Origin of the sequence: Paenarthrobacter nitroguajacolicus, from assembly GCF_031455195.1 — a bacterium.
Taxonomy (GTDB): domain Bacteria; phylum Actinomycetota; class Actinomycetes; order Actinomycetales; family Micrococcaceae; genus Arthrobacter; species Arthrobacter nitroguajacolicus_D.
This window is the reverse complement of sequence record NZ_JAVDSH010000012.1, coordinates 1-115,343: the sequence shown is the minus strand read 5'-3', so window position 1 is coordinate 115,343 and position 115,343 is coordinate 1. Positions and strand designations below refer to the sequence as shown.

Here is a 115,343-nt window from a genome sequence, read left to right as displayed (position 1 = left end):
CAGCGCATGGCTGATCTTGTCTTGGAAGCGGTATCCGCATGACCACCAGCATCGTCCCCCTTGAGTCCCTTGGCCGTGTCCACTTCATTGGCATAGGCGGGGTGGGAATGTCCGCCGTGGCCCGGATCATGGTGGCGCGGGGCGTGCCCGTCAGCGGTACGGATGCCAAGGACCTGCCAGTCATGCATGACCTTTCCGCGGCGGGTGCCCGGATTGCGGTGGGCTATGACGCCGGAAACCTGGGCGATGCCCAAACGATCGTGGCTGGCTCGGCGATCCGAGCGGACAACCCGGAACTGGCCGCCGCCCGCGCCGCGGGGCTGCCTGTGCTGCACCGGTCCGAGGCCTTGGCAGCCACCATGGCTGGACACCGGGTGGTCACGGTGGCGGGCACGCATGGGAAGTCCACTACCACCTCCATGGTCGCCGTCCTGCTGAAGGAAGCGGGGCTGGACCCCTCTTTCGCCATTGGAGCCAACGTCCCTGCGCTGGGCGTCAATGCCGCCCACGGGGCTTCGGACATCTTCGTGGCGGAGGCTGACGAGTCGGATGGTTCCTTCCTGAACTACCGCCCGCTGATTGCTGTTGTCACCAATGTGGAAGCCGACCACCTGGACCATTACGGCACGCCGGAGGCAGTGTTCGCTTCCTTCGACAACTTCGCCGCGCTCCTGCCGGCGGAAGGCGTGCTGCTGGCCTGCGCCGATGACGCCGGTGCTCGTGCCCTGGCCGAACGTACCGCTGGGAAGGGAACCACCCGCGTCCTGACCTACGGAACGGCCGAGGATGCGGACATCCGGCTTCACGACGACGGTCCGGCCGCCGTAGCTGTAGCCATCGGCGCCCAAACCCACGCACTGGCCCTCCAGGTACCTGGGCGGCACAACGCGCTGAATGCGGCAGCCGCGTTCGCGGTCGCCGTCGAGCTTGGCGTAGCCCCTGAAGCTGCGGCAGCAGCATTGGGCCACTTCACCGGAGCCTCACGCAGGTTCGAACTCAAGGGGCAGGGAAGGGGAGTGCGGGTCTATGACGATTACGCACACCACCCCACCGAAGTCAGGGCTGCCCTGTCGGCAGCGCGTTCAGTAGCCGGTGGCAGGAAGGTCCATGTCCTCTTCCAGCCGCACTTGTTTTCCCGGACCCGTGAGTTCGCTACTGAGTTCGCGGAGGCATTGGCCGCAGCTGACACCGCTCTTGTCCTGGATATCTATCCCGCCCGCGAAGATCCTGTCCCGGGTGTCACCAGCGCCTTGATCGCCGATCATTTGACCAATGGCCGCCTTGTTACGGCCAGCGAGGCCGTCGATTCCGTAGTAGCTGTGGCGGGTGAGGGCGACGTGGTCCTGACGGTAGGGGCGGGAGACGTCACGGCCTACGGGCCCGCGATTGTAGGAGCCCTGGGTGGCTAGCACCCGAAAGCCGACGTTCAAGCCCGGGACGGACTCGGCCATGGGCAAGGCCAGCGGGCCTCGAAGCGAGGGCCCGGGCGGGGTCATCAGTGCCCAGCGGTCCCTCGAGCCTGAACAGGAAACTTCGGACAACGTCATTGCTTTCCCGGAGCCGAAAGGGAAACGTAAGCGAAGGCTCGTGCTGTGGACGCTGTCCATTGTTGTCGCTTTCGTCGCCGTGCTCATGGCAGGGGCGGTGTATTCTCCGGTGCTGGCCGTTCGGACCGTCACCGTGGACGGCACCACGCTCCTAACGCCCGATGCCGTTCAAAAGGCGTTGTCAGGCCTGGACGGCAAACCACTTCCGCAGGTCAGCGAGCAGGAAGTCAACGAGCTCCTGAAGCCGTTGATCCAGGTCCGGTCGGCCACCATCGAGGCGCGACCGCCGTCGGAGTTGTTGGTCCATGTCAACGAACGGGTACCCGTGGCGTTGTTGAAGCAGGGCGACAGCTATGTGATGGTCGATGTCGATGGCGTGCAACTCGGTGCCACTAAGGACCTGGCCACTGTGGCCTTGCCGTTGATCGACGCCGGCGCCGGCGCGACCAACACGGAGTTGTTCAAGGCGATTGCCGCCGTTCTGGACACCTTGCCCGCAGACGTCCTGGCCAGGATGTCGACGGCATCAGCAGCCTCACCGGATGCGGTGGAACTGAAACTCGTGGACGGAAAGACGGTAGTGTGGGGCAATGCCGAGGACAGGGAACTGAAGGCGAAGGCACTTGAGGCGCTGTTGAAGATGCCTGCGGACCCCAAGGTACCCGTGCGCGTCTACGACGTCAGTGTCCCGCGGCATCCGTTCACCAAATAGAGCAGCACAGGGAAAGTAGACTCGCGACGGCGGCAGCCTTATTTCGCGGCAATCACACGACACGCGCAAGCGGTCATTGCATGTGGGAACCAGAGGAAATACCGTCGCAGTAGAGTTACTTGACATAACTATAACCTTCAACTAGAGGGTTAAGGTCCAAGTATTCAAGTTGGACTCGATCAGTTTCGCTATAGGACACAAGCAAGGGGCACGAAACGTGGCAGCACCGCAGAATTACTTGGCCGTCATCAAGGTCGTCGGCATCGGCGGCGGTGGCGTGAACGCAGTCAACCGCATGATCGAGGTGGGCCTTCGGGGCGTCGAGTTCATCGCGATCAACACCGACGCGCAGGCGCTGCTCATGAGCGACGCCGACGTCAAACTTGACGTCGGACGCGAACTCACCCGTGGCCTCGGCGCGGGAGCAAACCCCGAGGTCGGCAAGCAGGCCGCAGAAGACCACGCCGACGAGATCGAAGAAGTTCTCCGGGGTGCCGACATGGTCTTCGTCACCGCAGGCGAAGGCGGCGGTACCGGAACCGGTGGCGCCCCTGTGGTCGCTCGCATCGCCCGCTCCCTGGGTGCGTTGACCATCGGCGTCGTGACCCGTCCGTTCACGTTCGAAGGCCGTCGCCGTGCGGGCTCCGCCGAGGCCGGCATCGACGCGCTCCGTGACGAAGTCGACACCCTCATCGTGATCCCCAACGATCGCCTCCTGTCCATCAGTGATCGCAACGTCTCCGTCCTGGACGCTTTCCGTTCCGCGGACCAGGTGCTGCTGTCCGGTGTCCAGGGCATCACTGACCTCATTACCACCCCTGGCCTGATCAACCTTGACTTCGCCGACGTCAAGTCGGTCATGCAGGGAGCCGGTTCGGCCCTCATGGGTATCGGCTCCGCCCGTGGCGAGGACCGCGCCGTCAAGGCAGCGGAACTGGCCATTGCTTCCCCGCTTCTGGAGGCTTCCATTGACGGCGCCCACGGGGTCCTGCTCTCCATCCAGGGCGGCTCCGACCTCGGCCTGTTCGAAATCAACGAGGCCGCCCGCCTGGTTCAGGAAGTGGCCCACCCCGAGGCCAACATCATCTTCGGTGCCGTCATTGACGACGCCCTGGGTGACGAAGCGCGCGTCACGGTCATTGCTGCAGGCTTCGACGACGTCAAGGCCACCTCGCCGTCCATGGACCAGTCGCGTCCGGCCCAGAACCCCGTCCCCGCAGAGCGTCCCGCTGCTCCGAACAGCGCTCCGTCCAGCGCCGCGGCGCCGCAGCACGCAACAGCCGGCATCGGTGCCGCAGGACTGAGCAACTGGGGCCAGCAGCGTCCCGCCGCCCTGCCCGCAGACTCAGGGTTCGACGTCGACCTTCCCGCCGTCGTGGAACCGGACCTCTCCGGCAACCGCTCGGATGATCTCGATGTTCCCGACTTCCTGAAGTAAAGCCGCGTTCGGAGAGTCAGTACTTGGTGTTTTGGTGGCGTAATGAAGTCCTGCCCGGCGTCTCCGTAGCCTTTACGGACAGGGACGCCGGGAATCTGGCCCTCCACGTTGGAGACAACCCCGGAGAGGTCCTGGACCGCCGGATCCGGCTCGACCAGGCCGCAGGCCTGGGTGTCGGGCACTTCCAGTACATGGACCAGGTCCACGGAAACACTGTGGAGTTCATCGAGGTCCATGGGCAGGGACCCACCGCGGACGCCATGGTCTCCCGGGCCACTTCTGTCCACGCGGCACCGCAACCCCTGGCGGTCATGGTGGCAGACTGTGTGCCTGTGATCCTGGTGGGTGTCGACGACGGGAATCAGCCCATCATTGCCGCCGCCCATGCGGGGCGTCCAGGCGTCGCCTCCGGCGTTATCCCTGCAACGGTCGCGGAGATGCGCCGCCGGGGAGCGGCAGACATCAGGGCGTGGCTCGGTCCGTCCATCTGCGGTTCCTGCTACGAGGTGCCGGCCGAATTGAGGGCCTCCGTAGCGGCTGAGGTGCCAGCTGCCTGGGCGTCCACCTCGTGGGGAACGCCGGCTTTGGACCTTCCCGCCGGGGTGCGGTCCCAATTGGCTGCCGAGGACGTGGCAGTTGAGTATTCGGGAGAGTGCACCTTGGAAAACGACAGTCTTTTCTCATACCGGAGGGACAACCGTACCGGTCGATTCGCAGGTTTGGTGTGGACGCATGACTAGTTCCGGAAACGATCCACGTACCGCGGAACTGGCCGAACGGCTGGCCGCCGTGACCCTCAGGATCGAGGCAGCAACCGCGGCCGCCCAGCGGACCGACGCGCCCCGGCTCATCGTGGTCACCAAGTTCCATCCTGCCGCGGACGTCCGGCGCCTGGCGTCCTTGGGCGTTGTGGACGTCGGCGAAAACCGCGACCAGGAAGCCGCCGCCAAGTCCGGTGAACTGGCGGGCGTTGACGTTCGCTGGCACTTTATCGGGCAACTCCAAAGCAACAAGGCGAAGTCGGTGGTCAAGTACGCTTCGTCCGTCCAATCGATCGACCGCGTCCAACTCGTCGACGCGCTGGCCAAGGCCATGGCGCGGGAACAGGACGGCACGGGCCGGGCGGACCTCGACTGTTTCATCCAGGTCAGCCTGGAGGACGACGCCGGTGCGCACCGTGGCGGTGCCAGTCCGGCCGACGTCGAGGTTCTCGCGGAAAGGATCCAATCAGCGGGCGGCCTGCAGCTCTCCGGCCTGATGGCCGTGGCGCCGTTGGGCGCCGATCCGGAAGCGGCTTTCGAAAAGCTGGCAGGAATTTCTGCCAGTCTCCGTTCCGTTCATCCAGCGGCGACGGCAATTTCAGCGGGCATGAGCCAGGACCTGGAAGCTGCGATTAAGTTCGGGGCGACACACCTGAGAATTGGCTCCGATATTCTCGGTTCCCGTCCGGCCGTGGGGTAGCGTCAAAGTATTGGAATGACGGGCCGGGGTTCCGATGTGTCAAGTCATGGCGGCCCGCCTACTGCAGAAACGATAGGAGTGCACCATGGCTGGCGCTCTGCGCAAGACAATGATCTATCTTGGGCTCGCCGACGGCGATGAACACTACGAATCTGAGCAGGCAGTCGCCTCGCACCCCGACGAAGAACGCCCCCAGGCACAGGAACGGGAAGAGCGCCGCGCGCCTGCTCCCGTCCGGGAAGTTGTCCGTGAAATGCCCACCGTTGACGCCGAAGAGGAATACCGCGCACCTGTGACACCCATCAAGCGTGCGGCGTCCAGCCGCGAAGATGCCTCGGGCTTGAGGCAGATCACCACCGTCCATCCCCGCTCTTACAACGACGCCAAGGTCATCGGCGAGAGCTTCCGGGATGGCATCCCCGTCATCATGAACGTGACCGACATGGGCGAAGCGGACGCCAAGCGGCTTGTGGACTTCTCCGCAGGACTGGTCTTTGGCCTTCACGGCAGCATCGAACGGGTGACCAGCAAGGTCTTCCTGCTGTCGCCGTCGTATGTCGAAGTCATCGGAGATGACAAGAAGGCCAGCGAAACACAGGCCAGCTTCTTCAACCAAAGCTGACAAGAGTCTTTCAGGGATGCCAGGCGGGTCAACCTGCCTGGCATCTGTGTTGCAATAGTAGGGACCGATCGGCATTCCGGAACAAGTGGGAGATCTGAGCTAACTCGTGGGCATTGTTTTCGGCCTTATCTACATAGTGTTGTTGCTGTTCTTCATCGCCCTGATCATCAGACTCATCTTTGAGTGGGTGCAGATGTTCGCCCGGCAATGGCGGCCCCGTGGTGTGGCTTTGGTTACAGCCCATGTGGTGTACTCCGTGACCGATCCGCCACTGGGAAGGCTCCGCAAGCTGATCCCACCGCTGCAACTCGGCGGAATTTCGCTGGATTTGGGCTTTTTGATCCTGATCATTGCCGTGAGCATTGCAATGGCCGTAACCAGCAGCCTGGCCTAGCTGCACCGCGGAACCCCGGATCACCGATGGTCCACAGGCCGCAAATTCTCCAATTCAACACGATGGTGTTGAATTGGAGGAACCAGATGATATTTAGGTACCGTAGTTTTGAACGGCCGGAAGGCCTACTGACTAACTAGACCAACGAGGTGACCAGATGGCTTTGACGCCAGAAGACGTTGTCAACAAGCGCTTTCAGCCGACCAAGTTCCGCGAAGGCTACGACCAGGACGAGGTAGATGACTTCCTCGACGAGATCGTGGTTGAACTTCGCCGCTTGAACCAGGAAAATGACGAACTTCGCAAGAAGCTCGGCGAAGCCGGTTCGGCAGTGCCTGCTGCAGCTGCTGCGGCTCCGGTGGTTGAGAAGGTTCCGGCCCCCGTCAAGGTCGACAAGGAAGCCGAGGCCAAGGCAGAAGCTGAAGCCAAGGCCGCCGAAGCTGCCAAGAAGAAGGAAGCCGATCAGGCCGCAGCTGCTGCCGCCAAGGCGCCTGCTGCAAACAACAGCCTCACCCCCTCTGCCGAGTCGGCTGCAGGTCTGCTTGCCATGGCACAGCAGATGCACGACAAGCACGTTTCCGACGGTGCACAGCAGAAGGAAAAGATCATTGCCGAGGCGCAGATCGAGGCATCCAGCCTCGTCAACGACGCCCAGGAGAAGTCCCGCAAGATCCTTGGCGCCCTCGAGCAGCAGCGCTCCGTCCTGGAACGCAAGGTTGAGCAGCTCCGCGGTTTCGAGCGCGACTACCGCTCACGCCTGAAGGCCTACATCGAAGGCCAGCTGCGCGACCTCGATGCCCGTGGTTCCGTTGCCGCCCCTGAGGTCGGCGAAGCAACCGCAGACGTATAGCAAGTATTCTAAAAGCCGGTGGCTGAGGACTCCTCGGCCACCGGCTTTTGCTGTTAAACCGACGACAACAGGCCACCACGCTTAACGAATGAAAGCCATAATGACCGACGACTTCACCGATGACGCCTCACAGCCGGAGCCCGGCTCCCGCCGAAAGCGGCGTCCGGCCGTACTCTGGCTCTTTGCCGGCTTCGCCGTGTTCGCCTACGCCTTCGACCAACTCACCAAGCTCTGGGTAACCAGCACCATGACCGAGGGCGAGCGGATACCCGTCCTGCCTCCGTTGCTGCACTGGTATTACATCCGGAACTCCGGGGCGGCGTTCTCCATCGGTGAGAACGTGACGTGGATTTTCACTATCGTCATGGCGGCTGTTTCCATTGCGATCCTTTTCCAGCTGCGCCGCTTGGGCTCGGCCTGGTGGGCTTTGTCCCTCGGCCTCTTGCTGGGCGGAGCACTCGGGAACCTGACAGATCGCCTGTTCCGGGAGCCTTCCTTTGCCATGGGGCACGTCGTGGACTTCATTCAGTTGCCGAACTTTGCCATTTTCAACATCGCCGACTCGGCCGTGGTGTCCGGGGTGGCCATCATTTGCCTGCTGACACTCCGTGGAATCGGCATGGACGGGACGCGCCACGTCCCTGCACGGAAGCCGGCCGACGAGGCCAAGCCAGCCAGCGGTTCCACGGGGGATTCCACCAGTGAGTGACTCCGTGGTGGTACCCGAGGGCCTTGCCGGTGCACGCGCGGATGCAGGGCTGGCGAAATTGCTGGACATCTCCCGGTCTGCGGCGGCCCTGCTGATAGCCGAAGGCAACGTCACCGTCGGTGGCGTGCCCCTCGGTAAGTCGGCAAAGCTTGCAGCCGGCGCAGTTCTGGACGTCACCGTTCCAGAACGGCCGGACCCTTTGGAAGTCGTGGAGGAAGTTGTGGAAGGCCTGAAAATCCTGCTGGACGACGATGAATTCGTCGTCATCGACAAGCCGGTGGGTGTCGCCGCGCACCCGTCTCCCGGATGGGTGGGACCCACTGTGGTGGGTGGCCTCGCCGGGGCCGGATACAGGATCTCGACGTCCGGAGCGCCTGAGCGTGCAGGGATCGTGCACCGGCTCGACGTCGGCACATCGGGTGTCATGGTGGTGGCAAAAACAGAGCATGCCTACACCGTGTTGAAGCGGGCTTTCAAGGAACGCACCGTGGACAAGGTCTACCACGCAGTAGTCCAGGGCCTCCCCGATCCGCTCGAGGGAACCATTGATGCCCCCATCGGTCGTCACCCCGGACATGACTGGCGGTTCGCTGTCATTGAGGACGGTCGTCCATCAGTCACCCACTACGAGGTGCTCGAAGCGTTCGGCAAGGCAACCTTGGTGGAGGTGCACTTGGAAACGGGCCGTACCCACCAGATCCGCGTCCACTTCTCGGCTCTCCGCCACCCCTGTGCAGGTGATCTCACCTACGGTGCGGACCCCCGCCTGGCCGCCACCCTGGGACTGACCCGGCAATGGCTGCACGCCCGCCAACTTGGATTCAACCACCCGCGCACGGGGGAGTGGGTGGAAGTCAGCAGCGACTATCCCGCAGACCTCCAATACGCCTTGGACCTCCTGGCCAGCGGATCTGCCTAGTCGGCCCTTTCCGTCCCCGCGTCCGCATCCAGCCGGACCGGGGACGGTAGACTGTCGTGGTGACTTCCAGCAATGATTCGTTCGTCCACCTGCACACCCACACCGAATACTCCATGCTGGATGGAGCCGCCAGGCTGGGTGAGTTGTTTGACGAAACAGAACGGCTGGGCATGCCTGCCTTGGCCACCACGGACCACGGTTACCTGTTTGGTGCATTCGACTTCTGGCGTAAGGCCACGGACAAGGGCATCAAGCCCATTATTGGTGTTGAGGCGTACGTAACCCCGGGTACGGCCCGCGGCGACAAGGAGCGCGTCCGCTGGGGTGATGAAAGCCAACGCAAAGACGACGTCTCCGGTGGTGGCTCCTACACTCACATGACATTGCTGAGCTACAACAACGTGGGCATGCGGAACCTCTTCAGGGCTTCCTCCATTGCTTCCCTGGACTCTGTCTTCGGCAAATGGCCTCGGCTCGACCGCGAACTCCTCAACACCTACTCCGAAGGCCTGATTGCCACCACCGGCTGCCCTTCCGGGGAAGTCCAGACCAAGCTGCGGCTGGGGCTGTACCGGGAGGCCGTGGAGGCTGCCGCGGAGTTCCGCGACATCTTCGGCGCGGAGAACTACTTCTGCGAGCTGATGGACCACGGCCTGGACATCGAGCGACGCGTCACCGGTGACCTTCTGCGCCTGGCCAAGGAGCTGAACCTGCCGCTCGTTGCTACCAACGACCTCCACTACACGCACGAGCACGACGCCAAGGCGCACGAAGCCTTGCTGGCCATCCAATCCGGTTCCACCCTCCTGGAACCGACGTATGACAACGGCGGTTCGAGGTTCGCGTTCTCCGGTAGCGGGTACTACCTGAAGTCGCCGCAGGAAATGCGTGAACTGTTCCGCGACCATCCCGAGGCTTGCGACAACACCCTGCTCATCGCCGAGCGGTGCGAAGTGTCGTTCAACACCGGCGCCAACTACATGCCGCGGTTCCCCTGCCCACCCGGCGAAGACGAGACGTCCTGGCTGGTCAAGGAAGTCGATACCGGGCTCAAGTACCGGTACCCGCAAGGCATCCCGGACAAGGTGCGGGCACAGGCCGACTACGAGCTCGGTGTCATCACCTCCATGGGATTCCCCGGATACTTCCTGGTGGTGGCCGACTTCATCAACTGGGCCAAGAACAACGGCATCAGGGTGGGCCCGGGCCGTGGTTCCGGTGCAGGTTCCATGGTGGCTTACGCCATGCGCATCACGGATCTCGATCCGCTGCAGCATGGACTTATCTTCGAACGCTTCCTCAACCCGGACCGCGTTTCCATGCCCGACTTCGACGTCGACTTCGATGATCGCCGCCGCTCGGAAGTGATCGATTACGTCACCAAGAAGTACGGTGACGAACGCGTGGCCATGATCGTCACGTACGGAACCATCAAGACCAAGCAGGCGCTCAAGGACTCCTCCCGTGTGCTGGGCTACCCGTTCAGCATGGGCGAGCAGCTGACCAAGGCCTTGCCGCCGGCTGTCATGGCCAAGGACATCCCGCTGGCGGACATCCAAAACCCGGAGTCCAAGCGCTACAGCGAAGCAGGGGATTTCCGGCAACTCATCGCTACGGATCCCGAGGCCGCCAAGGTCTTCGAGACGGCGTTGGGCATTGAGGGGCTGAAGCGCCAGTGGGGTGTGCACGCGGCAGGCGTGATCATGTCCTCGGACCCCATCATTGACGTCATTCCGATCATGCGCCGCTTCCAGGACGGCCAGGTCATCACGCAGTTCGACTACCCGACGTCCGAAGGCCTCGGGCTGATCAAGATGGACTTCCTGGGCCTCCGAAACCTCACGATCATTTCGGATGCCCTGGAAAACATCAAGATGAACCGCGGCGTCGACCTGGACCTGGAAAACCTGGAACTCGACGACGCCGCCTCCTACGAGCTGCTGGCCCGCGGCGACACGCTGGGCGTGTTCCAGCTCGACGGCGGCCCCATGCGGTCGCTGCTCAAGCTGATGAAACCTGACAACTTCGAAGACATCTCGGCTGTGCTGGCCCTGTACCGTCCGGGACCCATGGGCGCCAACGCCCACACCGACTACGCACTGCGCAAGAACGGGATCCAGGAAGTCATTCCGATCCACCCTGAATTGGAGGAACCGCTCAGGGAAATCCTTGGCGGCACCTTCGGCCTGATCGTGTACCAGGAGCAGGTCATGGCCGTGGCGCAGAAGCTGGCCGGCTACTCACTCGGCCAAGCCGATATCCTCCGACGCGCCATGGGCAAGAAAAAGAAGTCCGAGCTGGACAAGCAGTTCGCAGGCTTCTCGCAGGGTATGCAGGACAACGGCTATTCGATGGCTGCCGTTAAAACACTCTGGGACATCCTGCTCCCGTTCTCCGACTATGCGTTCAACAAGGCCCACTCGGCAGCGTATGGCGTGATTTCCTACTGGACCGCGTACCTGAAGGCGCATTATGCGCCGGAGTACATGGCTGCGCTACTCACGTCGGTGGGCGATGATAAGGACAAGTCCGCCATCTACCTGAACGAGTGCCGCCGCATGGGCATCACGGTCCTCCCGCCGGACGTCAACGAATCTTCGTTGAACTTCACTCCTGTGGGAACGGACATCCGCTTCGGCATGGGTGCCATCCGCAACGTCGGCGTGAATGTGGTGGATGCCATGGTTGCGGCAAGGACATCCGAAGGCAAATACACCTCGTTCAAGGATTTCCTGCTCAAGGTTCCCGCCGTCGTGTGCAACAAGAGAACCATTGAATCCCTGATCAAGGCCGGCGCGTTCGACTCCCTGGGCCACCATCGACGCGCGCTGGCAATGATCCACGAAGAAGCCATCGACTCGGTCATCACCCTGAAGAGGAACGAAGCGATTGGCCAGTTTGACCTCTTTGCAGGCTTCGAGGACCAGGAACCTGAAGCATCGCTGACCACGGAAATCCCGGATCTTCCGGAGTGGGAGAAGAAGGACAAGCTGTCCTTCGAGCGTGACATGTTGGGCCTCTACGTCTCAGACCATCCGCTCCAGGGGCTGGAGGGCGTCCTCAGCCAGCACGCCGAACAGTCGATTACGTCGATCATCGCCGAGGACGGACCGCACGACGGCGCGATTGTCACCATTGCGGGGATGATCACCTCGTTGAGCCGTAGGATCGCGAAGGCCAGCGGCAACGCCTATGCCCGGGCGGAAATCGAGGACCTGGGCGCCTCGATGGAGGTCATGTTCTTCGGCCAGGTCTATGGCCCGATTGCCTCCGTGCTGGCGGAGGACCTGATTGTGGTGGTCAAAGGACGCTTGCAGCGCCGGGATGACGGAGCCGTGACGCTGAACTGCATGGAACTCTCCGTGCCGGACCTCAGCGAGAGCGTGAACGGGCCCGTCGTGATCACCATCCCCACGTTCAAAGCCACAGAAGCTGTGGTGACCGACCTCCGCGATGTGCTGCGGACCCACCGGGGAAACTCGGAAGTCCGGCTGAAGCTGATGGGCGACACCAAGGTGGAGGTCATGGGGCTGCCGGTCCACATGAGGGTGAACCCCAGCCCGTCACTGTTCGGAGACCTCAAGGTCCTGCTGGGCCCGGCCTGCCTGGATAACTAGCAGGCAGGGCCCGATCGGGCTCAGATCTCGTAGTCGAGCGGGGCGGGCTTGCTGTACGCGCCGCTGTGATACAGCAGGGGAGTGCCGTTGTCTCCTACCTGTCCGTCGACGACCTCGACCACCACCACGGCGTTGTTCTCGAACGACAAGCGCATTTGGATCTTTCCAACGAGCCAGCCGCTGACATCCTTGAGGATTGGCACGTCGTGTGGCCCTGGCTCCCAGTGGTCGCCTTCGAAGCGGTCGCGGGTCCGGGCGAAGCGATTGGCCAGGGCCTGGTTTTCAAGCCCTAGCATGTGCACTCCGATGAATTCCGCGTTGGCCACGGCCGGCCAGGAACTGGAACTCCGGGCCATGTTGAAAGTGAAGCGGGGCGGTTCGGCGGACAAGGACGCCACGGAAGTGGCGGTGAAACCGAACGGTTTGCCGTTGAGGTTGGCAGTAATGATGGCCACCCCTGCTGCATGCCGGCGGAACATCTCCCTGAAGGTCTGCTCGAAGCCGGGTTCTTCGCTTGCCACGTTGCTGTTCTCCTGGACTGGGGTTGCGGGTCTTACTCTCAGGGTATTCCCCGGGCGCTCCAGCCCGTTCTTTTGCGGGGCCAGCGTGAACCTTTGTTAATGTGGGTTGCATGACCGAGCCCAGTGTGAGCCTCCCTTCCGTTTCCGAACCGGCTCCGGCCCGTGGCCCACGGCAATTGCGGGACGCCTTTTGGCTGGCCCTTCCCGCGGCTTTGGGCGTTGTCCTGGGTGTGCTCTGGTGGCTCTTGGCTCCAGGCGGTCTCAACCTCCTCTCGGGCAACCCGGACCTGGCCAATCCCGCGGACCCGGAATCGTGGCTTCCCCGGGACTTGGTCCTTGCGGCCCTGATGCTCCTGGCAGGGTGTGCCACGGGACTTGCCTTGGACGGAAAGCTGCAGGGCACGGACGCGCCGCGCCGGTTGGCCTTTGCGCTGGTGGGCGGTGCGGCGGGCGCGGTCATGGCGTGGCTTGTCGGCCTGCTCGCCGGCCAGTTGTGGAGCCAGGTCCCGGATCCCGCACTCGGAGCAGGGTACGGGTTCACGCTCCGCTCGTATGCCGTGCTGGTTCTGTGGCCAGGAGCCCTGGCCTTCGTGACGTTTGTCCTGGCGCTGTTCGGGGTTCTTTCGAAGAAGCCCGTAAAATAGCCGGGTGACCACTTCCCCGGATACTTCCGTCCCAGCCGCTGCCCTCGATTTCCGCACTATCGATTTCCGGGGCCGCCATCTTTCGCTCGCTGAACTGCGTGCCGCCGTTCCCAGGGCCCGCCACCAGACGATGGCTGACGCCGAGCAAAAGGTCCAGGACATCATCTCTGCCGTACGCAGCCAGGGCTTCGCTGCCCTGGGTGAGCTGGCACGGAAGTTCGACGGAGTGGAACAGTCGCACCCCCGCGTCCCGGCCGAAGCACTGACGCAGGCGCTGGACGCGCTCGACCCCGAGGTCCGTGCTGCACTGGAGGAATCGATCAGGCGGGCACGCCAGTTTGCGGACCAGCAGCGGCCCGCCAACGTGGATGTCGCGTTGGGCGACGGCGCAGTAGTCAGCCAGAACTGGATTCCCGTGGGCCGCGTTGGGCTGTATGTCCCCGGCGGCCTCGCCCCCTTGGCATCATCCGTGATCATGAATGTGGTCCCTGCTGTGGCTGCCGGTGTCGGGTCCATTGCCCTGGCCTCGCCTCCGCAGAAGGACTTTGATGGTTTGCCGCACCCCACCATCCTCGCGGCCGCCAAACTCCTGGGTATCGACGAGGTGTACGCCATCGGTGGTGCGCAGGCGATTGTGTCCTTCGCCTATGGCATCCCGGGATCCGGTGATGAACTACCGATCGAACCCGTAGACGTTGTCACCGGACCCGGCAACATCTTCGTGGCCACCGCCAAGAGGTTGGTCAAGGGTGTGGTGGGCATCGACTCCGAAGCCGGGACCACTGAGATTGCGATTCTTGCGGATGCCACCGCGCAGGCACCCCTTGTAGCTGCCGACCTCATCAGCCAGGCCGAGCACGATCCCAAAGCTGCTTCTGTCCTGGTGACGGACTCCGCGGACCTGGCCGACGCCGTCGTGCTTGAACTTGCACGGCAGGCGGCTGCCACCAAGCACAGCGCCCGGGTTCTTGAGGCGTTGTCCGGGCCCCAGTCCGGTGTGGTGTTGGTCGACGACCTGGAGCAGGGGATCGCAGTGTGCAACGCCTACGCGGCCGAGCACCTGGAAATCATGACCGCGGACGCAGCTTCAGTCGCGTCCCGGATCCGCAACGCCGGAGCGATCTTTGTAGGGGAGTACAGCCCTGTCAGTCTGGGTGACTACTGCGCCGGTTCGAACCACGTCCTGCCAACCAGCGGCACCGCGGCTTTCTCGTCCGGATTGAATGTGACCACTTTCCTGCGCGCAGTGCAGGTCATCAACTATGACCGTGCCGCCTTGCAGGAGGTCAGCACCCACATCGTCAGCTTGTCGGGCGCGGAGGACCTGCCGGGTCATGGAGACGCCGTCAGGATCCGGTTCGCCTGACAGCCAACCACTACATATAAGGGTGCACACCACTACATGTAGTAGTTACACGCTTGTCATTAGGGTGTAGTGGAACGTAAACTGGTGCCGGAAGCTATCTTCCGGCACCTTTGCGTCTCCGGCGACCTGCCGGGTGAGTCCCGTGCCGGATCTGTCAGGGGAGGCCCAGCGTGTATTGTCCGTTCTGCCGGAATCCTGACTCTCGCGTCGTTGACAGCCGCATGGCGGACGACGGGTCTTCCATTCGCAGGCGCCGCCAGTGCCCCGAATGTGGTCGCCGTTTCACTACCGTGGAAACCACCAGCCTCTCCGTCATCAAGCGCTCTGGCGTAGGCGAGCCCTTCAGCCGTATCAAGGTCATCAGTGGCGTCCGCAAGGCGTGCCAAGGGCGTCCGGTCACCGAGGACGACCTCGCCATGCTGGCACAGGAAGTCGAAGAGAACATCCGTTCGTCGGGTGCAGCGGAGATCGATGCTCACGAGGTAGGCCTGGCCATTCTTGGTCCGCTCCGGAAGCTGGACGAGGTGGCGTATCTTCGCTTTGCCAGTGTGTACCAGGCCTTCGAGTCCCTGGAAGATTTCGAGTCCGCTATTTCCTTGCTCCGCCACGAGGCCGAAGCCCACGCCAAGGCGGGCACCAAGCAAGCCCAAGGTTCCGAGAAGAGCCAACTCTAGCTCCGGTGGCGGCAGCGGAGGGGAAGCCGCAGCCGCCACCGGCACCATGGCAGCTACCAGCACTGTGGCACGGGCCGGGCTATCGCCCGCCCGCCACTGGAAGCACAGCCCCCGTGATGTAGCCGGCCTCGCCGGACATCAGCCACATCACCGCGGCTGCGACTTCTTCCGGTTCAGCGCCACGACCCATGGGGATGGTTGGGTTCAGCTTTTCCACACGGTCCGGCATGCCTGCTGCCGCGTGAAGCCCCGTTTTGGTGCTGCCCGGTGCCACTGCGTTGACGCGGATTCCCTGCTTGGCCACCTCGGACGCCAAACCCACCGTCAGGACATCCACCGCGCCCTTCGTTGCGGCGTAGTGCACCCAGGTACCGGGTGAGCCGGCCTTGGTGGCGGTGGAGGAAATATTCACGATGTTTCCGCCATTGCCGCCATGATCCGTTGACAGCCTCCGCACAGCTTCCTGGCACATGAAAATCATGCCCGTGACGTTGACGTCGACAACCCGCTGCACTTTCTCGGCAGGCACCTCCACCAGGGTGCCGATCTGGTTGCCGGTGATGGCGGCGTTGTTAATTACCGCTGTCACCGTTCCCCAGTCTCCGGCTTCGTCAAACAAGCGAACGACGTCGGCAGGTTGGCTGACGTCCGCCTGTACAGCAAGTGCACGGCCGCCTTGGGCAACAACGCGGCGGACAACTGCGTGTGCGCCCTCGGCATCCGCTGAGTAATTAACGACGACGCCATACCCGGCGGCTGCCGCGGCGTGGGCTACGGCAGCGCCGATGCCACGGCTTGCACCGCTGACGATCGCGATCCGGTTTCCCGACTCGTCCTCCACCAGGCCCTACTTGGCGAGCTTGTGGTGCAATGCCACCTCAAGGGCAGCGCCAACAATGCCGGCGTCGTTTTTCAACTTGGCAGTCACGATCTTGGTGCGCAGCTTCAGGTGGGGGAAGTACTCGTCGGACCGCTTCGAGATCCCGCCGCCCACGATGAACAGCTCAGGGGAGAACAGGAACTCCACGTGCTGGAGGTAGCGGTTCAGCAGGACACCATACTCGTCCCAGCTCAGGCCATCGCGTTCGCGGGCAACAGCCGATGCCTTCGTCTCGGCGTCGAATCCGTCCACCTCAAGGTGACCCAGTTCAGCGTTGGGGACCAGCTGGCCGTTGAAGATGAAGGCAGATCCGATCCCGGTGCCCAGGGTGATCACCAGGACTGTTCCGTCCACGCCTTCGCCTGCGCCGTAGCGGGCCTCGGCAAGGCCGGCGGCGTCGGCATCATTAATGACCTCAACGGGGCGCCCCAGACGCTTGGTAAATGCCGCATCGATGTCGGTATTCAGCCAGGTTTTGTCCACGTTGGCCGCAGAGTGGACCACGCCGTGCTGGATGATGCCCGGGAATGTTACGCCCACCGGGGAGTCTGCTGCCGGCGCGTCGGGACGACTGGACAGTTCTTCGACGATCTGTGCAACTACTTCGGCGACAGCCTCCGGGGTTGCGGGCTGTGGAGTGGGCACCCGAAAACGGTCACCTATCAGCTTGCCCTTCTTCAGGTCGACGATGCCGCCCTTGATGCCGGTGCCGCCGATGTCGATTCCGATCAGCGGGGCGTTCTTGTGGGTCTTCTCATCCTTCTTGGACAATGCATTTCCGATCGTGGCAGGAGGGGATGGGCATGGCGCAGCCTCCGGGGCTGCTGGACCTTCCGGAGGGCTCAGGGAAGGGTCAGGATTTCCGCGCCGGTCTCTGTGACCAGCAGGGTGTGTTCGAATTGGGCCGTGCGCTTGTGGTCCTTGGTGACGACCGTCCAGTCATCGGCCCACATGTCCCATTCGATGGTTCCGAGGGTCAACATGGGTTCAATGGTGAAGACCATGCCTGCCTCGATCACGGTGTTGTACGCCGGGGCCGCATCGTAATGCGGAATGATGAGGCCCGTATGGAACGCCTCACCCACGCCGTGGCCAGTAAAGTCGCGAACCACGCCGTAGCCGAAGCGTTTTGCGTAGGACTGGATGGCCCGTCCGATGACGTTGATCTCGCGGCCGGGGGCCACGGCTTTGATGGCCCGGTTGAGCGACTCCTGCGTGCGCTCAACCAGCAGTCGGGATTCTTCGTCCACGTCGCCAACGAGGAAAGTGTAATTGGTGTCCCCATGGACTCCGCCGATGAAGGCGGTGATGTCGATGTTCAGGATGTCGCCGTCCTGGACCACCGTGGAATCCGGGATGCCGTGGCAGATGACCTCATTGAGGGAGGAGCACAGCGACTTGGGAAAACCCCTGTAGCCGAGCGTGGACGGGTAGGCATTGTGGTCCAGCAGGAACTCATGCCCCACCTTGTCCAACTGGTCCGTGGTGACCCCGGGTTGGATGTGCTTGCCGACCTCGACAATTGCCTGTGCCGCGATCTTGCTGGCAATCCGGATCTTCTCGATGGTCTCGGCTGACTTCACCTCGGAGCCGGTGAACTTGGCAGGTGCCTTCTTGCCTACATACTCGGGCCGGGGGATCGACGCCGGGACGGGGCGTTCAGGGCTGATGGTTCCCGGGGTGAGGGCGCCAATGGGTGCAGTCGAAGCTAGAGAAGGCATAGATTGATCATATAAGGCACGCAAGAGACGCAAGTAACAAAGTGTGGTTGGGTTCCTGTGACCCCGCCAACGTTACGCGTCCAATCGCCCGAGGATCGAGGAGGAGACGTGACGGAGTACTGGTACAACGTCAAGACGCACGAGATCGAAGAGGACGCCATGTCCGATTGGACCCAGCTGATTGGCCCCTATAAGACCAGGGAAGAAGCCGAGCACGCCCTGGAGAAGGTCAAAGCGCGCAACGACGCCTGGGACGCCCAGGACGACGACTAGAAGGAGTGCTCCGGTCCGGGGAACTGTCCGGACCGGACGTCGTCGCCGTACGCAGCCGCTGCATCGCTCAGTGTGGTGCGAAGGTCCGCGTACTGCTTGACGAACTTGGCCATCTTTCCGCCCCGCAATCCGGCCATGTCCTGCCAAACGAGGACCTGGCCTGTGGTGCTCTTGCCTGCCCCAATGCCTACGGTCGGAACCCGAAGTGCTGCGTCCACGGTGGCCGCGGTTTCTGCCGGGACCATCTCCATGAGGACGCTGAAGGCGCCGGCGTCCTGCAGGGCCACTGCGTCATCGACCAGGCGCTGGGCGTCATCCCCGCGGCCCTGTACCCGGTAACCACCCAGGGAGTGCTCGCTTTGGGGAGTGAACCCGATGTGGGCCATGACAGGGATGCCCGCCTGGACCATTGCTTTGACGGTGTCCGCGTAGTAGGCCGTGCCCTCGATCTTGACGGCGTGCGCCAGGCCTTCCTTGAGGAACCTGACACCTGTGGCGACGGCCTGCTCAGCGGAAACCTCGTAGCTGCCGAAGGGCAGGTCCGCGACGATCAAGGCACGCTTTGCCGACCGTGCAACGGCCCGGCACAACGGCAGGAGCTCATCGACGGTGACGGGAAGGCTGGTCTCGTTGCCGAAGACGTTATTGGACGCGGAATCGCCCACCAGGAGGACTTCGATTCCGGCTTGGTCGAAAATCTCCGCTGTGTACTGCTCATAGGCGGTCAGCATGGCGAAGTGCTCGCCGTTGTCCTTGGCTTGCTGGAGGTGGTGGATCCGAACCCTGGCCGTCGGCTTCCTGCCTGAAGCCGACGACGGTTGTGCCGCTGCCGTAGGGCCGCGGCCGTAGGGGGCGGGGACTTCGGCGGGCGTGGTGGACTCAGGTGTGTTGCTCGGGGCCATGGATAGAGCCTAAGCGGTGCCGACGACGCCTGCCACCACTGTGCCCGGCGTCACCTTGTGTAAACGCTGTGTTACGCGCGGCTACTGCTGCGGCATTAGCACGGAACTCTTAGTAGAGTGAAGGCTGAGCTGTCGTGGCTTCAGTCCAATGAAACCAGCGGCATGGACACCGAACCGGAAAAGAGGCCCTATGGACCGCCAGCAAGAGTTCGTTCTGCGGACAATCGAAGAGCGTGACGTGCGCTTCGTACGCTTGTGGTTCACCGACGTCGTGGGTTCGCTTAAATCCGTTGCGCTTGCGCCGGCCGAAGTCGAGGGTGCCTTCGAAGAGGGCCTTGGCTTTGATGGTTCAGCCATCGAGGGCCTGGCCCGCGTGTTCGAGTCCGACATGCTCGCCCAGCCCGACCCGTCCACCTTCCAGATCCTGCCGTGGCGTGGCGAGACCGAGCAGACCTCCAGGATGTTCTGCGACATCCTGACGCCCGACGGTGAGCCGTCCGCCGCCGACCCCCGCAATGTCCTCAAGAGGACCCTGGCCAAAGCCGCGGACATGGGTTTCACGTGCTACACCCACCCGGAGATTGAGTTCTACCTGCTGAAGTCCAAGGACCTCGGTCCTGACGGCTCGCCGGTCCCCGTGGATGAGGGCGGCTACTTCGACCACGTCCCAGGCGGCGTTGCGCAGGACTTCCGACGCACTGCGGTCACCATGCTCGAGTCTGTTGGCATCTCAGTGGAGTTCAGCCACCACGAAGGCGGACCGGGACAGAACGAAATCGACCTCCGCTATGCGGATGCGCTCCAGACCGCGGACAACATCATGACGTTCCGCACGGTGATCAAGGAAGTCGCCCTCCAGCAGGGGACCTACGCCACCTTCATGCCCAAGCCGTTCACCGACCACCCGGGTTCGGGCATGCACACGCACTTCTCCTTATTCGAGGGCGACACCAACGCTTTCTTCGAGGCCGGGGCGGAATTCCAGCTGTCCAAGACGGCGCGCCAGTTCATTGCCGGCATCCTCAAGCACGCACCCGAATTCACGGCCGTGACCAACCAGTTCGTGAACTCCTACAAGCGCCTCTGGGGCGGCGGCGAGGCACCGAGCTACCTGAGCTGGGGCCACAACAACCGTTCTGCACTGGTCCGCGTCCCGCTCTACAAGCCCGGCAAGGGCCAATCCGCACGTATTGAGTACCGCGGCATCGATTCAGCCACCAATCCGTACCTGGCCTACGCCGTGCTGTTGGGCGCCGGTTTGAAGGGCATCGAGGAAGGCTACGAGCTTCCCGCGGCAGCCGAGGATGACATTTGGTCGTTGACCACGGCGGAGCGCAAGGCCATGGGCCACGCGCCGTTGCCGGCCAGCCTCCACGATGCCATCCGCGCCATGGAAGAATCCGAGCTGGTGGCCGAGATCCTTGGCGAACAGGTCTTCGAGCACTTCCTGCGCAACAAGCGCGCAGAATGGCAGGACTACCGCCTTCAGGTCACTCCATACGAGTTGCAGCGCAACCTCGGCATTCTGTAGGCAGGGCCCATGAGCCTCGCACGTCGGCTCATCTCAGCCGGATTCAGTGATCTCGAAAAGGGCGAACGCTTCCTCGCTGCCCCTGAACTTGAGGGGATCGACGAGGACGCGCTTTTCGTCGGGCTCTCCATGGCGGCCAGCCCGGATACGGCACTCCAAACACTGGTCCGGCTTATCGAGAAGAATCCCGGACTGAAGAAGCTGGCTGCAGCAGACCCGGATGCCAGTGAGCCCATGTACCGGCTGCTGGGTGCCTCCGAAGCGCTGGGGGAGTTCCTCATCCGACGGCCGGAGCACCTGGACGTTTTTGATGTCCGCGTCAGTCCAGAGCCACTTCAGACATCCAGCGAAGATCTCCGGACGCTGCTTCTTCGCTCGGTGAAAGCCGAACCGGGCGCTCAGCGTCCGATTGCAGGAATCACCGGGATGCCGGCTTACGCCGCTTTGCGCACTGCCTACCGGCGCGGGCTGACGGAGCTTGCCATCAAGGACCTTTGCGCTGCCTCGCCACAGGACTTCATGCCCTCTGTCGGTGCCGAGCTGGCGGACCTTGCCGGTGCCGCGATCGAGGCGGCCCTGGCGGTGTCCCGTGCCGAAGCGGCAGGCCAGTATGCTCCCGCGGAGATTGCCGACGTCGGACTCGCGGTCATCGGTATGGGTAAATGCGGTGCGCGCGAGCTGAACTACATTTCCGACGTCGACGTCATTTACGTCGTCGAATCCGGGGAACTCGATGACGCGCGTGCCTCAACCATCGGTACGGCCCTGGCGTCAGGAATTTCCAGGGCCATCTGGTCGTCCGCTCCCGAGCCGGGGCTGTGGGAAGTCGATGCCAACCTGCGGCCGGAAGGCAAGTCAGGGCCGTTGGTCCGCACCCTGCCCTCGCACTTGAGCTACTACGCCCGTTGGGCCGAAAGCTGGGAGTTCCAAGCACTTCTGAAGGCCCGCACCATTGCCGGAGACCGGGAGCTTGGCCAGCGTTACGAGAAGGCAGTGGAGCCCCTGGTGTGGTCCTCTGCAGGCCGTGAGGGCTTTGTTGAATCCGTGCAGGCCATGCGCCGCCGGGTGACGGACTATATTCCAGCGGCCGAAGAACAGCGCCAGATCAAGCTGGGACGCGGCGGACTTCGGGACGTCGAATTCACCGTGCAGCTGTTGCAGCTGGTCCATGGCAAGTCCGATGAATCCCTGCGGTGCAGGGACACCACCTCCGCCATTGCAGCACTATCCGCCGGTGGATACATCGGCCGTGCAGACGCGGCAGCCTTCGACAACGCGTACCGGTACCTCCGCCTGCTCGAACACCGCATCCAATTGTTCCAGTTGCGCAGGACCCACCTGATGCCGGCCACTGAAGATGCCCAGCGCTTCCTTGCCAAGGCAGTCCTGGGTCCATTCGCGCTTGAGCGCCCGCATCCCGACCAGCTGATGGGGACGTGGCAGAAGACCAAGAAATCGGTCCGGGAGTTGCACGAGAGGATCTTCTACCGGCCACTGCTCAATACTGCGGCAAAGCTGAGTAGCGAAGACGCCAGGCTCAGCCCTGAAGCTGCGCAAGGCCGGCTCGCCGCACTCGGTTACCTGGACCCCCAAGGCGCCATGCGGCACATCGAGGCACTCACCGCAGGAGTCAGCCGGCGCGCGGCGCTGCAGCGCCAGCTGCTTCCCATCCTTCTCGGCTGGCTGGCGGAGGGTGTGGATCCCGACGCCGGTCTACTCGCCTTCCGCCGTGTCAGCGAGGCACTTGGAACCACGCATTGGTACTTGGGATTGCTCCGTGATTCCCAAGCAGCCGCCGAGCGGTTGTGCCAGGTCCTGGCCAACTCCCGGTTGATTTCGGACCTGCTGGAAGTGTCGCCGGAGTCCGTAGCGTGGCTTGGCAGCGACAAGGAACTGGCGCCGATCCGGTTTGAGGCGCAGTGGCAGGAAATCCAGTCCAAACTTTCCCGCCACCCGGACCCTGAAAGCGCCATGCGTCTCATCAGGCTGATCCGGCGCCGGGAAATCCTGCGGACCGCCATTGCGGACAGTGCCGGGTTGCTGAACCAGGACGCCGTTGGGCTCGCTCTGGCCGAGACAGACCGGGCAGCCGTCCTTGGTGCTTTGCATGTTGCCGAATCGGTGGTGGCTGCGGAGGGTCCGCTGAAGACTGATGTCCTGGTGGTCGCGATGGGCCGGCAAGGCGGACGCGAGATCGGTTACGGTTCAGACGCGGATGTCATTTATGTCCACCGCGCCCGCCCCGGTTTCAGTGATGCCGAGGCCCAGGAACAGGCGACGACGATTGTCGCCAAGATCTCCAGTTTCCTCACCCAGCCGCTCAAGCCGGCCATCATGGCAGAACGAGTACTGATGGTGGACGCCGACCTCCGGCCCGAAGGCAAGAACGGTGCCATGGTGCGTTCCCTGGACTCCTATGCGGAGTACTACCGCAGATGGTCGCTGATCTGGGAAGCCCAGGCGCTGTTGCGGGCCCGCCCCATGGCCGGCTCGGATGAGCTCGCCGCCGATTTCGTCAAGCTCATCGATCCCATCCGTTACCCCGAGGAACTCGCCGAGCAGGATGTTCGGGAGATTCGCCGTGTCAAGGCGCGTGTAGAGTCCGAACGGTTGCCTCGTGGCGCTGATCCGGCGCGGCATGTGAAGCTGGGCCGTGGCGGGTTGAGCGACGTCGAGTGGTTGGTCCAGTTGATTCAGCTTCAGCACGCCGGGAAGCACCCGGAACTGCGGACCAGTTCTACCCTCGAGGCTCTGGCCGCCGCCGAAAAACTGGACTTCATCGACGAAGACGACGCGGCGCTCCTGCGGGAGGCATGGCAGCTTGCCAGCCGCATCCGTTCCGCAAATGTCATCGTGACTGGCCGGGCTTCAGACCTCCTTCCGTCCTCGCGTAAGGATCTGGAGGCGGCAGCGCGCTGGTGTGGGTATGCTCCCGGGAACGCCGGTCAGTTCGAAGAGGACTACCTGCGGCTTAGTCGTCGTGCCAGGGGAGTGTTCGAGAGACGGTTCTACGGCAACTAGTCCTGCCGGGTGTGTGCGGTTCAGGTGGTTTGGGAAACCGCAGCGTCAATGGCCCAAGCGAGGTCGCGGGGACGGCTCCACATGGGCCAGTGACCCGTCGGGAGGTCGATGACGTCGAGGTGTTCGAGTTTCGCGACTTCGGCAAACATGGCATGGCCGGCCCGGGCCAGCTCAAGCACCTGCGCGCCCGGGATCGAACAGCACACCAGGGTGGTCCGGACGTTGCGGCGGGCCTTGTTAGTGAGTTCGACGGGCTGGCGAAGCACGGGGCCGGGCTCAGGGACGGCCCGTGCCCGGAAACGTTCGAGGACCTCTGCGTTCAGGCCTTCCAGGCTCGCGTGCTGTGCCAGGACGTCGAAGGACGGTAGCTGAAGCTCCACCAAACCGTCCGGGAGGTCCGGGGCGAAGACACTTCCCGGCGCAACCGGGCCCGAGTCAACCCACACCACCCGGTGGACAAGCCCCGGGTGTCGGTCAATGACGAGACTGACGGGCGCGTTAGCCCCACTGTGAGCGACCAGGATCACCGGCTGATCGTGGTGCGCAATGGCGCCCAGGATCGCGGTGGCCTGATCGTCGAGAGTCCTCGCCGTGCGCTCCGGGTCATCAGCGTCGAGGCCAGGCAGCGTCATCGCGATGGCGCTGGCATGTTCGGTTTTCAAGTGTTCAAGGACTTCATCCCACGCCCAGGCGCCCAGCCAGTGGCCGGCAATAAGGATGATCGGACGGCTCGTATCTGTTGACATGCAACAACTCTCGCAGGCCCTCCGGACAAGGGTATGTCACTATTTATGTCATGAATTCGATGAGGCCTGGACTGTGAAACGAGCCGAACGACTCCACGCCCTGTCGGAAATGCTGCGCCGCAGCGGCGCGAGGGGGATCTCCGCCGAACGGCTGGCAGGAGAGCTTGAGGTATCCGTTCGTACGGTCAAGAGAGATCTCGATGCGCTGGAGCACAGCGGCGCGCCTCTGTGGTCCCGCCCTGGTCCGGGAGGCGGCTACGGATTGGCAGCAGGTGCCACCCTGCCGCCTGTCAGTCTCTCCTCCGCACAGGCGGTGGCGCTGATGGCGGCTGTGTCCGCCGCATCGGATGCGCCCTACGCGGATCTGGCTGCAGCCGGCATCCGGAAAATCATGGACGTTCTCGATCCCAGGACCCGGGCAAGAGCCGACGAGCTGGCCCAGCGCATATGGGTGAAGACGCTACCCTCACCTTCGCGCGCAATCAGGTCGGCGCTGGAAGAGGCAATGGCTGAGCAACGGGTACTTCGGATTCGCTACACAGCGATGGACGGGACCACCACCACCCGCGATGTCGAACCCGTACTATTCGCCTGCACGAACGGCCAGTGGTACATGGTTGGATGGTGCCGGCTGCGCAACGCAATGCGATGGTTCACCGTCGCGCGCATCGAGCGGGCCAGTGTGACCAAATTGGCCTGCGACGGTCATACCGTCCAGGAGGTCGGGGAACCCCCGGCGAATGCCAGGCCGGTGCACGGTCGCAGTGAGTGAGCCGGAGGTAGTCTCTCTGGTCAGCTGGACGAGACCTGGGCCATGGCCGCCGCTGCCTTTTCCCTGGCATGCCGCAACATCGCCACTACGGGGGCTCCAGGCGTGAGCTCGCCGTCAACGACGTAGCCTTCTTCGCGGTCCCGCAGCGTTTCCACCATGCGTTCACGCCACAACTGCAGTTCGCCTTGACTGGCAGTGTCTTCGGCGAGGTTGGTGCGCTCCTGGGGATCGGCGTCGAGGTTGAACAGTTCTTCCGTTCCCCGACCGGAACCCCAAATGTATTTATGGTGCCCGTCCGTGAGCCAGTGCAGGTTCTGCCCCCAGTAGACGTGCTCGCCGTGCAGGATGTCCCGGACGGGCAGGGCGCTTTCACCTCGGACGATCGACGCCAGTGACTTGCCATCGACGGAGTCGGGGATCGGCAGTCCCGCAAGGTCCAGGAGTGTGGGCATGATGTCCCGGAGTTCCACCACATGCTCCACGACTGTTCCACGCGCTGCGGTTTGAACGGCAGGTGAGTCCGCGATAATGAACGGCACGCGGGCGGAGCCTTCGTACGGAACTGCCTTACGGAACATGTGGTGGTCGCCCATCATTTCGCCGTGGTCGCTGGTGAAGGCGACGACGGTGTCGTCCAGCAGTCCGAAGTCAGCCAGCGACTCTTTGATCCGATTGATTTGCAGGTCGATCTGGGCTATCAGCCCGTAATATCCTGCCCGCGCACGGTGCACGACGTGGTTCGGGACCTTGCCGTAGCTGGCCTGATAGTCGCCATCCTGGCGGTGCTCGTCCCAATGATGTTCCCAGTTGCCCTCGATCGCTTCATAGGCCGGAAGGTTGAGGTACTGCTCAAAAGCCCACGACGGCGGGTCGTACGGGGGATGCGGGCGGTGGAACGAAAGGTAGAGGAAAAAGGGCTTTACGGGGTCGCGCCGGTGCATCCATTCGATGGCCTGGGTGCCGATCCAGTGGGTGGGATGGAGATTCTCTGCCTTGTCCCAAGGCCGGGCCACGATCGAGTTGCAGTTGACGCCGTGATCGAAGTATTCGGCGTCCGGGCCCATGCCGGGTTGCCTCCGGAGCCACGGGACGTAATCGTCGAACAAGCCGAAGTGTTGTCGGTGCTCCCGGCGGGCATGGTGGAGGTATCCGTCGTGAAGGATGACGTCGTCGAAACCGAGCCGGGAACGTTCGGGCCATACGTGCATCTTCCCGATGGCCTGCGTGTGGTATCCACCTTTTCGGAACTCATCCTGTACCGTCACCGGGTGGACTGCATGGAAAGGGACGCCGTCGTTGTAGCCAACCCGGCCATGCCGTTCCTGTGACTGTCCGGTGAAGAGGGCTGCTCGCGCGGGAACACACGATGGGGTAGCAGAATAGCCTCTGGAGAAGCGGACGCCCTGCCTGGCCAACTCGTCCAGGTGGGGAGTTTCGACGAAGGGGTGCCCGTCCGAGGACAGGCAGTCGCCCCGCCACTCATCGACGCAGATCAGGATGACGTTGGGCTGGTTCACGAAGCGATGCCTCCGGCGTTGGACACTGTTGGGATAACCCTAAGGGAAGAAAGGGCCGAAATGCTCGAAGGTGACTCTGGGGATGCGCTTTCAATCGATAATGGTCATCAGTGGTTAGGTGACGTGTGGTTGATTCCCCTTAAGATGCTCGACGACGACTCCCGGGCCATACAGTTGGGCTCGGTGGCCGGGATGGCGGTTGATGACGACCAGCAAAGCTTCGTGGGCGACCCCCTCCGCATGGCGCTGATTGGCCTCGAAGAGGATTCGCGGTTTCCATACGTCATCGAATCCGGTGGAGAGGCAGTGGGAGTCCTGACCCTTCAAGCTGGGGCGGCGAGCCTCGCGGGCTGGGCAGACGATGAGTCGGCGTGGTTGCTGAGGGGGTTCCTCATCGACTCCCGGCGCCAGGGCCGCGGCCTCGGCTCAATGGCGGCGCGCGCTGCGGTGGATGAGGCCCGAAAGCTGACGGCGCGGCTGGGTGGCGGCCAGGTCGGCGTCGTACTTTCCGTCAATGAACGCAACCCTGCAGGGTTGGCCGCCTATGCCAAAGCAGGCTTCGTGGACACCGGGCGGTATCTGGGTGGAAGTGCCGGTCCGCAGCGGACCATGTACAGGGAACTGGGCGGACCAGGCCGTCAACGTTGGTTGACGGCGCCGCCAAACGTCAACTATGGTTGACGCCATGGAGGTGGACCGCATGAAAACGCTTGTGGGATCGATGGACGGAATGGGCCCCGCGGAGGCACTCTACGCCGTGGCGGAACTGCAGAAGGAAGTGGGCCGTACTGAGGCCTCGCTGGTCCGGTCGGCCCGGCAATCAGGGTTGTCGTGGGAAGCGATTGCCCTTTGCCTGGGCGTCAGCAAGCAGGCCGTACACAAGAAATACGGAAAGCAGTAGGAGGGCCTTTGTGGCCTGTTCCTGGACCGGCGGCGTCGCCTAGACTTCTCCCGTGACAGTGATGCTGGATCCTGAGGGGACTGCCTTCTCCAACGCGAGCTGTTTCCGCTGCAAGCAGGCGGGGCCGCACTGGTCATCGCGCCACGGCCGCGACGGAACCTTTGCCTGCCGACGGTGTTTCGCCACGTTCGCGGACGCCGAAGCAAACGAGGGGCCCCGCGTCGGCAATGCGGCGGGCGACGAGGGCGCCCGGTAGACCCAATCCAAGTAGTCGCGGCTGCCGGGTGACGAAAAACGAGTACACACTACTCGTGCCCCGGGTGGGCGTGGGCGGGCAGCATGGTCCCTATGACAGCCTATGTGATCGAATCAGCGGCCCTGCTCCATCGCTGCCAGTGCTGCGGTGAAGAAACAGACCGGGTGTTCTGCGCAGACTGCGCAGCCCCCGAGCAACCAGGGCAAGCCCCCACTACCAAACACTGAGCGCTGGGAAGTTTCCCTGGGTGAATCGCCGCCGGTGGCATGCCTGACGCTAAGTAACCTTATAGACTTCTTCTGTCACTGATCTCGATGCATAGGGGAAGTACATGGAATACAACGGAAGTCCGACCGAAAAGGCGATTACCGCCGGAGAGCTGGACCGGCGCCACGTCGGTCAGTCCGTGAGCTTTCAGCCCAACGACTTCACTGTTGTCTTCGGGACGATCGCAGGCATCGCACGGACCGAAGCACTGGTCTATCTGTCCCTCAACGGCGTTGGCGGCGGTACGCATCTGAAGGATGAGTACGACCTGCCCATCGACAAGCACGTCTACCTGCAGCTTGACCCGCTCGGCAGTGCGGAAAAGGGTTTGACGGACGCCGCCAGTTTCGTCAAGGACAAACTCGACGAAATCACCCGGAACATCCGCGAACGTGAGCACGAAAAGTCAGAGTAGCACTTGCATATACGGCGAAGGCCAGGGCCAGTCCCTTCAGACTGACCCTGGCCTTCCGTTGTGTTGGTGGCTAAGCCGAGTGGAGCTTAGACGCCGTAGTAGAGCTCGAACTCGTACGGGTTCGGGCGCAGCGACAGCGGGCGAATCTCATTCTCGTACTTGTAGTCGATCCACGTGTCGATGAGGTCCTGGGTGAAGACACCGCCGGCCTGCAGGAACTCGTTGTCCTCGCGAAGAGCTTCGAGAGCCTCTTCCAGGGAGCCCGGAGCCTTGGGGATGTCCTTGGCTTCCTCGGCAGGGAGCTCGTAGAGGTCCTTGTCGATGGGAGCCGGGGGTTCAATGCGGTTGCGGATGCCGTCGATGCCGGCCATCAGCTGGGCAGCGAATGCCAGGTACGGGTTGGAGGAGGGATCCGGAGCGCGGAATTCGATGCGCTTGGCCTTCGGGTTGGTGCCCGTGATCGGGATGCGGATACCGGCGGAGCGGTTGCCCTGCGAGTAAACCATGTTCACGGGAGCTTCGAAGCCCTTGACCAAGCGGCGGTAGGAGTTCACCGTCGGGTTGGTGAAAGCAAGGACAGCCGAGGAGTGCTTCAGCAGGCCGCCGATGTACCAACGCGCGGTGTCGGAGAGGCCTGCGTAGCCCTTCTCGTCGTAGAACAGCGGATCGCCGTTGCTCCACAGCGACTGGTGGCAGTGCATGCCCGAGCCGTTGTCACCGAAAACAGGCTTCGGCATGAACGTGACGGACTTGCCCCAAGCGTCAGCGGTGTTCTTGATGACGTACTTGAACTTCTGCAGGTCATCGGCAGCGGCGGTCAGCGTGGTGAACTTGTAGTTGATTTCAGCCTGGCCGGCAGAGCCGACTTCGTGGTGGGAGCGCTCCACCTCAAGGCCGGCCTTGTCCAGCTCAACGCACATGGCGTCGCGGAGGTCGGCCTGCTTGTCAGTGGGGGAAACGGGGAAGTAGCCGCCCTTGACGGGGGTCTTGTAGCCGAGGTTTCCGCCCTCTTCCTTACGGCCGGTGTTCCAGTGGGCTTCTTCGGAGTCGATCTTGTAGAAGCTGCCCTGCGGGGAGGACTCGTACTGGATGTTGTCGAAGACAAAGAATTCGGCTTCAGGAGCGAAGAATGCGGTATCGGCGATGCCGGTGGATGCCAAGTAAGCTTCAGCCTTCTCAGCAACGCCGCGAGGGTCGCGGTGGTACGGGTCTCCCGTGCGCGGGTTCACGATGGAGAAGTTCAAAGCGAGGGTCTTCTCAATACGGAAGGTGTCCACGAAAGCAGAAGTTACATCCGGGATGAGCTGCATGTCGGACTCAGCGATGCCCTGGAAGCCGCGGATGGACGATCCGTCGAAGAGCTGACCATTGACAAAGAAGTCGAGGTCAACGCTCTTGGCCGGCACATTGAAGTGCTGCTGGACACCAGGAAGGTCGGTGAAGCGGATATCGACGAACTTGACATCTTCTTCTTTGATGAACTTGAGGACTTCGTCCGCAGTCTTGAACATCTATGCTCCTTATGCATATCAAGTAACAGGCCCGGAAGGCCGCGTGGTGCAGCCCAAACCAAGGGCAGGAGGCACAAAAGATCCCCTTGCCATGGTGGCTGGCAACTCATACCACCTTAGGGAGATGGGATTTCCCGGGGGTGTCAGTATTGTTTCCGGCAGGTTACAGAATCGTCTGTTGTGTAAACGGTAGTCGGCTTTCCGGTGTTCGGTCCAAGCGGGTCCATTGGGCGAACATGTCAGGCGTTGCAGTCTTCAGGCAGCCTGGTCCCGGGTCGGGCGCAATGTACACCAGACGTTAGGCTTGGTGTGTGGTAGATCGAAAAGACATTGGTTCCTGGTTGAGTGGCCCGGACACATCCGGCATCTCCAAATATCCAGGCGAAAGGCTCGGGTTGCCCGAGTCCGGCCCTGGCTCCATCGCCCGCGCCGGGCGCCGCATCTTCGGCATCGTGATCGACTGGACCATAGCGTTGGTGATCAGCAATTTCGCTTTCGGCGGTAACCAGTGGGCTACGCTCGCCATCTTCGCCATCGAACAGATCCTCTTGATCGGCACCTTGGGCTACAGCATCGGTCACAGGATCATGGGCATTCACGTCGTGCGCTTGGGCGGTGGGCCGGCAGGTCCACTGGCCGCGGTGGTGCGTACCCTGCTGCTTTGCTTGGTGATCCCTGCAGTCGTCTTCGACCCGGACCAGCGGGGGCTACACGATAAGGCAATGAACACTATCCTCATCAGGAGATAGGCGGCCGGCCGTCGATCGTTTTTGAATACTTAAGGAAAAAGCGCACTTCCCGCCGTGGGGAAGTGCGCTTTTGCGTTCGGCTCAATCCTGCCGGATCAACGGCCGCGGGCGGCCTTGCGGTCCGGGCGGGCCTTGTAGGGGTCGATGCCCTTGGGGATCGGCAGGCGGTTTCCAAGGGAGTTGATGCGCTTACTGACTGCGTTGACCTCCACCTTGGTAAGTTCGTTCTTCATCTTTCCCATGGTTTTGGCCAGCTGGTTAAGCGGGACCTGGCCTTCACCGCGCCCCGACTCCAGGATATGGATGGTGACGTTGGGAAGAATGCGTGCAAGGCGCTTGCGTTCAGCGTCCACCAACGGCTTAACCCGGTGGGTTGGCCCTTCGCTGACCAAGACGATGCCAGGGCGGCCGATGGCCATGAAAACGGCGTCCTGGGTGCGCGGGTTGACTGCAACCGGCTGATCCTGTGTGACCCAGCCTCGCCGAAGCGTCCCCAAGGCAGCGCCGGAGGCACCGGGCTGGTTCTCAATCTGCGCAAACGCTGCCTTTTCGGCGCGGCGCGAAAGAATGAAGACGGCGGCAAGCAGGCCCAAGGGAATGCCGATGATCAGGCCGGTAACCCAGTTTTCCAGCAGGTAGCCGATGAGGAAGGCAACGGCGACGACGGCAAGGAACGCCAGCAGCATGATCCAAACGACCTGGGGATCATTCCGCCGGGTCATTTTGAAAACTTCAGCGATCTGCTTCAGCTGGCTCGGCTTCTTGGCCTTGGCTTCCTTGGGCTTGCGCTGGAACAGCCCACGCTTGGGTGCGTCGGCCGATGGGGTCGATTTGCTGGAATCAGGGGAGTTCGCCATAGTGCCTCAATTCTACGTGATATCCGCCCAAGCCCCGGACGTTACGTAGAAACTGCCGGGGCCCGGTCCGGGGATCGATCAACCCCGGGACCGTGGTGCGGCGCAGGGCACACGCTGATAAGGCACGACTGATTTTCGAATTCCACGTCATGATTCTTACGCCGGCCGCACTTGAACTTCGCGAGTCTTTGCCGCTGTAAGCACTCCTATAGGAATCAAATGCCCGAATCACCCCCGCTGCTCACTATCGTCCTGGAAGAGACAGGACTGCTCGACCGTGAATCCGCAATGTATCGACGCCTCATTGCTGCCCGTCTCCGGCTGGAGTCCCATTTCGCGGTCCGCCATATGGAAGAGCCCTTGACGACCGCCAGAATCGCCGGACTGTGCGCGGAGATACAAAGCAAGTACGTCATCTTCATGCGTACCTCACATCTGATCTCCGCCAATTACGTGGCCACCCTGTTCGAGTACCTCCGGACACGAACGGTGTATCTGGCGGAACCGGTGATGTACACCGGCGCCATCGCGAAGAACGTTGCCGGGACCAGGATCGACGACACATACCAGTACAGCCGCGACACCGACGTCTTCGGCATTGCGTTCAACACCAAGAGGCTTGGCGATGCCCTGGAAGCGCTCAAGGACGTGGATCGGTCAGCCATCTACATCAGCTACCGGCTATATTGGTCCATCGCCAAGGTCAGGCCGTTGACCACTGGCTTCTCGGTTGCCTCGGATACCAAGGTAGCCACGGGGCTGCAGATCCCAGGTGAGGCCCAGCGCCTGGTTCCGCTTATTCCGTTTCATTCCAAAGAAATCCGTTTGCAGCTTCTGCGCTACGTTGCTTTGTTCCTGAGGGGAATCCGCGGGCAAAAGGTAACTTCGATCAGTCTCAGCCATCTCCGGGACGTGATCCGCGATTTCCAGCTCATTGAGCTCGTCGGCATGGTGGAGCAGCTTCAACCGTTCGAGGCCGCATGGATTCGTTGGCTGGATGACTCCCTGGTAAGCCGACAGCTCTACAAGCAACTGAGCCACAAGGACGCCTACCTGGTTTTCAACGGTAAGCACGAGGAACGGACCGGGACCCCGCTCCGCCTCTACGAACTGTTGTTTCAGGACGACATCCTGACTATCGAGAAGCAATATCTGGAACGCAGGCTCCGTCCCGGAAATGCGAGGCCGGGAAGCTACAACTTCTACAACCGGCCGATCGGACCATCCTCAACCATCCTGTTCTTTGATCGGCCCCAACAAGCGGACGACAACGCCGAGCACCTGTACGAGTACTTCACACGAGAGCACCCGGAATTCGGCAACGTCTACTTCGCGATCAGTCCCAAGTCGCCCGATTGGCCACGGCTGGAAGCAAAGGGTTTCAAGCTCGTCCCGATCTTCACCAAGGAGTTTTACGAGATGTTCCTGGTGTCGGACCTGGTGGTTTCATCGCAGATCTACAGCATCAGGTATCGGGGAAAGTCATTTGCGAACTCACGTTTCGTATATCTTCAACACGGAATCCAACTCAATGACATGTCCGACTGGGTGCTTTCCAAATACTTCGACGTCTTCGTGGCTACGGGTCGCATGGAAGCGGACTACATGGGCAGGCTTGCCCCCGTGGAGACGCTGAATTCAGGCCTGCCACGCTATGAGTCCCTGACGCGGGCAAACGAAGGGCAGCGGCACCTTCTTTTCATGCCGACCTGGCGCTTCAACCTTCACCAGTCATCCACGGAGCTTTTTGCCCAATCGGGCTACTTTCGCGCCATCGACGCCTTTCTCTCTGACTCGGCACTGTTGTCCTTCCTGGCGGACACGGACCGGGTCCTGCACGTCAAACTGCATCCGAACGTGGAAAAGCGTGCCGGCCAGTTCAGGTTCTCCGAGCGCATTGTGCATTCCGGCCTGAGTTACAGGGAAGCAATCCGCTCTGCGGAATTGGTCATCACCGACTACAGCTCTGCCGCCCTGGATGCGGCCTTCATAGGAATCCCCATCGCCTACTACCACTGGGACGCAGTGGACTTCTTCCGCGACCAGCCCTATGAGAGCCGCCTTGATTACCTCGACGACGGCCTGGGACCCGTATTCAGTGACCAAGCCGGAATCGTGGACCACATCATCCATGAGCGCTTCGCAGCTGAGGACGTCACGTACACTCGGCGCCGCGAACGCTTCTTCGAAGGCGTGGAACCCCAACGCATTAACGAGAAAATTGTGGAGAGGATGCTTGGTCTCTGATGTCGAGGATTCATAGCTTCAAACGGAGCATCAGCATGGCCGGGAAAGCTGCGGCGTATTCGCCTGCTGGCTTGGAGTTTGCCAGAGCGCTCCTGGCGTCGAAGCCAGATTCGCCGGTTCGGCGAATGATCAAGGCAAAGGGCCTCGAAGGCCGGATCCGCAGGATCGCCTCAGAAAACCTTCCGCAAGGCATGTACTTTGCCAAACTGACCCTGGGGGACTGGAAAAGCTGGAATGGAAAGCCATTTCGGCTGTTCCAGGACGGTGCCCTGGTATACGGAAACATGATCGAGCCGCCGGCTCGCGGCTTTCCCCTCGAATACCGGAACATCATGGTGACCTCGAATGATGTATCGCATTTCACGTTGGACATCGACGTGCCTTTCGAACTGAAAATAGGGCGTGGGGCTTTCACGACACCTCAGCAACTGAGGTACGACGAGCAGTACGGCGTGGAACAGCATGGAGACGTTTTTTACTCCCTTCGGGGCAACTCCACCACCCCGACGAAGATGCTCATTACCTTCCCCGGATTCGGCCCTTCCACCACCCGTATCTCCTATGCAGTGAGTTACCTTAAGGACCTGAACGACGAGGATCTGAACGACACCCTGATGGTCTGTTTCCAGGACCGGTACTTGGCGGCAGGATCCTACATGATGGTCGACAACGCGGGCAGGGCGCTCTACGAACGCGTCCGGGACGCCATTGAAGGTTTGAGGAGTCGCTTCTCCATTGACCGGACCCAGATGCTGTTTTTCGGGGCTTCCAAGGGCGGCGCCATCGCCATACAGTACGCGAGGGAGTATCCGGAGGCAGCCTTACTCCTCGCAGTTCCGCAGATGAACCTGCCCTACTACTTCACCAAACCCGCCTTCAAGGACAACCTCTTCCGTCACAATGCGTTGCGCGAACTGGAACAGCCGGAAGTCCGGCTCCGTCAGTACTTCAACGAGGGGCGCAGGATCCATTACTTCTACACAAATTCGGACGAATCCAGCAACCATTCCCTGATCGAACTGGCGAGCGATATACCGCATCTGGTGAAGTACCGCATCGACGGGCACCATTCGGATGTGGCCCGGGCTGCATTGCCGGCAATGCTGGGGCTTATCCGACGATTCCTGCGTGGTGGGGCAGACGAGCAATTCACCTGCGAAGAGCTTCGGACCTTCCGCCACACAGGGAACGTTCAAGTGCAGGTCCGTGTGGATCCGGTGGCGTCCAAGGTTTCCGGAGCGAACTGGTTCATCCAAGGGCAGGCGGGGCGCACACGTTTCCTGCAGTTGATGACCGAGCATTCCTACGACTTCGTCAAGTACACGACAGCGGAGCAGAGCCTGTTCCCGGCATACGATCCCATCGTGGAACTGGAACATGTCCTTGCGATACAGCCCAACGGCACAATCTGGACCGGATCCTTGCCCTCCCGTGTCAACCCGGGGACCCGGGTACCCAAACAGCAACTCACCACCTGCGCGCTGTCCCTGGACGCCTCGACTGTCCAGGAATACGTGGTGCTGAACGGCGAATCCTTCGGCCGCTACAGATACCGGTGGCATCGACAGGTGGATGGTGCCGACACGCTGGAAATGCACTTCGTCCCTGAGCTCGGAAGCGGGAAATCCGGACCGTTAGGTGGCGACCAGCGCGAACAAGCAGCCTCCACGGTGGAGGTTCAACCTATTGATGGTTGCTCCCTGGCGGATCTGTTCGCCTTACGGGTCCTGATCGCCACTGGCATGAGGCGGCTGCGTGTCGTGATCCACGGAAAAACCCTCAAGGCGGACCTGGAGGCACTGGCCACGATGGACTGGGACGACATTACGGTTGACCTGCATGAATCCAAGGCGGTGCTGGCTGGTGCAGCCCAACAGTAAGCAGAATGGTGCGGGCCCGGCACCCAAGACACAGACTATCCGGGAGTACGGGGACGTCTCCGCGATCCGGAACAACGTGGTGCACCTCCAGGACACGCCTGGGTCGGAGTTCATCGGTTCAAGCATTGAATTCGCGGGTACGGGAAATGTCCTCTTCGTCGAGGACGGTTCACGGCTACGCAATTGCCGGCTGCGATTCATGGGCAATGATGCGGTCATCCACCTGCGAAAGTCCCATGGATTCCTCAGGCTGATTGCCACTGTCTTCGAAGAGTCTGTGTTCTACCTGGGCCCGGGTGCAACGTTCACCTCAGAAGCGCGCGTCCTACCCACCGAACGCAAACATGTGATTGTGGGCAGTGACGCAATGTTCTCCTCCCGGGTGGCCTTCCGGACGGCTGATCCCCACCTGATTTACTCAGTGCAGGACCGTCAACGCGTCAATCCCAGTCAATCCATTTGGGTCGGGGACCACGTGTGGTTGGGCGAAGACACCTTGTTGCTGAAAGGCTCGCGTGTCGGCTCGGGGAGTATCCTCGCCGCCCGGGCATTGATCACCAAGAACGTCCCCTCCAACTCAACCGCTGCCGGCGTCCCCGGGAGGATTGTCAGCCGTGGGATTTTCTCGACCCGACCGTCCGTTCACGGCTTCACCGAAGCCCGGACGGCGCAGAGCCTCGTCCACGACGGGGACGAGTTCATCTACTCAGCCGATGGGAATGTGACGGACATGAAGCTGCTGGAGGATGAACTGGGGGCAGCTACGTCCGGGATTGGGAGGGCCGCCTGGTGTTTCCAACTGGATCAGTTGGAAGGCAAGAACCGCTTCTATATCGTGTAGCCCGGTTGCTGCCGCACCGCACCATGCGGGCGGCGCGGCAGGGGGGTTAGCTGTGGGCTGCGAGGATGGTGGAGGCTTCCTGGCGGGTGGTGCCGGAGGACTCGATGTGGGCCAGTGCGGCCGGGATTTCCCAGCCCTTCTTCCGCATCGCGGTGGCCCAGAGACGCCCGGCCCGGTAGGACGAACGGACCAGCGGCCCGGACATGACGCCGAGGAAGCCGATCTCCTCGGCCTCGTGCTGGAGGTCCACGAACTCCTGCGGCTTGACCCACCGGTCCACCGGCAAGTGCCGTTCGGAGGGGCGCAGGTACTGGGTGATCGTGATCAGGTCACACCCGGCGGCGTGCAGGTCACGCAACGCCTCGGAGATCTCTTCACGGGTCTCGCCCATGCCCAGGATCAGGTTGGACTTGGTCACCATGCCCAAATCCCGGCCCTGGGTGATGACATCCAGGGACCGCTCGTACCGGAACGCCGGCCGGATCCGCTTGAAAATCCTCGGCACGGTCTCGACGTTATGCGCGAACACCTCGGGCTTGGAATCGCAGATCGCCGCGATGTGCTCGGGCTTGCCGGAGAAATCAGGGATCAGCAACTCCACCCCAGTGCCCGGGTTCAGTTCGTGGATCTTCCGCACCGTTTCGGCGTACAACCACACACCCTCATCGGCCAGGTCATCACGGGCCACACCGGTCACCGTGGCGTACCGCAGCTGCATCGCCTGCACCGAGCGGGCCACCTTGGTGGGTTCGAACATGTCCACCGGGGAGGGTTTGCCGGTATCGATCTGGCAGAAATCACAGCGCCGGGTGCACTCGGACCCGCCGATCAGGAACGTCGCTTCCTTGTCTTCCCAGCACTCGAAAATGTTCGGGCAGCCAGCCTCTTCACACACCGTGTGCAGGCCTTCCTTCTTCACCAGGTTCTTGAGCTGGACGAACTCAGGACCCATCTGGACCTTGGCCTTGATCCACTCAGGCTTACGTTCAACCGGTACCGCCGCGTTACGCTGCTCAACGCGCAGCAACTTACGGCCTTCAGGTGCCAAGGTCACTGGAGTGCTCCTTCGGGGGTGGAAACGAGTGCTTCTTCGTGCTTGCGGAATTCTTCCACGAAGCGGTCGACGATGTCGGCTGGATTGATGGTCTGGCCGGTCTCCAGCGACATGGTGGTGACGCTGGCGTCGGTGATGCCGCAGGCGATGATCTGCGCGTACGGTGCCAGGTCATTGCTGCAGTTGATGGCCACGCCGTGCATGGTGACGCCGTCGAGTACACGGATGCCGATGGCCGCAATCTTGCGGTCCGGACCCTTTTCGTCGGCAAGGATCCAGACGCCGGCCCGGCCCTTAACGGTGACGGCGTTGATGCCGTAGTCCTTCATCACAGCGATCATGGTGGCCTCAAGCCGCTCAACGTAGTCGCGGATTCCAGCCCGGTTCTTGAGCTTGAGGATGGGATAAGCGATCAACTGTCCGGGCCCGTGCCAGGTCAATTTGCCACCTCGGTCCACGGGAACGACGGGAGTGCCATCAAAGGGACGCTCGTGATCCTCCGTGAGCTTGCCTGCCGTGTAGACGGCGGCATGCTCCAGAAGCAGTACGGTGCTGTTCTGCTCGCCCGCAACAACTTTGTTGTGGATCTCGCGCTGCAGGTCCCAGCCCTGCATGTAGTCAACGAAATCAGGGGCAAGACCCAGTTGTGAAAACTCAAGAGTCATGCGTTCAAGCTTAGACCCCGCAGCAGACTGGCCATGGTTTTGTGGTGAACCTCTCAGTCGTATCACGGCTGCTTGACCACGACGGGGGACAGGCTGTGGATAACTTCTGCACCGATCCTCGCCGTCCGGTAGACCTTATCTATGGAAACTCTGGATTCTGCTGATACGCCTCCCCACCTGCCGGGGTATCGGGCAAGCCGTCAACTGGGCAAGGGCGCGAGCTCCACGGTATGGCTGGCGAGGAGGGACTCAGACGGGGAGCGGTTTGCGGTTAAATGCGTCAAGGCGGCGGCTCACGATCGTGGTCCCGGGGATCAACACGGTGACATTTCGCATGAGGCCGGCGCCTTGCTTGGGGTGAAGCACAAACACCTGGTTGGCATCCACGAGGTCCTCAAGCTCGACGCGGAAGTCCCGGGAGCCCTTGGCATTGTGATGGACTACGCCGCAGGGGGTTCGTTGGCGAACCTGGTATCCGGGCGCGGACGGCTCCGGGTGGGGGAGGCCATAACCATTCTGGGTCCCCTTGCCCAAGCCTTGGACTACCTCCATTCCCAGGGCGTGGTGCACGGGGACGTGTCGCCTGGGAACATCCTGTTCACGGCCGAAGGAATGCCCCTGCTGGCGGATTTCGGGATCGCTGCCAGGGTAGGCGACGCCAAGCATCACCTGGACGTGGGAACACCTGGGTTCACCGACCCTGTGGGCCTCGTTGCCGTGGGCCAGGAAGATGGGGCATTGCGGCCGGAACGCGACCTCTATTCCCTCGCGGCTGTCGGATGGTTCTGCCTGACGGGTTCGGTTCCCGAAACGGCAACGGACCGTCCGCCCTTGTCATTTGTCGCCAGTGAAGTACCCCGTTCCCTCGCTGGCGCGTTGGAGGCCGCTTTGGACCCGGACCCCCGGATGCGTCCATCAGCAAGGGAATTTTCGACCGCCGTTTTCCGCAGCGCGGCCCCGGAAGCAGTGGATCTTGTAGGGGCGGTGCACTCCTCGGTCATTCCCGACTTGCTGACGCGGCGTCAGTCACTGGACCGAACACCACGCCGAAGTGCCCGGTGGTTCGGGAATCGGCGCCCGGTCCTGACCCTGGGGAAGGCTGTGCTCCCCAAGGCCCCCCAGACGCTGGGAAGGCACAAGACACGCAAAGTGTCGGCGGGCATCAAGGGAGCGGTGGTGCTGGGCGCCGGAATGCTGGTAGCCACCACCGCGTGGGGCCTTTGGGGGCAGGGCCAACCATCGGTGCCGCTTTCCGGAGCGGTGAATGTGTCCGGTCCCGGCCTGCCTACGGACGGGCCCGAGTCCACTTTGCTCCCGGAGAGCCTTAATCGGGAGCTTCACTCCGATGACCTGGCCGTTGCCGTGCCGGCGTTGGCAGCTGTACGGGACTTGGCGTTGCGCCAAGGCCACGTTGAGCTATTGGCTGTGATCAACGCACCGGGTTCGCCTGCCGAAGCCGCTGACCGCCAAATGGGGGAGCACCTTCGAACCGCCGGCACGGTATTCGCCGGACTCGCGACAACCGTGACGGCCGTGACCATCCGGGAACCGCCACAGCCCGACCACGCGATGGTGGGAATCGTAGTCGCTACTTCCGCCTACGAGGAACGCCTGTCCTCAGGCTCGGTGGTCCGTTCGGAGGAGGCCGGGACGCCACAGGATCTCCGGCTGCACCTGGTGCGTCGGGACGGACGATGGCAGATCGTGGAGGTTCTGGCCGGCGCCACAGGCTAAGAGCCGAAGCGGCCACCGTGAAGCGCTAGCGGTCCTTTGGCGATGTCAGCCATTCCATCGCTTCAGCAAGTGAGGGGTGCTGCCAGTGGAAACCCGCGTTTGCCAGGCGGCTGGCGTCCATCTTTTGGTTTGCCAACACCAGTTCGTCTGCCAGCTTTCCCAGTACCAGCCGAAGTGCTGGCCGGGGTACCCGGCAGAAAGCCGGCCTGTGGAAGGCTTTCGCCAGGTGGGACACAATGGTGTTCACGTCAGCGCTTTCCGGAGCGCAGACATTCACCGGTCCGTCGATGTCGGCCGTCAGGAGGTACGCCAAGGCGGCAGCTTCATCGGCCAGCGTGATCCAGGGCCAATATTGCCGCCCATTCCCAAAAGGTCCTCCGAGCCCGAGCTTCAGGAGGGGGAGCAGCGGCCCGAGTGCGCCACCGGACGGGCTGAGAACGACGCCGGTCCTCGGAGTGACGACCCGCACGCCCGGGGGCGCGGTCCTGGCAGCCCGCTCCCACTCCACGCATAGGGGGCCTAGGACGCCGCCGCCGGGGCCCGAGTCCTCCCGGAGTGGGCCATCAGTCGTTGCGCCGTAGTAGCCGGACGCTGATTGGCTGATGAAAGTCGACGGCGGTTGGCTGAGTCGCCGCATCGCGTCAGTCAGGGTGCGGGTGGGTTGGAGCCGGGAATCCCGGAGCACTTCGATTCGCTGTTTCGTCCACGGACGGTCACCGATGCCTGCTCCCGAGAGGTTGACCACGGCGTCGACGCCCTCGAAGACCGCTTCGTCCAACTCTCCCGCGGCGGGGTCCCACGTCCACTCCGCTGCATTCCTGGCAGGTCGGCGGACCAGCCGGATAACGTTGTGGCCCTGGCTGGCCAGTTGTTCCGACAACGCCGTTCCGATCATTCCCGAGGCTCCGGACATCACGATTCGCATGACCCATCTCACCATGGGGAAGGCGTGCGGGGGAAACGCCTGTCGATGCCCGGGACGGCGGGTGCCTCTTGACTATGATCGAACAATGACCTCCTCCAGCTACCTCCGTTTCCCGCATGTGCACGGCGATCTGGTCACCTTCGTGGCCGAAGACGACATCTGGGTCGCGCCCCTTTCTGGCGGACGCGCCTGGCGGGTTTCCTCCCAACAGTTGCCTGCCCGGAACCCAAGGTTCACCCCCGACGGCCAACGGCTGGTGTGGACGGTCGTCGTCGGAACGTCACCGGAAGTGGTGACGGCGGAGGTCGACGGCGGCGGGTACAGGCAGCTCAGCTACTTCGGGCACAGCACTACTAAGGTCAAGGGCTTCACTCCCGCGGGGGACGTCATAGTCACAAGTGCGTTCCAGCAGTCCGAAAGCCGCCACACGTACGCCTACAGCCTCCCGCTGGACGGTGGCTCCGCCGTCGAACTTCCCTTCGGTCCGGTTGAAGGTGTCGCTTATGGGCCGGAGGTGGGCGACGAGAAGCCAGTGGTGCTCGCCAGCGTCCTTTCCCGCGAGCCGGCTTGGTGGAAGCGGTATCGCGGCGGTACGGCGGGCAAGCTGTGGATCGATGCCGACGGGATCGGAGAATTCGAAAGGCTTCTCCCGGAGATCGAAGGCAACCTGACCGACCCACTATGGCTCCAGGGGCGCATTGCCTTCCTCTCCGACCATGAGGGGCACGGAAACCTGTACTCCGTTTTGCCCGACGGTTCCGGACTGCGCCGCCATACCGATCACGAGGATTTTTACGTCCGCCATGCGAGCACCGATGGTCAGAGGGTCGTCTTTGAGTCCGCCGGCGAACTGTGGATTCTTCCTTCGCTCGAGGCCGATGTCGAGGCCACAAAGCTGGATATCACCTTGGGTTCGGCGTCCCCGGCACGCCGTGCGGCACCCCTGAAGGTATCCGCCCATCTTGGCGACGTCGTTCCGAACCTGACCGGGACTGCCAGCGCCGTTGAATCGCACGGCACCGTTCATTGGCTTCGGCACAAGGACGGTCCCTCACGCGTGGTGGAGGCTACTCCGGGCGTCCGTGCACGTTTGCCCCGCCCGCTGACAGACGGACGGATTGCCTACGTCGCGGACCATGGTGGAGTGGAGGCGCTGTACGTCAAGCGCATAGCCACACGCCTTTCGGCAGCAGCCGAGATGCCCAAGGCGGCCGTTGAGCCGGCAAAGCCCACAAACGACGCCGATCCGTTGCCGAAGCCGGTTTCCGCATCGAACGTCCTGGGGCAGGGCAAGGCTTCTGAGGCCGTCGAAACAGGCGCCGACGAAACGGCTAAGGCAGGGGCGACGACCACCGCCGGCGATGCCGCCAATGCGGGCCAGTCCGCTGACACGGTGGGCGGTACAGAGGCAGCGGCCGCCCCCGCTACCGAAGACACCGCCCTCCGGATCGAGTTCCCGGCGCTTACCCGGACAAGTGCGCTGGAGGCCAGTCCGGATGGTCGCTGGCTTGCGGTGGGCACTTCTTTTGGCGACGTCTTCGTTGCCGACACCTCCTCTGGGACCCTGACGCGACTCGTTAGCGTCGGAGAGGGGAGCATCGAGGAGTTGTCGTGGTCTGCCGATTCGCAGTGGCTTGCATGGTCCGAACCGGTGACTTCGTTCGGTTCGCGGAGCAAGCTCCGGATCACCCGCCCCGGCGGGGCGGAGTCCGGTATCGTGGACGTCACCGACGGCCGTTTCTGCGACACTTCGCCGCGGTTCACTCCTGACGGAAAGTTCCTCGCTTTCCTGTCCAACAGGAGCTTTGACCCCGTCTACGACGGCCACTCCTTCGATCTGTCTTTCCCCAGCCCCATCAAGCCGTATTTGGTAGCGCTGGCGGCGGACACGCCGTCGCCGTTCGGCCCCTCGATTGACACCCTTGAGGATGCGCCCAGCACCCAAGAGAAATCCGACGACGGCGATGTCGCCGCGGTTCGCGTCGACGCCGACGGGCTGGCGCACCGTGTTATCACCGTCCCGGTTCCCCAAGGCAACTATTCCGACCTTGCTGTCGGTGACGGGGCACTCCTGTGGCTGGACACGGAACTCACGGGTGTCACCGGTGAAGGCAAGGGAACACCGCAGGACAAGAAGTCGGCGCCGTCCTTGGTGCGTTACGACCTCGGCAAGCGCAAGCAGACCACTCTTGTCACAGCAGTGGACAGCTACCGCCTATCGGGCGACCTCAGCAGGATTGTCTATGTCCTGGACAAGCAGGTCACTTCCGTCCCGGCCGACAGCAAAGTGGATGACGACTCCGCCGATCTGGTGAAGGTGGAGCTCAACAGGATCCGAGTCATCCTTGACCCCGTCGCTGCGTGGGGGCAGGCATTCGACGAGGCTTGGCGATTGCAGCGCGACTTCTTCTGGACCGCGGACATGGCCGGGCAGGACTGGGACTCCGTGTACAAGCGCTATCGCCCGATCGTGAACCGGCTCGGTACCCACGATGACCTGGTTGACCTGTTGTGGGAGATCCATGGTGAGCTGGGCACGTCCCACGCCTATGTGAAGCCGGCAGCTGTCACGGAGGCCGGACGGAATGGGCAGGGCCGGCTGGGCGCCGAATTGCAGTTCGGCAAGAAGGGCTGGGAGATCACCAGGATCCTGGCAGGGGAGTCCTCGGACCCGCTGGCCACTTCGCCCTTGACGCGACCCGGTGCGGACGCGAAGGTGGGCGACGTGCTGTTGGCGATCGACGGCGTCGAACTTTCCCCTGCCCTGACACCTGCCATGCAGTTGGTGGGCGCCGCGGGCCGGACTGTGGAACTGACTCTTTTGAACGGTGACGGCCATGGCGAAGCCGCCGGACAGCAGCGTCGGGTGGCGGTGGTTCCAGTGCGCGACGAGGAAAGGCTGCGCTACCAGGATTGGGTCCGCGCCAACCGGCGGACCGTCCGGGAGGCGTCCGACGGTAAGTTCGGCTACCTTCACGTTCCGGACATGATGGCCAATGGTTGGGCGCAGCTCCACCGGGACCTTGATACCGAGACCGCGCTGGACGGCCTGATCGTGGACGTGAGGCGCAACCGTGGCGGCCACACCTCTCAGCTGGTGGCCGAACTCATTGGCCGCAAGGTGACGGGATGGAGCATGCCACGAGGTGAAAAGCCCCGGACCTACCCGGACCACGCCCCGCGGGGACCGGTCATCATCCTGGCAGACGAATTTGCCGGGTCCGATGGCGACATCATCACGCAGGTCTCGAAGCTGCGCGGCATTGGCCCAGTTATCGGCACCCGGACCTGGGGTGGCGTAGTGGGCATCGACAACCGGTTCGCACTGGCAGACGGAACAGGCGTCACTCAGCCGCGGTACGCCACGTGGTTCAACGGGGGAATCGGGTGGGACGTGGAGAACCGCGGCGTCGAGCCCGACATTGAGGTCCTCTTCCCGCCGCACGCCTACGCGGCCGGTACGGATCCGCAGCTGGAATACGGCATCGGGGCGCTCAAGGAAATGATTCAGGAATTGCCTACCGATCGGCCTCCGCGGCGTGAAGGCTACCGGAAGGTGCGGCCGGCACCCTTGCCGTCGCGTCCGCAAGCGGGCTAGGGAGCAAATCCGAGCACGGAAGAGCCCCGTCACTTCCCTCAGGGAAGCGACGGGGCTCTTCCGTTGTCTTGGTGTCTAGCGGAGCCTAGGCGGCGAGGGTGGCATCCAGGGTGATCTCGATGCTGGCCAGGGCGCCGGACACGGGGCAGCCGGTCTTCGCGTCTTCGGAGATACGGCGGAAGTCCTCCTCCGAGAGGCCGGGAACCTTTGCCGTCATGGTCAGGTGGCTACCGGTGATGCCGGTGCCGGGGACGAAGGTTACGTCCGCTTTGGTGTTGACCTCTTCCGCGGTGAACCCTTCTCCGGCCAAGGCGTGGCTGAACGCCATGGAGAAGCAAGCGGAGTGGGCTGCAGCGATCAGTTCCTCGGGGCTGGTCTTGCCGCCGGACTGCTCCGTACGTGCCTTCCACGTGACGTCGAAGGTGCCCAGGCCTGAGCTGTCCAGCGTGGTGTTGCCGGCGCCTTCGATGAGGTTGCCGTTCCAAACCGTGTGTGCGGTACGTGTTGCTGCCATGTCCACTCCTTGGGGTCGTTGTGAGTCGGCAACCAGCATTAGCCAGTTGCCACCGGGATCAATCCTAGGGATTTGGCGGCAGGACTGCACGGCCATTCTGCTGACAGTGGATTGTGACCCCTAAACTGGCAATATGGAGACTCAGGAACACGCATCCGGCGGCCAACGCCGCACCCCGAGAATTGCTTCGATCATGGTCAACGCGGTCGATGCTGCCCGCCTTTCGGCTTTTTGGTCTGAACTGTTGGAGATGCCCATCGCTGCCGAGCATGAAGGGTTCATCTGGTTGCGGCCGGCGGAGCCCGGCCTCCCGCAGTTGGCTTTCCAACAGGTCGAGGCGCCCACTGACGGCAGGCGTCGCCTCCATCTGGACCTGCACGACGCAGATGCCGCAGCGTTGCGCATCAAGGCCGAGTCACTGGGGGCTACTTTTGTCGAGGGCTACGACATTGCGGACTTCCATTGGGACGTGATGCGGGACCCCGAAGGCAACGAGTTCTGCATCGCCCAGGAGTAGTCGGCGCTGCCTTCAGCCCGCGCCGCCGGGTGATCGCCGTTAACGCAAAAGCCGTCCCGCCCTGCGTGCTCGCAGGGCGGGACGGCAATGCTCTCTGCAGGAAAGCTACCGGGATTCGATCCCGGCTCAGTTCCAGAGGGTGGCAATGGCGATGTTCACCAGCGCGAGGCCACCCACGCTGTGAGCCAGTCCGGTGGAGACCGGTTCGCCGTTCTTGACCTTGCGGGAGCCGATGACCGCGAGGACCGCTACAGCCACGGCGATGGCGAACTTGACGCCAAGCTTGAAGTAGTTGGGATCGGCGTCGGGAAGCAAGGGCAGGATGCCCATCATGGCGATGCCAGTCAGGAGCTGGAGGAATGCTCCGTCGCGCTGGCGGGGGTGGACGGTGGGCTCCCGAAGGGTGGCGATCCAGTAGCCCACGATCATGGCTGCGCCGACAATGTGGAAGAACACCAGAATGCTGAACAGAATACTCATGGCTCCAGCTTATCCAGATGGTTCTACGTCCCGTAGCAAAGCCACGCGCGTGTGATTGAAGCAAAAGGGCAGGTTGCCGGATATCCGGCAACCTGCCCTTTCAGTTCCGCAGTGCTTGCGGGTGCGTGATCCTAGAGGCCCAGGTCCGCTTCGAAAGCACCTTCCTCAAGGCGGGCCTTGAGGGTCTGCAGGAAGCGGCCGGCGTCCGCGCCGTCCACCAGGCGGTGGTCGTACGTCAGCGACAGGTACATCATGGAGCGGATGGCAATCGAGTCATCGCCGTTCTCATCGGCAACCACGACGGCGCGCTTGACGATTGCGCCGGTGCCGAGGATGCCAACCTGGGGCTGGTTGATGATCGGGGTGTCGAACAGGGCGCCAACGGAACCGATGTTGGTGATGCTGAACGTACCGCCGGACAGTTCGTCCGGACCGATCTTGCCGTCACGGGTACGGCCTGCGACATCGGCGATCTTGCCGGCCAAGCCAGCAAGGTTCAGGTTGCCGGCGTCGGAAATGACGGGGACCAGAAGGCCCTTGTCAGTGTCGACGGCGATCGCCAGGTGTTCGGCGTTGTGGTAGGTGATTTCCTGCTTGGACTCGTCGTAGGCAGCGTTCAGCTTGGGGTGCTGCTTCAAGGCTTCGGCAACAGCCTTGGCGATGAACGGCAGGAAGGTCAGCTTGACGCCGTTCTGGGCCTGGAACGAGTTCTTGGCCTTGAGGCGGAGCTTGGCGATCTTGGTCATGTCGACCTCGTGCACCTGGGTCAGCTGGGTGGAGACCTCAAGGGACTCGCGCATGCGGCGGGCGATGACCTGGCGGATACGCGGGGCCTTCTCCGTGGTGCCACGCAGGGACGAAGCCACTACCGGCGCGGCCGTCTTTGCAGCGGGGGCTGCTGCGGGGGCCGGGGCTGCCGGTGCTGCTGCAGCCTGCTTGGCTTCAGCGGCGGCAAGGACGTCCTGCTTGCGGATGCGGCCACCTACGCCAGTGCCCGCGACAGAGGAGATGTCTACGCCGTGCTGGTTGGCCAGCTTGCGGACCAGGGGAGTGACGTAGCCGGACTCCGAAGCAGATGCGTCTGCGGCGGGAGCAGCAGCCGGAGCAGCCGGAGCGGCGGCCGGGGCTGCAGCAGGTGCCGGTGCGGCGCCGGGAGCAGCGGGTGCCGGTGCAGGCGCAGCGGCGGGTGCTTCGGCAGGCTTCTCGGCGGCGGGCGCAGGCGCGGCGGCCGGAGCTGCCGCAGGCGCGGCACCGGAGCCAATGACGGCCAGGACGGAGCCAACCTCAGCGGTCTCGTCCTCGCTGACGCGGATTTCCTGCAGGGTTCCGGCAACAGGGGAGGGGATCTCGGTGTCTACCTTGTCGGTGGAAACCTCCAGGAGCGGTTCGTCCACCTCAACGGTGTCGCCTACGGCCTTGAGCCAGCGCGTCACGGTTCCTTCGGTGACGCTCTCGCCGAGGGCCGGAAGCGTTACTTCGTGGCCTTCGCCGCCGGAGGCTGCGGGAGCTTCGGCAGCCGGTGCTGCGGGAGCCTCTTCCGCGGGCGCTGCGGGGGCCTCTTCTGCGGGTGCGGATGCTGCGGGGGCATCCTGGGCCGGTGCAGCTTCGGCTGCAGAGCCTGAGCCGTCGCCGATGCGGACCAAGGGGGCGCCAACTTCGGCCGTCTCGTCTTCAGCGACGAGGATTTCTTCGATGACGCCTGAGATCGGAGAAGGGATTTCGGTGTCTACTTTGTCGGTTGAAACCTCGAGCAACGGCTCGTCGATCTCCACCCGGTCACCAACCTGCTTGAGCCAGCGGGTGACGGTTCCTTCGGTGACACTCTCACCGAGGGCGGGCAAGTTAACGGATTCAGACATGTCGTCCCCGTTCTCCTTATTGATCTTTGTGCGGATGAATTCTGCTGGTCCGGGTCGGGTGCATCCGGCTGATTCCGCCGCATGCACCCGACCCGTTTGTCTTTGGGTAAAGACTTAGCCGTGGAGCGGCTTGCCCGCGAGGGCGAGGTGGGCTTCGCCCAGTGCTTCGTTCTGGGTGGGGTGGGCGTGGACCAACTGGGCCACATCCTCCGGGTAGGCTTCCCAGTTCACGATCAGCTGGGCCTCACCGATCTGCTCGCCGATGCGGGAACCGATCATGTGGATGCCAACTACCGGGCCGTCCTTCTGGCGGACGAGCTTGACGATGCCACCGGTACCAAGGATGGAGCTCTTGCCGTTGCCGGCAAGGTTGTATTCCTGGGTCTGCACCTGGTCGTCGCCGAACTTCGCCTTGGCGGCCTTTTCGGTGTAGCCGACCGTCGCGATTTCGGGCTCGCAGTAGGTGACCTTGGGGATGTTGATGTCCTCGACGATGGCCGGGTTGAGGCCGGCGATTTCCTCGGCGACGAAGATGCCCTGCTGGTAGCCGCGGTGTGCGAGCTGGACGCCCGGGACGATGTCGCCCACGGCGTAGATGTTGCCAACGCCGGTGTGGAGGCGTTCGTTGGTGATGACGAAGCCGCGGTCGATGGTGATGCCGGCTTCTTCGTAGCCCAGGTTTGCGGTCACGGGTCCGCGGCCGACTGCTACGAGCAGGAGATCGGCTTCGAACGTCTGGCCATCAACCAAGGTGACCTTGACGCCGTCGTCGTTCTGCTCCACACCCTGGAAGAAGATCCCGGTGGTGAACTTGATTCCGCGCTTCTTGAAGGCGCGCTCGAGGTTCTTCACGATCGAGGCGTCCTCGTTGGGAACCAAGGAGGGGAGGCCTTCGATAATGGTGACGTCCACGCCGAAGGACTTCCACACGGAAGCGAATTCGACGCCGATAACACCGCCGCCCAGGACGATTGCGCTCTTGGGGATGTAGTCCATGGTGAGGGCCTGGTCGGAGGTGATGACCTTGCCGCCGATTTCGAGGCCAGGCAGTGAACGGGAGTAGGAACCCGTGGCCAGGACGATGTTCTTGCCCGTGTAGGGAGTGCCGTTCACGACGACGGTGTTGTTGCCCTGGAGCTTGCCTTCACCTTCGATGACGGTGATGCCCTTGGACTTGATGAGTCCTTGGAGGCCCTTGTACTTACCTGCAATGATGCCGTCCTTGTAGGCGTTCACGGCCGGCATGTCGATGCTGTCCAGCGTGACGTTAACGCCGTACTTGGCGGAATCCCGTGCGTGGTCGGCCAGTTCGGCCGAGTGCAGGAGTGCCTTGGTGGGAATACAGCCGTTGTGCAGGCAGGTCCCACCGAGCTTTGCCTTTTCCACAAGGCCAACGGTGAACCCAAGCTGTACGGCCCGCAGGGCAGTGGCGTAGCCGCCGCTGCCGCCACCGAGTACCAGGATGTCGAATTCTTGCGCAGTTGCCTGATCGGCCACTAAAACGCTCCCTCGCGTGAGTGATGACACGGGACTGCGTGCCATCTGGTCTTTGGAACTTGTTCTGCCGTGATTATGCCAGCACCTAAGTTCTCTTGCATTTGTGACTACCGAGTTCACCTTAGCGAACCACCTACCCATGCTCCACCCTCCGCGGGCGTTTGTGGTGCGCTTGTGTCGAGACTCACGTTCACTTGTGACACAGCCCTACACACCGCATAATTCCGGGGTTGCGCGGGCCCCGTTGCATGGATGCGCAGGGGCCCGCACGCCCTCGGAGGGCAGGGAATGATGCTAGGCGGATACCGCCAGGAGGTCCTCGGCGTAGGCAACCAGGGTCCGCACGGTGCAGCCGGTGCCCTGCTTGGGGGTGTAGCCGTACGGGCTGCCGTTGTTGAACGACGGCCCGGCAATGTCCACGTGGGCCCACGGGATCTGCTGGCCGTCGCCGTTCTTGCCCACGAACTCGCGCAGGAAGACCGCAGCGGTCATCATGCCACCGTTGCGCTCACCGATGTTGGCCAGGTCCGCAACCTGCGAGTCGAGGCTCGGCCGCAGTTCTTCGGGCAGGGGCATGGGCCACACCAGCTCGCCGGCCCTGTCCGCGGCTGACTTCAGGGCAGCAGTGACGGAGTCGGAGCCCATGACCCCGGCTGTACGCAGGCCCAAAGCAATCAGTTGGGCGCCCGTGAGGGTGGCAACGTCAATGATGGCGTCCGGCTTCTCCAAGCTGGCCGCGACGATGCCGTCTGCCATAACGAGACGGCCCTCGGCGTCAGTGTTGAGGACTTCGACCGTCTTGCCGCCGTAGACCGTCAGCACGTCGGCGGGCCGCTGCGCGGCACCGGACGGCATGTTCTCGGCAATGCACAGCCACGCGGTCGCCTTAATGGGAAGGCCAAGGGAAGCGATGGCCAGGACCGCGTTAAGTACGACGGCGGCACCGGCCATGTCGCTCTTCATGTCGCCCATCCCCAGCGCCGGTTTGATCGAGATGCCGCCGGTATCGAACGTGATGCCCTTGCCGACGAGGGCGATCTTCTTGGTGGCCTTGGCAGGGGCGTATTCGACCTTGACCAGGCGGGGCTGGCGGGTTGAACCCTTGCCGACGCCCATGATGCCCCCGAAACCTTCCTTTTCGAGTCGCTTCTCGTCCCAGACCGTTACCTTCACCGGGAGGCCCTTGGCGAGTTCCTTGGCGGACTCGGCAAACGACTCGGGGTACAAGTGACTGGGCGGCTGGTTGACCAGCGTCCGGGTGGCATTGACTGCGCGTGCCAGGATGATTGCCCGGTCCAATGCGGGCTGTGCGTCCTTGGCGTCTACATCCGAGAAAATCAGGGCCTTGGCGACCGGAGCCTTCAGGCCGTCCTTGCTGGAGCGGTGCTCCGTGTAGGAGTAGGCACCCAGGGCCGCACCTTCGGCGACTGCTGCGACGTCGTCGACGCTCGTCGTTGGGAATGCGAGGGTTACCGATGAGACGCCTGCGAGCTGTCGGACGGCAGATCCTGCTGCGCGGCGCAGAGCCTCTTCGGTGAGGCTGCCGCCGTCGGGCAGTTTGCCCACGCCTGCCAGGACCAGGATCTCCGAACCCGTTTCCGGCAGCCCCGGGAGCCGGTGAACCTGATCCGCCGCGCCCGTGATCCCCAGCAGCTTAAGGGAGCCGGCTACCGATTCGGCCGCCTTTGCGCTCAACGGGTTCGACAGCAGGACGGGCCCGTCCGTTCCCTGCGCAACGCCAAGCACAAGGGCGTCGCTGGGGGACTTTTTCAGGTCTTTGGCGATGATGCCCAGGATGATGTCAGTAGTCTTGACCACGAGGATCTGTCCTCACTTCTCTCTGCATTGCATGGCGGGGCCGCATGTTTGGCGGCCTGCCCCGGTTAGCGCCCCACGTCATCTTGCGACGGCGGCCTTGGTCTTCAGGGTCGGCGCCGCACGGGCGCCGGTCCGTTTCGATCGTAGTCTCTCGGGCGCTGCGGACAGCAATTAAATGAGAGCTGCGGCACAACCGGGGCAGGAATGTCCCGTGATAGTGGTGCGTTGTACCACTAGAGAAGAGTGCCGCACAGCCGGGCAGGGAGTTCCTCGTCCCCGTCCTCCGGCAACAGCTGGCCACCCTGAAATTTGTCTTCGTCCTGAAGATTGTCTTCGTGAAAGGAACATGCCGTGTTTGAACGGATATCCGGCTCCCTCCTGGACCCCGAGTCGCTCTATGCGAGCAACATCGAGACGTTCCATAGCCCCGAACTGCGGGGCCTGGACATGGTCATGGGCTTCACGGGCTTCGCCGATGCCGGTCACGTGGTCCGGCAGATCAACGCAGAGCTATTGGACGGAGACGACGTCCAGGTCGTTGCCATGTTCGACGCCGACCAGCTCATCGACTACCGTTCGCGGCGGCCGCACATCAGCTTCGTCGAAGACCACCTCGAGGACTACCAGGCCCCGAAGCTGGGCTTGTACAAGCTGAACGACGGCCTCGGCCAGCCCTTCCTCCTGTTGGCCGGTTTTGAACCGGACCTCCAGTGGGAGCGATTCTCCCGGGCCGTCGTCGGAATCGTTGAGAAGCTGGACGTGAACCTGGTGACGTGGATTCATTCCATCCCCATGCCGGTACCGCACACCCGGCCGGTTGGCGTCACGGTGCACGGAAACCGGCCAGAACTGATCGATGGCATCTCCAGCTGGAAGCCCACCGTCGACGTGCCCGCCGCAATTGGCCACATCCTTGAGCTTCGACTCACTGAAGCGGAGCGAAACGTGGCAGGCTACGTCATCCACGTCCCGCATTACCTTGCCGAAGCCGAGTACCCGCCAGCCGCCGTGGCAGGGTTGGAGTACCTGGGTGCCGCAACATCCTTGATGCTGCCCACCGACCGGCTTCGTGAAGCGGGACGCGAAGTGGGGCGCCAGATCGCCGAACAGATCCAGGCCTCCGAAGAGGTGCAGGCCGTGGTCGCCAACTTGGAGACCCGGTACGACGAGAAATCCGAAGGCCTGGTTCGCCGCTCGCTGCTGGCCGACGAGAATGACGAACTGCCCAACGCCGAGGACATCGGCGCCGCAGTTGAGGCATACCTGGCCCGTAAAGACTTGCCGCAATAAATCAGCTTTGAAGTCCCGGGAGGCATAATTGGGGGGTGAATGCTCCCCGCGCCTGGCTCATCTGGACGATCGGCGTCTTCGCCTACTTGGTGGCCGTGGCGCAGCGCACGTCCTTTGGCGTGGCAGGCCTGGAGGCGACCGAGCGTTTTGATGCCAGCGCCGCTGCGATCTCCTTCTTCACGGTGCTGCAGTTGCTGGTTTATGCCGGCCTGCAAATTCCCGTGGGTGTCCTGGTGGACAGGTTCGGTTCCCGGGCCATGGTGGCCGGTGGTGCTGTTCTCATGGGCTTGGGGCAGTTGCAGCTGGCTTTCGCTGAGAGTGTTCCCGGTGGTGTCCTGGGCCGCGTGCTGGTAGGGGCAGGCGACGCCATGACCTTCATCTCGGTGATCCGTTTGGTCCCCTTGTGGTTCGCCCCGGCCAAGGTGCCGCTGGTTACCCAGCTCACGGGGATGTGCGGCCAGCTTGGACAACTCTTCAGCGTTGTCCCGTTTGCGCTGCTCCTGCATTCCGCCGGCTGGACTCCGGCCTTCCTGACGCTGGCAGCAATGTCGGTATTGGCAGTCGTGCTTGTCCTAGCCTTGTTGCGGGATGCGCCTCCCGGACACCCTCCGCGGGACGAAGGGCAGGGGCTCAGGGCCACTGGAATTTCGCTCTCGCGCGCCTGGAAGCAGCCGGGCACCCGCCTCGGGCTGTGGAGCCATTTCACGGTGCAATTCAGTGGAAACCTCTTTGCGATGACCTGGGGCTACCCGTTCCTGCTTTCTGCCCAAGGACTGGACACAGGGACGGTTTCGGCATTGATGGCGCTCTTCGTGGGCACAGCCATTGTGGCCGGCCCCGGCTTTGGGCGCTTCGTGGCGAAACATCCCATGCGACGGTCTGCGCTGGTCCTGCTGATCACCCTCGCCACAGCCCTGGCGTGGGCGGCGGTCCTGGCTCTTCCTGAACGGGCGCCCCTATGGCTCCTGGTGATCCTTGTGGTTGTACTGGCCATAGGTGGCCCAGGATCGATGATTGGATTCGACTTCGCCCGTACCTTCAACCCCTCCCATCGGATCGGCACTGCTACAGGCATCGTCAATGTCGGGGGCTTCATAGCGGCGCTCGTCGCGATCTACCTCATCGGCCTGGTCCTGGATCTCCTCAATGCCAGTGGCTTCTCGGGTGGCGAGCTGTACGGCCTGGCCTCCTTCCGCATAGCCCTCAGCGTCCAGTTTGTGCTCCTTGGACTTGGAACGGTCCTCATCCTGATGACACGGCGCAAGGTCCGGCGACAGATGGCAGCCCAGGGAATCCACGTGCCTCCGTTGGTTGCTACGCTCGCCAAGCAGCGCCGGGACCGGATAGAGCGACGGCGCAGCCAGCGCGCCGGAGCGGCGGGCGACGGGCCGGACCGGGCCTGACCGGCCCGCGTCGACGGCTTTTCCACATACGGCGAATGGTCTCTGGTGACGCCGGCTTGGCTTGCGCAGGCTGGAGCCATGACAACGAACAAGACCCTGAGCATTCGCCGGCCTGAAGACATTCTCGGTTACATTCCGCACATGTTGGGCTACTGCCCTGAAGACAGCCTCGTCGCCATCACCATGCAAGGGAAGATCCTCGGGGCCACATTGCGCGTCGATTTGCCCATCCGGCATTCGCCGCAGGTATTAGCCGGTTTTGCCGAGCGGGTGCGCAGCTACCTGATCTCTGACGAGGAAGCAGATGGCGTTGTCGTGGCCCTCTACTCCGATGCCGGGTGGGCGGACGGTGCCGTGGTCCGCACGATGGTTCCGTTGCTCGAGGAACTGCGGCAATGCCTTGACGAAGTGGACCTAACCGTTCGCGATGCGTGGTTGGTGGGAAAGCAGTACTGGCGCAGCGCGTACTGCACTGACCTTGGCTGTTGCCCGGTGCCGGGCCACTCCGTCGATCGCATTAGGGACAGCAGTCTGAGCGCAGAACTGGTGTACCAGGGGAGTACTGTCGGTCCGCCGCCGGGAGCCGGGCCAGGAACATCTTCATTGGCCAGGTACGGCAGCCTTGATGTGGAAATCCTTGAAGCGGAGGCACGCTACGGTGATCGGCTGCTCAGCCTGTGGCGCAACGAGCAGTGCTTGGATGCCGTCCTGGCCGTTTGGCAGCACGTCATCAGCACCCAAGGGGGAGGCGATCCGTTACAGCCGGCCCAGGATGCCGGGCTCATCGGATTCCTGCGGATGACGCTCAAGGTCCCGGCCTGGCGGGACGCTGTCATTGTCATGGCAGCCGCCGGAATCGAGTCCGCAAAGTCCGGAGCCGCGGCATACGGGCTCTTCGATGGCGATGGCGGGTTGGATGGCGATGGCGGGTTCTATGGTGATGGAGGGGAGGGCCCGGTTTTCGATCCTTGCGAAGTCGGCGTGCCGGCCGTTGCGGCCACCCCCGCTGCAGTGCCGTCGACCGGCTCCTGGAGCGCGGTGGACGTCTATACCTATGGCGATGTCCTCCTGGGAATGCGGCCTGAGGTGCCCCTCTGGCCCCAACTCCATGCGTTGCAACAGGTCCTGGCCACTCTGTGCGTCGACGGAGAGTCAGGTGCTGTGGCCGCGGCGGCCCTGACCATCCAAGGGTGGATCTCTTGGTGCAAGGGAAGTGGCTCAATAGCCCACGCCAGCCTGGAGCTCGCGGAGGCAGCCTGTCCCGGTTATCGATTGGCGGAACTGCTCAGTGAGGTTCTTGCACACGGCGCCATTTGCGAGTGGGCACGACGGCCCGGCTCCGCCTGGCGGGGGCAGCATGGCCTTTCCGCGTAGTGCTCGACGATTTATCAGGCGTAGGTTTTCCAAAACCGTGAGACAATGGATGCCGAGACCCGGTTGGGTCCGCGTTCGAATGCCTGAAGTGTCCCGTATATCGGGAACATAACAGCGTCGTCGGGAGTTCTACATAAGGACTCTGCAGGCGGCGATCACATTTGAAATTGATCGCGGACTTGACAGGGTCATAGTGGTGTTGCCCGTATGGTGATTCCACAGACCGCCGCTAGAAAGGTTTTCTGTGACCCCGTCTTCCGTCGAGAAGGAACCCGCCGCCCTGGCCGAACTGTCCGCTGAGGAAAAGAAGGCGGCCACATCGGCAAAGCGCGCTGCTACACGTGCTGCCAACAAAGCCTCAGAGGGTGGCTCTGACAAGCCTGCACCCAAGAAGCGCGGACCCAAGCCCGGCGCGAAGGCCGCCGCTGAAGCCGCGAACCAGTCCTCAGGCTCAGACGCCGAGGACGCCAACGCCGAAGACGAAGACTTCGATCCCGCTGCGGCGGAAGAGGTCGAAGTCGGAGACGACGACACTGAGGATGGCGCCACCACCCCTAAGGAAAAGGCCGCTCCATCCGGTTCCGGGTTCGTCTACTCGGATGCCGATGACGACGACGCTCCCGTCCAGCAGGTGATGTCGGCCGGCGCCACCGCCGACCCCGTCAAGGACTACCTGAAGCAGATCGGTAAGGTCGCACTGCTGAATGCCGAGCAGGAAGTCGATCTCGCCCTCCGCATTGAAGCCGGACTCTTCGCCGAAGAAAAGATCAACGCTGACGACGGTTCCATGGACCCGAAACTCAAGCGTGAACTCGAGTTCGTGATCCACGATGGCAAGCGCGCCAAGAACCACCTTCTTGAAGCCAACCTGCGACTCGTCGTTTCGCTGGCAAAGCGCTACACCGGCCGTGGCATGCTCTTCCTCGACCTGATCCAGGAAGGCAACCTGGGTCTCATCCGTGCCGTCGAGAAGTTCGACTACACCAAGGGCTTCAAGTTCTCCACGTACGCCACCTGGTGGATCCGCCAGGCCATCACCCGCGCGATGGCCGACCAGGCCCGCACCATCCGTATTCCGGTGCACATGGTGGAGGTCATCAACAAGCTGGCCCGTGTCCAGCGGCAGATGTTGCAGGACCTCGGCCGCGAACCAACGCCGGAAGAACTAGCCCTGGAGCTGGACATGACGCCCGAGAAGGTCGTCGAAGTCCAGAAGTACGGCCGTGAGCCCATCTCGCTGCACACCCCGCTGGGCGAGGATGGCGACTCGGAGTTCGGCGACCTGATCGAGGACTCGGAAGCTGTTGTTCCGGCGGACGCTGTCAGCTTCACCCTCCTGCAGGAGCAACTGCATTCCGTCCTGGACACCCTGTCCGAGCGCGAAGCCGGTGTGGTAGCCATGCGTTTCGGCCTGACCGACGGCCAGCCGAAGACTTTAGACGAAATCGGCAAGGTCTACGGAGTGACGCGCGAGCGTATCCGCCAGATCGAATCGAAGACCATGTCCAAGCTGCGGCACCCGTCCCGCTCGCAGGTCCTCCGGGACTACCTGGACTAAAGACTTCAAGCTTCCCTTGGGCGGCCCAGCCGGAATTCCGGCTGGGCCGCTTTCGTGTTCGCGGCATGCGCTCTGGAGGCATGCGCCCTGGAGGCGTGCGCCCGCTGGAGGCGTGCGCCCGGGCGACAACGCAACAGGGCTCCTCCCGATTGGGAGGAGCCCTGTACGCTCAAATGGTTTTCCGGATCCTGCCGGTGTGCCCTGCCTAGTCGACGGGGACGGGTGCCTTCTCGTTGAGGCGCTCGGTCTCATCGTGCCAGTCCGAAGTCATGGGCCGAAGCGTAGCTTCCACTGCACGTGCGTGGTGGCCGCAGAAAAGCAGCTCACCACCGGAGGACTCGAGTACAACGCGGACATACGCCTGGGCTCCGCAACGATCGCACCGGTCAGCTGCGTTCAGCGTGCGGTCTGCAACTGCTGTTGTCATGTCGGCCTCCTTAGTAGTTCTGTACATCCATATAACCAGCATTCGACGCAGATCCATGGCAAGGATGGGTCACTTTCGCTGTCCGCGTATCACATGTGCGTAACGTAACTTTCCGGAAAGCCCGGTACGGGAGTGGCAACCCGAAGCTGTCGGTCGGCGGAGCTAGCCTAGTATGGGCAGTGTTTGCCTTGAAATACCAGCGATTGCACGGCTGGGAAATACCCTGAGATATACCCCTGAAGGAGCACACCGCGAGTGGCACCGAGTTCTGAATACAACGCCCGGCACCTGTCCGTCCTCGAAGGCCTGGAAGCCGTCCGAAAGCGTCCGGGCATGTATATCGGGTCCACCGACTCCCGCGGCCTCATGCACTGCCTGTGGGAGATCATCGACAACGCGGTGGACGAGGCGCTGGCAGGTTTCGGCCACGACATCAAAGTGATCCTGCATGCCGATAACTCGGTGGAAATACACGATGACGGCCGTGGCATCCCCGTGGATGTCGAGCCGAAAACCGGACTCTCCGGCGTCGAAGTTGTCTTTACCAAACTGCATGCGGGTGGCAAGTTCGGCGGCGGTTCCTACACTGCATCCGGTGGCCTGCATGGTGTGGGCGCGTCAGTAGTCAATGCGTTGTCGAGCCGGCTGGACGTCCAGGTGGACCGGGACAGCAAGACCTACCAGATGTCGTTCCGCCGTGGCGAGCCTGGCCGGTTCGTGGACTCAGGCTCCAAGCCCGGACCCGACTCGCCTTTCGAGCCCTTCGTGGAGAACTCGGTGCTGGACGTCGTGGGCAAGGCCAAGCGCGGTGTGACGGGAACCCGGGTCCGCTACTGGGCGGACCGCCAGATTTTCACGCCGGACGCAAAGTTCTCCTACGACGACCTCGCAGCACGCGCACGCCAGACCTCCTTCCTGGTCCCAGGCCTGAAAATCACGGTCCGCGATGAGCGGAAGCTGGCCGGAACGCCGGGCGAGAACGGGGCCCACGAAGAGGTATTCCACCACGACGGCGGCATCTCCGAGTTTGTTGAGTTCCTTGCAGCCGATTCCGGAGTGACTGACGTTTGGCGTCTCCATGGTTCCGGGAAGTTCAAGGAAACCGTGCCTGTCCTTGACGAGAAGGGGCACAGCAAGATTGCCGAAGTCGAGCGCGACTGCGAGGTCGATATTGCCCTGCGTTGGGGTATTGGGTACGAGACCACCATGCGCAGCTTCGTCAATATCATCGCCACGCCGAAAGGCGGAACCCACCAGTCGGGGTTTGAAGCTGCCCTGCTGAAGACCTTCCGCAAAGCTGTGGAGACGAATGCCCGCAAGCTCAAAGCCGGCAACGACAAGATCGAGAAAGACGACATCCTCGCCGGGCTGACCGCCGTGTTGACGGTACGCCTGGCGGAGCCCCAGTTCGAGGGGCAGACCAAGGAGATCCTTGGCACATCGGCGGTCAGGGCCATCGTGGCGAAGGTCGTTGAAAAGGAGATCACCTCCCGGCTGAATTCCGCCAACCGCAATGACAAGGCCCAGTCGGCCCTTCTGCTGGAGAAGATGGTCAGCGAGATGAAGTCGCGCATCTCGGCCCGCGTCCATAAGGAAACCCAGCGCCGCAAGAACGCCCTGGAAACCTCATCGATGCCTACCAAGCTCGCTGACTGCCGGACCGACGACGTTGCCCGGTCAGAACTCTTCATTGTCGAGGGTGACTCCGCGCTGGGTACTGCCAAGCTCGCGCGCTCCTCTGACTTCCAGGCGCTGCTCCCCATTCGAGGCAAAATCCTGAATGTGCAGAAGGCCTCGGTGGGGGACATGCTCTCCAATGCTGAGTGCGCGGCGCTGATCCAGGTGGTGGGTGCCGGCTCGGGCCGCAGTTTCGATCTTGACGCAGCCAGATACGGCAAGGTCATCCTCATGACTGACGCCGACGTCGATGGCGCGCACATCCGTACCCTCCTGCTGACGCTGTTCTTCCGCTACATGCGTCCCATGGTTGAGGCCGGCCGCGTTTTTGCCGCGGTACCGCCTTTGCACCGGGTTGAAGTCATCAACCCGGGCCAGAAGGCCAACGAGATGATCTACACCTACTCCGAGGCCGAACTTCATGTCCTCCTCAACAACCTGGCCAAGGAGGGGAAGCGCTACAAGGAGCCCATCCAGCGTTACAAGGGCCTGGGTGAAATGGACGCGCAGCAACTGGCCGAAACTACCATGGACCCGCGCCACCGGACCCTCCGGAAGGTAGGCATCGACAGTGCCCAGCGGGCAGAAGAAGTGTTCGACCTCCTGATGGGCTCGGACGTGGCGCCGCGCAAGGAGTTCATTATTGCCGGCGCCGCGACTCTGGACAGGGAGCGCATCGACGCTTAGCGGCTGGCTGGCGGAGCCGATGCGCCGCCGTTCTTGGCCGGGCCGCCGTTCTTAGATGCGCCGTCGTTCTTGGCCGGGCTGGCGGACGGGGTTACCGGGGCTGCAAACGCGGCTGCACCCACTGCCAGGGCCAACGCGCCGAGTCCCCATGGCAGGCCTGCGGCGACCGCAACCCCACCCACCAGCAAGGGGCCTCCCGCGTCGCCGAGCTCACGTCCGAGTTCTGCCGACCCCAAGGTCCGGCCCAGGCGTTCGGGAGGCGTCGAGTCGGCGAGATGGGCGAAGGCCAGGGGCGTAGCTATGCCAATTCCGAGCCCGATGAGCATGGCAGCGCAGTACGTCCACCCGGCACCAGGCAGGAGCCCCGCCATGAGCGTGCCGAGGGCGATGGCCACCAAACCAGCCACCATGCCGGGCTTATCGGCAAGCAAGCCGCGGTCGCGCAGGCCGCCGATCCGTGGCTGTATCAGGGACGACGCAACGGCAAGCACCGTCACCACGGCAACACTGCCGGCCGTACCGAGGCCTTCGCGGGCCGCCAGCGCCGGGAGGAATCCGACGGCGGTGCCCAAGGCTCCCGTTGCAGCGGCGAGGACCAGCGTTGGCCCCAGGAAAGAGCGCTCCGTGCTTTGGCGCCACACATCGACGATGGTGTACCGCGGCCGGGGAAGCGGCGCCAAGGACGGAACGGCGTAGGCAGCCCACGCTGCCACCACCAGGCCGAGGGCTGAGAGGATAAGGAACAGCAAAGCGAAGCCGCCGGCCATGATGGCCAAGGCTCCCAGCAGGGGTCCGATTGCGTATCCGAGTCCCTTCCACGAGCCGTACCGTCCGAAGTAGTGGCCGGTCTTTCCGCCGGCCAGCCGGGCAACGCCTGCGGACGACGCGGGGGAGAATGCCGACGCTGCCATCCCTTGGCCCAGGCGGGCTGCGGCAAGCATGGCCGGTTGATCTGCCCAGAGGCCGATCAGCGAGGCGGCGGAGAAGGCGACCAGGCCGCCCACGATGACTGGCTTGGGGCCGATGCGGTCGCTCAGGGCGCCAAAGACGGGTTTGAGGAACACCTCGGCGATGTCGTACAGGGCCAGCAGGATGCCGAGCCCCAGAAGGCTGAGCCCAATGCCCGCACTTTCCGCCCCCAGCCCGGCGGCGACGGCATGGGCGCCGAAGGCAGTGGTAAATCCTGCGGCGTACAGGGGCCAGCGTTGGACTGCGGCGGGGTGCGCGGAGCCGGCCGTTTCTGAGACATTCACGGCTCCAATGTAACAGCTGCTACATTTTGAATTGTGATTGATGAACGTTGGCTGCTGATCCTCGTCCAGGTTCCGTCGCAGCCGTCCCGGCATCGGGTAGCTGTTTGGCGTGAACTCCGCAGGATTGGCGCCGTTCCGTTGTCCCCGGGAACGTGGGTCTTGCCTGTCCATCCGGCCTTCGATGACGGATTGGCCAGGGCCGAGGAGCTTGTCGCCAAGGGCGGGGGCTCCTGGACATTGGTGGACGCCGCACCGCGAAACCAGGGCGCGGACACCTTCCGGAGTGCCTACGAAGCGGCCCGGCTGGAGGAGTGGTCCGAGTTCATGGCGGATTGCGGCAAGTTCGAGCAGGAGATCGCCAAGGAAATATCCCGGGAAAAGTTCACGTTCGCGGAACTCGAAGAGGAAGAGCAGAGCCTGGAGCGCCTGCGGCGCTGGTTCCGTGAGTTGAAGTCCCGCGATGTCCTGCGTCTCCCTCAAGCAGGGAAAGCCGCCGACCATCTTGCGCGGTGCGTGACGGCGCTGGAGCACTATGCCTCAATGGTCTACGAGGTCACACTGCCGCAGTAGCTGCCTCGCGCCGGCAACCCCGGCACTTACCCCAGCAGTCCGGGCACAATCAGCAGTGCTGTCGGTACGGCCAGCAGGAGGATCGAGGCCGCGAGGACCAGGATCCGCAGGCCCCTGGTGAGCGGAGGCTGCGGTGAGAGGAGGCGGCTGACGCGGGACGCCGTCGTACGCGGTGAATCGGCTCCGCCGGTAGCGCTGACTGAACTGCCCTCGACCACGGCGCCTCCGGTGTTGAAGGCGTGGGTTCCGATGGTCGGCTGGGATGATCCGCTGGCGACGATGGCGATGGCCTTGATGAGTGTCCCTTTGCTTTCCGTTCGGAGGGCGACGTCGTCGGCCAGCATCTCGATCAGGGAGTTCACGGCGGTCTGGGCGAGCCGGGTGGTGGGAAACCACGGTAAGGCCTGCCGCCAGGCGGCGAAGGCCCACAGCAGAAGGTCGTGGCGTTGGGAAAGGTGTGCATTCTCGTGAATGAGGACGGCCCTGAGTTCGGCGGGTTCAAGGGCTGCCATGAGGCCATCGGAGAGCACGGTCACTGAGCGGGCGCCGCCGGGCAGGCAGTACGCCACTGGCGAGTCATGGTTGATTACCACGGTTCCCGGTCCGTCGTCGGAGGGTGATGCCAGCAGGGCCAGTAGTTCGCGGTGCCGGCGCCGCTGGCGTTCAATCTTGTAGTAGGTCAGCAGGAGGGTGAAGACCAGGTGCGCGGTCAGGAGGGCAGCTGCCGACAGGGCGAAGAGGTGCCAGAATCCCAGCGCCGTGGTGGGTTCGTTGTGGAAGACCATTCCTGCGAGGCTCCGGAGGCCGGCGAGGAGATTGTCGCCCACGGGTTCCAGGCCGTACACAAGCATGGCGCCGATCATGGAAAGACCACCGGCCAGGGCGATCGCCTGCCACAGCACCATGGCGGTGAAGGGGGAGCGGGCCGGCCACTGTGCGCGCGACAACAGAACGGGCACAGGCCAAGCCAGGATCAATGCCAGGACCGCAAGCAGGTATGAGGTCCAGAACATAGTGGCTAATTGTAGCCGAGCAGTTTGCGCAGTGTTGCGGCTTCGCTTTCGGTGACGGAGCCAATGAATCGGGCCAGGACGGCTTCCCGGTCGGGAGCGGAGCCGAGGACCTCATGCATCAACTCGGCCGTGTGGTCTGCGCGGCTGGAGACGGCCTGGTAACGGTGCGGGCGGGTGCCGCGCTCACGCTCCACGAGGCCCTTCTTTTCCAGGCGGGAGAGCACGGTAAGGACCGTTGTTACGGCCAGATCCTTGCCCTGGTGCCCCGCCGAGCCGTCGCCGGCCTCGGAATCCTGCGCGAGCAGATCGCGCAGCGTGTTGGCAGTTGCAGCCTCCTGGCCTGCCCAGAGCAGATCCATGACTGCCCGTTCCAGTTCCCCAAGACTTGCCATCAATACGTCCCTACCTTCCGCATCCCAACAACAGCACTTCTGCTGCCCGGTGCGACGATCCAACATTCATTCACTAATTTACCGCTTTTCAACTCTCCATTCTACGTCAGGTAGAACTATCGGCGCGCCGCGGGCCGGAAGAGGGCCTTGCGCGTGCGTAACGCCACTTGAAGAATGGGTTTGGTCTGCCACCATTTGTTCTACACTGTGTAGAAGACACGTTTTCTACGGAACGTAGAAATACCGTCACTGCACTTCGGTCCACCGCACAAAGGACAGCCATGGACGCTTTGGAAATCGCACGCTGGCAATTCGGCATCACTACCGTCTACCACTTCATGATGGTGCCCCTCACCATTGGCCTCGGCCTGGTGGTGGCCATCATCCAGACCCTCTGGTACCGCACGGGCAAGCCCGAGTACCTGCGCATGACCAAGTTCTGGGGAAAGCTGTTCCTCATCAACTTCATCATGGGCGTAGCAACCGGAATCGTGCAGGAATTCCAGTTCGGGATGGCCTGGAGTGAGTACAGCCGGTTCGTGGGCGACGTCTTCGGCGCTCCGCTGGCCCTTGAGGCGCTGCTTGCCTTCTTCGTGGAGTCCACGTTCCTCGGACTATGGATTTTCGGCTGGAAGCAGCTCAAGCGCGGCGTGCATCTGGCCTGCCTGTGGATCGCCGTGATCGGCTCGGTCTTTTCCGCCTACTTCATCATCGTGGCCAACTCCTGGATGCAGCACCCCGTTGGTGTTGAGATGGTGGATGGGCGTCCCGTCATGACAGACGCATGGGCAGTCTTCACCAACAACACAGCCTTGGTTGCAGTACCGCACACCCTGTTCGGCGCGCTGGCCGTTGCTGGCGCCTTCCTGCTGGGAATTGCCTGGTACCACCTGTGGCGCAGGCGCCACGACGGCATAGACGTGGTGGGTGCAGACGGCAAGCTGATCCCAGGCGAGGCTGCGATTCCAGGCCGCGACAAGGCCGACTACACCGTGTGGATGACATCGCTGAGGGTCGGCGCCGTGGTTGCCATGATTTCCTTCGCGGGAACTGCCATCACCGGCGACCTCCAGGGCAAGCTGATGTTTGAACAACAGCCCATGAAGATGGCTGCTGCCGAAGCGGCCTGCCACGATGGCACTGGCTTCTCGGTATTGAGCGTGGGCAACCTCGGCGCCTCCAACTGTGACGACATTGTGGCGGTCATCGAAGTCCCGGGCATCCTGTCCTTCCTGGCCAAGGGTGACTTCACCACCGAGGTCAAGGGCGTCAACAGCCTGCTCGGCGAATACAAGGAAAAGTACGGGACCCACCTGCCGGACAACCCGCTCTACGGCGAGCGCGCGGGCCAGGAGATCCAGTATGTTCCCGTGATGGAAGTGACGTACTGGGGCTTCCGCATGATGATCGGCTTCGGTGGTATCGCAGCACTCGCCGCCCTGCTGGCCCTGTGGGTCACCCGCAAGGGCGTGGTGCCCCAATCCAAGTGGCTCATGCGCCTGGCGGTCTTCGGGATCCTTGCTCCCTTCGGGGCCAACGCGGCCGGGTGGATCTTCACCGAGATGGGACGCCAACCCTTCGTGGTTGCCCCGAATCCTGACATGAACGGTATTGACCAGGTCTTCATGTTTACCGCGGCAGCTGTCTCACCCGGGGTCAGCGCGGGTGAACTCATGACCTCGCTGGTGGTCCTTACCGCCATCTACGCCGTGCTTCTGGTGGTTGAAGTGAAACTGCTGGTCAAGTACATCCGCGGCGGAGTGGCGTCGGCGATGCCTGAACTTGCCCACGCCAAGGAGACAGACAAGCACGACAAGAACGACGACGGCCCGGACAAGTCCGGCGACGACGTCCTGGCATTCGCCTACTAGAAGCCAAGGGAAACTGACAATGGAACTGTTGCCAACTATCTGGTTCGTGGCTATCGCCGTTCTGTGGACCGGCTACCTCTTCCTGGAGGGCTTCGACCTCGGCGTCGGCATGCTCATGAAGCTGTTCGCACGCAACAACATCGACCGCCGCGTTCTGTTGAACACGATTGGTCCGGTGTGGGACGGCAATGAGGTGTGGCTGCTCACTGCGGCCGGTGCAACCTTCGCTGCATTCCCCCTCTGGTACGCATCCTTGTTCTCGGCGTTGTACCTGCCGTTGCTGTGCGTCCTCGCGGCTCTGATCTTCCGTGCGGTCGCCTTCGAGTACCGGGGCAAGGTTGACTCCGTCCGTTGGCGCAACCGCTGGGACTGGGCCATCGCCGTCGGCTCCTTCGTTGCCGCCTTTGGTATCGGCGCCGCCTTGGCGCTGACAACAACGGGCCTGCCGTTGAACGACAACGGGGACCGCGTGGGTGGCCCCATGTCCTGGTTCAGCGGGTATGCGCTCCTCGGCGGGTTCGGTGTTGTGGCGTTCGCCCTGGTTCACGCCCTGGCCTTCCTGGCGCTGAAGACCGACGGCGATGTGCGGCACCGGGCGCGCCGCTGGTTTGTGCGGCTGGTCCCGGTGGCGGTGCTGCCGATGTTCGGCTGGATGCTGGCGGTGCAGTTCCTGAGCGGGAAGCCGTGGACCTGGGCCCTGGTGGCAGCTGCGGTGGTTGCCGTAGTCCTGGCTTGGCAGCTGGCGCGGGCCGGATCTGAAGGCCGCGCATTTAGTGCCCTCGGCGCTTTCATTGTCTGCGCCACAGCTTCGATCTTTGGTGCGGCGTTCCCGGTGGTCATTCCTTCCACGATCGATCCGGCCTTCAACCTGACCATCTCCAACGCTTCGTCCTCGGACTACACACTGGGCCTGATGAGCATTGTTGCCGCCGTCGGGCTGCCGCTGGTGATTGCCTACCAATCCTGGACGTACTGGGTATTCCGGCGGCGGGTCAGTGCAGCGCACATCCCCGAAGCGCATGGGTTCCTGCCGGCGATCGCCGCGAAGGTCCTGGTTTCTAGGGAACCGGGAGCAGCCGGTAACCAGTCTGACAAGCCAACGCGCCCAGGAGCCTGAACGCCGATGAAACCCGTGTTCCCTTCCGGCCCGGCTACCCGCTCCGCCCTCTATACGATCGGCCTGCTGTCCGCCCTCAAGGCATTGTCCCTGGTGCTGATGGCGCAGGCGGTGGCGGTGATGCTGGCAGGGCTGGCCGCCGGGTCGGGGGATTGGAACAGCGGACTGGTCTGGGGTGCTGTGGGAGCTGTCCTGCGGTCGCTGACTGTGTGGGGCCAGGGGATTGCCTCCCGCCGGGCCGCCCTGGGCGTCAAGGAGGAGTTGCGCGCCGGGCTGCTGCGGCGGTCACTTGCTGACGGTGCTGCTTCACCGGTAGGGGGTATGAACGACGGCGGCCTGGCGATCCTCACGACGCGCGGCTTGGACGCGCTGGATGACTACTACACGCAATACTTGCCCGCCTTGGTGAACTGTGCAACGGTGCCGTTGCTGATCGGTGCCCGTATCCTGTTCGCCGACTGGGTCAGCGCAGTGGTGATCGTCCTGACCGTTCCCTTGGTTCCGTTGTTCATGGTCCTGATCGGCCGGCACACCGAGGACAGTGTCCGCGACGCGCAGACCACCCTGCGGAAGCTCTCCGGGCACATTCTTGAGCTCGCCAAGGGCCTGCCGGTCCTGGTGGGCCTGGGCCGAGCCAGCGAGCAACGCGCAGCCCTGGAGGATATTTCCGAGCAATACCGCAGTCGAACCATGGGCACCCTCCGAACCGCATTCCTTTCGGCGCTTGCCTTGGAGCTCATAGCCACGATCTCCGTAGCTGTTGTTGCGGTGTTCATCGGTGTCAGGCTCGTCGCTGGGGACATGGCGCTGGAAGCAGGGCTGTTGGCATTGATCCTTGCCCCTGACTGCTACCTGCCTCTCCGGGAACTGGGTACCGCCCACCACGCCAGCGACGACGGCCGCGCCGCCCTCGAAACCACCAAGGCGGTGCTGGGAGCACCCACGCACCAGCAACTGCAATCAAGCCCCGGGACGCCAGGGCAGGCCGACACCGTGGTGACTGATCTTTCGGTGACGTACAACGGCAGGTCCGCGGCCGCCGTCGGGCCCCTCAGCTTTACCGCGAAACAGGGCAACATCACCGCCCTGGACGGGGACAGCGGGACCGGAAAGAGCACCGTCCTTGCTGTCCTGGCCGGGCTCATCGGGCCGGGAACGGGTACAGCGGTCACCGGGCATGTCAGGGGCGCAGGACAAGGGACTGTGGCATGGGTGCCACAGCATCCTGTCATGGCAGCTGAAACGGTCCAGCAGGAAATTGAGCTCTACCTGGACGGATACGACGGCAACACCGCCGAAGCTGCCGCACGTGTCCTGAAAAAGACCTCAGCAGACCACCTGGCAGCCAAGCACCCCGCTGAGCTGAGCCCAGGCGAACTTCGCCGTGTGGCACTGGCCCGCGGGCTGGCGCGCGTGGAAGCCGGGGCCAGCCTGTTGCTGCTCGACGAGCCCACCGCCCACCTGGACCACTACTCCGCCAGCGTGGTGCGGAATGCCATGGAATCACTCCGCGGCTCAGTCACGGTGATCCTGGTGGCCCACGACGCCGCCACACGGGCGCTCGCCGACCACCTTGTGCCCTTGGGGCGCAAGCACCCGTACCCGGCACCACCGATCCGGGAGGACGCCGTGCGGCCCGCCGGGCGCCACACGGAAGCCACCCCTGCGAATAACTCCGCAGGCCAGGACGGCCTCGTGCCGGCCGCCCACCGGTCCGGAAGCCTTCAACGCCTGCTCGGCGTCCTGAAACCCGTCCGCTGGAAGTTCGCCGCCGCTGGGGTCGTCGCAGTCTTGGCCGCCTTGTTCGCCGTAGCACTGTCCGGGCTGTCCGGATGGCTGATTATCAGGGCCAGCGAGCAGCCGCCCATCCTCTACCTGCTCGGCGCGATAGTGGGTGTCAGGTTTTTCGGTATTGGAAGGGCAGTCCTGCGGTACTGCGAGCGCCTGCTGACCCACGATGCCGTGTTCGCCGCCATGACCCGCCTCCGGGGCGCACTCTGGGCAACACTGAGCCGGAGGGCACTCTCCCTTCGTCGGCTCCTCCAAGGCGGCAACGTGTTGGGGTCCATCGTGGACGACGTCGACACCCTCCGCGACCTCCTGCCTCGCGTTGCACTGCCTCCGGCCACCGCCGCAGGAGTCAGCGGAGCTGCCATCATCGCCACCACCCTCGTCATGCCCGCAGCAGTGCCCGCCGTGGTGCTTGCCTCGGTCATCGGCTTGGCTATTGCTCCGCTGCTTGCCGTCCTGGCCGACAGGAACGCCGCAAAATCAGAACAGCAGGTGCGCTCCGTGGTGCTGAAGGGTGTCGCTGCGGCGCTGGACGCACGGGCTGACCTGGCTGCCAACGGAGTGGGGGAGCCCGTGCTCCAGGACCTCCGCAGCAAGGACCGCGCGGCCACCGTCTCCGCCCAGCGCTCGGCATGGGCCGAAGGGCTCGGGCAAGCCGTGATCGTCCTGGCGTGCTCGCTGGCAGCCCTGTGGGCGGGTGTCCTCAGTGCTCCCTCGGTAGCCAACGGCTCCGCAGCACCCGAACTCGTAGCCGTGATCGTCCTGATGCTGCTGGCGCTGGTGGAACCCTTCGGGGGCATCGTGTCCGCGGTGCGCCAAGCCCCCGCGCTCGCAGCCGTCCTGGGTCGGGTGGCTGCTTCCGGAGCCTTGGACGCCGCGAACGCTTCGGAAGACCCCGACGGCGGCCTCCGGCCGCTTCCTGACTGCGCTGGCAAAGCGGGACTGGAGTTGAGGGGAGCTGCCGCGGCATGGCCTGGAGGTCCGAACGTGTTCGCAGGCCTCACTGCGGAAGCGGTACCCGGTCGCTGGCTGTCCGTTACAGGACCTTCCGGCGCAGGAAAATCCACGCTCCTGTCGGTGCTGCTGGGCTTCCTCCCATTGATGCAGGGAACGGCGAAACTGACGGGCACGGCAGCGTGGTGCCCGCAGGAGGCGCACCTCTTCGACTCCACCATCCGTGGGAACCTCCTGCTGAGCCGGCCCGCGTCAGCCAAACCCACTGAGGCGGACATGCACAAGGCGCTGGCGGACGTTGGATTGGATGTTCTGGTTGAGTCATTGCCGGGCGGGCTGGACGCCCGGATTGGACCTGGCGGGTCCTTCCTCAGCGGCGGGGAACGGCAGCGGCTCGCGATGGCCAGGACTCTTCTCACCGGTGCCTCCGTTTTGCTCCTGGACGAGCCCACCGCCCACCTGGATGCCGGCTCGGCCCGGGAAATGATGGCCATCCTCCGCAAGGGACTCAAGGACGTCACAGTGGTCCTTGTCACCCACAATCCCGAGGATATCGATCCGGCGGACGCGCGCCTGGAACTGGGTGCGGCGGGAACTGCTGCGCCCACTGGCGCGGCGCCCGGCGTGGGCGCGGCGGAGCTGGTGGGAAGGGCTACTCCTCAGTAGCCTGTTGGCATGCCTTTCGAAGCAGCAAGCCAAGCCATGCCCGACGTCGTCGTGACGGGCCTCCAGTGGCGGCCGGCGTCCATGGGGGACCTGGACAACTGGGCCGGACTGATCGCCAGGACGGCCGCCGTCGAACGTCCCGCCTGGTATGAAAAGCGCGGCGACCTGGTCCATGTCCTCGAGTCCAGCAAGAATCCGCCGCAAGCCAGCACGCTGCTGGGCTTCGACGCCGACGGGGTGGCACGGGCCTATGGGCGCATCACCAAGAACCCGGACGGCGACAAAGCCACAGGGATGGCATGCGTTGACCCGGAGTGGCAGCAGCGCGGTATTGGCTCTGCCGTGCTGGTGTGGCAGGAAGAGCAAGTGCGGAGGCGCTTCGACGACGATCAGGCAGCGGGGCACACAACGGCCCCGCCCCGGTTGCGCATCCAAACCGAAGAGCAGCACGAGCACCAGGCCGCGCTCCTGATGGGACACGGCTACGGAGCAGTGCGCTGGTTCAACGAGATGCACCGGCCGCTATCCACGGAACTGCCCCACGCTCCCCTCGGTGGGGGACTTGAACTGCGGACACTGGAACCATCCCTGTTCGAACCAGTACGGCAGGCCCACAACGATGCCTTCCGGGACCATTGGGGAAGCGAACCCAGGGACGAGGAGTCGTGGCGGTTCACTATCGGGGAGCCCACAGCGCGGCATGATCTCAGCACCGTGGTGCTCGACCAGGCCACGGGTGACGTTGTGGGTTACCAACTGGCCAGCCACGACCCGGACGCGGCACGTGACCGCGGTTTCAAGGAGGGCTACACCGAGCTCCTGGGCGTCCGACGTGCCTATCGGGGCAGGGGAATCGCCCAGGCCCTCCTGGCAGACGCCATGAGCCGATACTCGCAGGCCGGGATGGACGTCGCCTCCCTTGACGTGGACTCGGCCAACCCCACCGGCGCCTTGGAGCTCTATCTTGGCATGGGCTACCAGCCGGTTAACCGCAGCATGACGTGGGAGAAAATGCTCTAGCCGTCCACGTCGTGCAGGTGGTGGACGACGTCATGAAGGAAGTACTGCGAGAACGTCAGCACGGTGAAGGCTGAGCCGTTGCTGCGCGTTCCTGTCCGCTCCCAGTCTTCCTCCCGGACCCGGGCAAAGGACTCGGCGATGGTGGCGCCCTCGGCTTGCAGTTCGTCGGCCACCGTCCGGGGGTCCGCGGAGCCGTACTCGCCGTCGATGGCTGCCTGGTCCTGGTCCCAGTTGGCGAACTGGGCATCCTCTTCGGCCAGCATCAGGTTCAACCGCTGGTCGAACAGGCTAAAGACGTCGCGCACATGGCACGCATACTCCAAGGTGGACCATGTGTGGTCGTTGGGCCGTACCGCAACATCCTCGCGGCGCAGGACGGCCCGCCACCGCGGCAGCATGTTCAGGACAGTGCCCGGCACGGTCGATGGGGTCACCGTGGCGGAGTCGAAACCGCACTCGGGGCAGGGCTCTGAGAGCACCCAGGTCCAGTCTTTTTCATCAGGGATGATCGGCATGTCGCCAGTCTAAGCCGAACTGCCCCGGCCTCCCCGCCAACGCCGAAAAACGGTGCCTGTTCCCAATTACTTCCCATCACGGCGAGGAGTAAAGTTCGTTCCGGGAGGAGAGCCGGAAAGAGAAAATCATGCTCAAGGATCAGCAGGTTGGTGCCGTCCTACCGGCACAGGACATAGCCCGGGCCCGCGCTTACTATAGCGAGAAACTGGGACTGGAACCGGAGAACCCCGACGCCAATGACAACCTCCAGTACAGGTGCGGAAACGGAACAGGGTTCTTCATTTACCAGACGTCCAATGCGGGGACGGCAAAGAACACCCAAATAGGCTGGATGGTGGATGATGTCGCTGCCACCGTTGCGGAGCTGCGGGACAAAGGAGTGAAGTTCGAGGACTACGATTTCCCCGGACTGAAAACCGAGAACGGCATTGCCACGATGCCGGACGGGGAGAAAGCAGCATGGTTCCTGGACAGTGAAGGCAACATTCTGAGCCTCAACCAGGGCATCTGAACGTTCCCTGGCTTCACTGCATAGGAAAGGCGACAGGGCCGGCGGTTGTGACCGCCGGCCCTGCTTTTCGCCATCAACACGTTATTCGGCGGCTTCAGTCCACGCCATGCTGGGCCCGATTGCTTCCACAGGCTGCGACAACGGAACCCCGGATCCGTCCCTGCGTCCATGCTCGTGGGGCAATGCCCTGGCCACGCCGGCTGCGGAGGACGCCTTGGCCGGACCGTGCCCTGCCCACGCCAGGAGCAGCGTGTCTTCGCCCTTGAGGAAGCGGTGGACGCGCACGCCACCGGTGGCGCGGCCCTTCGCCGGATACTCGTCGAACGCCGTCACCTTGGCAGTTCCCGGTGCCGTCCCCGGCAATGCGCCGTTCGTGCCGGCTATGGTCACCACGACGGCGGCAGGATCGTTGGCGCGCACGGCGCTGAAATGGATGACTTCGTCGCCCGCGGCCAGCTTGATCCCGGCCATGCCGCCTGCTGTCCGTCCCTGTGGGCGGACGTTGGAGGCACTGAACCGCAGAAGTTGGGCCTGCCTGGTCACGAAGACGAGATCGACGTCTTCCTCCTGCGCCGGTTCCACGGCGAGTACCGAGTCCTTGTCCTTGAGGGCGATGATTTCCCAATCCTCGCGGTTAAGCGGGTAGTCGGGCTGGACGCGTTTCACGACGCCCTGGGCGGTTCCGATCGCCAGGACGGAATCCAAGGGCACGAAGGCAACCAGGGTCTCGCCCTTTGTCAAGGTGATGAAGTCCTTTGCGGGCACGCCCCCTGCCAGGTTGGGGAGGCCGGAGACCGGCGGCAGGGCAGGCATGTCCATCACCTGCAGCCGGAGCATCCGGCCCTGGGAAGTGACGGCACCGATTTCGCCGCGGGCGGTGGTCTTCACGACCGAACGGAACACATCGTGCTTGGCCCGTGGTCCGGCTTCCGCCAACGGTTCCTGGTTGGAGGTCCTGGCGATCTGGCCGGAGACACTGAGCAAAGCCCAGCAGGGGTCATCCGGGATCTCCAGTGGAAGTGCCGCACCCTTGCCCTTGGGTCCCGGTGCCGCGGCCGCGAGTGCGGCGGCCACTGTGGGCGAGACAGCTTCGGATTCAAGGAGTACTGTGCGCCGGGGAGTGCCGTACTTCTCGGCGATCACTCCGAGCTCGCCGGACACAAGGTCCCTGAGCAGCTCGTCGGAGGCGAGGATGGCCTCGAGTGCTTCGATTTCGCGGCGCAGTTCGTCCTGTTCCTTCTCCAGTTCCAGCCGTGAGTACTTGGTCAGCTGACGCAGGCGAAGTTCCAGGATGTAGTTCGCCTGGATCTCGGTGAGGTCGTAAATGGACATCAGCCGCTCACGCGCAGCCGAAGCCTCATCGGAGGAACGGATGATCTGGATGACCTCGTCGATATCCACGATCGCGATCAACAGGCCCTCCACCAGGTGGAGGCGGTCCTTCTTCTTGCCCAGGCGGAACGAGGTCCGGCGGCGCACTACATTCAGGCGGTGCTCAACGTACACCTGGAGCAACTGCAGCAGGCCAAGCGTCTGCGGCTGGCCGTCCACCAGGGTCACGTTGTTGATGCCGAAGGAATCTTCCATGGGCGAATAGCGGTACAGCTGCTGGAGGACGGCGTTGGGGTTGAAGCCGTTCTTCAACTCGATGACCAGCCGGAGGCCGTGGTTCCGGTCCGTCAGGTCCACCACATCGCTGATGCCCGTCAACTTCTTGGCGTTGACGGCGTCCTTGATCTTCTCGATGACCTTTTCCGGGCCCACCATGTACGGGAGCTCGGTGACCACAAGCCCGGTGCGGCGGGCGGAGAGCTGTTCCACTTCCACCTTGGCGCGGGTCTTGAAGGAACCCCGCCCCGTTGCGTAGGCGTCGCGGATTCCGTCCAGGCCCACGATCCGGCCGCCGGTGGGGAGGTCGGGTCCGGGGACGAACCGCATGATGTCCTCGAGTGTGGCATCGGGGTTGGCAATCAGGTGTCGTGCTGCGGCGATGACCTCCACCAGGTTGTGTGGCGCCATGTTGGTGGCCATGCCTACAGCGATACCGGTGGTGCCGTTGACCAGCAGGTTGGGGAACGCTGCCGGGAGGACGTCCGGCTGCGTCAACTGGTTGTCGTAGTTGGGGACGAAGTCCACCACGTCTTCGTCGAGGTGGTCGGTCATGGTCAGCGCAGCGGCCGCGAGCCGGGCCTCGGTGTAACGCGGGGCGGCCGGACCGTCGTCGAGCGAGCCGAAGTTGCCGTGACCATCGATCAGTGGCAGGCGGAGGGAGAAGTCCTGGGCCATGCGCACCATGGCGTCGTAGATCGCCGCGTCGCCGTGCGGGTGGAGCTTACCCATGACTTCGCCCACCACGCGTGCGCTCTTGACGTGGCCGCGGTCAGGGCGCAAACCCATGTCCGCCATCATGTAGAGGATGCGCCGTTGAACAGGCTTCAGTCCGTCGCGTGCGTCGGGGAGGGCGCGCGAATAAATCACCGAGTAGGCGTACTCCAGGAAGGAGCCTTCCATCTCGGAAGTGACGTCGATATCGACGATGTTCTCGGTGAAATCGCCGAGGGGCTCGGCTTTGCGTGCGGAAGATTGGCTGCGGGCCATGGGGTCGGTAAATCCTTGAAAGTTGTACTGCGGATGTTTTAGCTAGGCTAAGCCTATGGTGGATCAGCCCGGCGTCGGCATTTATCCGGAATATTGGGAGGCCGATGTCGTGCTGCGCGACGGCGGTACAGCCCACCTGCGGCCGATACGGCCCGAGGACGCCGATGCGCTGCAGGCATTCCACGCCGGCCAGTCCCAGGCTTCCATCTACATGCGGTTCTTCTCCTTCAAGCCAAGGCTCTCCGGCAAGGAAGTGCGGCGGTTCACCGAAGTGGACCACATCAACCGGGTGGCGTTCGTGATCACCATCGGTGGCGAGATCATGGGCATTGGCCGGTACGACCGGCTGGACGATCCGCTGGAAGCCGAAGTCGCCTTCAACATTTCCGACGCACACCAGGGCCGGGGCATTGGTTCGATTCTCCTGGAGCACCTGGCCGTAGCCGCCCGCGAGAACGGCATCCGCCGCTTCACCGCCGAGGTCCTCCCGGACAACCGGAAGATGCTCATGGTGTTCGCGGACGCAGGCTACGACCTCAAACGGCAATTCGACGACGGCGTCGTCAGCGTTGAGTTCAACATCGACCCCACAGAGAAATCCCGCGCCGTCATGGAGTCACGGGAGCACCGCGCAGAGGCACGCAGCGTACGCGACCTGTTGTCGCCGTCGTCCGTTGCTGTTATCGGTGCCAGCCGCAAGTGGGGGACGGTGGGCTACCAACTGCTGGAACACATCATTGAAGGCGGCTTCACAGGCCCGGTGTACGCCGTCAACCCGGAAGCCCTGGAACTGGCCGGCATGATGTCCTACGCCAAATTGTCCGAGATCCCTGACCCGGTGCAGCTTGCCATCATCGCCGTCCCCTACGACGAAGTGCCCAAGGTGGTTGACGACTGCGCTGCAGCGGGTGTGAAGGGCATCGTGGTGGCAACGGCCGGGTTCGCCGACGACGGCGAACGCGGGCTCCTCCGCCAGCACGAGTTGGTACGGCGCGCCCGGGCCAATGGCATGCGCGTCATCGGCCCGGAGTCCCTCGGGATCCTGAACACCCACCCTTCCGTGTCGCTGAACGCTTCCATGGCACCCACCATGCCGCCCAGGGGCAGCCTAGGCCTGTTCAGCCAATCGGCGGCCGTCGGAGTGGCCGTCTACGCGGCAGCCAGCCGCCGTCGGCTCGGGTTGTCCTCCTTCCTCTCCGCCGGCAACCGTGCCGACGTTTCAGGCAACGACGCCATGCAATATTGGGAGGACGACGCCGATACCTCCGCCGTAGGCCTCTACCTGGAATCCATTGGCAACCCCCGAAAGTTCTCCCGACTGGCGCGGCGCTTGTCCCGCAGCAAGCCTGTCATCGTGGCCAAGTCCGATGTCACCGGGCTCAGCCTGCCACCGGGCCACGAGGTCCGGACCACCCAGGCACCAGGCGCCGCGGTGGACGCCATGATGCGGCAGGCCGGCGTCATCCGTGTCGAGACCATCGAACAGCTCATGGATATCGCGCAGATCGTGTCCACGCAGGCACTGCCCAAAGGTCCGGGCCTTGCCGTCTACTCGAATTCGGTCGCGCTGGGCAAAGTGGTGGCCGACACCGCGGTTCCGCTCGGCCTCGACGTCAACCGCCTGGTGACGGATGTGGATCTCGACGCCGGCATGTCGCTGGCTTTGCCCGCCCTGCGGGCCAGCCTCCAGGAGAGCCTCGCGGACGAATCCGTGCACGCCGTCGTCGCGGCCCTCCTCCCCGCGCGCGGCCTCACCGTGGAGGCTTTGGCGGGCGTACTTGCCGAATGCAGCGCCGAGGCGGGCAAACCAGTGGTGGCCGCCTTCACCGGGATCCTGGATTTTTCGGTTCATGTGGAGGGCATGGTGGGCCTGTCAGGCAAACCCGCGCTGCCTTGCTACTCCAATGCCGGTGCGGCCGTTGCCGCCCTGGCGGCGATCGTCCGGTACGCGCAATGGCGTGACCGGGACCAGGGACTTTTTGTCGAACCGGAGGGCTGCGACGTCGACGGCACCCACGAGACCCTGGCGGCGATGCTCGCGGGCGTGACCGGCGAGAAGCTGAAGAAGCTCGACGCCGGTGCTGCTGCGGCGTTGCTGGGCGGCTACGGAATTGAGGTGGTCCCCACCTTCGGCTTTGCTACGCCGGATGAGGCCGTGGCCGCCGCGGACAAAGCCGGATGGCCCGTGGTCCTGAAGACCACAGATCCTGCCCTTCGGCACCGGCTGGACCTGGGCGGCGTCCGGCTGGACATCCAGGACCCTGAATCCCTGCGGCAAAACATCGCGCAGATGCGCCGGGCACTCGAACCCTACGGATCGCCGGCGCTGGAAGTTCAGGCCATGGCCCCGGTGGGCCAGGCGTGCACTTTCCGCGCCATGGAAGACCCCCTGCTTGGCCCGGTGCTCTCCTTTGGACTGGCTGGCGACGCCGTGAACCTGCTGGACGATTGGGCGCACAGGGTGCCCCCTCTGTCCGCGGCGGACCTGCATGACGTGATCCGTTCACCACGCGCGTCCCGGAAGCTCTTCGGCTACCAGGGGCTGCCGGCTGTGGACGTTGAAGCGTTGGAGGACGTCGCCGCCCGACTGGCAAAGCTAAAGGATGACCATCCGGGCATTGCGCTGGTTGAGTTCAATCCGGTGCTTGCCGGACCGGCAGGGGCCACGATACTGGCTGCCGACGTGTGGATAGGCAACGCGGCCCAGCGCACGGACAGTGCCCGGCGGGCCATGCGCGGTTAGCCACAGCAACGGCCATCGCGGTTAGGAAGTCACCAAGCGATCTGTGAAAATGGGGGAATGACCACCCAGTCTCCGACGCCTCAATCCCGCCCGTCCAACACCGGGAACCCTGCCGCGCACAACCACGCCACGCAGGGACAAAGCCTGGACCAGGCGCTGCAGCAGGCGGGATTTTATCCGCGGCTGGTGGCGGACGTTGTTGATGACGCCCTGGACGGCCGCGAGTGCCTGTCCCATCTGGTGCACCTGGAAACGCACTTCGACCGGGCCGAGGTCCGCCGCCACATCACTGTCCTGGTGCTGACCGAGGACATGCTTGTCATCACGCACGTCGACGACCAGCAACTGGACGAAGCCGGGGAGCAGATCGTCGCGCAGATCTCCACCGAGTCCGTGCCCGTGGCCCAGATCCGTTCGGTGGTCCTCAGCTACATGTACTCCCAACCGCAGGACTACAAGTCCTCCGACCCCGTCCGGGAACTGACCGTCTCCATCGCCTGGTCAGGTGGCCAAAGGCTCGACATGGGACCCGCCAGTTGTGGGGATCCACAGTGCGAAGCTGATCACGGCTACAGCGGAACCATCGCCCAAGAAGACATCGTCCTGCGCATCAGCGCCGAAGCCGACGGCCTGCAGGCGGTTCAGGACGCGAAGCTCTTTGCCCGTGCCCTACGCGCGGTCAACACCGGCAACCCTGCTCCGGTCCAGCACGCCACCATCCCGGCTCCCAGGCCCCGGTCAGGGGTTTTCAGCAACCGCCTCAGCCGCGGACACCAGCGTTGAGCGAAACGGCACAGACAGGCCGCTCCTCCGACATTCCGGCACCTCCCTTGTTTGGGATCAAGTCGATAGCCGAGGTCCTAAGCAGTTCTGCGGCTGCGCTTGGCTTGCCGGGGTTCACCAACCAGCTCCAGTTGCCCTCATCGCAACGGGTCTGCGTCGTCCTCGCCGACGGGCTGGGTCGGAGCCTGTTGAAGCAGAAGACCTCCCACACTCCCTTTCTACGGTCGGTCCTTGCCGGGGGCCAGGGAAATGTCCCGCAGTGGATCGACTCCGCATTCCCCAGCACCACGGCGGCCTCCTTGGCGAGCCTTGGTACGGGATTGCCCGCGGGACAGCACGGGATGGTGGGCTACGACGTCCTGGACCCTGCACAGGACAAGGTAGTCAACCTCCTGGGCAATTGGGATTCACAGGTAGATCCGGCGACGTGGCAGCCTAACGCCACCGTTTTTGAGCGCGTGGCGTCCGAGGTGGACGTCGTGACTGTCAGCCTTCCACAGTTCGGCAATTCCCCGATGACCCAGGCGGCACTCCGTGGCAGCCGCTTTGTGGGCGGCACTACCCTGCATGCTCGGACTGCCGCAGCGGCGGAAGCCATGTCCGGGGGTGGAAGGTCGCTGATGTACTTCTACCTCAACGAACTCGACAAGGCCGGCCACCGCTACGGCTGCCAGTCGGACCGCTGGGAGCACCAGCTCGAAGAGCTCGACTCCACAGTGAAAAGGCTCTCGGCAACACTCCCGGCGGGAACCACCATCCTGCTCACCGGTGACCACGGCATGCTGGACGTTCCCGAATCCCAGCGCATCGACTACTCTGCCGATGAGCCGCTGGTGGCCGGTGTCCGGCACACCGCGGGGGAACCCCGCATGGTGCATCTCTACCTTGAACCTGACGCCACCGACTCCCACCGCGACGCCCTCCTTGCTGCCTGGCGGAAGCGGTTTGGCGAGCGTATCTGGGCTTTTACCCGGGGCCAGGCAGTCGAAGCCGGTTTGTTCGGCGCAGTGCGGCCGGAAGTTGCTCCCCGCATCGGGGACGTGATGATCGCGGCCCGCGACACCCTGGCACTTTACGACACCCGCCGTGTCCGGCCCGCAGCCCTGGAAGTGGTGGGACAGCATGGATCGCTGACCAAGACGGAGCGCGAAGTGCCGCTGCTGTGCTTTGCCGCTGCCGGGAGGAAGGGCAAGCGTGGCTGAGCTGGTCTTCTTCTCGGGAACCATGGACTGCGGAAAGTCCACTCTCGCCCTGCAAATGGATCACAACCACCGTGCACGTGGGCGTGGTGGCATTCGCTTCAGCTGCAACGACCGCGCAGGGGACTCCACGATTTCCAGCCGGTTGGGCCTGCGCACCGACGCCGTGGAGGTGGAAAGCGGCACGGACTTTTGGGACGAAGTGGTGGTCCGCCGTACCAGTGGACTGCGTGTCGACTACCTCATCTGCGACGAGGCCCAGTTCTACTCACCGTCCCAGGTTGAGCAGTTGGCGCGGGTTGTGGACGAGATGGACGTGGATGTCTTCGCTTTCGGAATCACGTCCGACTTCCGCACCCGCTTGTTCCCTGGCTCACAGCGACTCATAGAGCTCGCCGACAAAGTCCAGGTCCTGCAGGTCGAAGCATTGTGCTGGTGCGGCCGCCGGGCAACCCAGAACGCACGTACGCTTAACGGCATCATGGTGGTCGAAGGTGAGCAGGTGATGGTGGGCGACGTCGCTGCCGCCGACGATGCACCCTTCGAGGGCGTGGTCGGCTACGAAACCCTATGCCGCCGGCACTACATGCGACGGGTCACAGCTCATGGTGCCAACCTGATGGCTGGAGGCGACCAGCCTCTTCCGTTCGACGTCGACGCGTGCCTCTGGCCCGGGGCCGGCGAACTTCCACGGCAGTAGCCGCTTGCGCAGCTAGTCCCCGCGGGCTCCAAAAACGATTTCGTCCCAACTAGGGATGCTGGACCTCTTGGGCCGTGAGGGCTGGCGCTCAGCAGGAGCCTCAACGTCCTTGCCGCCCTCATGGTCCTTGGCGTCGTCAGCCGGGGCCGGTTGCCCATGGCTCCCGTCCGCCTCATCGCCGGTGGGCCCGTCATCACCGCGTGGATGGGTAGTGGTGCTGCCGCCCAATAGTTCGTCCAACCCGGCAGGCTTCCGCCCAGCCAGGGAAGTAACCGGGCGCATGGGGCTGGCCACTACCGTGATCTCACGGGTGTCCGTGCTAACGCCGTGGTGCAGCTTCAAGGAATCGTCGTCATCCTCCGAGCCAGCGTGCCGTGGGGCCAGGCTCAGCCGGGAAAGCATGGAAGGGCGGCCCTCCTTGCGTGCAGGTTCTTCCGGGGCCGCAGGGGCAGGTTCGGGGGAGTCCTCGCCTGCTTCTGCGAGGACCTCCTCCACTTCTTCGCCTGGCCGTGGGTGGGCTGCCGGAACATTGCTCAGCAGGACCGCGAGGGCATCATCGCCGTCTTCGTCTACGCCCAACCGCTGTCCACGGCGTGAGCGGAGCATCTCCAGCAGGCTGTCCGATTCCTTGGCGGCCGCACGGGCGGCCGATTCGGCGTCGTTCTCAAAATCGAATGGCCGGTCCGAAACGGCGGCCAGCCGACGGGCTGGAACAGGTCCGTCCAACGGCTCAAGTTCGCTGAGCTGCTGGGCCCAACGGTTGGCGTTCTGAAGTGACTTGCGTTGGGGGCTGAAGGTCCACATGGCGGGGGGTTCCTCGCCGATGTTTCCATGGGTCCCCGGGACCGTTTCGAAACGCGCGACGACGGTCCAGGAACCGTCAGGACGGCGCCACGAATCCCATTCGACGGTGGCGGAGTCAATGCCGTGGGCCGACAACCGGTGGTCGACCATGTCGCCAAGCGTTGCCGGATGGTCGCCGAAGACCGAACGGTACATGTCGTGGCCGGGAGCGGGAGAGGCAACTTCGATGCCCCGCGCCTGGCGGACCACGTACTCACGCTCGGCAAGGACAGGTCCCTCGTAGCGTTGAACGTTCGCCAAGGGCAGCCCGGAGAGCTCGGCGACTTCCGCTGCGGTAGCCCCGCTCCGGATCCTGGCCTGGATATCCCTGGGGGACATGGCGATGGGCGTATTCGAGGCGCGTGCCGCCACCTGGGCAGGGGTCCGGCTCGCCGCGGCCCGCAGGGCCTCGTCGATCGGAAGCTGGAACATCGCACCACCGGGCCCGCTCAGGAGCAGATGCCCGCCGTCGTCGTGGACTCCTACCAGTCGTAGATCCTGCATAACACCCTCCACCACATGGCATAACTGACATTCGAAACTCTGCCACCCGTTGCGGCCTTTTCCTACTAGGACAAAGGGCGTGCCGTGATATTCCCTGAAACAGCACCTGCGAGGGTATCGGCCTGAGGGCCGGGCCTATGGACATTTGATGGTGGGGGGAGGAAAATCTGCCCGATATCGGGCACAAAACCAAGGCGTCCGGCGTTGCACCGTTACACCGGCGGCGGGCACTGATCCACCCGGCCGGGAACCCAACCGGAGAAGGTACGGAGGATGAAGCAGGACCATGGCAACGGATTATGATGCCCCTCGCAAGACCGAGGAAGACGCCAGCGAGGACTCCCTTGAGGAGCTCAAGACGCGCCAGTCGGGGAAACAATCCTCAGCGGTCGACGTCGACGAGACCGACCTTGCCGATGGCTTCGAACTCCCGGGAGCCGATCTGTCGGGGGAGGAGCTCCTGATTCAGGTCATGCCGCCCCAGGCCGACGAGTTCACGTGCTTCAACTGCTTCCTGGTCAAGCACAGGTCGCAGATCGCCGCTGAAAGGGGCGGCCACCTCTACTGCACGGAGTGCGAAAGCTAAGGAGCCGCCCGAAGGTTCCTAGGACTGGCGCGCCGTCAGGGCAGACACCAGTTCCTCCGGCCTGCGGGACGAAGCAAGCCAATAGGGAGTCCGGTCGGCGGGATCCGTGATTTCGATCTTGACCACCGGATCGATCCATCCGCGGAAACACATGTACGCCAGGCCGTTAAGGCGGGGGCCGCGCTCCGCCGTCGCCTCGGCCTTCCTGAACGCCTCCACCGAGCCGACGAACCTGCGGTCGATGCTTGCCCGGCCCACGCGCACCGTGTCCGCGGTAACGCTGATGGTGGGGGTCGAGAGCACCAGCATCACCGTCATGATGACCAGGAGTGCGATCGCTGCGATGATGCCGGTAGCGACGCTGATGGGGCCAAACATGAGGAGGCCTGCGCTGGAGAGGCCAACCACGACGATCCAGATCCACGGTGACGGCCACAACTTTTCGCTGTACAGGACCCCGGAGGCTGAGGGCGTGTTCCGGGCAGGCACGGGTGAAGACTGGTCAGGCATAGGCATGGGTCCAGCTTATCGGGCGATCGACTCCCAGCGGGTTCACAGGCAACGGTGAAGCGGATCCGGACCTTCCCGCCAGGCCCAGTCCCCGTAGAATGGACGACTGTGAGCAACGAGACCGCAGTATTCAGTTCAGATGCCGCCTCCGCAGACGCGGACAGCAGCAACACCACCGCTTCCTACGGCGCACCCACTTTGGACGTGCAGCTGAAAATGCTCGACGCCGGGTTGGAAGCACCCTCTTACGCCCACCCGGGAGACGCCGGAGCCGACCTGCGGTCCCGCGAGGACGTGCACCTCGCCCCAGGCGAACGGAAACTCGTGCCCACAGGCGTTTCCATTGCACTGCCCGACGGATTCGTGGCCCTCATCCACCCGCGCTCCGGCCTCGCCACCAAGCATGGCCTCACAGTGGTCAACGCTCCTGGAACCGTGGACGCGGGCTACCGTGGCGAAATTGCCGTGACCTTGCTGAACACCGACAAAGAGCACGCCATCGACCTCAAACGCGGCGATAGAATTGCACAAATGGTGATTCAGCGCGTCGAATATGCGCGGTTCGTAGCTGTCGACCAGCTCTCTGATTCCGTTCGGGGAACCGGCGGTTTCGGATCCACCGGCGGCTTCAACGCACCGACCACCCCGGCAAACCACTGATCCTGGCAAGCGCTGGAATCTGAGTCCCGCCGCATTGCAGTTGTTTTACGTGGTTGCGGTTTACTTGGGGATAGACCACTACTAAGGAGAAAACCCCATGCTTTTTGGGCGCGGCAAGAAGTCCAAGGACGAGCAAGCGGAAACCGCTGCCGCCGTCGATGAAACCGGCACGGCAGCAGGAAGCCCCGAGGCTGCCGAAGGTGGCACGCGTGGCGACTTCCGGCTCGGCAAGGGTCCATTGGACGTCGATGAAATCGAGGACCGTGACGGGTACGTGGACCTGGGTGCGTTGCTGATCTCCCCGGCCGAAGGGCTGCAGTTGCGGCTTGAGGTGGAAGAAGCCACCCAACGTGTGGTCGCCGTAACCATGGACCTGGCGGGCTCCAGCCTGCAGCTCCAGGCTTTTGCAGCGCCGCGGTCCGAGGGGCTGTGGGATGAAATCCGGGAGCAGATCACCCAATCCGTCGCAAGCCAGGGAGGCGAAACCGAGGAGATCCCCGGGGCCTTCGGCACGGAACTGGTAGCGAAGCTTCCCGCGGAAGCCACTGATGGCAGCCGTGGGTTCCGCGCGGCCCGCTTCATGGGAGTGGACGGTCCCCGCTGGTTCCTCCGCGGCGTGCTCGGGGGAGAAGCTGCCCTTGACCGTGACGCAGCGGCTGGCCTCGAAGAGCTCTTCCGCCGCGTTGTTGTGGTCCGTGGCGACAACCCGATGCCGCCACGTGAATTGCTGCAGCTTCGCCTGCCCAAGGATGCAACCGCTGCCGGGCAGCCTGGCGCTTCGCAGGGCACGCCCGGCTTGCAGCAGCCGGAACGGGGTCCGGAGATCACCCAGATTGGCTGACACCCCGGGCCGCAACGAGTTTGCCGGCCAACCGCCGCTGGGGGAGGGCGTGCGGGATCTGCCCATGCGCGGCAGGGCGGTCTGCACGGGTTACATCGAGTCCGTTACGCATCAGCCTCCCAGCGAGCAACCGTTCTTCTCCGCCGTGGTGGTGGACGCACTGGAGCATGGAAGCGAGTCCTCGCTTATGTCCAAGGGCAGCCGGCGGCCGTTTGACCGGCTCCGCGTCATTTGGCTGGGCAGGACGCGTGTTCCGGGCATCGAGGCCGGTGTACGGCTTCGCCTGAACGGCATGGTCACCCAGTTCGACGGCTTGCCGGCCATGTTCAATCCACGCTACGAAATTCTTTCCCGTCAGGAGCACCTATGACCGTGGCCAACGGTTCAGAGCCGAAGGACAACGGAGGGGTGACGCCACCCGGCGATGTAACGCCGTCCGAGACCCCCGACAACCGACCCAGCATGTCCGACCTCGCTGCTGGCTACGCAGGAAAAGCGGGCCTCCAGCGAAACAGCGCCGGGCATGTCGACATGCTCAAATCCGCCGGAGGTGTCCAAGGGATCGCCGAGAGCATCCTTCCCGGCCTGGTCTTCCTGGTGGTGTTCACATTCTCGCGGGACCTGGGTCCCTCACTCATCGCCGCCCTGGCCGCGGCAGCGATCTTCACCGTGGTTCGCCTGGTCCAACGGCGTCCCCTGACGCAGGCCGTCGCGGGCGTCGTGGGCGTCGGAATTTCGGCCTGGCTGGCCAACACCACCGGCAAGGCAGAGGACTTTTACGTCCTGGGCTTCTTCACCAATATTGCCTACATTGCGGCCTTGGTGGTGTCGATCGCCATCAAATGGCCAGTGGCCGGCCTGCTGTTCGGCTTCGTGCGCAACGAGGGCCTGGACTGGCGGAAGGATCCGGAAAGGCTCCGCGCCTACAAGCTGGGAACCTGGATCGTGGTGGCAGTGCTGGCACTGCGCCTGGTGGTCCAGGTGCCGCTCTACTTTATGGGTGAGGCCGGCCTGACGGCATTGGCCACTACCAGGCTCCTGATGGGTGCGCCGTTGTACATCCTCGGCCTTTGGGTAGCCTGGTTGGTCACCAAGCCGGCAGCTCAGCCGTCGAAGCCGTCGTCTTCGGCAGACTGATCGAGCACACCGTTGCTTTCCTGGCCGCCGAGCTCCGAGCCCGGTGACAGGAGGGCGCGCAGGCCATCTTCCGCAGCGATCGTGGTGACGAAGAACAGTTCGTCGCCTCCGTCAAGGACGTCGTCGCGGGTGGGGGTGATGGGAGCCTGGTCGCGCAGGATGGCCACCAGGGTGGAATCTTCCGGCCAGTCGATGTCCCCCACGGTGCTGCCAATGACGTGCGAGTCGTGCGGAACGGTGAACTCTACGATGGACGCCACACCGGTCTGGAGGGTCAGCAGGCGGACGATGTCGCCGATCTCCACGGCCTCTTCCACCAGGGCGGTCATCAACTGCGGGGTGTTCACGGCGACGTCGACGCCCCAGGAGTCGTTGAACATCCAGTCGTTCTTCGGGTTGTTCACCCGTCCTACAGTGCGTCCGACGCCGAATTCGGTCTTGGCCAGCAAGGAGACCACCAGGTTGACTTTGTCGTCACCTGTGGCCGAAACGACGACGTCGGCATCCTCCAGTTTGGCGTCCTGCAGGGTGCTGAGTTCGCACGCATCTCCCACCAACCAGCGCGCACCCCGAAGCCCGCTGCGGCCAATGACCTCGGGCTTGAGGTCGATGAGCAGGATCTGGTGCTTATGGGACAGGAGTTCCCGGGCAATGGACGAGCCGACGCTGCCTGCGCCAACAATGACAACTTTCACTAAGACTCCTTGGCGGGTGCTTTGGCGAGGATCCGGGTGATCTCGGATGTTCGGTCCAGGCTCACCATGGCGTGGACGGTGTCGCCTTCCTGGTAGGCCGTACCGGGGTGGGGGAGGAGGCCTTCGCCGAAACGTGTCAGGAAGGCGATGCGGATCCCCGAAGCGGCCTCGATGGAGGCAAGGCTGTGTCCAATCCAGGCCTCGTGCAGGTCGACTTCGGCCAGGATGAGCCGGCCGGATGGTTCGCGGTAGTCGCCGGCCAAATGCTGTTCGGGAAGAATCCGACGCAGCACCTGGTCCGCGCTCCAGCGCACGGCCGCAACCGTGGGGATGCCCAGCCGCTGGTAGATTTCGGCGCGGCCGGGGTCGTAGATGCGTGCCACGACGTGGGCCACATGGAACGTCTCCCTGGCCACCCGGGTAGCCAGGATGTTCGAGTTGTCGCCACTGGAAACCGCGGCGAAAGCGTACGCTTCTTCCACGCCTGCCTGCTTGAGGGTGTCCCTGTCGAAGCCGACGCCGGTGACCTTGCGGCCGCCGAACGTGTGGCGTAACCGGCGGAAGGCCCGCTCATCCTGATCGATGATGGCCACTGAGTGGCCGGCATCCTCCAAAGTATGTGCCAGGGTGGCGCCAACACGCCCGCAACCCATGATCACGAAGTGAGCCACCATGTCTCCTTATGTGTGTTGTCCGTGCCGCTCGGTATGACTTTACCGCCGAGGCGGGGCTAAGCCCGCTACGACCGTCATGACATCGCTGTGGATTCAGAGTAGCTTTGCGGAGTGCTGACAATTTTGAATGCCGCGAAGCGGGTGTTGGTGGGCAGGCCGGTCCGGAATGACCGCCTGTCCCACACCCTGTTGCCCAAACGCATCGCTTTGCCGATCTTCGCCTCGGATGCCTTGTCCTCGGTGGCGTACGCCCCGGACGAAATCCTGCTGACTCTGGCCCTCGCCGGGGTCAGCGCTGTAGCGTTTTCCCCCCTTGTGGGTCTCGCCGTCATGGTGGTCTTGCTCACAGTGGTGGCGTCCTACCGTCAAAATGTCCACGCCTACCCTTCGGGCGGCGGCGACTATGAAATCGCCAACGTCAACCTCGGCAAGTACGCGGGCCTGACAGTGGCGTCGGCGCTCCTGGTGGACTACGTCCTGACCGTGGCGGTGTCCATGTCATCCGCGGCCGCCTATGTCACCACCGCCATTCCATCGCTGCACGGACAGCAGGCGCTCATCGCGACGGTGGGCGTGGTCATCCTGGCGTTGGTGAACTTGCGTGGAATCAAGGAAGCGGGCTCGGTTTTCGCTGTCCCCACGTACATCTTCATGGCCTCGATCCTTGGCATGACAGCGGTGGGCATTTTCCAGTTTGCTACAGGGCAACTGGGGGAAGCGCAGTCAGCCAACTTCACCATCGTCCCGCAATCCGGCTTCGATGAAGGCCTGGTGGGCCTGGCCGGCGCGTTTCTCCTGCTTCGGGCCTTTTCCTCTGGCGCCGCAGCCCTGACCGGCGTCGAAGCCATCAGTAACGGCGTACCCAACTTCCAGAAGCCCAAGAGCAAGAACGCGGCCACCACCTTGCTTCTGCTCGGTGCCATTGCTGCGGCGATGCTGGCCGGTATCCTGTTCCTCGCCAATGCCACCAAGGTCCACATCGTGCTGGACCCCGCCACGGAATTCCTTGTTGATGGCAAACCGCTGCCAGAGGGGTACATCCAGAATCCAGCCATCAGCCAGATCGCCGACACAATCTTCGGGGCGGGATCCATTCCCTTCTACATCGTGGTTGCGGCTACGGGCGTGATCCTGGTGTTTGCATCGAACACCGCCTTCAACGGTTTCCCGGTGCTGGGCTCCATCCTCGCCCAGGACGGCTACCTTCCCCGCCAGCTTCGGACCCGCGGCGACAGGCTCGCGTTCAGCAACGGTGTCCTGGCCTTGGCTGCCGGCGCGCTGGTGCTGATTCTTTCGTTCAACGCCGATGTCACCAAGTTGATCCAGCTGTACATCGTGGGTGTTTTCATCTCCTTCACCGCCAGCCAGCTCGGGATGATCCGGCACTGGGGGCGCGAGCTCAAGCTTGCCCGCGACAAAGCCATCCGACGCCGCATTATCAAGTCGCGCACCATCAACATGGTGGGCTTCGGCATGACGGCTTTGGTGCTGGTCATCGTCCTGATCACCAAATTTGAACAGGGTGCCTGGATCGCGTTGCTCGCCATGTTTATCCTGTTCCTCATCATGTGGAGCATCAGGGCCCACTACGACAATGTGGCCAAGGAACTTGCGGTGGACGAGGACTCCTCACCCCGTGCGTTGCCTACGCGGGTGCATGCAGTCCTCCTCGTCTCGCATGTGCGAAAGCCGGTGCTCCGGGCGCTGGCTTATGCCCGTGCGTCACGGCCCTCTCGGTTGGACGCGATCACTGTGGACATCAACTCCGAGGAGACCGAACACACAGTCCGGGACTGGGAGAAGCTTGAGATCCCGGTTCCCCTGACCGTCCTCGCCAGCCCTTACCGTGAAACCGTGACCCCCATCATGGACTACATCAAGAACATGCGCCGTGATTCACCCCGCGACCTGATCGTGGTCTACATCCCGGAGTATGTAGTGGGTAAATGGTGGGAACAACTGGTCCACAACCAGACAGCACTCAGAATCAAGACGCGGCTCCACTTTGAACCTGGAGTCATGGTTGCCAGCGTTCCGTGGCAGCTGAAGTCGTCCGAAGAAGCAAAGGCACTGCAGGATACCTAAATGACGTCCCACAGCAATTCCCCCCATGACCAAGACACCAAGGAACATGCAGGTCCCGGACCTGAACTCGTGGTCGACGTGGGACCCATCGCCCACGGCGGGCATTTCATTGCGCGCCACGAAGGGCGCGTCATCTTTGTCCGCCACGGCATCCCCGGTGAGAAAGTACGGGTGCGGCTGACCGACTCCGGCGACTCGTCGCGCTTCTGGCGCGCCGACGTCGTCGAGGTCCTGGAAGCTTCACCGGACCGTGTTCCGCACTTTTGGAAGCCAGCCGATTCCCTGGGCTCCTGGCGGCGCGGCGGTCCGCCGGTGGGTGGCGCGGAACTGGGCCACATCTCGCTGCCGCGGCAGCGCGCCCTCAAGTCGGAGGTCTTGGCCGAGCAACTCAAGCGGTTGGCCGGAACGGACCTCACCACCGAGGTGGAAGCGGTAGGGAAGAACGACGACGGCGGACTCGGCTGGCGTACGCGTGCCAGCTTTGCGGTCACCTCCAAGGGCCGGTTGGGCATGCACGCACACCGCTCCGATGTGGTTGTCCCCATCAAGGAGATGCCGTTGGCGCTCCAAGGGATCAACGAACTCCGGCTGTGGGACCTGGACTTGTCAGGTATCGCCCGCGTTGAAGTGGCCGTGCCCGCCAACGGATCGCGGCCTTTGATATTGCTTGCCCCGGAAGAAGGCACTGGTCCCAAACGGCTGCACAGCATCCTTTCGCAGTTGCCCCATGAGGTCTCGGTGGCAAGTTTCGATCCCGGCAAGGGCGAAGTCCTGCAACTGCGTGGAAGGACGTGGGTGCAGGAAAGTGCAGTAGGTCACGAATACCGCGTAACAGGGGAGGGTTTCTGGCAGATCCATAAGGATGCTCCGGAGACCCTGGTTGGGGCTGTGACGGACTTCCTCGCCGGCGGCGGGTACTTGCAACCGGGCGCCTCCGTCGCCGACCTCTACGCCGGTGCAGGGCTGTTCACTGCCCCACTGGCGGACGCCGTCGGAGTCACCGGATCGGTGCTCTCGGTGGAGGGGGCGCCGGGAACCAGTCGCGACGCCCGCAAGAACCTGCATGGGCAACCCCAGGTGGAGATCGTCCAGGGCCGGGTGGAACGGGTGCTGCACCAGCGGGCACGCAGTTTCGATTCCCTGGTGCTGGACCCGCCCCGCGCCGGAGCGGGCAAAGCAGTGGTCAAGCAACTCATGGCCACCGGGCCCCGCGCGATTGCCTATGTGTCCTGCGATCCCGCTTCCTTTGCGCGTGATCTGGGTTACTTCCAGCAGGGTGGGTGGCGACTCGGGTCATTGCGGGCCTTCGATCTCTACCCCAACACCCACCACCTGGAAACCGTGGGCCTCATCGTCCCCGCCCAGTAGCCCGGATGCCGCCCGCCTGGCTGGATCAGCGCGGGTGGCATCGGCTTTGTCCGGGCACCTGCCCCTCCCGGGATTTATGCCACTACGATGGGCATAGTAGTCCCGCTTCGCAGGAAACACCGCGGCGGACCGGGATGACCACCAGAGATGCCGCCCGGCTAAGTAAGGTCCGCCTAACTGGCTAGCGGCCAACCACGCGACAAAGATGAAACTGTTGCGAGAGGAGTCCTGCCATGAGCACTGTGGACAGCTTCGGTTCCAAAGGCGTACTGAATGTAGCCGGCACCGATTATGAAATTTTCCGGTTGAACTCCGTAGAAGGCGCTGACAGCCTTCCGTTCAGCCTTAAGGTATTGCTTGAAAACCTCCTGCGGACTGAGGATGGGGCCAACATAACGGCCGACCATGTCCGCGCCCTGGCCGGTTGGGATCCCAATGCGGAGCCCGACACGGAAATCCAGTTCACCCCTGCCCGCGTCATCATGCAGGACTTCACCGGCGTTCCCTGCGTCGTCGACCTCGCCACCATGCGCGAAGCCGTCAAGGAACTCGGTGGCGACCCCAAGCGCGTCAACCCGTTGGCGCCCGCAGAAATGGTCATCGACCACTCCGTCCAGATCGACGCCTTCGGCAACTCCGGCGCACTGGAGCGCAACATGGAGATCGAATACCAGCGCAATGGTGAGCGCTACCAGTTCCTTCGCTGGGGCCAGACCGCGTTCGACGACTTCAAAGTTGTCCCTCCGGGAACCGGCATCGTCCACCAGGTCAACATCGAGTACCTGGCACGTACCGTCATGACCCGTGAGGTCGACGGGGTCCTCCGTGCCTACCCCGACACCTGTGTTGGCACCGACTCGCACACCACCATGGTCAACGGCCTGGGTATCCTGGGCTGGGGCGTTGGCGGCATCGAAGCCGAGGCAGCGATGCTCGGCCAGCCCGTCTCCATGCTGATTCCCCGCGTTGTCGGCTTCAAGCTCAACGGCAGCATTCCGGCAGGCGCCACCGCTACCGACGTCGTCCTCACCATCACCGAAATGCTGCGCAAGCACGGCGTTGTGGGCAAGTTCGTCGAGTTCTACGGTGAAGGCGTCGCAGCTGTGCCGCTGGCGAACCGCGCCACCATCGGCAACATGAGCCCCGAATTCGGTTCCACGGCTGCCATGTTCCCGATCGACGACGTCACGCTGGACTACCTGCGCCTGACCGGCCGCTCGGAAGAGAACGTTGCCCTCGTCGAGGCATACACGAAGGAACAGGGCCTCTGGCACGATCCTTCCCGCGAACTCCGTTTCTCGGAGTTCCTGGAACTGGACCTGTCCACCGTGGTTCCGTCCATCTCGGGCCCCAAGCGTCCCCAGGACCGCATCGAGCTTACGGATGCCAAGGAACAGTTCCGCAAGGACATCCACAACTACGTCGCCATCGAGGACGGCAGTGTTGACGAGTCCTTGGACGAGTCCTTCCCGGCATCGGACGCACCATCGTTTACGCACGCCGACTCGCACACCACGGAGACGGCGCGCGTAGCGTCCGCCGCCAACGGTGCGCATGGCCGTCCGTCCTCGCCCGTCAAGGTCACCACCGCCGACGGCCGCGAGTTCGAACTGGACCACGGTGCGGTGTCGATCGCTTCGATCACGTCCTGCACCAACACGTCCAACCCTTCCGTCATGCTTGCGGCTGCACTCCTGGCCCGCAACGCCGTGGACAAGGGCCTGACGTCCAAGCCGTGGGTCAAGACCTCCGTAGCTCCGGGCTCGAAGGTCGTCACGGACTACTACGAGAAGTCCGGCCTCACGCCGTACCTGGAGAAGCTCGGCTTCTACATCGTGGGTTATGGCTGCGCCACCTGCATCGGAAACTCCGGCCCGCTGGAGCCGGAAATCTCCGAAGCCATCCAGGCCAACGATCTCTCCGTTACCGCAGTGCTCTCGGGCAACCGCAACTTCGAAGGCCGTATCAACCCGGACGTCAAGATGAACTACCTGGCTTCGCCGCCGCTGGTCATCGCCTACGCACTGGCCGGTTCCATGGACTTCGACTTCGACACCGATTCCCTGGGTACCGACTCCGAGGGCAACGAGGTCTTCCTGAAGGACATCTGGCCGAACCCCACCGAGGTGCAGGAAGTCATCGACTCCTCCATCGACGAGGCCATGTTCGCCAAGGGTTACGAAGGCGTCTTCGACGGCGACGACCGTTGGAAGGCCCTCGACACCCCGGCGGGCGACACGTTCGCCTGGGCCGAGGATTCCACGTACGTGCGGAAGCCCCCATACTTCGAGGGCATGAAGGCTCAGCCGGACCCCGTCAAGGACATTGCCGGCGCCCGCGTGCTCCTGAAGCTTGGCGACTCCGTCACCACGGACCACATCTCCCCGGCCGGCTCCTTCAAGTCGGACACCCCGGCTGGTCAGTACCTGCTGGCCAACGGCGTGGAGCGCAAGGACTTCAACTCCTACGGCTCGCGTCGTGGAAACCACGAAGTCATGATCCGCGGTACCTTCGCGAACATCCGTATCAAGAACCAGCTCCTGGACGGCGTTGAGGGTGGCTTCACCCGCGACTTCAGCCAGGAAGGCGCACCGCAGGCCTACGTCTACGACGCCGCCCAGAACTACCAGGCAGCCGGCATCCCGCTGGTGGTCCTGGCAGGCAAGGAATACGGTTCCGGTTCGTCCCGTGACTGGGCAGCCAAGGGCACTGCGCTCCTGGGTGTCAAGGCTGTTGTCGCCGAAAGCTACGAGCGCATCCACCGTTCCAACCTGATCGGCATGGGCGTCCTTCCGCTGCAGTACCCCGCCGGTGAGTCGGCAGCAACGCTGGGCCTGACCGGTACGGAAACGTTCGCCGTTGAAGGCGTGACCGAGCTGAACAACGGCACCACGCCGAAGACGCTCAAGGTGACGGCCACGGCCGAAGATGGCTCCGTCAAGTCCTTCGATGCCGTGCTGCGTATCGATACCCCGGGCGAAGCGGACTACTACCGCAACGGAGGCATCCTGCAGTACGTCCTCCGCCAGATCTCCGCATAGCGAAGAAGCTGGGTTCCAGCTGATTCCGATTGCCAGACAGCCCCGGCTGGTCGCCTGACCAGCCGGGGCTGTTGGCGTCCGGCACACACCGCTCCATGACCTGCCAGTGTGGGAAACGCGTGGGTGCCGGGCACGCGCTAAAGTTAACAAGCACGTCATTCACCCTAAGGAGGGCCGTTGGGACTTTTGGAAACCGTCAAGGATCCACAGGACCTGGCCAAACTGTCCGGCACCGAGCTGGAACAACTGGCCGGAGAAATCAGGGCATTCCTGATCACCAACGTAGCCGCCACAGGTGGACACCTGGGACCTAATCTGGGCGTTGTGGAACTGACGCTCGCTATCCACAGGATCTTTGAGTCCCCGCGGGACAGCATCGTTTTTGACACCGGTCACCAGTCCTATGTGCACAAGCTCCTCACCGGCCGGCAGGACTTCAGCACGCTCCGCCAGCAAGGCGGACTCTCGGGCTATCCGGAACGCGCCGAATCGGAACACGACATCGTGGAAAGCTCGCACGCTTCCTCGTCCCTGTCGTGGGCTGATGGTATTTCTCGCGCCCGCCAGCTGACCGGCGAAGGTGACCGGTTCGTCGTCGCGGTAGTGGGCGACGGCGCGTTGACCGGCGGCATGACGTGGGAGGCCATCAACAACATTGCCGCGGACAAGCGGCGTCGGGTGGTCATTGTCGTCAACGACAACGGACGATCCTACGCTCCCACTGTGGGCGGTTTTGCCGACTACCTGGCGTCCCTGCGCCCCACCATCGACTCGTTGCGAACAGCCCCGGCATATGAGGGCATGCTGGATTGGTGGAAGAAGAGGCTGCAGAACGGCGGCCCCGTAGGCCAGTTCACCTACAAGAGCCTGCACGCCATGAAAAAGGGCATCAAGGACTGGTGGGCCCCGCAGGGCATGTTCGAAGACCTGGGCATGAAGTACATCGGTCCAGTGGACGGGCATAACCTCCAGGCGATGGAGCACGCCCTCAGCACGGCCAAGGCCTATGGCGGCCCCGTGATCGTGCACGCCATGACGGAGAAGGGCCATGGTTACGCTCCGGCCCTCGCCAACGAGGCCGACCAGTTCCATGCCGTGGGCATCATCGATCCCGAAACGGGCGAATCCACGGAGATGCCCGGTGCCAGGTCCTGGACGTCGGTGTTCGCTGAGGAAATCGCCGACATCGCCGACGAACGCCCCGACATCGTAGGTATCACCGGCGCCATGCTCATTCCGGTCGGCCTGCACAAGTTTGCTGAGCGCCATCCCGAGCGCGTCATCGACGTCGGCATTGCGGAGCAGCACGCACTGACTTCCGCCGCGGGCATGGCCTTTGGCGGTCTCCACCCCGTCGTGGCGGTGTACGCCACGTTTCTCAACCGGGCCTTCGACCAGCTCCTCATGGACGTGGCGCTGCACAAAGCCGGCGTCACCATCGTCCTGGACCGGGCCGGGGTCACCGGCCCGGACGGGCCCAGCCATCACGGCATGTGGGATATGGCTATGGTCCAGATCGTGCCCGGACTTCACTTGGCTGCTCCGCGCGACGCTTCGCGGCTCCGTGAGGAACTCCGCGAAGCCGTGGCCATAAACGACGCCCCCACCGTGGTCCGTTTCTCCAAGGGCAGCGTCGGTTCTGAAGTCGAGGCCATTGAGCGCCTGCATGACGGCGTGGACATCCTCGCCCGACGACCCGAGGGTTCCACCGAGAACGACGTCCTGATCGTCAGCGTTGGCGCCATGTCGGAAATCGCTCTTGACGTCGCCGCTCGCCTCGGCGCCCAAGGTATCAGTTCCACGGTGGTCGACCCCCGCTGGGTCCTGCCCGTCCGTAAGTCCATCATTGCCTTGGCTGCCCGCCACCGCTTGGTCATCTGTATTGAAGACGGCGTCCGGGCCGGGGGCGTCGGTTCCCGGATCAGGCAGGAAATGCGCGCCGCGGGCGTCGATACCGCCCTCAACGAGGTCGGCCTGCCCGTCGAGTTCCTGGTGCACGGATCGCGTAGCCAGGTCCTGGAGCGGGTGGGGCTCACTGCCCAGAAAATAACCCACGACGTCGTAGCCCAGGTTTTGGGAACAAAGGTTCCGTTTGCCCGCCCGTTGCCGGGCCAGGAGCACCCCACCACCGGAAGTATGCCTACCCTGTGAACGCGGACCGCGGGCCGGGCTCCCTGCAGCCCGGCGACCTTGTGGTGTCGAGGAACAGGAAGTGGAACGGCAAGGCACACTGGGTGGTCCCGGGAACCTACCTAGGTGAGGACATCCACGGCTGGTGGGTCTTCCAAGGGGCGGGGGAGTTCTGCTCCCGGCCCGGGGCGGCTTTCTACACTGCGTCGGACGCTGTCCTGCTCATCCCGCGCACGGGGGAGTACGTGGCCACCTTCTATGACGACAGCTACCCGGGCGACTTCCGGATCTACGTCGATCTCGCCACTGCCCATGCCTGGAATCAACTGAAGCCCGGCGTCACCGAGTTCCACATGATCGACATGGACCTGGACGTCATCCGGTCCACCAAGCATGGGGTGTTCGTGGATGACGAAGACGAATTCGAACAGCATCGAACCGACATGGCGTACCCCAAGGACACGGTTGCGGCCATGCGGGCGGAATGCGCAAGCCTTTTCGAGGCATTACAAAGCATGGAAGCCCCCTTCGACATGACCGGTGCTGCCAGCACCAGCGCAGAGTGGTTCAGGAAAGGACGAGCATGAGCGGCATTATCCGTACCTACAAACGCGACGACGACGGGGTTCTCCACTTCCGGGAAGCCTGGTACGACGATGAGGACCAGCAGTTCGTCGTGAACCACGGCGTCGTTGGCCACCAGAGCAGGACCGACGAGACCGCCGTCGACAATGAAACCTCCGTGGAGGGCCTGATGGCGGCCTTTGCCGCGCAATGCGAAGAAGACCGATATGCGGAGATTCCCGAATCCGAGCAGTTCTGGGTGGTGGCACAGTTGGCCCTCAAGACCAAGGAGGGCACCGAGCGGGACCGCCACCTTGAGCGGAAGGCCAAGACCGCGCTCACGGCCGAACTTGCCTGGCGGGGCCTCGGAGTGGTGGACCGTTCAGAAATCGGCAACTCCCGGCTGAACATCTTTTGCCTCTGCCCTGACGTCAACAAAGCCGTGAACGCCATCAAGATCTGTGTCCGCGGTGAAGACCTGGATTTCACCAAGCTCACCATAGCGGCCGCGCCCCACAGTGATCCGACCGCTTTCAAAATTAAGCACTCGCCGAAGCAGGGTGTGGGCTTTACTCTCTAAGTAAGCACCATTGCGCCCAGAAGGGATCACTCCATGTCGTCCAAAAGCAATTGGCCCGGCCATACCCCGTTGCCCAAAGGCCTCGCAGCGCCGGCCAAGCGTGCGCTGGCCCACGAGGGGATCGAGACACTGGAGCAGCTGGCCGAATTCGGCGAGTTGAAAGCCACCAAACTCCATGGGATGGGGCCCGTGGCCATTGCCCAGCTTGAGGACGCCATGGAGGAATCGGGAATCACCTACGGCCGCAGCTAAGGGGCGGAAGTGTTTGTTGCCTGGGGTTACTAGCTGCTTGGACCGCCGATATAGGCTAAACCCATGACTGAATACCGACGCCTTGGCCATTCCGGATTGACCGTCTCAGTAGTTGGGCTGGGCTGTAACAACCTCGGCCGCGCCAACACCCCCACGGAGTCACAGGAAGGCACGGATGCCGTGGTCCACGCCGCCCTCGACGCCGGGGTGACGTTCTTCGATGTTGCCGACGTTTACGGCCGTGAGCCTGGCCTGAGTGAGACCATGCTGGGCAGGGCTTTGAAGGGCCGCCGCGACGACGTCGTGATTGGCACCAAGTTCGGCATGGACATGGGCGGGGTCAACGGCAACGATTTCGGTGCCCGGGGCTCGCGCCGTTACATCGTGAAGGCCGTCGAGGCATCGCTTCGCCGCCTGGACACGGAGTGGATCGACCTCTACCAGTTCCACACTCCGGACCCCCGGACTCCCATCGACGAAACCCTGGCTGCCTTGGACGACCTCGTATCCAGCGGCAAGGTCCGTTACATCGGCCATTCCAACTTCGCCGGCTGGCAGATAGCCGAAGCTGAGTATGTTGCCCGCCAGGCTGGGGGAACCCGCTTCATTTCCACGCAGAACCACTACAACCTGCTGGACCGGCGCGCCGAACTCGAAGTCCTTCCCGCAGCCGGTGCCTTCTCCCTGGGTGTCCTGCCATACTTCCCCCTGGCAAACGGGCTGCTCACGGGAAAGTATTCTGCCGGCAAGGCCCCCGAAGGCTCGCGGTTGAGCCACACCCGCACCAACCTTGTACACGACGCCGATTGGGAACAGTTGGGTCGCTTCGGCCAGTTCGCCAAGGAGCGTGACATCACCGAGCTTCAGCTTGCCTTCTCCTGGCTGGCCGCCCAGCCCGGTGTCAGCAGCGTCATCGCCGGGGCCACCCGTCCGGAGCAGATCCGGGAGAACGCTGAAGCCGTCCGCTGGGTTCCCACCCAGGAAGACCGGGCGGAGCTTGACGACATCTTCCCGAAGGCGCCGAAGGTAGCGCTCTTCTAGGCCTCGCTCACAACCCGCCCGCGTTTGGTCCATCCCTCTCTCACAAAACAGACCTAAAAACAGAACGCTCTCTCACCTTAGTGAGAGAGCGTTCTGTTTTAAGCGGCGGGATGTGAGAGAGCGTTCTGGTCCAAGCCGCGGGAGGGAAGAGAGCCGGGCCGGGGTTTAGGCGGGGGCCGAAGCAACTCCCGGCGCGAGGAAGCGCTTGCCGTTCACTCGCTCGGAGGCGCCCACCCGGTCCAGGTAAGGGGTGATGCCGCCCAGGAACATCGGCCACCCTGCGCCCATGATGACGCAGAGGTCGATGTCCTCGGGGCCGGCGACTACGCCTTCTGCGAGCATCAGCCCGATTTCCTCGGCCAAGGCGTCCTGGGTACGTCGGAGGACTTCTTCGCCTGTGGACGGGGTGTTGCCGAAGGACATGATGGCGAGGGTCTCGGCGGGGATGGCCGGGGTGCCGTCGGGGCCGGGGACCCACAGGGACTTCACGCCGTTATCGATGAGCTTTTGCAGGTTCTGCGATACGGGGAAACGGTCGCCGAAGGCCGCGTGCAGGGACTCCTGGACGTGTTGGGCTACAGGCAAGCCCACCATGGCGCTGAGGGTGAACGGCGACATCGGCAGGCCCATGGGGCGCAGTGCTGTGTCGGCCACCTCTGCAGGGGTTCCTTCGTCGAACGCGGCGATGACCTCACCCATGAGGCGCAGGAGAATGCGGTTCACCACGAACGCGGCGGCATCCTTGACGAGGACGGCGGTCTTCTTGAGTCCCTTGGCGAGTTCGAAAGCAGTGGCGAGGACGGCGTCGTCGGTCTTGGGCGCCCGCACGATCTCCAGGAGTGGCATGACGGCCACGGGGTTGAAGAAGTGGAAGCCCACCAGGCGTTCAGGGTGTTTCAGGTCTTCGGCCATGGCGGTGACGGACAGCGAGGAGGTGTTCGTGGCGAGGATGCACTCGGGGGAGACGATTGCCTCCACCTCGGCGAAGACCTGCTTCTTGATGTGGAGTTCTTCGAAGACGGCTTCAATAACGAAGTCGGCATCGGCGAAGGCTGCCTTGGAGACGGAACCGGTAACCAGTGCCTTGGTCCTGTTGGCGGCGTCGGGTTTGATGCGCTTCTTTGCCAGCATCTTGTCCACTTCGGCATGGACGTACGCCACGCCCTTGTCCACGCGTGCCTGGTCGATGTCCGTCATCACGACCGGCACCTTGAGCTGCCGGGCAAAGAGCAGCGCCAATTGGCTGGCCATCAGTCCGGCGCCGACCACGCCGATCTTGGTCACGGGGCGGGCAAGCTTGCGGTCCGGGGCTCCGGCGGGACGCTTGGAGCGCTTCTGGACGAGGTCAAGGAACGCGTACACGGTCGAACGGAACTCGTCAGTTTGCATGAGCCCGGCGAGGGTCTCGCATTCAAGTTCGGCGGACTCGGCCTGGGTCATGGTGCGGTTGGCTTCCATGACGTCCAGGACCTTGGCCGGTGCGGGGGAGGCGTTGGAGGTCTTCGCTTCGACGAAGGCACGTCCGGCGGCCACCGCGGCGGCCCACCGGGCGGCAACGCTTTCTTCTGTGGCGTCGACCGAGTTCTTCCGCTCAGGCGTCACCTCACCGGAGATAACGCGCGCCGCCCAGGCCAGCGACTGTTCAACGAAGTCGGCAGGTTCAAAGATGGCGTCGGCAACGCCGAGCTCGTAGGCCTGCGGTCCGGTGAGGGTCTTGTTGTTGCTAAGGGGGTTCTCGATCATGACCTTAACGGCGTTCTCGGGACCGATGAGGCGCGGAAGAATGTACACGCCGCCCCATCCCGGGACCAGGCCGATGAAGGCTTCAGGCAGGGCGAGGGCTCCAGCGCCTGTGGAGACGGTGCGGTAGGTGGACTGCAGGGCGATCTCCAGTCCGCCGCCCAGGGCAAGGCCGTTGATGAAGGCGAAGCTAGGAACGCCGAGATCGGCGAGGGTGGCGTAGACGGCGTGGCCCAGCTGCGCCATCCACAGGCCGTGCTCGCGTTCCTTCAGGGTTTTCACGGCTGAAAGGTCCGCGCCTGCGACCAGGAAATAGGGCTTGCCGGTGACGCCCACACCCACGATTTCACCCTTGGATGCCCGCGCCTTGAGGCCTTCCAGGACGCTGCCGAGCTCCACCAGGGTGTTGGGTCCAAGGGTGGTGGGCTTGGAGTGGTCCAAGCCGTTGTCCAGGGTGATCAGCGCAAACGTTCCTGCACCGCCTGGGAGTTCGATGTCCTGAACGTAGGAATGCGTGACGACTTCGTCGGGGAAGAGTGCGGCGAGCTTCTGGAATTCGGCGGCGCTCATGCTGCGGCTCCTTCGGTGGCGGCCGTGGTGGCCTGGTCGGTGGCAAGAGATTCGTAATCGGCGTGGTGCGGGTTTTCCCAAATCACGGTGGCACCCATACCCAGTCCGATGCACATGGTGGTGATGCCGTAGCGGACCGAGGGGTCTTCTTCGAACTGGCGTGCGAGCTGGTTCATCAAACGAACGCCCGAGGAAGCGAGTGGATGTCCGACGGCGATCGCACCACCGTAGCGGTTGACCCGGGGATCGTCGTCGGCAATGCCGAAGTGGTCCAAGAAGCTCAGGACCTGGACTGCGAACGCTTCGTTGATTTCGAACAGTCCGATGTCTTCGATGCCCAGGCCGGCGTTCCGCAGGGCTTTCTCCGTAGCGGGTACCGGGCCGATGCCCATGACTTCAGGCTCGACGCCGGCAAAGGCGTAGGAGACGAGGCGCATTTTGACGGGAAGGCCAAGTTCCTGGGCAGCCTCGGCCGAGGCAAGCACTGCGGCCGTGGCGCCGTCGTTCAACCCTGCGGCGTTGCCTGCGGTGACCCGCCCGTGGGCGCGGAATGGAGTGCGAAGCCCAGCAAGGTCCTCAACCGTGGTTCCGGGGCGCGGGGGTTCATCCGTGGTGTGCAGTGCCCAGCCCTGTCCGGGTTTCATGGTGGCCACGGGAACCAGGTCATGCTGGATTTGTCCGTTGGAGTAGGCAGCTGCGAGCTTGGCCTGGGAACCGGCCGCGTAGGCGTCCGTCCGTTCCTTGGTGATTGCGGGGAAGCGGTCGTGCAGGTTCTCGGCTGTGTTGCCCATGTTCAGTGCCGCAGGGTCCACGAGGCGTTCGGACATGAAGCGCGGATTGGGGTCCGCTCCAGCGCCCATGGGGTGGTTGCCCATATGTTCGACGCCACCGGCGATGACGACGTCGTAAGCGCCGAAGCCGATGCCGCTGGCCGTCGTCGTTACTGCCGTCATGGCTCCTGCGCACATGCGGTCGATCGCGAAGCCGGGAACTGTGCGGGGGAGCCCGGCCAGCAGGGCGGCCGTGCGGCCGATGGTGAGGCCCTGGTCCCCGGTTTGGGTGGTTGCCGCTATGGCGACCTCGTCCACACGATCGGCGGGCAATGACGGATTGCGCCGCATCAGTTCCCGGATGCATTTCACCACGAGGTCATCGGCGCGGGTGCCTGCATAGATGCCCTTTTCCCCGGCCTTGCCGAAGGGGGTGCGGACTCCGTCGACGAAGACGACGTCGCGGACGTTCCTCTGGGCGCTGCGTGCTGGACTCATGTATTAACTCCTCGTTGAGACATGGCGCCGGAGGCCGCGCTGCGGCATCCGGTTGGCATTGATGGCAATGTTACTCGTGGGTAACTTAGCTTGCAAGGCTGGCCGACGCGAGACCGTCACGCTGTGGGAAAACGAAAGCCCGCCACCCGAACCGGGGTTCGGGTGGCGGGCTGGAAACAGCACGCTCAGCTGGCTTCCTTGGATTTCGTTTCCTTGGCTGGAAGCGGTTCGGGATTCAAGCACGCTGAGGTGAGGATCGGGGCGGTCAAGGAAATCTGCCACTCCCGGGCGCCCAAGGACCGCAACTCGGAGGAGACCGATTCGAGCGAAACGTCCGCGGGTGGCCGCCAGGTGATCCGGCGCAGGTAGTCCGGGGTCAGGAGGTTCTCGACAGGAAGGTTGAGTTCCTCTGCGAGGGCCTGCAGGGCGGGCCGGGCGGTGGCCAGGCGTGCCGCGGCCTCGGGATCCCGGTCCACCCACACCCTGGGAGGCGGCGGTGCGTTGGTGGGCAAGTGCAGGGGTGGGAGGTCCGTGAGGGTCCTGGCAATAGTGATGCACCGCAACCAGCGGGGAGCTTCACGTTGAGCTGAGCGGCCATGGAATCCCTTGGTAGCCAGCAGCTGCGGGACCGTGGTGGGCATGGCCTTGGCAGCGGCCACAAGGGCGGAGTCCGGAATCAGCCGGCCGGGTGCGACGTCTCGTTTACGAGCCAGCTGATCGCGTTCCTGCCAGAGTTCACGGACAGCGGCCAGCTGGCGGCGGTCGCGGATCTGGTGGAGTCCGGACGTCTTGCGCCATGGATCGACGCGTGGCGGGGAAATTCCGGCCGCAAGGATTCCGGCGAATTCCTGTTCGGCGTAATCGAGCTTGTCGTCCGCTTCGAGCAGTTCGATCAGCTCTTCGCGGAGTTCGGCGAGGACCTCGACGTCCAAGGCGGCGTATCTCAGCCATGGTTCGGGCAGGGGACGGGTGGACCAATCAGCTGCGGAGTGCTCCTTGGCGAGGCCGAAACCGAGGAGCTGCTCGATCACGGCGGCGAGTCCGACGCGGGGGAGGCCTGCAAGGCGGGCAGCAAGTTCTGTGTCGAAAAGTTTGTCAGGCCACATGCCCAGCTCCGAAAGGCAGGGCAAGTCCTGCGTGGCCGCGTGCAGGATCCATTCGACGCCCCGGAGGGCGTCGTTGATGATGGCCAGGTCGTCAAAGGGCTCGGGATCGATCAGCCAGGTGCCGGCGCCTTCACGCCGGATCTGGACGAGGAAGGCGCGCTGGCCGTAGCGGAAGCCTGAGGCGCGCTCAGCATCCACTCCTGCCGGTCCTGTCCCGGCGGCGATAGCAGCGGCGCACCGCTCCAAGCCGGCCGGGGTGTCGATGACAACCGGCACGCCTTCGCGCGGGGTGTCAAGATCAATAATTTCAGGGACGTGGCTGTCGAAGCCGTCAACCTTGATGTGGGTGGTGGTTTCAGCAGCCGGATCGCCGGCTGTGGTGTTTTCCGGATTTTCAGGGGTCATGGTGGCTTAAGCTTACCGATTCCCGTCACAACGGTATGCTGCGGGGGCGCAGATGGGGCGGCCAGTGGAATGTTCCGGGGTCAATTGAGCCTCCTGTTGGGTAGTCCGGTGACCCCTGGAGGGAGGGGCGGCAGTCCGGCGAACGTGCAGACCATATCGGACCACGCCTCCAAATGGGCCTGGACGTCCGCGCTTGCGGGCGTCCAGGAGGCGCGAAGCTCGATGTCGATGGTGTCAGGTCGTTCGGCCAGGGTGCCGAAGCTTTCGGAGAGGATCCGGGTGGCGGTGCCTCCGGCCGCACGATGGGGAGCCGCGTGGTTCTCCAGCGCATCCACCAGCCACGTCCAGGCGACGGAGCCCAGCATGGCATCGTTGCCCATTTCCGCGTCCATCTGGGCCCGGATGTATGTGACAATGCGGAATTCACCCTCCCACACCGCGGACCCGTCGGGGTCATGCAGGAGGATGAAGCGGCCCGTAGCGAGCTCGTCGTCGTCATCCGTGGACGGAGTGTTGGCGTGGCTTTGGGCGAATGCCTTGGCTGCTGGTCCGTGGACAGGGACCTGCCGGGTAGCTGCGGTAGGGCTGAACACTTCCGCTCCCAGGGCCACGGCGTAGGGCGCCAGCCGGGCGGGGGCAGGGATCTCCTCAAGCCGCAGTTCGCTGCGGCATTGTGCTTTGCGTAGTGTTCCCAGGGCGAAGAGAAAGTCCGCGGGAACCTGTGCGAGGGCGTTCACCCTCGCAGATTATGCGTCCGGGGCGGCGATTCTACGCAGGCTCGCCGCCCCGGAGCGCAAGGGTTATTTGGAGCCGAGCTCGCGCCGGATCCCTTCGACGAAGGCGTCGATGTCCTCCGGTGTGGTGTCGAAGGAGCACATCCAGCGGACTTCGCGTCGGGCGGCGTCCCAGTCATAGAACGCGAACGACTTACGAAGCCGGTCCGCTACGCCCTCCGGGAGGATGGCGAACACTCCGTTGGACTGTGTCGCCTGGGTGGGCTCGACGCCGTCGATCGCTTCCACGGCGGTGCGGAGGCGGGCCGCCATGGCGTTGGCGTGCGCGGCGGACCGGAGCCACAGGCCGTCTTCGAGCAAGGCGATGAACTGGGCGGAGATGAACCGCATCTTCGAGGCGAGTTGCATGTTCATCTTGCGCAGGAACTTCAGGCCGTCGGCTGCCTCAGGGTTCAGGGCCACCACGACCTCACCGAAAAGCAGCCCGTTCTTGGTGCCGCCGAAGGAGAGGATGTCCACGCCGGCGTCGCGGGTAAAGGCGCGCAGGGGGACTCCAAGGTGGGCTGCCGCGTTGGCCAGCCGGGCTCCGTCCATGTGCAACTTCATACCCTTGGCGTGGGCGTGGTCGGCAATGGCGCGCACTTCCGCGGGCGTGTAGCAGGTGCCCAGTTCCGTGGTTTGTGTGATGGAAACGGCAAGGGGCTGGGCGCGGTGCTCGTCGCCCCAGCCCCACGCTTCGCGGTCGATCAGCTCAGGGGTGAGTTTGCCGTCGTCGGTGGGTACCTGGAGGAGCTTGATTCCACCGACGCGCTCCGGCGCCCCGTTTTCATCCATGTTGATGTGTGCGGTGGATGCGCAGATGACGGCACCCCACCGTGGAAGGAGGGACTGCAGGGAAAGGACGTTGGCACCCGTGCCGTTGAACACTGGGAAACTTTCAATCCCGGGCCCGAACTGTTGCTCCAGGACCTCCTGGAGCCTGGCCGTGTACACGTCCTCGCCATAGGACACCTGGTGGCCACCATTGGCCGCTGCCAAGGCAGCAAGGATTTCCGGGTGCACGCCGGAATAGTTGTCCGAAGCAAATCCACGGACCGACGGATCGTGCAGTTGTACAGGCCCGGCCGAGCCGGGGGCGCTGTGGATTGCCTCTGTTGTGCTTGTCACTGGTTCGTTCACGCTTTCAAGTCTATTTGGCCAGCAGGATGCGCTGGCCGTTCAGTTCGCTGGCAGCTTGTTCAAAAAGTTCGACGACGGCGGCAGCCAGGTCTTCGACGTCCGTGTACCCGGGGAATCGCCGTTCGGGATGCGCCTCCCGCATGCCGGCGTCGACGAGGGCCTTGACCACGAAAACCACCGCGGCGCTGTGCTGCTCGGTGGGGGCATCCTTATTTCCGGATTGTTCCCGGCGGAAACCGTCGGCCACCGCCAAGGTCCACGCTTCCGCGGCAGCCTTCGCGGCAGCGTAGCTGGCGGCTGCGGCTGTTGGTGCCGAGGCGCTGGTGGACGACACCATCGCGAGCCGTCCGTGCGCCGATGCTTCGAGTTGGGCGTAGAAGACCCTGGAGACGTTGCGCAGCGTCGTCACGGCGCTTCGTTCCATCGAGTCCCAGTCGTCGTCGCTTTGATCCTCGATTCCGCGCGCGCCGCGCCAACCGCCGACGAGGTGGATGACTCCGTCGACGCCCCCAATGCGCAGTTGTTCGATGTCGGAAGCCAAGTGACGGACGGCCTCTAAGCTGGCGAGGTCGCACACAAGCGGTGTGACGTCCTGCCCTGTTTCTGCCGCCGCGGCCTTGATGCGGGCTTCATCGGAACCCACTGTGATGACGCGGTGTCCGGCTTTGGCCAGTGCCCGGGCGGCGGCAACGCCCGAAGCGCTGCTGCCGCCCGTCACCAGGATGGTCAATGCGGTCATCAGGCCGCCGTCGAACCGGTGATGCCGGTGGTGGATTCGATCACGGGGCGCATCTTCTTCTCCAGTGCTTCGTAGAACATGGACAGCGGGAATTCATCGTCCAGGACCTGGTCCGTGAGGCCGCGGGGCGGGCCATCCAGCGGCAAGGCGTCCGGGCCTTTTGCCCAAACGGACGCCGGGTGCGGAGTGACCGTGCTCGAAATGAGCCCGTAGGCGGCCAGCCAGTGCGCTGCCTTCGGACGGTCGATGGAACGCCAGTATAGTTCTTCGATCTGTGCACCAAGCTCCACCACGACGCCGGCTGCTTCGTCCCAGTCGATGCTGAGCTTGCTGTCCGTCCAGTGCAGGACGCGGTGCTGGTGCATCCATGCGAACAGGAGCTGGCCGCCGAGTCCGTCGTAGTTGCGTACACGGCTTCCGGTGATGGCGAAACGGAAGATCCGATCGAAAATTACGGCGTACTGCACCAATTTTGCGTGCTTGCGGGCATCGGGATCGGCGGTTTCGTCCTTTTCGATCCGGACGGATTCCCGGAACGCAGTGAGGTCGCAGCGCAGTTCCTCGAGCGAGTAGAGGAAGAACGGCATCCGTTGCTTGATCATGAACGGGTCGAAGGGCAGGTCGCCGCGCATGTGCGTACGGTCGTGGATCAGGTCCCACATCACGAACGTCCGCTGGGTGAGCTCCTGGTCGGAGATCAGCTCGGCCGCATCCGCGGGCAGTTCCAAGGACGTCGTCTCGGCGGCTGCTTTGAGGACGCGGCGGAAACGGGCGGCCTCGCGGTCGGCGAAAATGGCACCCCAGGTGAATGTCGGCGTCTCCCGGACCGCGACGGTCTCGGGGAAGAGGACCGCGGAGTTGGTGTCGTAGCCCGGAGTGAAATCGACGAACCGGATGGGCACGAAGAGCTTGTTCGAGTAGTCGCCTGCTTCCAGGCCATCAATGAACTCCGGCCAGATGACCTCGATCAGGACGGCCTCAACCAGCCTGTTGGTGCTGCCGTTCTGCGTGTACATGGGGAAGACCACCAGGTGCTGGAGTCCGTCAACGCGCTGCTCCTGCGGCTGGAAGGCCTGAAGGGAGTCAAGGAAATCCGGAACGCCGAATCCTTCGGCTGTCCACCGGCCGAAGTCTTCGACCAGCAGTTCCAGGTAACGGGCGTCGTGGGGAAAGTGTGGGGCCAACGCGGTGATGGCCTCGGAGATGGTGGCCACGAGGGCGGCTGCCTCGCTGTGGACGGCCGGATCGGCAATGGAGCCGTCCTTTTCCTGGTGGGCCTGCAGGGCGGTGGCTGCAGCCTTGAGGGAGGTCCACTCGGCGTTGTCGGCGGTGACACGCGGGAGGGTGGGGGTGGCGGTAATCGTCATGGAACTCGGCCCTTTCGAAGTAGTAATTGCTTCTGGGCCGAGCGTAGCAAGCGAAAAGCATCGCTAATTCAAAATTGGGCTGAGCATAAGAAACTCTTGCTCATAGGATGGGCGAAAGGCATCCGAGGTCAAGTACGCACCAGCTGAAGCCTCTCGGGAAAGTACCGGACGGACCGCCTGGGCGATCCGTCCGGAACCCTTCAGCCCTCTTCCGGGTTCACCAGGCGGAGGGAGATGGAGTTGATGCAGAAGCGCTGGTCAGTCGGAGTGTCGTAACCCTCGCCATCGAAAACGTGCCCCAGATGCGAATCGCAGGTGGCACAGCGAACTTCCACCCTGTCCATGCCCATGGTCCGATCGTGGAGATACCTGACAGTGCCCTCGGCCAGGGGTGCCCAGAAGGACGGCCAGCCACAGTGGGAATCGAACTTTTCCTGGCTGGTGAACAACTGGCTGCCACACGCCCGGCACTGATAGACGCCCTCGGTATGTGTGTCCCAATATTCGCCGGTGTAAGGCCGCTCCGTACCGGCTTGCCGCAGGACCCGGAATTCCTCCGGCGTCAACTCCTCACGCCACTGGGCGTCGGTCTTCTCCACGGCCGCAGATGATGTCTTGCTGGTGTTCTCAGGAGTGTTCATGTTTTGTCCAACGCTCACGAGTCGCCGATAAATCCCGAACCCGCATACAGGTGCAATACCGGAAGCCCCAGCTGATCCTGCGCCTTATTGGCCCAGTCCGTGTGGAAGGTATCGGCAATCGCGTGCGGTCGCGTCACGACAACGGCTTGGGCGGCGTCCAACGAGCGGACCTTGGACACCAAGCCGGCCACGGCACCGCCGTCGACGATCTCTCCGGTAACTCCGCCACCCAGGCCGGCCAACGCCGCCAGCGAGGCCGCCAACGTCTCCGAAGCCTCGGCACGCTCCACCGCAGGGTCAGGTGACTGCGCAGTGAGGTCGCGGAACGCCTTGGCGATATCAAGCAACGAGAGGTTCTCCAGGAAGTCCACCAGGAGATGCCGCTCGGTATTGGAGGGGACCAACACAACCAAGGGCGCGTCACCGCCGTCGAGCAGTTTGGAAATATTTACACGGTCGTCGGGGCCAAGAGGCTCTTCCGTCAGGATGACTATGGGATCGCTCATGGCTACAGCGTAGTCCCGGGCAACGGGCCCCGCAGGCTTTCGGCCCCGAATCCGCCCCGCGGTGCGCCGCGCTGACCGCACCTGCACAAGGCGGTGCCCGGAAAAGGCAACAATGGAACCATGGCATCGAAAACCCGGTCAGCGAGTGACGCTGCAGAGAAGAAACTGTCCCTCCGCACCAAATGGGCCATCGGAGGCTTCCTGGCGGGCGGGACCATTGCGGGTTTGCTGGGGGCAGGCTCATCGGCGCTCGCCGTATACTTTGCCCGTCGCGTCATTACTCCCGCTGCCCGTCACGAAGACCAGGAAGTCCTGGCCGTCATCCGCGGCGACGACGGACCCCAAGTCATCCTCGCGGCAACCCCGGACAGCATCATTGACGGCACCTACAGCCTCTTCTTTTCAGGCGGCACAGGGCACGCGCGGATTGGGCGGATCGTCTCCTATTCGCCGGCCGAACAAACCGTGCTGCGTGAGGTCGAGGAAGTTTACAGCGGCAACCTTTCCGAAGCCCGCCGGGCCTGGTGGAGCGGAGCTACCTACCCGGATCCCGCAGCCATGGGCCTTGCGGCCGAAAACGTGGACATAGAGGTCGACGGCGGCAAGGCACCTGCGTGGTTGATACGCGCCGAAGCGTCCGCACCGGCAGCGGTCTGGGGCATCATGGTCCACGGTCGCGGTGCCACCCGGCTGGAGGGGCTCCGCGCGGTGCCTGTTGCGCGTGAACTTGGGCTGGACAGCCTGGTGATTTCCTACCGCAATGACGGGCTTGCTCCTTCGGCGCTGGACGGACGGTACGGCCTGGGATCCACGGAATGGCGGGATGTGGAGGCTGCCATCGACTACGCCCTTGAGAACGGCGCGCGCGAAATCGTGTTGTTCGGTTGGTCCATGGGCGGTGCCATCAGCCTGCAAACTGCGGATCTGTCCAAGCACCGACTGGCTATCCGGGCGATGGTCCTGGATGCCCCTGTCATCAATTGGGTCAACGTGATGGCCCACCATGCCGAGATGAACAGGATCCCCTACAACGTGGGACGTTACGGCCAAATGATGCTGACCCACCCCCTGGGCCGCCGGCTCACCGGCCTGGCCGCCCCTGTGGACCTGAAGGCCATGGATTGGGAAGCCCGCGCCGTTGAGCTGCGCACGCCCACCCTGCTCATTCACAGCGTGGACGACGACTACGTACCGTTCGGGCCATCAGCCAGCCTTGCGGAGAAGAACCCGGAAATGGTCACCTTCGAGCCTTTCGACGGCGCCAGGCACACGAAAGAGTGGAACGTTGATCCCGAACGCTGGGAGCGGCTGGTGCGGTCCTGGCTTCGCAGGCAACTCGCACCCCGGAACAACCCCGGACAGGGTGGTCCAGCGGGACACGGCACCGGTTCAGGGCCGGTTGGCTGAACGAGGCTACTTGCCAGTGCCGATTGGCGCGGTGATGGCCTTGGTCAAGCTGACAAGGTCAGAGGGGGAAAGCTCGATATCCAGACCCCTTCGCCCACCTGATACCAGGATGGTCCCGAAGGCCAGGGCTGAGTCGTCAAGGACAGTGGGGGAGGATTGGCGCTGCCCCAGCGGCGAAATACCACCGAGCACGTATCCCGTGCGGCGTTCGGCCGCTTTGGGGTCCGCCATGGCTGCCTTCTTGGAGCCCAGGGAGGCAGCTACCGACTTCAGGTCAAGATTCCCGGATACCGGCACGATGGCGACCGCCAAACGTCCTTCCACCTCCACCATGAGTGTCTTGAACACCCGTGCAGGATCGATCCCCAGGACCTCGGCAGCTTCGAGTCCATAACTGGTGGTGGAAGGATCATGGGCGTAGGGGTGGAGGACAAAAGGAACGCCGGCCGCAGCGAGTGCTGCAGTAGCCGGCGTTCCCTGTGAAGCCATTTTCTTGGCCATACCGTTTGGCGGTACCTTTCAGTGTTCCAGGTGGCTGGTCAGTGTTCCAAGCGGTTTGCCGCCGCTACCTTCCGCTTGATCCGGCCGAGCATGGCCGTCATACCCCGCATGCGCAGGGGCGTGATGGCACGCGTCAATCCGAGAAGTTCCGGCATGTCATCCGGAACCGCGAGGATCTCCTCGGCCGTCAGACCGTCCAGCCCTTCATGAAGCACGCCGGCGAAACCACGCGTGGTGGGTGCTTCCTGGGGTGCCTTGAAGAACAACCGGTAAGCACGGGCGCCGCCAGGGTTTTCCCTGTTCTTCTCCGACTCAATGGTCAGAAACAAGGGGGACTGGCACTCGACGACCTGCTCCAGCAGTTCAGGGTGGTCCTTGAGGCGCTCCGGAAGCTCCGGCAAACCCCTGGAGAACTCAAGCAGCAACTGCAGGCGGTCAGGCTCCGTCAGGGCCTGAAAGTCATCGACGATTTCCGCCAGCGCGGCGGGCAAGGTATGGGTACTCATCTCTTCCAGCTTACGCACAACAACGCCAAATGCACTTTGTGTCCTGCAACACTGAGGAGCCTCGGTTTCGGGTGCTAGTTGCGGACCAGTGCTGCCGGAACCGAACCGCGCTCGGAGCCCTTGGCGATGGGGACGCGGACGGCGTTGCCCCACTCAGTCCAGGAGCCGTCATAGTTGCGGACGGTGTCGAAGCCCAGGAGGTATTTCAGGGCGAACCAGGTGTGGCTGGACCGCTCGCCGATGCGGCAGTAGGCCACGACGTCGTCGCCGGGTTCCAGGCCGGCCTCGCCGAGGTAAAGTGCCTCGAGTTCTTCGCGGCTCCGGTAGGTGCCGTCTTCGGCCGCGGCACGTGCCCACGGAATCGAAGCAGCCGTAGGAATGTGGCCACCGCGCAGGGCGCCCTCTTCCGGGTAGGCGGGCATGTGGGTGCGCTGGCCCGTGTATTCCTCGGGGGAGCGGACATCAATCAGTGGGTTGCCCAGATGCGCCAGGACGTCTTCCTTGAAAGCGCGGATGGGAGCATCGTTGCGTTCGACTTCGGGGTACTCGCCCAGGGTGGGCTGCGATGCATCCGTGGTGAGCTCCCGGCCCTCGGCGATCCACTTGTCGCGGCCGCCGTCGAGCAGGCGGACGTCGCTGTGGCCGAAAAGGGTAAAGACCCACAGCGCGTAGGCGGCCCACCAGTTGGACTTGTCACCGTAAATAACGACGGTGCTGTCGCGGGAGATGCCCTTGGACGCGGCCAGGGCCGCGAAAGCGGCACCATCGACGTAGTCGCGGGTGACTTCGTCATTCAGGTCTGTGTGCCAGTCAATCTTGACTGCACCCGGGATGTGTCCGGTTTCGTACAGCAGGACGTCTTCATCGGACTCTACGACTACCAGCTTGCCGTCGGCAATGGCGCCGTCGGCAAGTGCTGCCGCAAGCCACTCTGTGGACACGAGGCGTTCGGGGTTCGCGTAGGCGGCGAACTTTTCGTTCTGTTCAACGGGGTAGGACATTTAATGGCCTTTCACTGACAACGGACGGAGCCGGGCTGTAATAACACAGGTGCCCGCCCGGCCTTTCCAACACTAACCACGGCCCGGGCCGAATGCTTCCCCTGCGGTCACATGGTGAAACATGGCTTTGGTCACTTGGCCGTTCCGCTGTTCCGTATGCCGGTATTCTTGCTGGGGACCCACAACCGAAGGAACGGACCACAGTGGTACAGATCGAACAACTGGCTGCCCGCACACCGGCAGTCTCCGTGGAGGAACTCCTCAAGGGTTTCTACCCCTCTCCGCGATTCGGAGAGGTATCGTTCGACAGCTACCGGCCGGACCCTTCGCAGCCGAGCCAAGCCAACGCAGTCAAGCTGCTGTCCGCCTTCGCCGATGGCGTAGGTTCCGACGACGGCGGGGGACTCTTCAAGAAGCTGTTCGCCAAAAAGGCGCCTGCCACCAGGGCCGGCATTTATTTGGACGGCGGATTCGGTGTCGGCAAGACACACCTTTTGGCGTCGCTCTGGCACCGGTCACCAGGACCCAAGGCCTTCGGAACCTTCGTGGAGTACACCAACCTTGTAGGCGCCCTTTCATTCCGCAAGACCGTGGAAGCGCTGAGCAGCTACAAACTGGTCTGCATCGACGAATTCGAGCTCGATGATCCAGGCGACACCGTTTTGATGTCACGCCTCATGCGCGAATTGGCGGATGCTGGCGTCAAGCTTGCCGCTACGTCGAACACCTTGCCGGGCTCCCTGGGTGAAGGCCGCTTTGCCGCCGTCGACTTCCAGCGCGAGATCCAGGTCCTCGCCGACCAGTTCGACGTCGTCAGGATCGACGGCGAAGACTTCCGGCACCGCGGCCTCCCCGCGGCCCCCGCGCCGCTGAAGACCGAAGAACTGAAGCACCGCATGCGTGCCGAATTCGACGGCAAAACGGTGGCCGTCGATGATTTCCGCACCCTGGTCAACCACCTGGCCGCAGTCCACCCCAGCCGCTACCGCCAGCTGCTCGCCGGCGTTGAGGCCGTGGTGTGGAGCGACGTCGAAACCATCACCGAGCAGGCCGTTGCATTGCGGTTCGTGGTGCTCGCGGACCGTCTGTACGACAAGGATGTGCCGATCCTCGCCAGCGGAGTTCCGTTCGATCAGCTCTTTACGGAAGAGATGATGACCGGCGGGTACATGAAGAAGTACTTCCGGGCGGTCTCCAGGCTGACGGCGCTGGCACGTGAGGCGCAAAACCACGAACCTGCCTGAGTCAGCCTTTCTGGAGCGGTGTCCGGCTCTTCAGCATCCAACGCACCAGGATGCCACCGGCCAAGGCCCAAAACGCGGCGCCCACTCCCGCGAAGCTCAGGCCTGAGGCCGCGAGCAGGAATGTGATGCACGCCGGTATGCGTTCCTCGGCTGCGGCCAGTGCCGAGGAAATCGACGATGCCAGTGTTCCCAGGAGCGCAAGCCCCGCCACCGCCTCCAGCAGTCCGGGCGGGGCGGCAGCAACTACCGTAACCAGTGCCGCGGACCCCGCAGCCAGGACCAGGTACGCCAAGCCCGAGACAAAAGCCGCGATCCAGCGCCGACCGGGATCCTTGCCGGCTTCTTCGCCGGCTGCCAGTGCTGCGCTGAGGGCAGCCAGGTTGATGGCGTGGCCACCGAACGGAGCTCCAACTACGGTTCCGGCCCCGGTCACCAGCATGGACGACCGCCACGGAGTGGTGTAGCCGAACGATTTGAGTACTGCCACGCCCGGGATGTTCTGTGAGGCCATGGTCACGATGAAGAGTGGCAGGGCCAGGCCCACGGCAGCTTCCACGGTAAACGCGGGCGTTGTCCATTCCAGCCGGGGGAGCAGGTCCTCAGCCGGGACCAGGACGCCGTTTGAGGCGATGTGGATGCCGATGACGGCCAAAGCCACCAGCAGCGACCCTGGAACAGACCAGCGGGGAGCGAACTTCATCAGGACGATCCAGCACAGGACCACCGGGGCGATGAGCAGCGGCGCCGATCCCAGCGACTTGAAGGGCGCCAGGCAGAGCGGAAGCAGAACGCCGGCCAGCATGGCCTGTGCCAGTGCCGTGGGGATCGTCGCCATGATCCTGCCGAGGACAGGGAGCAGTCCGGTGAGGAGGATCAGCACCCCCACCAGGAGGAACGCTCCCACGGCAGCCGGCCAGCCGCCGTCGACCATTCCTGCGGAGGCGAGAAGTGCCGCTCCGGGCGTAGACCACGCAAGGGTAACCGGCATTTTGGAGCGCCAGGAGAGCCACAGGATACCGAGCCCGAAAGTCAGCGTGAGCGCGAGCAGGCCGCTGGAGGCCTGCCCTTGATTGGCGCCGACGGCTTTCAAACCTGCCAGGACGACAGCAAACGATGAGGTAAACCCCACCAGTGCCGTGACGATTCCTGCGGTCACGGGCGGACCGAGGGCCTCCTTGCGGACGAGGCGTTCGGTGGTCGACGGGGAAGGGGAAGGCATAGGCACAAAATTACCCGACCCTCGGGGTGGTTAAACGCCAAGGGCACCGGTGGCGCCTCTCGGCGGGACCGGTGCCCCCTTGACGTATCTGGTACGGCGGCTCAGGCAGCTACGGCTGCTTCGGCTCATCCGCGACGGGAGCCTGTGGCTCTCCGTCATTCTTGGCCACGAAGTCGGAAGCGGCGTTCTGGACTTTGTCGACGTGGCCGGCGTACTTGCCACCCGTCTTCTCGTCCACAAAATCCCCGGCCTTTTCGATGCCATTCCTGATGGCTTCTTCGTTGCCTTGAATGAGACCCTGAGCCTTGCCCTTCAGGTCGTCAATTAAACCCACGGGCACCTCCCTTCCATCGCGGAGCCAGTTCGCTCCTCCGCGTCCGACCCTAACACCAGTTGGGAGAGGTGCCAAGGCTTCAATGCAGGCCTGTGGACAAACTACGCCGAGGGCGTAGTCACGGTCTTGTGGCGGGGGCTGTCCGGATTCATGAGTGAGTGCTTACGGCCGTAGGAGAAGTAGATCACCAAGCCGATGACCAACCACACGCCAAACCGTACCCAGGTCTCCCAGTGGAGCTGGAACATCAGGAACGCCGAAGCCAGGACGCCGAAGGCCGGGACGACAGGCATGAGCGGCAAGCGGAAAGTACGCGGTGCATTTGGCTTGGTGTAGCGGAACACAATCACCGAAACGCAGACGACCACGAAGGCGGCGAGGATGCCAATGTTGGTGAGGTCGGCAACTTCCTTGATGGGGAAGACACCGGCCAGGAATGCCGAAGCGATGCCGGCGATCCAGGTAACACGCTGCGGAGTGCCGTTCCGGTCGGTCTTGGCGAACCACCCGGGCAGCAGGCCGTCGCGGCTCATGGAGAACCACACGCGGGTAACGCCCAGGAGGAACGTCAGCATCACGGTGAGGATGGACAGGACAGCGAACACCGAGATGATGGTGGCGATGACCGGCAGTCCCACGCCCGTGAAGGCGGAGGCAAACCCGGCCGTGGGGTTGATGTCCTTGTAGTTCTGCATACCCGTGAGGACGAGTGTGGCGGCGACGTAGAGCAGCATGGCGATGATCAGGGACAGGATGATGGCCTTGGGCATGTGCTTCTTGCCATCCTTGGCCTCCTCAGCCGCGGTACTCATGGCGTCGTAGCCGAACACCGCGAAGAAGACGGTTGCAGCACCGGCCACCACGGGGCCGAAGCCACTGGGCATGAACGGGTTGTAGTTCTCGGTGTTCACGTAGAAAATGCCCAGCCCGATGATGAACAGGATCAGGATCACCTTGATGGCGACCGCCACCAGCTCGAACCTGCCGAACGCCTTGGTTCCCCGGCTCAGGATCCATGTGACGAGGAGGCAGACGAGGATGGCCGGCAGGTTGATGATGCCGCCCTTGCCTTCATCGGCCGTGGACGTCATCCACGTGGGCATGTGGATCCCGATGCCGGATAGGAAGGCGTCGAAGTAGCCGGAGATGCCGATCGCCACTACGGCCACGATCGCAATGTACTCAAGCAAAAGATCCCAGCCAATAAACCAGCCGATGATTTCTCCGAGTGCCACATACCCGTAGGTGTAGGCCGACCCTGCGCGGGGGATCATGCCGGCGAATTCGGCATAGGAAAGAGCTGCCGCACCCGAGGCCAGCCCGGCGATCAGGAACGAAAAGAGCACGGCTGGGCCGACGCCCGGACTTCCTTCGCTGCCGTGGGCGACCAGCCCCGCCAGGGAGAAAATTCCGACGCCGATAATTCCGCCGACGCCGATGGCCGTAAGTTGCCAGAGGCCAAGACTTTTGAATAGTCCGCTGTGCTTGCTTTCTTCCTCGATGTCGTCAATGGGCTTGCGCCTCAGGACGGACTTGGAAGCCGTCAGTTGGTTCATGGGGGTACTCCTGCCAGTTGGCGTGGAACGGTGATGAGCTCGCAGTACATTATGCGAGCCCAATCACATTAGATAAAGCGACTTCTTCTGAGGTGTATCGGTTACTTCAAATGATGAATCGGGTATTCGGCGAAAAAGGGCATAAAAAAAGCAGCTCCGAAGAGCTGCTCTTTTATATGGAGCGGACGACGAGATTCGAACTCGCGACATCCACCTTGGCAAGGTGGTGCTCTACCAGCTGAGCTACGTCCGCACATGTTGCCTGCCATGCTGA

The 115,343-nt window shown here is 63.5% G+C and carries 101 protein-coding genes and 1 tRNA gene (1 of these 102 running past the window's edge); 59 read left to right on the top strand and 43 right to left on the bottom strand.

The window, feature by feature from the left end; translation table 11 throughout:
* The 12 genes from murG to dnaE all read left to right on the top strand — a co-directional run.
* Positions 1-42 carry the 3' end of an undecaprenyldiphospho-muramoylpentapeptide beta-N-acetylglucosaminyltransferase gene (murG, locus tag J2Y68_RS20465; RefSeq protein WP_309996392.1) on the top strand. Its footprint begins 1,077 nt before the window's first position, so the window shows 42 of its 1,119 coding nt (coding positions 1,078-1,119); its start codon lies off the left edge, out of view; the stop codon is at positions 40-42.
* On the top strand, positions 39-1,409 hold the full coding sequence (gene murC, locus J2Y68_RS20460; protein ID WP_309996389.1) for a UDP-N-acetylmuramate--L-alanine ligase: 1,371 nt from the start codon (positions 39-41) through the stop codon (positions 1,407-1,409). The genes murG and murC overlap by 4 nt, the downstream gene beginning before the upstream one ends.
* Positions 1,402-2,259: a cell division protein FtsQ/DivIB gene (locus tag J2Y68_RS20455; protein WP_309996386.1), complete on the top strand. Its 858-nt coding sequence runs from the start codon at positions 1,402-1,404 to the stop codon at positions 2,257-2,259. The genes murC and J2Y68_RS20455 overlap by 8 nt, the downstream gene beginning before the upstream one ends.
* A 217-nt stretch (positions 2,260-2,476) precedes the next feature.
* Positions 2,477-3,697: a cell division protein FtsZ gene (gene ftsZ / locus J2Y68_RS20450; protein WP_309996383.1), complete on the top strand. Its 1,221-nt coding sequence runs from the start codon at positions 2,477-2,479 to the stop codon at positions 3,695-3,697.
* Positions 3,698-3,723: 26 nt separating this feature from the next.
* On the top strand, positions 3,724-4,437 hold the full coding sequence (locus J2Y68_RS20445; RefSeq protein WP_309996535.1) for a purine nucleoside phosphorylase YfiH/LACC1 family protein: 714 nt from the start codon (positions 3,724-3,726) through the stop codon (positions 4,435-4,437).
* On the top strand, positions 4,430-5,158 hold the full coding sequence (locus J2Y68_RS20440) for a YggS family pyridoxal phosphate-dependent enzyme (protein WP_309996381.1): 729 nt from the start codon (positions 4,430-4,432) through the stop codon (positions 5,156-5,158). Before J2Y68_RS20445 ends, J2Y68_RS20440 begins: the two co-directional genes overlap by 8 nt.
* A gap of 85 nt (positions 5,159-5,243) precedes the next feature.
* Entirely contained in the window at positions 5,244-5,780 is a 537-nt protein-coding gene (locus J2Y68_RS20435; RefSeq protein ID WP_211711311.1) for a cell division protein SepF, read from the top strand.
* A gap of 106 nt (positions 5,781-5,886) precedes the next feature.
* Entirely contained in the window at positions 5,887-6,174 is a 288-nt protein-coding gene (locus tag J2Y68_RS20430) for a YggT family protein (protein WP_091466654.1), read from the top strand.
* Between the two features lie 157 nt (positions 6,175-6,331).
* Positions 6,332-7,024: a DivIVA domain-containing protein gene (locus tag J2Y68_RS20425; protein WP_309996378.1), complete on the top strand. Its 693-nt coding sequence runs from the start codon at positions 6,332-6,334 to the stop codon at positions 7,022-7,024.
* Between the two features lie 100 nt (positions 7,025-7,124).
* A complete protein-coding gene (gene lspA, locus J2Y68_RS20420) occupies positions 7,125-7,733 on the top strand; it encodes a signal peptidase II (protein ID WP_309996533.1) in 609 nt (202 codons plus the stop codon).
* Positions 7,726-8,652, top strand: a complete 927-nt coding sequence (locus J2Y68_RS20415; RefSeq protein WP_309996375.1) for an RluA family pseudouridine synthase — start codon at positions 7,726-7,728, stop codon at positions 8,650-8,652. Before lspA ends, J2Y68_RS20415 begins: the two co-directional genes overlap by 8 nt.
* 59 nt (positions 8,653-8,711) lie before the next feature.
* Positions 8,712-12,269, top strand: a complete 3,558-nt coding sequence (gene dnaE, locus J2Y68_RS20410) for a DNA polymerase III subunit alpha (protein WP_309996373.1) — start codon at positions 8,712-8,714, stop codon at positions 12,267-12,269.
* A 20-nt stretch (positions 12,270-12,289) separates the two neighbouring features.
* Here the strand turns inward: dnaE and J2Y68_RS20405 are convergent, their stop codons facing one another.
* Entirely contained in the window at positions 12,290-12,790 is a 501-nt protein-coding gene (locus tag J2Y68_RS20405) for a flavin reductase family protein (protein WP_309996369.1), read from the bottom strand.
* 110 nt (positions 12,791-12,900) lie between these two features.
* Here J2Y68_RS20405 and J2Y68_RS20400 point away from each other — a divergent pair, with 110 nt between their 5' ends.
* From J2Y68_RS20400 to nrdR, 3 genes are all read left to right on the top strand, one after another.
* Entirely contained in the window at positions 12,901-13,434 is a 534-nt protein-coding gene (locus tag J2Y68_RS20400; protein ID WP_309996366.1) for a hypothetical protein, read from the top strand.
* A 4-nt stretch (positions 13,435-13,438) separates the two neighbouring features.
* Positions 13,439-14,800, top strand: coding sequence for a histidinol dehydrogenase (gene hisD, locus J2Y68_RS20395; protein ID WP_309996363.1), 1,362 nt, complete (start codon positions 13,439-13,441; stop codon positions 14,798-14,800).
* 170 nt (positions 14,801-14,970) lie between these two features.
* Positions 14,971-15,474 carry a transcriptional regulator NrdR gene (gene nrdR / locus J2Y68_RS20390; protein ID WP_309996361.1) on the top strand — a complete coding sequence of 168 codons (504 nt, stop codon included), beginning with the start codon at positions 14,971-14,973 and terminating at the stop codon, positions 15,472-15,474.
* 79 nt (positions 15,475-15,553) lie between these two features.
* On the opposite strand, the gene J2Y68_RS20385 is transcribed toward nrdR, so the two are convergent.
* The 3 genes from J2Y68_RS20385 to map all read right to left on the bottom strand — a co-directional run bounded on the left by J2Y68_RS20385 (position 15,554) and on the right by map (position 18,075).
* Positions 15,554-16,315, bottom strand: coding sequence for an SDR family oxidoreductase (locus tag J2Y68_RS20385; protein ID WP_309996359.1), 762 nt, complete (start codon positions 16,313-16,315; stop codon positions 15,554-15,556).
* Positions 16,316-16,321: 6 nt separating this feature from the next.
* A complete protein-coding gene (gene ppgK, locus J2Y68_RS20380) occupies positions 16,322-17,125 on the bottom strand; it encodes a polyphosphate--glucose phosphotransferase (RefSeq protein WP_309996356.1) in 804 nt (267 codons plus the stop codon).
* Between the two features lie 71 nt (positions 17,126-17,196).
* Positions 17,197-18,075 (bottom strand): type I methionyl aminopeptidase, encoded by an 879-nt coding sequence (map, locus tag J2Y68_RS20375; RefSeq protein WP_309996354.1) that lies wholly within the window; start codon positions 18,073-18,075, stop codon positions 17,197-17,199.
* A 108-nt stretch (positions 18,076-18,183) separates the two neighbouring features.
* On the opposite strand from map, the gene J2Y68_RS20370 reads away from it, so the two are divergent.
* Entirely contained in the window at positions 18,184-18,348 is a 165-nt protein-coding gene (locus J2Y68_RS20370) for an SPOR domain-containing protein (protein WP_011774435.1), read from the top strand.
* On the opposite strand, the gene panB is transcribed toward J2Y68_RS20370, so the two are convergent.
* Positions 18,345-19,250 (bottom strand): 3-methyl-2-oxobutanoate hydroxymethyltransferase, encoded by a 906-nt coding sequence (gene panB / locus J2Y68_RS20365; RefSeq protein ID WP_309996351.1) that lies wholly within the window; start codon positions 19,248-19,250, stop codon positions 18,345-18,347. The two genes, J2Y68_RS20370 and panB, sit on opposite strands and share 4 nt — an antisense overlap.
* 190 nt (positions 19,251-19,440) lie before the next feature.
* On the opposite strand from panB, the gene glnA (J2Y68_RS20360) reads away from it, so the two are divergent.
* Entirely contained in the window at positions 19,441-20,781 is a 1,341-nt protein-coding gene (gene glnA, locus J2Y68_RS20360) for a type I glutamate--ammonia ligase (protein WP_090825698.1), read from the top strand.
* Positions 20,782-20,790: 9 nt separating this feature from the next.
* Positions 20,791-23,802, top strand: coding sequence for a bifunctional [glutamine synthetase] adenylyltransferase/[glutamine synthetase]-adenylyl-L-tyrosine phosphorylase (locus J2Y68_RS20355; protein WP_309996349.1), 3,012 nt, complete (start codon positions 20,791-20,793; stop codon positions 23,800-23,802).
* A 20-nt stretch (positions 23,803-23,822) separates the two neighbouring features.
* On the opposite strand, the gene J2Y68_RS20350 is transcribed toward J2Y68_RS20355, so the two are convergent.
* Positions 23,823-24,548, bottom strand: a complete 726-nt coding sequence (locus tag J2Y68_RS20350) for an alpha/beta fold hydrolase (protein WP_309996347.1) — start codon at positions 24,546-24,548, stop codon at positions 23,823-23,825.
* 73 nt (positions 24,549-24,621) lie between these two features.
* Here J2Y68_RS20350 and J2Y68_RS20345 point away from each other — a divergent pair, with 73 nt between their 5' ends.
* Positions 24,622-25,320 (top strand): helix-turn-helix transcriptional regulator, encoded by a 699-nt coding sequence (locus J2Y68_RS20345; RefSeq protein WP_309996345.1) that lies wholly within the window; start codon positions 24,622-24,624, stop codon positions 25,318-25,320.
* A 20-nt stretch (positions 25,321-25,340) separates the two neighbouring features.
* Here the strand turns inward: J2Y68_RS20345 and J2Y68_RS20340 are convergent, their stop codons facing one another.
* A complete protein-coding gene (locus J2Y68_RS20340) occupies positions 25,341-26,837 on the bottom strand; it encodes an arylsulfatase (protein WP_309996342.1) in 1,497 nt (498 codons plus the stop codon).
* 60 nt (positions 26,838-26,897) lie between these two features.
* Between J2Y68_RS20340 and J2Y68_RS20335 the strand changes: the two genes are divergently transcribed.
* The 3 genes from J2Y68_RS20335 to J2Y68_RS20325 all read left to right on the top strand — a co-directional run bounded on the left by J2Y68_RS20335 (position 26,898) and on the right by J2Y68_RS20325 (position 28,676).
* The gene (locus J2Y68_RS20335) at positions 26,898-27,518 is read left to right on the top strand and encodes a GNAT family N-acetyltransferase (RefSeq protein ID WP_309996339.1); all 621 of its coding nucleotides are present in this window, start codon (positions 26,898-26,900) and stop codon (positions 27,516-27,518) included.
* A gap of 4 nt (positions 27,519-27,522) precedes the next feature.
* Positions 27,523-27,738, top strand: coding sequence for an AsnC family protein (locus J2Y68_RS20330; RefSeq protein ID WP_309996531.1), 216 nt, complete (start codon positions 27,523-27,525; stop codon positions 27,736-27,738).
* A gap of 587 nt (positions 27,739-28,325) precedes the next feature.
* Positions 28,326-28,676, top strand: coding sequence for a hypothetical protein (locus J2Y68_RS20325; protein WP_211711294.1), 351 nt, complete (start codon positions 28,326-28,328; stop codon positions 28,674-28,676).
* A gap of 86 nt (positions 28,677-28,762) precedes the next feature.
* On the opposite strand, the gene glnA (J2Y68_RS20320) is transcribed toward J2Y68_RS20325, so the two are convergent.
* Positions 28,763-30,187, bottom strand: a complete 1,425-nt coding sequence (glnA, locus tag J2Y68_RS20320) for a type I glutamate--ammonia ligase (RefSeq protein WP_211711292.1) — start codon at positions 30,185-30,187, stop codon at positions 28,763-28,765.
* 311 nt (positions 30,188-30,498) lie between these two features.
* Here glnA (J2Y68_RS20320) and J2Y68_RS20315 point away from each other — a divergent pair, with 311 nt between their 5' ends.
* Positions 30,499-30,936, top strand: coding sequence for an RDD family protein (locus tag J2Y68_RS20315; RefSeq protein WP_309996334.1), 438 nt, complete (start codon positions 30,499-30,501; stop codon positions 30,934-30,936).
* A 95-nt stretch (positions 30,937-31,031) separates the two neighbouring features.
* Here the strand turns inward: J2Y68_RS20315 and J2Y68_RS20310 are convergent, their stop codons facing one another.
* Positions 31,032-31,793 (bottom strand): DUF4191 domain-containing protein, encoded by a 762-nt coding sequence (locus J2Y68_RS20310; RefSeq protein WP_211711290.1) that lies wholly within the window; start codon positions 31,791-31,793, stop codon positions 31,032-31,034.
* Between the two features lie 219 nt (positions 31,794-32,012).
* On the opposite strand from J2Y68_RS20310, the gene J2Y68_RS20305 reads away from it, so the two are divergent.
* The 3 genes from J2Y68_RS20305 to J2Y68_RS20295 are packed head-to-tail and all read left to right on the top strand — an operon-like array spanning position 32,013 to position 36,761.
* Positions 32,013-34,040 (top strand): CDP-glycerol glycerophosphotransferase family protein, encoded by a 2,028-nt coding sequence (locus tag J2Y68_RS20305; protein WP_309996331.1) that lies wholly within the window; start codon positions 32,013-32,015, stop codon positions 34,038-34,040.
* Between the two features lie 35 nt (positions 34,041-34,075).
* Positions 34,076-35,920, top strand: coding sequence for a hypothetical protein (locus tag J2Y68_RS20300; RefSeq protein ID WP_309996328.1), 1,845 nt, complete (start codon positions 34,076-34,078; stop codon positions 35,918-35,920).
* The gene (locus tag J2Y68_RS20295; protein ID WP_309996325.1) at positions 35,904-36,761 is read left to right on the top strand and encodes an acyltransferase; all 858 of its coding nucleotides are present in this window, start codon (positions 35,904-35,906) and stop codon (positions 36,759-36,761) included. The genes J2Y68_RS20300 and J2Y68_RS20295 overlap by 17 nt, the downstream gene beginning before the upstream one ends.
* A gap of 46 nt (positions 36,762-36,807) precedes the next feature.
* Here the strand turns inward: J2Y68_RS20295 and lipA are convergent, their stop codons facing one another.
* Together lipA and lipB are read right to left on the bottom strand one after the other, a co-directional pair.
* On the bottom strand, positions 36,808-37,815 hold the full coding sequence (gene lipA, locus J2Y68_RS20290; RefSeq protein WP_309996322.1) for a lipoyl synthase: 1,008 nt from the start codon (positions 37,813-37,815) through the stop codon (positions 36,808-36,810).
* A complete protein-coding gene (lipB, locus tag J2Y68_RS20285; protein WP_283091523.1) occupies positions 37,812-38,537 on the bottom strand; it encodes a lipoyl(octanoyl) transferase LipB in 726 nt (241 codons plus the stop codon). Before lipB ends, lipA begins: the two co-directional genes overlap by 4 nt.
* Positions 38,538-38,621: 84 nt before the next feature.
* Between lipB and J2Y68_RS20280 the strand changes: the two genes are divergently transcribed.
* Positions 38,622-40,214, top strand: a complete 1,593-nt coding sequence (locus tag J2Y68_RS20280; protein WP_309996321.1) for a serine/threonine-protein kinase — start codon at positions 38,622-38,624, stop codon at positions 40,212-40,214.
* A gap of 25 nt (positions 40,215-40,239) precedes the next feature.
* Here the strand turns inward: J2Y68_RS20280 and J2Y68_RS20275 are convergent, their stop codons facing one another.
* Complete coding sequence (locus tag J2Y68_RS20275; protein ID WP_309996318.1) at positions 40,240-41,139, bottom strand: TIGR01777 family oxidoreductase; 900 nt, start codon at positions 41,137-41,139, stop codon at positions 40,240-40,242.
* Between the two features lie 85 nt (positions 41,140-41,224).
* On the opposite strand from J2Y68_RS20275, the gene J2Y68_RS20270 reads away from it, so the two are divergent.
* Positions 41,225-44,737 carry a S41 family peptidase gene (locus J2Y68_RS20270; protein WP_309996315.1) on the top strand — a complete coding sequence of 1,171 codons (3,513 nt, stop codon included), beginning with the start codon at positions 41,225-41,227 and terminating at the stop codon, positions 44,735-44,737.
* An 85-nt stretch (positions 44,738-44,822) separates the two neighbouring features.
* On the opposite strand, the gene J2Y68_RS20265 is transcribed toward J2Y68_RS20270, so the two are convergent.
* Positions 44,823-45,251 (bottom strand): OsmC family protein, encoded by a 429-nt coding sequence (locus J2Y68_RS20265; RefSeq protein WP_024820504.1) that lies wholly within the window; start codon positions 45,249-45,251, stop codon positions 44,823-44,825.
* Between the two features lie 133 nt (positions 45,252-45,384).
* Between J2Y68_RS20265 and J2Y68_RS20260 the strand changes: the two genes are divergently transcribed.
* A complete protein-coding gene (locus J2Y68_RS20260; protein ID WP_309996310.1) occupies positions 45,385-45,768 on the top strand; it encodes a VOC family protein in 384 nt (127 codons plus the stop codon).
* Positions 45,769-45,894: 126 nt separating this feature from the next.
* Here the strand turns inward: J2Y68_RS20260 and J2Y68_RS20255 are convergent, their stop codons facing one another.
* The 4 genes from J2Y68_RS20255 to J2Y68_RS20240 all read right to left on the bottom strand — a co-directional run bounded on the left by J2Y68_RS20255 (position 45,895) and on the right by J2Y68_RS20240 (position 51,422).
* A complete protein-coding gene (locus tag J2Y68_RS20255; RefSeq protein ID WP_211714055.1) occupies positions 45,895-46,248 on the bottom strand; it encodes a hypothetical protein in 354 nt (117 codons plus the stop codon).
* A 131-nt stretch (positions 46,249-46,379) separates the two neighbouring features.
* The gene (sucB, locus tag J2Y68_RS20250; protein WP_309996306.1) at positions 46,380-48,107 is read right to left on the bottom strand and encodes a 2-oxoglutarate dehydrogenase, E2 component, dihydrolipoamide succinyltransferase; all 1,728 of its coding nucleotides are present in this window, start codon (positions 48,105-48,107) and stop codon (positions 46,380-46,382) included.
* Positions 48,108-48,221: 114 nt separating this feature from the next.
* Positions 48,222-49,604, bottom strand: coding sequence for a dihydrolipoyl dehydrogenase (lpdA, locus tag J2Y68_RS20245; RefSeq protein ID WP_309996303.1), 1,383 nt, complete (start codon positions 49,602-49,604; stop codon positions 48,222-48,224).
* Between the two features lie 294 nt (positions 49,605-49,898).
* On the bottom strand, positions 49,899-51,422 hold the full coding sequence (locus J2Y68_RS20240; protein ID WP_309996299.1) for a leucyl aminopeptidase: 1,524 nt from the start codon (positions 51,420-51,422) through the stop codon (positions 49,899-49,901).
* Between the two features lie 351 nt (positions 51,423-51,773).
* Here J2Y68_RS20240 and J2Y68_RS20235 point away from each other — a divergent pair, with 351 nt between their 5' ends.
* The 4 genes from J2Y68_RS20235 (at position 51,774) to J2Y68_RS20220 (ending at position 57,047) form a co-directional block, all read left to right on the top strand.
* The gene (locus J2Y68_RS20235) at positions 51,774-52,712 is read left to right on the top strand and encodes a proteasome assembly chaperone family protein (protein WP_309996296.1); all 939 of its coding nucleotides are present in this window, start codon (positions 51,774-51,776) and stop codon (positions 52,710-52,712) included.
* A gap of 35 nt (positions 52,713-52,747) precedes the next feature.
* On the top strand, positions 52,748-54,115 hold the full coding sequence (locus J2Y68_RS20230) for an MFS transporter (protein WP_309996293.1): 1,368 nt from the start codon (positions 52,748-52,750) through the stop codon (positions 54,113-54,115).
* A gap of 78 nt (positions 54,116-54,193) precedes the next feature.
* A complete protein-coding gene (locus J2Y68_RS20225) occupies positions 54,194-55,489 on the top strand; it encodes a DUF4192 domain-containing protein (RefSeq protein WP_309996290.1) in 1,296 nt (431 codons plus the stop codon).
* Between the two features lie 244 nt (positions 55,490-55,733).
* Positions 55,734-57,047 carry an RNA polymerase sigma factor gene (locus J2Y68_RS20220; protein ID WP_309996287.1) on the top strand — a complete coding sequence of 438 codons (1,314 nt, stop codon included), beginning with the start codon at positions 55,734-55,736 and terminating at the stop codon, positions 57,045-57,047.
* 205 nt (positions 57,048-57,252) lie between these two features.
* On the opposite strand, the gene J2Y68_RS20215 is transcribed toward J2Y68_RS20220, so the two are convergent.
* Positions 57,253-57,474 carry a DUF7455 domain-containing protein gene (locus tag J2Y68_RS20215; protein ID WP_018778705.1) on the bottom strand — a complete coding sequence of 74 codons (222 nt, stop codon included), beginning with the start codon at positions 57,472-57,474 and terminating at the stop codon, positions 57,253-57,255.
* A 255-nt stretch (positions 57,475-57,729) separates the two neighbouring features.
* On the opposite strand from J2Y68_RS20215, the gene J2Y68_RS20210 reads away from it, so the two are divergent.
* On the top strand, positions 57,730-59,838 hold the full coding sequence (locus J2Y68_RS20210; protein WP_309996284.1) for a DNA gyrase/topoisomerase IV subunit B: 2,109 nt from the start codon (positions 57,730-57,732) through the stop codon (positions 59,836-59,838).
* Here J2Y68_RS20210 and J2Y68_RS20205 read toward each other — a convergent pair.
* The gene (locus J2Y68_RS20205; protein WP_309996281.1) at positions 59,835-61,091 is read right to left on the bottom strand and encodes an MFS transporter; all 1,257 of its coding nucleotides are present in this window, start codon (positions 61,089-61,091) and stop codon (positions 59,835-59,837) included. The genes J2Y68_RS20210 and J2Y68_RS20205 overlap by 4 nt on opposite strands.
* A gap of 33 nt (positions 61,092-61,124) precedes the next feature.
* Here J2Y68_RS20205 and J2Y68_RS20200 point away from each other — a divergent pair, with 33 nt between their 5' ends.
* Positions 61,125-61,661, top strand: a complete 537-nt coding sequence (locus J2Y68_RS20200; protein WP_309996278.1) for a Chromate resistance protein ChrB — start codon at positions 61,125-61,127, stop codon at positions 61,659-61,661.
* A gap of 26 nt (positions 61,662-61,687) precedes the next feature.
* Here J2Y68_RS20200 and J2Y68_RS20195 read toward each other — a convergent pair whose 3' ends face one another.
* A complete protein-coding gene (locus tag J2Y68_RS20195) occupies positions 61,688-62,674 on the bottom strand; it encodes a M56 family metallopeptidase (protein ID WP_309996275.1) in 987 nt (328 codons plus the stop codon).
* 5 nt (positions 62,675-62,679) lie between these two features.
* Positions 62,680-63,066: a BlaI/MecI/CopY family transcriptional regulator gene (locus J2Y68_RS20190; RefSeq protein WP_211714067.1), complete on the bottom strand. Its 387-nt coding sequence runs from the start codon at positions 63,064-63,066 to the stop codon at positions 62,680-62,682.
* 281 nt (positions 63,067-63,347) lie between these two features.
* Here J2Y68_RS20190 and J2Y68_RS20185 point away from each other — a divergent pair, with 281 nt between their 5' ends.
* The 4 genes from J2Y68_RS20185 to J2Y68_RS20170 are packed head-to-tail and all read left to right on the top strand — an operon-like array spanning position 63,348 to position 70,485.
* Complete coding sequence (locus J2Y68_RS20185; RefSeq protein ID WP_309996271.1) at positions 63,348-64,937, top strand: cytochrome ubiquinol oxidase subunit I; 1,590 nt, start codon at positions 63,348-63,350, stop codon at positions 64,935-64,937.
* Between the two features lie 19 nt (positions 64,938-64,956).
* Positions 64,957-66,054, top strand: coding sequence for a cytochrome d ubiquinol oxidase subunit II (gene cydB, locus J2Y68_RS20180; RefSeq protein WP_309996268.1), 1,098 nt, complete (start codon positions 64,957-64,959; stop codon positions 66,052-66,054).
* A gap of 6 nt (positions 66,055-66,060) precedes the next feature.
* Positions 66,061-69,465 carry a thiol reductant ABC exporter subunit CydD gene (cydD, locus tag J2Y68_RS20175; RefSeq protein WP_309996265.1) on the top strand — a complete coding sequence of 1,135 codons (3,405 nt, stop codon included), beginning with the start codon at positions 66,061-66,063 and terminating at the stop codon, positions 69,463-69,465.
* A 9-nt stretch (positions 69,466-69,474) separates the two neighbouring features.
* Positions 69,475-70,485, top strand: a complete 1,011-nt coding sequence (locus J2Y68_RS20170) for a GNAT family N-acetyltransferase (protein ID WP_309996262.1) — start codon at positions 69,475-69,477, stop codon at positions 70,483-70,485.
* Here the strand turns inward: J2Y68_RS20170 and J2Y68_RS20165 are convergent.
* Complete coding sequence (locus J2Y68_RS20165) at positions 70,482-71,000, bottom strand: DinB family protein (RefSeq protein ID WP_309996259.1); 519 nt, start codon at positions 70,998-71,000, stop codon at positions 70,482-70,484. The two genes, J2Y68_RS20170 and J2Y68_RS20165, sit on opposite strands and share 4 nt — an antisense overlap.
* 128 nt (positions 71,001-71,128) lie before the next feature.
* Here J2Y68_RS20165 and J2Y68_RS20160 point away from each other — a divergent pair, with 128 nt between their 5' ends.
* The gene (locus J2Y68_RS20160) at positions 71,129-71,512 is read left to right on the top strand and encodes a VOC family protein (RefSeq protein WP_309996255.1); all 384 of its coding nucleotides are present in this window, start codon (positions 71,129-71,131) and stop codon (positions 71,510-71,512) included.
* Between the two features lie 81 nt (positions 71,513-71,593).
* Here the strand turns inward: J2Y68_RS20160 and J2Y68_RS20155 are convergent, their stop codons facing one another.
* Positions 71,594-74,110 (bottom strand): DNA gyrase/topoisomerase IV subunit A, encoded by a 2,517-nt coding sequence (locus tag J2Y68_RS20155; protein ID WP_309996252.1) that lies wholly within the window; start codon positions 74,108-74,110, stop codon positions 71,594-71,596.
* A 55-nt stretch (positions 74,111-74,165) separates the two neighbouring features.
* On the opposite strand from J2Y68_RS20155, the gene J2Y68_RS20150 reads away from it, so the two are divergent.
* The 4 genes from J2Y68_RS20150 to J2Y68_RS20135 are packed head-to-tail and all read left to right on the top strand — an operon-like array spanning position 74,166 to position 79,535.
* Entirely contained in the window at positions 74,166-76,853 is a 2,688-nt protein-coding gene (locus J2Y68_RS20150) for a bifunctional acetate--CoA ligase family protein/GNAT family N-acetyltransferase (protein ID WP_309996250.1), read from the top strand.
* 57 nt (positions 76,854-76,910) lie between these two features.
* Complete coding sequence (locus J2Y68_RS20145; RefSeq protein WP_309996247.1) at positions 76,911-77,636, top strand: DUF5998 family protein; 726 nt, start codon at positions 76,911-76,913, stop codon at positions 77,634-77,636.
* Positions 77,633-78,838 (top strand): alkaline phosphatase family protein, encoded by a 1,206-nt coding sequence (locus J2Y68_RS20140; RefSeq protein ID WP_309996245.1) that lies wholly within the window; start codon positions 77,633-77,635, stop codon positions 78,836-78,838. The genes J2Y68_RS20145 and J2Y68_RS20140 overlap by 4 nt, the downstream gene beginning before the upstream one ends.
* On the top strand, positions 78,831-79,535 hold the full coding sequence (locus J2Y68_RS20135) for a thymidine kinase (protein WP_309996241.1): 705 nt from the start codon (positions 78,831-78,833) through the stop codon (positions 79,533-79,535). The genes J2Y68_RS20140 and J2Y68_RS20135 overlap by 8 nt, the downstream gene beginning before the upstream one ends.
* 12 nt (positions 79,536-79,547) lie before the next feature.
* Here the strand turns inward: J2Y68_RS20135 and sepH are convergent, their stop codons facing one another.
* Positions 79,548-80,882 (bottom strand): septation protein SepH, encoded by a 1,335-nt coding sequence (gene sepH, locus J2Y68_RS20130; RefSeq protein WP_309996238.1) that lies wholly within the window; start codon positions 80,880-80,882, stop codon positions 79,548-79,550.
* A gap of 286 nt (positions 80,883-81,168) precedes the next feature.
* Here sepH and J2Y68_RS20125 point away from each other — a divergent pair, with 286 nt between their 5' ends.
* Positions 81,169-81,468 (top strand): DUF4193 domain-containing protein, encoded by a 300-nt coding sequence (locus J2Y68_RS20125; protein WP_211714080.1) that lies wholly within the window; start codon positions 81,169-81,171, stop codon positions 81,466-81,468.
* Between the two features lie 18 nt (positions 81,469-81,486).
* Here J2Y68_RS20125 and J2Y68_RS20120 read toward each other — a convergent pair whose 3' ends face one another.
* Positions 81,487-81,978, bottom strand: coding sequence for a DUF3093 domain-containing protein (locus J2Y68_RS20120; protein ID WP_309996529.1), 492 nt, complete (start codon positions 81,976-81,978; stop codon positions 81,487-81,489).
* Between the two features lie 108 nt (positions 81,979-82,086).
* Here J2Y68_RS20120 and dut point away from each other — a divergent pair, with 108 nt between their 5' ends.
* The 4 genes from dut to J2Y68_RS20100 all read left to right on the top strand — a co-directional run bounded on the left by dut (position 82,087) and on the right by J2Y68_RS20100 (position 84,616).
* Complete coding sequence (gene dut, locus J2Y68_RS20115) at positions 82,087-82,638, top strand: dUTP diphosphatase (RefSeq protein WP_309996233.1); 552 nt, start codon at positions 82,087-82,089, stop codon at positions 82,636-82,638.
* A 97-nt stretch (positions 82,639-82,735) separates the two neighbouring features.
* Complete coding sequence (locus J2Y68_RS20110) at positions 82,736-83,479, top strand: DUF3710 domain-containing protein (protein WP_309996230.1); 744 nt, start codon at positions 82,736-82,738, stop codon at positions 83,477-83,479.
* The gene (locus J2Y68_RS20105; RefSeq protein WP_309996227.1) at positions 83,472-83,849 is read left to right on the top strand and encodes a hypothetical protein; all 378 of its coding nucleotides are present in this window, start codon (positions 83,472-83,474) and stop codon (positions 83,847-83,849) included. The genes J2Y68_RS20110 and J2Y68_RS20105 overlap by 8 nt, the downstream gene beginning before the upstream one ends.
* Positions 83,846-84,616 carry a DUF3159 domain-containing protein gene (locus tag J2Y68_RS20100; protein ID WP_309996224.1) on the top strand — a complete coding sequence of 257 codons (771 nt, stop codon included), beginning with the start codon at positions 83,846-83,848 and terminating at the stop codon, positions 84,614-84,616. The genes J2Y68_RS20105 and J2Y68_RS20100 overlap by 4 nt, the downstream gene beginning before the upstream one ends.
* Here the strand turns inward: J2Y68_RS20100 and J2Y68_RS20095 are convergent.
* Positions 84,583-85,311 (bottom strand): potassium channel family protein, encoded by a 729-nt coding sequence (locus J2Y68_RS20095; protein ID WP_309996221.1) that lies wholly within the window; start codon positions 85,309-85,311, stop codon positions 84,583-84,585. The genes J2Y68_RS20100 and J2Y68_RS20095 overlap by 34 nt on opposite strands.
* A complete protein-coding gene (locus J2Y68_RS20090) occupies positions 85,311-85,982 on the bottom strand; it encodes a potassium channel family protein (RefSeq protein WP_309996525.1) in 672 nt (223 codons plus the stop codon). The genes J2Y68_RS20095 and J2Y68_RS20090 overlap by 1 nt, the downstream gene beginning before the upstream one ends.
* Before the next feature lie 114 nt (positions 85,983-86,096).
* Between J2Y68_RS20090 and J2Y68_RS20085 the strand changes: the two genes are divergently transcribed.
* The 8 genes from J2Y68_RS20085 (at position 86,097) to J2Y68_RS20050 (ending at position 97,046) form a co-directional block, all read left to right on the top strand.
* The gene (locus tag J2Y68_RS20085) at positions 86,097-88,070 is read left to right on the top strand and encodes an APC family permease (protein WP_211714086.1); all 1,974 of its coding nucleotides are present in this window, start codon (positions 86,097-86,099) and stop codon (positions 88,068-88,070) included.
* The gene (locus J2Y68_RS20080) at positions 88,071-89,438 is read left to right on the top strand and encodes a class I SAM-dependent RNA methyltransferase (protein WP_309996217.1); all 1,368 of its coding nucleotides are present in this window, start codon (positions 88,071-88,073) and stop codon (positions 89,436-89,438) included.
* A gap of 233 nt (positions 89,439-89,671) precedes the next feature.
* The gene (acnA, locus tag J2Y68_RS20075) at positions 89,672-92,479 is read left to right on the top strand and encodes an aconitate hydratase AcnA (RefSeq protein ID WP_309996214.1); all 2,808 of its coding nucleotides are present in this window, start codon (positions 89,672-89,674) and stop codon (positions 92,477-92,479) included.
* Between the two features lie 177 nt (positions 92,480-92,656).
* The gene (dxs, locus tag J2Y68_RS20070) at positions 92,657-94,630 is read left to right on the top strand and encodes a 1-deoxy-D-xylulose-5-phosphate synthase (RefSeq protein ID WP_309996211.1); all 1,974 of its coding nucleotides are present in this window, start codon (positions 92,657-92,659) and stop codon (positions 94,628-94,630) included.
* Positions 94,627-95,196: a DUF402 domain-containing protein gene (locus tag J2Y68_RS20065; protein ID WP_309996208.1), complete on the top strand. Its 570-nt coding sequence runs from the start codon at positions 94,627-94,629 to the stop codon at positions 95,194-95,196. The genes dxs and J2Y68_RS20065 overlap by 4 nt, the downstream gene beginning before the upstream one ends.
* Positions 95,193-95,753: a hypothetical protein gene (locus J2Y68_RS20060; RefSeq protein WP_309996205.1), complete on the top strand. Its 561-nt coding sequence runs from the start codon at positions 95,193-95,195 to the stop codon at positions 95,751-95,753. The genes J2Y68_RS20065 and J2Y68_RS20060 overlap by 4 nt, the downstream gene beginning before the upstream one ends.
* A gap of 33 nt (positions 95,754-95,786) precedes the next feature.
* Entirely contained in the window at positions 95,787-96,005 is a 219-nt protein-coding gene (locus tag J2Y68_RS20055) for a helix-hairpin-helix domain-containing protein (protein WP_211714092.1), read from the top strand.
* A 63-nt stretch (positions 96,006-96,068) separates the two neighbouring features.
* Entirely contained in the window at positions 96,069-97,046 is a 978-nt protein-coding gene (locus J2Y68_RS20050; RefSeq protein WP_309996200.1) for an aldo/keto reductase, read from the top strand.
* Positions 97,047-97,211: 165 nt separating this feature from the next.
* On the opposite strand, the gene J2Y68_RS20045 is transcribed toward J2Y68_RS20050, so the two are convergent.
* From J2Y68_RS20045 to J2Y68_RS20005, 9 genes are all read right to left on the bottom strand, one after another.
* On the bottom strand, positions 97,212-99,356 hold the full coding sequence (locus J2Y68_RS20045) for a 3-hydroxyacyl-CoA dehydrogenase NAD-binding domain-containing protein (RefSeq protein ID WP_309996197.1): 2,145 nt from the start codon (positions 99,354-99,356) through the stop codon (positions 97,212-97,214).
* Positions 99,353-100,624 carry a thiolase family protein gene (locus J2Y68_RS20040; RefSeq protein WP_309996194.1) on the bottom strand — a complete coding sequence of 424 codons (1,272 nt, stop codon included), beginning with the start codon at positions 100,622-100,624 and terminating at the stop codon, positions 99,353-99,355. The genes J2Y68_RS20045 and J2Y68_RS20040 overlap by 4 nt, the downstream gene beginning before the upstream one ends.
* A gap of 185 nt (positions 100,625-100,809) precedes the next feature.
* Positions 100,810-102,135 (bottom strand): HRDC domain-containing protein, encoded by a 1,326-nt coding sequence (locus J2Y68_RS20035; protein ID WP_309996190.1) that lies wholly within the window; start codon positions 102,133-102,135, stop codon positions 100,810-100,812.
* A gap of 80 nt (positions 102,136-102,215) precedes the next feature.
* Positions 102,216-102,872: a DUF3000 domain-containing protein gene (locus J2Y68_RS20030; RefSeq protein WP_309996187.1), complete on the bottom strand. Its 657-nt coding sequence runs from the start codon at positions 102,870-102,872 to the stop codon at positions 102,216-102,218.
* Positions 102,873-102,935: 63 nt separating this feature from the next.
* Positions 102,936-104,015, bottom strand: a complete 1,080-nt coding sequence (locus J2Y68_RS20025) for a threonine aldolase family protein (protein ID WP_397335482.1) — start codon at positions 104,013-104,015, stop codon at positions 102,936-102,938.
* Positions 104,016-104,058: 43 nt separating this feature from the next.
* On the bottom strand, positions 104,059-104,787 hold the full coding sequence (locus tag J2Y68_RS20020) for an SDR family NAD(P)-dependent oxidoreductase (protein ID WP_309996184.1): 729 nt from the start codon (positions 104,785-104,787) through the stop codon (positions 104,059-104,061).
* Positions 104,787-106,154 carry a DUF6421 family protein gene (locus tag J2Y68_RS20015; RefSeq protein WP_309996181.1) on the bottom strand — a complete coding sequence of 456 codons (1,368 nt, stop codon included), beginning with the start codon at positions 106,152-106,154 and terminating at the stop codon, positions 104,787-104,789. The genes J2Y68_RS20020 and J2Y68_RS20015 overlap by 1 nt, the downstream gene beginning before the upstream one ends.
* A 200-nt stretch (positions 106,155-106,354) precedes the next feature.
* Positions 106,355-106,795, bottom strand: a complete 441-nt coding sequence (gene msrB / locus J2Y68_RS20010; protein WP_309996179.1) for a peptide-methionine (R)-S-oxide reductase MsrB — start codon at positions 106,793-106,795, stop codon at positions 106,355-106,357.
* Positions 106,796-106,809: 14 nt separating this feature from the next.
* Positions 106,810-107,301, bottom strand: a complete 492-nt coding sequence (locus J2Y68_RS20005; RefSeq protein ID WP_309996176.1) for a hypothetical protein — start codon at positions 107,299-107,301, stop codon at positions 106,810-106,812.
* Between the two features lie 120 nt (positions 107,302-107,421).
* Here J2Y68_RS20005 and J2Y68_RS20000 point away from each other — a divergent pair, with 120 nt between their 5' ends.
* Entirely contained in the window at positions 107,422-108,708 is a 1,287-nt protein-coding gene (locus J2Y68_RS20000; RefSeq protein ID WP_309996173.1) for an alpha/beta hydrolase family protein, read from the top strand.
* 6 nt (positions 108,709-108,714) lie between these two features.
* On the opposite strand, the gene ybaK is transcribed toward J2Y68_RS20000, so the two are convergent.
* From ybaK to J2Y68_RS19985, 3 genes are all read right to left on the bottom strand, one after another.
* The gene (ybaK, locus tag J2Y68_RS19995; protein ID WP_309996170.1) at positions 108,715-109,209 is read right to left on the bottom strand and encodes a Cys-tRNA(Pro) deacylase; all 495 of its coding nucleotides are present in this window, start codon (positions 109,207-109,209) and stop codon (positions 108,715-108,717) included.
* Positions 109,210-109,247: 38 nt separating this feature from the next.
* Positions 109,248-109,715: a SufE family protein gene (locus tag J2Y68_RS19990; protein WP_309996167.1), complete on the bottom strand. Its 468-nt coding sequence runs from the start codon at positions 109,713-109,715 to the stop codon at positions 109,248-109,250.
* 74 nt (positions 109,716-109,789) lie between these two features.
* Positions 109,790-110,716 carry a sulfurtransferase gene (locus J2Y68_RS19985; RefSeq protein ID WP_309996164.1) on the bottom strand — a complete coding sequence of 309 codons (927 nt, stop codon included), beginning with the start codon at positions 110,714-110,716 and terminating at the stop codon, positions 109,790-109,792.
* 203 nt (positions 110,717-110,919) lie between these two features.
* On the opposite strand from J2Y68_RS19985, the gene zapE reads away from it, so the two are divergent.
* Entirely contained in the window at positions 110,920-111,960 is a 1,041-nt protein-coding gene (gene zapE, locus J2Y68_RS19980; protein WP_211714106.1) for a cell division protein ZapE, read from the top strand.
* A gap of 1 nt (position 111,961) precedes the next feature.
* On the opposite strand, the gene J2Y68_RS19975 is transcribed toward zapE, so the two are convergent.
* The 4 genes from J2Y68_RS19975 to J2Y68_RS19960 form a co-directional block, all read right to left on the bottom strand.
* Positions 111,962-113,179, bottom strand: a complete 1,218-nt coding sequence (locus tag J2Y68_RS19975) for a benzoate/H(+) symporter BenE family transporter (protein ID WP_309996161.1) — start codon at positions 113,177-113,179, stop codon at positions 111,962-111,964.
* Positions 113,180-113,288: 109 nt separating this feature from the next.
* Positions 113,289-113,519, bottom strand: a complete 231-nt coding sequence (locus J2Y68_RS19970) for an antitoxin (protein WP_211714108.1) — start codon at positions 113,517-113,519, stop codon at positions 113,289-113,291.
* A 95-nt stretch (positions 113,520-113,614) separates the two neighbouring features.
* A complete protein-coding gene (locus J2Y68_RS19965; protein WP_211714109.1) occupies positions 113,615-115,069 on the bottom strand; it encodes an amino acid permease in 1,455 nt (484 codons plus the stop codon).
* Between the two features lie 177 nt (positions 115,070-115,246).
* A tRNA-Gly gene (locus J2Y68_RS19960) sits at positions 115,247-115,322 on the bottom strand.
* Positions 115,323-115,343 lie beyond the last annotated feature (21 nt).

Coding starts and splice junctions, on each gene's coding strand:
- murC (WP_309996389.1), top strand. CDS start 39: ATGACCACCAGCATCGTCCCCCTTGAGTCCCTTGGCCGTGTCCACTTC.
- J2Y68_RS20440 (WP_309996381.1), top strand. CDS start 4,430: ATGACTAGTTCCGGAAACGATCCACGTACCGCGGAACTGGCCGAACGG.
- J2Y68_RS20435 (WP_211711311.1), top strand. CDS start 5,244: ATGGCTGGCGCTCTGCGCAAGACAATGATCTATCTTGGGCTCGCCGAC.
- J2Y68_RS20425 (WP_309996378.1), top strand. CDS start 6,332: ATGGCTTTGACGCCAGAAGACGTTGTCAACAAGCGCTTTCAGCCGACC.
- lspA (WP_309996533.1), top strand. CDS start 7,125: ATGACCGACGACTTCACCGATGACGCCTCACAGCCGGAGCCCGGCTCC.
- J2Y68_RS20400 (WP_309996366.1), top strand. CDS start 12,901: ATGACCGAGCCCAGTGTGAGCCTCCCTTCCGTTTCCGAACCGGCTCCG.
- map (WP_309996354.1), bottom strand. CDS start 18,075: ATGCCTTCTCTAGCTTCGACTGCACCCATTGGCGCCCTCACCCCGGGA.
- panB (WP_309996351.1), bottom strand. CDS start 19,250: ATGGCCCCGAGCAACACACCTGAGTCCACCACGCCCGCCGAAGTCCCC.
- glnA (WP_090825698.1), top strand. CDS start 19,441: ATGGACCGCCAGCAAGAGTTCGTTCTGCGGACAATCGAAGAGCGTGAC.
- J2Y68_RS20355 (WP_309996349.1), top strand. CDS start 20,791: ATGAGCCTCGCACGTCGGCTCATCTCAGCCGGATTCAGTGATCTCGAA.
- J2Y68_RS20350 (WP_309996347.1), bottom strand. CDS start 24,548: ATGTCAACAGATACGAGCCGTCCGATCATCCTTATTGCCGGCCACTGG.
- J2Y68_RS20335 (WP_309996339.1), top strand. CDS start 26,898: ATGCTCGAAGGTGACTCTGGGGATGCGCTTTCAATCGATAATGGTCAT.
- J2Y68_RS20330 (WP_309996531.1), top strand. CDS start 27,523: ATGGAGGTGGACCGCATGAAAACGCTTGTGGGATCGATGGACGGAATG.
- J2Y68_RS20325 (WP_211711294.1), top strand. CDS start 28,326: ATGGAATACAACGGAAGTCCGACCGAAAAGGCGATTACCGCCGGAGAG.
- glnA (WP_211711292.1), bottom strand. CDS start 30,187: ATGTTCAAGACTGCGGACGAAGTCCTCAAGTTCATCAAAGAAGAAGAT.
- J2Y68_RS20310 (WP_211711290.1), bottom strand. CDS start 31,793: ATGGCGAACTCCCCTGATTCCAGCAAATCGACCCCATCGGCCGACGCA.
- J2Y68_RS20305 (WP_309996331.1), top strand. CDS start 32,013: ATGCCCGAATCACCCCCGCTGCTCACTATCGTCCTGGAAGAGACAGGA.
- J2Y68_RS20300 (WP_309996328.1), top strand. CDS start 34,076: ATGGCCGGGAAAGCTGCGGCGTATTCGCCTGCTGGCTTGGAGTTTGCC.
- J2Y68_RS20280 (WP_309996321.1), top strand. CDS start 38,622: ATGGAAACTCTGGATTCTGCTGATACGCCTCCCCACCTGCCGGGGTAT.
- J2Y68_RS20275 (WP_309996318.1), bottom strand. CDS start 41,139: ATGCGAATCGTGATGTCCGGAGCCTCGGGAATGATCGGAACGGCGTTG.
- J2Y68_RS20270 (WP_309996315.1), top strand. CDS start 41,225: ATGACCTCCTCCAGCTACCTCCGTTTCCCGCATGTGCACGGCGATCTG.
- J2Y68_RS20265 (WP_024820504.1), bottom strand. CDS start 45,251: ATGGCAGCAACACGTACCGCACACACGGTTTGGAACGGCAACCTCATC.
- J2Y68_RS20260 (WP_309996310.1), top strand. CDS start 45,385: ATGGAGACTCAGGAACACGCATCCGGCGGCCAACGCCGCACCCCGAGA.
- J2Y68_RS20255 (WP_211714055.1), bottom strand. CDS start 46,248: ATGAGTATTCTGTTCAGCATTCTGGTGTTCTTCCACATTGTCGGCGCA.
- sucB (WP_309996306.1), bottom strand. CDS start 48,107: ATGTCTGAATCCGTTAACTTGCCCGCCCTCGGTGAGAGTGTCACCGAA.
- J2Y68_RS20225 (WP_309996290.1), top strand. CDS start 54,194: ATGACAACGAACAAGACCCTGAGCATTCGCCGGCCTGAAGACATTCTC.
- J2Y68_RS20215 (WP_018778705.1), bottom strand. CDS start 57,474: ATGACAACAGCAGTTGCAGACCGCACGCTGAACGCAGCTGACCGGTGC.
- J2Y68_RS20195 (WP_309996275.1), bottom strand. CDS start 62,674: ATGTTCTGGACCTCATACCTGCTTGCGGTCCTGGCATTGATCCTGGCT.
- J2Y68_RS20190 (WP_211714067.1), bottom strand. CDS start 63,066: ATGGCAAGTCTTGGGGAACTGGAACGGGCAGTCATGGATCTGCTCTGG.
- J2Y68_RS20185 (WP_309996271.1), top strand. CDS start 63,348: ATGGACGCTTTGGAAATCGCACGCTGGCAATTCGGCATCACTACCGTC.
- cydB (WP_309996268.1), top strand. CDS start 64,957: ATGGAACTGTTGCCAACTATCTGGTTCGTGGCTATCGCCGTTCTGTGG.
- cydD (WP_309996265.1), top strand. CDS start 66,061: ATGAAACCCGTGTTCCCTTCCGGCCCGGCTACCCGCTCCGCCCTCTAT.
- J2Y68_RS20170 (WP_309996262.1), top strand. CDS start 69,475: ATGCCTTTCGAAGCAGCAAGCCAAGCCATGCCCGACGTCGTCGTGACG.
- J2Y68_RS20165 (WP_309996259.1), bottom strand. CDS start 71,000: ATGCCGATCATCCCTGATGAAAAAGACTGGACCTGGGTGCTCTCAGAG.
- J2Y68_RS20160 (WP_309996255.1), top strand. CDS start 71,129: ATGCTCAAGGATCAGCAGGTTGGTGCCGTCCTACCGGCACAGGACATA.
- J2Y68_RS20155 (WP_309996252.1), bottom strand. CDS start 74,110: ATGGCCCGCAGCCAATCTTCCGCACGCAAAGCCGAGCCCCTCGGCGAT.
- J2Y68_RS20150 (WP_309996250.1), top strand. CDS start 74,166: ATGGTGGATCAGCCCGGCGTCGGCATTTATCCGGAATATTGGGAGGCC.
- J2Y68_RS20145 (WP_309996247.1), top strand. CDS start 76,911: ATGACCACCCAGTCTCCGACGCCTCAATCCCGCCCGTCCAACACCGGG.
- sepH (WP_309996238.1), bottom strand. CDS start 80,882: ATGCAGGATCTACGACTGGTAGGAGTCCACGACGACGGCGGGCATCTG.
- J2Y68_RS20125 (WP_211714080.1), top strand. CDS start 81,169: ATGGCAACGGATTATGATGCCCCTCGCAAGACCGAGGAAGACGCCAGC.
- J2Y68_RS20120 (WP_309996529.1), bottom strand. CDS start 81,978: ATGCCTGACCAGTCTTCACCCGTGCCTGCCCGGAACACGCCCTCAGCC.
- J2Y68_RS20110 (WP_309996230.1), top strand. CDS start 82,736: ATGCTTTTTGGGCGCGGCAAGAAGTCCAAGGACGAGCAAGCGGAAACC.
- J2Y68_RS20100 (WP_309996224.1), top strand. CDS start 83,846: ATGACCGTGGCCAACGGTTCAGAGCCGAAGGACAACGGAGGGGTGACG.
- J2Y68_RS20080 (WP_309996217.1), top strand. CDS start 88,071: ATGACGTCCCACAGCAATTCCCCCCATGACCAAGACACCAAGGAACAT.
- acnA (WP_309996214.1), top strand. CDS start 89,672: ATGAGCACTGTGGACAGCTTCGGTTCCAAAGGCGTACTGAATGTAGCC.
- J2Y68_RS20060 (WP_309996205.1), top strand. CDS start 95,193: ATGAGCGGCATTATCCGTACCTACAAACGCGACGACGACGGGGTTCTC.
- J2Y68_RS20055 (WP_211714092.1), top strand. CDS start 95,787: ATGTCGTCCAAAAGCAATTGGCCCGGCCATACCCCGTTGCCCAAAGGC.
- J2Y68_RS20050 (WP_309996200.1), top strand. CDS start 96,069: ATGACTGAATACCGACGCCTTGGCCATTCCGGATTGACCGTCTCAGTA.
- J2Y68_RS20045 (WP_309996197.1), bottom strand. CDS start 99,356: ATGAGCGCCGCCGAATTCCAGAAGCTCGCCGCACTCTTCCCCGACGAA.
- J2Y68_RS20040 (WP_309996194.1), bottom strand. CDS start 100,624: ATGAGTCCAGCACGCAGCGCCCAGAGGAACGTCCGCGACGTCGTCTTC.
- J2Y68_RS20035 (WP_309996190.1), bottom strand. CDS start 102,135: ATGACCCCTGAAAATCCGGAAAACACCACAGCCGGCGATCCGGCTGCT.
- J2Y68_RS20020 (WP_309996184.1), bottom strand. CDS start 104,787: ATGACCGCATTGACCATCCTGGTGACGGGCGGCAGCAGCGCTTCGGGC.
- J2Y68_RS20015 (WP_309996181.1), bottom strand. CDS start 106,154: ATGACGATTACCGCCACCCCCACCCTCCCGCGTGTCACCGCCGACAAC.
- msrB (WP_309996179.1), bottom strand. CDS start 106,795: ATGAACACTCCTGAGAACACCAGCAAGACATCATCTGCGGCCGTGGAG.
- J2Y68_RS20005 (WP_309996176.1), bottom strand. CDS start 107,301: ATGAGCGATCCCATAGTCATCCTGACGGAAGAGCCTCTTGGCCCCGAC.
- J2Y68_RS20000 (WP_309996173.1), top strand. CDS start 107,422: ATGGCATCGAAAACCCGGTCAGCGAGTGACGCTGCAGAGAAGAAACTG.
- ybaK (WP_309996170.1), bottom strand. CDS start 109,209: ATGGCCAAGAAAATGGCTTCACAGGGAACGCCGGCTACTGCAGCACTC.
- J2Y68_RS19990 (WP_309996167.1), bottom strand. CDS start 109,715: ATGAGTACCCATACCTTGCCCGCCGCGCTGGCGGAAATCGTCGATGAC.
- J2Y68_RS19985 (WP_309996164.1), bottom strand. CDS start 110,716: ATGTCCTACCCCGTTGAACAGAACGAAAAGTTCGCCGCCTACGCGAAC.
- J2Y68_RS19975 (WP_309996161.1), bottom strand. CDS start 113,179: ATGCCTTCCCCTTCCCCGTCGACCACCGAACGCCTCGTCCGCAAGGAG.
- J2Y68_RS19965 (WP_211714109.1), bottom strand. CDS start 115,069: ATGAACCAACTGACGGCTTCCAAGTCCGTCCTGAGGCGCAAGCCCATT.